Origin of the sequence: Shinella sp. WSC3-e (assembly GCF_945994535.1) — a bacterium.
GTDB lineage: Bacteria > Pseudomonadota > Alphaproteobacteria > Rhizobiales > Rhizobiaceae > Shinella > Shinella yambaruensis.
Genome location: NZ_OZ000530.1, coordinates 3,618,949 through 3,731,139, shown reverse-complemented (window position 1 = coordinate 3,731,139; position 112,191 = coordinate 3,618,949). Strand labels below are relative to the sequence as shown.

General features: G+C 65.9%; 99 protein-coding genes, 1 tRNA gene and 1 riboswitch (2 of these 101 cut by a window edge). Of the genes, 45 read left to right on the top strand and 55 right to left on the bottom strand.

Annotated features, from left to right (window positions below):
* A protein-coding gene (locus AABF56_RS18375; protein ID WP_272807064.1) for a multidrug effflux MFS transporter crosses the window boundary here: on the top strand, positions 1 to 1,021 show its 3' portion. Its footprint begins 212 nt before the window's first position; only the last 1,021 of its 1,233 coding nucleotides appear in the window; the start codon falls outside the window, past its left edge; it ends in the stop codon at positions 1,019 to 1,021.
* 71 nt (positions 1,022 to 1,092) lie between these two features.
* Here the strand turns inward: AABF56_RS18375 and AABF56_RS18370 are convergent, their stop codons facing one another.
* Positions 1,093 to 2,316 carry an argininosuccinate synthase gene (locus AABF56_RS18370; protein WP_244769166.1) on the bottom strand — a complete coding sequence of 408 codons (1,224 nt, stop codon included), beginning with the start codon at positions 2,314 to 2,316 and terminating at the stop codon, positions 1,093 to 1,095.
* 184 nt (positions 2,317 to 2,500) lie between these two features.
* Here AABF56_RS18370 and AABF56_RS18365 point away from each other — a divergent pair, with 184 nt between their 5' ends.
* A complete protein-coding gene (locus AABF56_RS18365; RefSeq protein ID WP_272807063.1) occupies positions 2,501 to 3,352 on the top strand; it encodes an SDR family NAD(P)-dependent oxidoreductase in 852 nt (283 codons plus the stop codon).
* A gap of 146 nt (positions 3,353 to 3,498) precedes the next feature.
* Positions 3,499 to 4,140, top strand: a complete 642-nt coding sequence (locus tag AABF56_RS18360; RefSeq protein WP_244769168.1) for a LysE family translocator — start codon at positions 3,499 to 3,501, stop codon at positions 4,138 to 4,140.
* 6 nt (positions 4,141 to 4,146) lie between these two features.
* On the opposite strand, the gene AABF56_RS18355 is transcribed toward AABF56_RS18360, so the two are convergent.
* The 6 genes from AABF56_RS18355 to AABF56_RS18330 form a co-directional block, all read right to left on the bottom strand.
* Positions 4,147 to 4,758, bottom strand: coding sequence for a DUF1287 domain-containing protein (locus AABF56_RS18355; protein WP_272807062.1), 612 nt, complete (start codon positions 4,756 to 4,758; stop codon positions 4,147 to 4,149).
* A gap of 59 nt (positions 4,759 to 4,817) precedes the next feature.
* Positions 4,818 to 5,612, bottom strand: coding sequence for an ABC transporter ATP-binding protein (locus AABF56_RS18350; RefSeq protein WP_244769170.1), 795 nt, complete (start codon positions 5,610 to 5,612; stop codon positions 4,818 to 4,820).
* Positions 5,612 to 6,490 carry an ABC transporter permease gene (locus AABF56_RS18345; protein WP_272807061.1) on the bottom strand — a complete coding sequence of 293 codons (879 nt, stop codon included), beginning with the start codon at positions 6,488 to 6,490 and terminating at the stop codon, positions 5,612 to 5,614. The genes AABF56_RS18350 and AABF56_RS18345 overlap by 1 nt, the downstream gene beginning before the upstream one ends.
* A 126-nt stretch (positions 6,491 to 6,616) precedes the next feature.
* Complete coding sequence (locus AABF56_RS18340) at positions 6,617 to 7,570, bottom strand: ABC transporter substrate-binding protein (RefSeq protein ID WP_272807060.1); 954 nt, start codon at positions 7,568 to 7,570, stop codon at positions 6,617 to 6,619.
* Positions 7,571 to 7,788: 218 nt separating this feature from the next.
* Positions 7,789 to 9,027, bottom strand: a complete 1,239-nt coding sequence (gene rlmN / locus AABF56_RS18335; RefSeq protein WP_272807059.1) for a 23S rRNA (adenine(2503)-C(2))-methyltransferase RlmN — start codon at positions 9,025 to 9,027, stop codon at positions 7,789 to 7,791.
* Positions 9,028 to 9,176: 149 nt separating this feature from the next.
* A complete protein-coding gene (locus AABF56_RS18330; RefSeq protein WP_272807058.1) occupies positions 9,177 to 10,070 on the bottom strand; it encodes a LysR family transcriptional regulator in 894 nt (297 codons plus the stop codon).
* A gap of 129 nt (positions 10,071 to 10,199) precedes the next feature.
* Here AABF56_RS18330 and AABF56_RS18325 point away from each other — a divergent pair, with 129 nt between their 5' ends.
* Positions 10,200 to 11,588 carry an MFS transporter gene (locus tag AABF56_RS18325; protein WP_272807057.1) on the top strand — a complete coding sequence of 463 codons (1,389 nt, stop codon included), beginning with the start codon at positions 10,200 to 10,202 and terminating at the stop codon, positions 11,586 to 11,588.
* 63 nt (positions 11,589 to 11,651) lie between these two features.
* Here AABF56_RS18325 and AABF56_RS18320 read toward each other — a convergent pair whose 3' ends face one another.
* The 5 genes from AABF56_RS18320 to AABF56_RS18300 all read right to left on the bottom strand — a co-directional run bounded on the left by AABF56_RS18320 (position 11,652) and on the right by AABF56_RS18300 (position 15,416).
* On the bottom strand, positions 11,652 to 12,155 hold the full coding sequence (locus AABF56_RS18320) for an invasion associated locus B family protein (RefSeq protein WP_064331875.1): 504 nt from the start codon (positions 12,153 to 12,155) through the stop codon (positions 11,652 to 11,654).
* A 417-nt stretch (positions 12,156 to 12,572) separates the two neighbouring features.
* Positions 12,573 to 12,962 carry a YkvA family protein gene (locus tag AABF56_RS18315; protein WP_272807056.1) on the bottom strand — a complete coding sequence of 130 codons (390 nt, stop codon included), beginning with the start codon at positions 12,960 to 12,962 and terminating at the stop codon, positions 12,573 to 12,575.
* Between the two features lie 72 nt (positions 12,963 to 13,034).
* Positions 13,035 to 13,343: a 4a-hydroxytetrahydrobiopterin dehydratase gene (locus tag AABF56_RS18310; protein WP_244769176.1), complete on the bottom strand. Its 309-nt coding sequence runs from the start codon at positions 13,341 to 13,343 to the stop codon at positions 13,035 to 13,037.
* 78 nt (positions 13,344 to 13,421) lie between these two features.
* The gene (locus tag AABF56_RS18305) at positions 13,422 to 14,147 is read right to left on the bottom strand and encodes a beta-ketoacyl-ACP reductase (RefSeq protein WP_244769177.1); all 726 of its coding nucleotides are present in this window, start codon (positions 14,145 to 14,147) and stop codon (positions 13,422 to 13,424) included.
* 87 nt (positions 14,148 to 14,234) lie between these two features.
* Entirely contained in the window at positions 14,235 to 15,416 is a 1,182-nt protein-coding gene (locus tag AABF56_RS18300; protein ID WP_244769178.1) for an acetyl-CoA C-acetyltransferase, read from the bottom strand.
* 291 nt (positions 15,417 to 15,707) lie between these two features.
* Here AABF56_RS18300 and phaR point away from each other — a divergent pair, with 291 nt between their 5' ends.
* Positions 15,708 to 16,286: a polyhydroxyalkanoate synthesis repressor PhaR gene (phaR, locus tag AABF56_RS18295; protein ID WP_244769179.1), complete on the top strand. Its 579-nt coding sequence runs from the start codon at positions 15,708 to 15,710 to the stop codon at positions 16,284 to 16,286.
* 33 nt (positions 16,287 to 16,319) lie between these two features.
* Here the strand turns inward: phaR and AABF56_RS18290 are convergent, their stop codons facing one another.
* From AABF56_RS18290 to mtgA, 4 genes are all read right to left on the bottom strand, one after another.
* Complete coding sequence (locus AABF56_RS18290) at positions 16,320 to 16,727, bottom strand: hypothetical protein (RefSeq protein WP_064331869.1); 408 nt, start codon at positions 16,725 to 16,727, stop codon at positions 16,320 to 16,322.
* 334 nt (positions 16,728 to 17,061) lie between these two features.
* A complete protein-coding gene (rpmF, locus tag AABF56_RS18285) occupies positions 17,062 to 17,247 on the bottom strand; it encodes a 50S ribosomal protein L32 (RefSeq protein WP_064331868.1) in 186 nt (61 codons plus the stop codon).
* Positions 17,248 to 17,394: 147 nt separating this feature from the next.
* The gene (locus AABF56_RS18280; protein WP_272807055.1) at positions 17,395 to 18,042 is read right to left on the bottom strand and encodes a glutathione S-transferase family protein; all 648 of its coding nucleotides are present in this window, start codon (positions 18,040 to 18,042) and stop codon (positions 17,395 to 17,397) included.
* 76 nt (positions 18,043 to 18,118) lie between these two features.
* Positions 18,119 to 18,874, bottom strand: a complete 756-nt coding sequence (gene mtgA, locus AABF56_RS18275; RefSeq protein WP_398431242.1) for a monofunctional biosynthetic peptidoglycan transglycosylase — start codon at positions 18,872 to 18,874, stop codon at positions 18,119 to 18,121.
* Between the two features lie 136 nt (positions 18,875 to 19,010).
* On the opposite strand from mtgA, the gene AABF56_RS18270 reads away from it, so the two are divergent.
* Positions 19,011 to 19,928, top strand: a complete 918-nt coding sequence (locus AABF56_RS18270) for a polyprenyl synthetase family protein (protein ID WP_272807054.1) — start codon at positions 19,011 to 19,013, stop codon at positions 19,926 to 19,928.
* 4 nt (positions 19,929 to 19,932) lie between these two features.
* Entirely contained in the window at positions 19,933 to 20,988 is a 1,056-nt protein-coding gene (hisC, locus tag AABF56_RS18265) for a histidinol-phosphate transaminase (protein WP_272807053.1), read from the top strand.
* 72 nt (positions 20,989 to 21,060) lie between these two features.
* Here the strand turns inward: hisC and ispG are convergent, their stop codons facing one another.
* From ispG to AABF56_RS18225, 8 genes are all read right to left on the bottom strand, one after another.
* Positions 21,061 to 22,314, bottom strand: coding sequence for a flavodoxin-dependent (E)-4-hydroxy-3-methylbut-2-enyl-diphosphate synthase (ispG, locus tag AABF56_RS18260; protein WP_272807052.1), 1,254 nt, complete (start codon positions 22,312 to 22,314; stop codon positions 21,061 to 21,063).
* 137 nt (positions 22,315 to 22,451) lie between these two features.
* Complete coding sequence (locus tag AABF56_RS18255) at positions 22,452 to 23,645, bottom strand: MFS transporter (RefSeq protein ID WP_272807051.1); 1,194 nt, start codon at positions 23,643 to 23,645, stop codon at positions 22,452 to 22,454.
* A 33-nt stretch (positions 23,646 to 23,678) separates the two neighbouring features.
* The gene (locus AABF56_RS18250; protein WP_272807050.1) at positions 23,679 to 24,452 is read right to left on the bottom strand and encodes a DeoR/GlpR family DNA-binding transcription regulator; all 774 of its coding nucleotides are present in this window, start codon (positions 24,450 to 24,452) and stop codon (positions 23,679 to 23,681) included.
* A gap of 156 nt (positions 24,453 to 24,608) precedes the next feature.
* On the bottom strand, positions 24,609 to 25,469 hold the full coding sequence (locus tag AABF56_RS18245) for an RNA polymerase factor sigma-32 (RefSeq protein WP_244769187.1): 861 nt from the start codon (positions 25,467 to 25,469) through the stop codon (positions 24,609 to 24,611).
* 263 nt (positions 25,470 to 25,732) lie between these two features.
* Positions 25,733 to 26,302 carry a CarD family transcriptional regulator gene (locus AABF56_RS18240; RefSeq protein WP_119257839.1) on the bottom strand — a complete coding sequence of 190 codons (570 nt, stop codon included), beginning with the start codon at positions 26,300 to 26,302 and terminating at the stop codon, positions 25,733 to 25,735.
* A 369-nt stretch (positions 26,303 to 26,671) separates the two neighbouring features.
* On the bottom strand, positions 26,672 to 27,010 hold the full coding sequence (gene fdxA / locus AABF56_RS18235) for a ferredoxin FdxA (RefSeq protein WP_425314253.1): 339 nt from the start codon (positions 27,008 to 27,010) through the stop codon (positions 26,672 to 26,674).
* Between the two features lie 192 nt (positions 27,011 to 27,202).
* Positions 27,203 to 27,622: an RNA-binding S4 domain-containing protein gene (locus tag AABF56_RS18230; protein WP_272807049.1), complete on the bottom strand. Its 420-nt coding sequence runs from the start codon at positions 27,620 to 27,622 to the stop codon at positions 27,203 to 27,205.
* A 4-nt stretch (positions 27,623 to 27,626) separates the two neighbouring features.
* The gene (locus tag AABF56_RS18225; protein ID WP_272807048.1) at positions 27,627 to 30,695 is read right to left on the bottom strand and encodes a helicase-related protein; all 3,069 of its coding nucleotides are present in this window, start codon (positions 30,693 to 30,695) and stop codon (positions 27,627 to 27,629) included.
* 381 nt (positions 30,696 to 31,076) lie between these two features.
* Between AABF56_RS18225 and AABF56_RS18220 the strand changes: the two genes are divergently transcribed.
* Positions 31,077 to 31,715 (top strand): glutathione S-transferase family protein, encoded by a 639-nt coding sequence (locus tag AABF56_RS18220; RefSeq protein ID WP_244769190.1) that lies wholly within the window; start codon positions 31,077 to 31,079, stop codon positions 31,713 to 31,715.
* Between the two features lie 32 nt (positions 31,716 to 31,747).
* On the opposite strand, the gene thpR is transcribed toward AABF56_RS18220, so the two are convergent.
* Positions 31,748 to 32,329 (bottom strand): RNA 2',3'-cyclic phosphodiesterase, encoded by a 582-nt coding sequence (gene thpR / locus AABF56_RS18215; protein WP_272807047.1) that lies wholly within the window; start codon positions 32,327 to 32,329, stop codon positions 31,748 to 31,750.
* An 82-nt stretch (positions 32,330 to 32,411) separates the two neighbouring features.
* A complete protein-coding gene (locus tag AABF56_RS18210) occupies positions 32,412 to 33,056 on the bottom strand; it encodes an arylesterase (RefSeq protein ID WP_244769192.1) in 645 nt (214 codons plus the stop codon).
* Positions 33,057 to 33,115: 59 nt separating this feature from the next.
* On the opposite strand from AABF56_RS18210, the gene AABF56_RS18205 reads away from it, so the two are divergent.
* The 3 genes from AABF56_RS18205 (at position 33,116) to AABF56_RS18195 (ending at position 37,307) form a co-directional block, all read left to right on the top strand.
* Positions 33,116 to 33,832: an ABC transporter ATP-binding protein gene (locus tag AABF56_RS18205; RefSeq protein WP_272807046.1), complete on the top strand. Its 717-nt coding sequence runs from the start codon at positions 33,116 to 33,118 to the stop codon at positions 33,830 to 33,832.
* Positions 33,829 to 36,381 carry an ABC transporter permease gene (locus AABF56_RS18200; protein ID WP_272807045.1) on the top strand — a complete coding sequence of 851 codons (2,553 nt, stop codon included), beginning with the start codon at positions 33,829 to 33,831 and terminating at the stop codon, positions 36,379 to 36,381. The genes AABF56_RS18205 and AABF56_RS18200 overlap by 4 nt, the downstream gene beginning before the upstream one ends.
* Positions 36,382 to 36,563: 182 nt before the next feature.
* Complete coding sequence (locus AABF56_RS18195) at positions 36,564 to 37,307, top strand: Bax inhibitor-1/YccA family protein (RefSeq protein WP_244769195.1); 744 nt, start codon at positions 36,564 to 36,566, stop codon at positions 37,305 to 37,307.
* Between the two features lie 248 nt (positions 37,308 to 37,555).
* On the opposite strand, the gene AABF56_RS18190 is transcribed toward AABF56_RS18195, so the two are convergent.
* The 6 genes from AABF56_RS18190 to AABF56_RS18165 all read right to left on the bottom strand — a co-directional run bounded on the left by AABF56_RS18190 (position 37,556) and on the right by AABF56_RS18165 (position 45,610).
* On the bottom strand, positions 37,556 to 39,034 hold the full coding sequence (locus AABF56_RS18190; protein ID WP_272807044.1) for a M48 family metalloprotease: 1,479 nt from the start codon (positions 39,032 to 39,034) through the stop codon (positions 37,556 to 37,558).
* A gap of 190 nt (positions 39,035 to 39,224) precedes the next feature.
* Positions 39,225 to 39,944: a thiamine ABC transporter ATP-binding protein gene (gene thiQ / locus AABF56_RS18185; RefSeq protein ID WP_272807043.1), complete on the bottom strand. Its 720-nt coding sequence runs from the start codon at positions 39,942 to 39,944 to the stop codon at positions 39,225 to 39,227.
* Positions 39,937 to 41,562 (bottom strand): thiamine/thiamine pyrophosphate ABC transporter permease, encoded by a 1,626-nt coding sequence (gene thiP, locus AABF56_RS18180; RefSeq protein WP_272807042.1) that lies wholly within the window; start codon positions 41,560 to 41,562, stop codon positions 39,937 to 39,939. The genes thiQ and thiP overlap by 8 nt, the downstream gene beginning before the upstream one ends.
* A gap of 1 nt (position 41,563) precedes the next feature.
* On the bottom strand, positions 41,564 to 42,571 hold the full coding sequence (thiB, locus tag AABF56_RS18175; protein ID WP_272807041.1) for a thiamine ABC transporter substrate binding subunit: 1,008 nt from the start codon (positions 42,569 to 42,571) through the stop codon (positions 41,564 to 41,566).
* 38 nt (positions 42,572 to 42,609) lie between these two features.
* A riboswitch (TPP riboswitch) is annotated at positions 42,610 to 42,720 on the bottom strand.
* 233 nt (positions 42,721 to 42,953) lie between these two features.
* A complete protein-coding gene (locus AABF56_RS18170) occupies positions 42,954 to 44,261 on the bottom strand; it encodes an NAD(P)/FAD-dependent oxidoreductase (RefSeq protein ID WP_272807040.1) in 1,308 nt (435 codons plus the stop codon).
* The gene (locus AABF56_RS18165) at positions 44,261 to 45,610 is read right to left on the bottom strand and encodes a glutamine synthetase family protein (protein WP_244769201.1); all 1,350 of its coding nucleotides are present in this window, start codon (positions 45,608 to 45,610) and stop codon (positions 44,261 to 44,263) included. Before AABF56_RS18165 ends, AABF56_RS18170 begins: the two co-directional genes overlap by 1 nt.
* 178 nt (positions 45,611 to 45,788) lie before the next feature.
* Here AABF56_RS18165 and AABF56_RS18160 point away from each other — a divergent pair, with 178 nt between their 5' ends.
* Positions 45,789 to 46,442 (top strand): GntR family transcriptional regulator, encoded by a 654-nt coding sequence (locus AABF56_RS18160; protein ID WP_244769419.1) that lies wholly within the window; start codon positions 45,789 to 45,791, stop codon positions 46,440 to 46,442.
* A 1-nt stretch (position 46,443) separates the two neighbouring features.
* On the opposite strand, the gene AABF56_RS18155 is transcribed toward AABF56_RS18160, so the two are convergent.
* On the bottom strand, positions 46,444 to 47,151 hold the full coding sequence (locus tag AABF56_RS18155) for an MOSC domain-containing protein (RefSeq protein ID WP_272807039.1): 708 nt from the start codon (positions 47,149 to 47,151) through the stop codon (positions 46,444 to 46,446).
* Positions 47,152 to 47,318: 167 nt separating this feature from the next.
* Here AABF56_RS18155 and AABF56_RS18150 point away from each other — a divergent pair, with 167 nt between their 5' ends.
* Positions 47,319 to 48,572 (top strand): NAD(P)/FAD-dependent oxidoreductase, encoded by a 1,254-nt coding sequence (locus AABF56_RS18150; RefSeq protein WP_272807038.1) that lies wholly within the window; start codon positions 47,319 to 47,321, stop codon positions 48,570 to 48,572.
* 190 nt (positions 48,573 to 48,762) lie between these two features.
* On the opposite strand, the gene AABF56_RS18145 is transcribed toward AABF56_RS18150, so the two are convergent.
* Positions 48,763 to 49,203, bottom strand: coding sequence for an Lrp/AsnC family transcriptional regulator (locus AABF56_RS18145; RefSeq protein ID WP_206362188.1), 441 nt, complete (start codon positions 49,201 to 49,203; stop codon positions 48,763 to 48,765).
* Positions 49,204 to 49,315: 112 nt separating this feature from the next.
* Here AABF56_RS18145 and AABF56_RS18140 point away from each other — a divergent pair, with 112 nt between their 5' ends.
* Positions 49,316 to 50,416, top strand: a complete 1,101-nt coding sequence (locus tag AABF56_RS18140) for a saccharopine dehydrogenase family protein (RefSeq protein WP_244769204.1) — start codon at positions 49,316 to 49,318, stop codon at positions 50,414 to 50,416.
* 154 nt (positions 50,417 to 50,570) lie between these two features.
* Here the strand turns inward: AABF56_RS18140 and AABF56_RS18135 are convergent, their stop codons facing one another.
* From AABF56_RS18135 to hglS, 4 genes are read right to left on the bottom strand one after another with little or no spacing between them, the layout of a single operon-like run.
* The gene (locus AABF56_RS18135) at positions 50,571 to 51,803 is read right to left on the bottom strand and encodes a pyridoxal phosphate-dependent aminotransferase (protein ID WP_272807037.1); all 1,233 of its coding nucleotides are present in this window, start codon (positions 51,801 to 51,803) and stop codon (positions 50,571 to 50,573) included.
* Positions 51,804 to 51,809: 6 nt separating this feature from the next.
* Positions 51,810 to 53,333 carry an L-piperidine-6-carboxylate dehydrogenase gene (amaB, locus tag AABF56_RS18130; protein ID WP_272807036.1) on the bottom strand — a complete coding sequence of 508 codons (1,524 nt, stop codon included), beginning with the start codon at positions 53,331 to 53,333 and terminating at the stop codon, positions 51,810 to 51,812.
* Between the two features lie 21 nt (positions 53,334 to 53,354).
* Positions 53,355 to 54,773 (bottom strand): FAD-binding oxidoreductase, encoded by a 1,419-nt coding sequence (locus tag AABF56_RS18125; protein WP_272807035.1) that lies wholly within the window; start codon positions 54,771 to 54,773, stop codon positions 53,355 to 53,357.
* A gap of 11 nt (positions 54,774 to 54,784) precedes the next feature.
* A complete protein-coding gene (gene hglS / locus AABF56_RS18120; protein WP_272807034.1) occupies positions 54,785 to 56,182 on the bottom strand; it encodes a 2-oxoadipate dioxygenase/decarboxylase HglS in 1,398 nt (465 codons plus the stop codon).
* Between the two features lie 170 nt (positions 56,183 to 56,352).
* Between hglS and AABF56_RS18115 the strand changes: the two genes are divergently transcribed.
* The 4 genes from AABF56_RS18115 (at position 56,353) to AABF56_RS18100 (ending at position 59,455) form a co-directional block, all read left to right on the top strand.
* Positions 56,353 to 57,249, top strand: a complete 897-nt coding sequence (locus tag AABF56_RS18115) for a LysR family transcriptional regulator (RefSeq protein ID WP_244769209.1) — start codon at positions 56,353 to 56,355, stop codon at positions 57,247 to 57,249.
* A gap of 120 nt (positions 57,250 to 57,369) precedes the next feature.
* Positions 57,370 to 58,653 (top strand): NAD(P)/FAD-dependent oxidoreductase, encoded by a 1,284-nt coding sequence (locus tag AABF56_RS18110; RefSeq protein ID WP_272807033.1) that lies wholly within the window; start codon positions 57,370 to 57,372, stop codon positions 58,651 to 58,653.
* A gap of 118 nt (positions 58,654 to 58,771) precedes the next feature.
* Positions 58,772 to 58,942, top strand: coding sequence for a hypothetical protein (locus AABF56_RS18105; protein WP_244769211.1), 171 nt, complete (start codon positions 58,772 to 58,774; stop codon positions 58,940 to 58,942).
* Between the two features lie 129 nt (positions 58,943 to 59,071).
* Positions 59,072 to 59,455 (top strand): hypothetical protein, encoded by a 384-nt coding sequence (locus tag AABF56_RS18100; protein WP_272807032.1) that lies wholly within the window; start codon positions 59,072 to 59,074, stop codon positions 59,453 to 59,455.
* Between the two features lie 19 nt (positions 59,456 to 59,474).
* Here AABF56_RS18100 and AABF56_RS18095 read toward each other — a convergent pair whose 3' ends face one another.
* Complete coding sequence (locus AABF56_RS18095) at positions 59,475 to 60,659, bottom strand: CobW family GTP-binding protein (RefSeq protein ID WP_272807031.1); 1,185 nt, start codon at positions 60,657 to 60,659, stop codon at positions 59,475 to 59,477.
* A gap of 39 nt (positions 60,660 to 60,698) precedes the next feature.
* The gene (locus AABF56_RS18090) at positions 60,699 to 61,778 is read right to left on the bottom strand and encodes a D-alanyl-D-alanine carboxypeptidase family protein (RefSeq protein WP_244769214.1); all 1,080 of its coding nucleotides are present in this window, start codon (positions 61,776 to 61,778) and stop codon (positions 60,699 to 60,701) included.
* Positions 61,779 to 61,945: 167 nt separating this feature from the next.
* Between AABF56_RS18090 and AABF56_RS18085 the strand changes: the two genes are divergently transcribed.
* Together AABF56_RS18085 and AABF56_RS18080 are read left to right on the top strand one after the other, a co-directional pair.
* A complete protein-coding gene (locus AABF56_RS18085) occupies positions 61,946 to 63,106 on the top strand; it encodes a M20 aminoacylase family protein (RefSeq protein ID WP_272807030.1) in 1,161 nt (386 codons plus the stop codon).
* Between the two features lie 46 nt (positions 63,107 to 63,152).
* Positions 63,153 to 63,229 (top strand) — tRNA-Arg (locus AABF56_RS18080).
* 311 nt (positions 63,230 to 63,540) lie between these two features.
* Here the strand turns inward: AABF56_RS18080 and AABF56_RS18075 are convergent.
* Positions 63,541 to 63,921, bottom strand: a complete 381-nt coding sequence (locus AABF56_RS18075) for a CAP-Gly domain protein (RefSeq protein ID WP_272807029.1) — start codon at positions 63,919 to 63,921, stop codon at positions 63,541 to 63,543.
* Between the two features lie 32 nt (positions 63,922 to 63,953).
* Positions 63,954 to 64,670, bottom strand: coding sequence for an META domain-containing protein (locus AABF56_RS18070; RefSeq protein ID WP_272807028.1), 717 nt, complete (start codon positions 64,668 to 64,670; stop codon positions 63,954 to 63,956).
* A gap of 189 nt (positions 64,671 to 64,859) precedes the next feature.
* Here AABF56_RS18070 and dxr point away from each other — a divergent pair, with 189 nt between their 5' ends.
* Positions 64,860 to 66,035 carry a 1-deoxy-D-xylulose-5-phosphate reductoisomerase gene (gene dxr, locus AABF56_RS18065; protein ID WP_272807027.1) on the top strand — a complete coding sequence of 392 codons (1,176 nt, stop codon included), beginning with the start codon at positions 64,860 to 64,862 and terminating at the stop codon, positions 66,033 to 66,035.
* Between the two features lie 20 nt (positions 66,036 to 66,055).
* On the opposite strand, the gene hemA is transcribed toward dxr, so the two are convergent.
* The 4 genes from hemA to AABF56_RS18045 form a co-directional block, all read right to left on the bottom strand.
* Entirely contained in the window at positions 66,056 to 67,270 is a 1,215-nt protein-coding gene (gene hemA / locus AABF56_RS18060; protein ID WP_244769219.1) for a 5-aminolevulinate synthase, read from the bottom strand.
* Positions 67,271 to 67,512: 242 nt separating this feature from the next.
* Positions 67,513 to 68,310, bottom strand: coding sequence for an FAD binding domain-containing protein (locus tag AABF56_RS18055; RefSeq protein ID WP_272807026.1), 798 nt, complete (start codon positions 68,308 to 68,310; stop codon positions 67,513 to 67,515).
* Between the two features lie 11 nt (positions 68,311 to 68,321).
* Complete coding sequence (locus AABF56_RS18050) at positions 68,322 to 70,673, bottom strand: xanthine dehydrogenase family protein molybdopterin-binding subunit (protein ID WP_272807025.1); 2,352 nt, start codon at positions 70,671 to 70,673, stop codon at positions 68,322 to 68,324.
* 114 nt (positions 70,674 to 70,787) lie between these two features.
* Positions 70,788 to 71,279, bottom strand: a complete 492-nt coding sequence (locus tag AABF56_RS18045) for a (2Fe-2S)-binding protein (protein WP_244769222.1) — start codon at positions 71,277 to 71,279, stop codon at positions 70,788 to 70,790.
* A 463-nt stretch (positions 71,280 to 71,742) separates the two neighbouring features.
* On the opposite strand from AABF56_RS18045, the gene AABF56_RS18040 reads away from it, so the two are divergent.
* The 5 genes from AABF56_RS18040 to AABF56_RS18020 all read left to right on the top strand — a co-directional run bounded on the left by AABF56_RS18040 (position 71,743) and on the right by AABF56_RS18020 (position 81,304).
* Entirely contained in the window at positions 71,743 to 72,006 is a 264-nt protein-coding gene (locus tag AABF56_RS18040; RefSeq protein ID WP_064331830.1) for a YMGG-like glycine zipper-containing protein, read from the top strand.
* Positions 72,007 to 72,273: 267 nt separating this feature from the next.
* Positions 72,274 to 74,202: an autotransporter assembly complex protein TamA gene (locus AABF56_RS18035; protein ID WP_272807024.1), complete on the top strand. Its 1,929-nt coding sequence runs from the start codon at positions 72,274 to 72,276 to the stop codon at positions 74,200 to 74,202.
* Between the two features lie 104 nt (positions 74,203 to 74,306).
* Entirely contained in the window at positions 74,307 to 78,476 is a 4,170-nt protein-coding gene (locus AABF56_RS18030) for a translocation/assembly module TamB domain-containing protein (RefSeq protein WP_272807023.1), read from the top strand.
* A gap of 187 nt (positions 78,477 to 78,663) precedes the next feature.
* A complete protein-coding gene (locus AABF56_RS18025) occupies positions 78,664 to 79,140 on the top strand; it encodes a chemotaxis protein CheW (RefSeq protein ID WP_244769225.1) in 477 nt (158 codons plus the stop codon).
* A 394-nt stretch (positions 79,141 to 79,534) separates the two neighbouring features.
* Entirely contained in the window at positions 79,535 to 81,304 is a 1,770-nt protein-coding gene (locus tag AABF56_RS18020) for a methyl-accepting chemotaxis protein (protein WP_272807022.1), read from the top strand.
* 61 nt (positions 81,305 to 81,365) lie between these two features.
* Here the strand turns inward: AABF56_RS18020 and AABF56_RS18015 are convergent, their stop codons facing one another.
* From AABF56_RS18015 to AABF56_RS17985, 7 genes are all read right to left on the bottom strand, one after another.
* Complete coding sequence (locus AABF56_RS18015) at positions 81,366 to 81,635, bottom strand: formate dehydrogenase subunit delta (protein WP_272807021.1); 270 nt, start codon at positions 81,633 to 81,635, stop codon at positions 81,366 to 81,368.
* A 9-nt stretch (positions 81,636 to 81,644) separates the two neighbouring features.
* Positions 81,645 to 82,478: a formate dehydrogenase accessory sulfurtransferase FdhD gene (gene fdhD / locus AABF56_RS18010; protein ID WP_272807020.1), complete on the bottom strand. Its 834-nt coding sequence runs from the start codon at positions 82,476 to 82,478 to the stop codon at positions 81,645 to 81,647.
* 9 nt (positions 82,479 to 82,487) lie between these two features.
* On the bottom strand, positions 82,488 to 85,367 hold the full coding sequence (gene fdhF, locus AABF56_RS18005) for a formate dehydrogenase subunit alpha (protein ID WP_272807019.1): 2,880 nt from the start codon (positions 85,365 to 85,367) through the stop codon (positions 82,488 to 82,490).
* A 54-nt stretch (positions 85,368 to 85,421) separates the two neighbouring features.
* Positions 85,422 to 85,637 carry a DUF4287 domain-containing protein gene (locus tag AABF56_RS18000; protein WP_244769230.1) on the bottom strand — a complete coding sequence of 72 codons (216 nt, stop codon included), beginning with the start codon at positions 85,635 to 85,637 and terminating at the stop codon, positions 85,422 to 85,424.
* Positions 85,634 to 87,190, bottom strand: a complete 1,557-nt coding sequence (locus tag AABF56_RS17995) for a formate dehydrogenase beta subunit (RefSeq protein ID WP_272807018.1) — start codon at positions 87,188 to 87,190, stop codon at positions 85,634 to 85,636. Before AABF56_RS17995 ends, AABF56_RS18000 begins: the two co-directional genes overlap by 4 nt.
* Positions 87,187 to 87,666: a formate dehydrogenase subunit gamma gene (locus AABF56_RS17990; RefSeq protein ID WP_244769232.1), complete on the bottom strand. Its 480-nt coding sequence runs from the start codon at positions 87,664 to 87,666 to the stop codon at positions 87,187 to 87,189. Before AABF56_RS17990 ends, AABF56_RS17995 begins: the two co-directional genes overlap by 4 nt.
* A gap of 180 nt (positions 87,667 to 87,846) precedes the next feature.
* Positions 87,847 to 88,740: a LysR family transcriptional regulator gene (locus AABF56_RS17985; protein ID WP_244769233.1), complete on the bottom strand. Its 894-nt coding sequence runs from the start codon at positions 88,738 to 88,740 to the stop codon at positions 87,847 to 87,849.
* A 96-nt stretch (positions 88,741 to 88,836) separates the two neighbouring features.
* Here AABF56_RS17985 and acuI point away from each other — a divergent pair, with 96 nt between their 5' ends.
* The gene (gene acuI / locus AABF56_RS17980; RefSeq protein WP_244769234.1) at positions 88,837 to 89,832 is read left to right on the top strand and encodes an acrylyl-CoA reductase (NADPH); all 996 of its coding nucleotides are present in this window, start codon (positions 88,837 to 88,839) and stop codon (positions 89,830 to 89,832) included.
* A 26-nt stretch (positions 89,833 to 89,858) separates the two neighbouring features.
* Here acuI and AABF56_RS17975 read toward each other — a convergent pair whose 3' ends face one another.
* Positions 89,859 to 90,629 carry an SDR family NAD(P)-dependent oxidoreductase gene (locus AABF56_RS17975; RefSeq protein ID WP_272807017.1) on the bottom strand — a complete coding sequence of 257 codons (771 nt, stop codon included), beginning with the start codon at positions 90,627 to 90,629 and terminating at the stop codon, positions 89,859 to 89,861.
* 146 nt (positions 90,630 to 90,775) lie between these two features.
* Here AABF56_RS17975 and AABF56_RS17970 point away from each other — a divergent pair, with 146 nt between their 5' ends.
* From AABF56_RS17970 to AABF56_RS17935, 8 genes are all read left to right on the top strand, one after another.
* Positions 90,776 to 91,546 carry a DeoR/GlpR family DNA-binding transcription regulator gene (locus tag AABF56_RS17970; protein WP_272807016.1) on the top strand — a complete coding sequence of 257 codons (771 nt, stop codon included), beginning with the start codon at positions 90,776 to 90,778 and terminating at the stop codon, positions 91,544 to 91,546.
* Between the two features lie 113 nt (positions 91,547 to 91,659).
* Positions 91,660 to 93,177 carry a glycerol-3-phosphate dehydrogenase gene (gene glpD / locus AABF56_RS17965; RefSeq protein ID WP_272807015.1) on the top strand — a complete coding sequence of 506 codons (1,518 nt, stop codon included), beginning with the start codon at positions 91,660 to 91,662 and terminating at the stop codon, positions 93,175 to 93,177.
* A 40-nt stretch (positions 93,178 to 93,217) separates the two neighbouring features.
* Positions 93,218 to 94,300 (top strand): ABC transporter ATP-binding protein, encoded by a 1,083-nt coding sequence (locus AABF56_RS17960; protein ID WP_272807014.1) that lies wholly within the window; start codon positions 93,218 to 93,220, stop codon positions 94,298 to 94,300.
* 10 nt (positions 94,301 to 94,310) lie between these two features.
* Positions 94,311 to 95,381, top strand: coding sequence for an ABC transporter ATP-binding protein (locus AABF56_RS17955; protein ID WP_272807013.1), 1,071 nt, complete (start codon positions 94,311 to 94,313; stop codon positions 95,379 to 95,381).
* Between the two features lie 2 nt (positions 95,382 to 95,383).
* Positions 95,384 to 96,250, top strand: coding sequence for a carbohydrate ABC transporter permease (locus AABF56_RS17950; RefSeq protein ID WP_244769240.1), 867 nt, complete (start codon positions 95,384 to 95,386; stop codon positions 96,248 to 96,250).
* 11 nt (positions 96,251 to 96,261) lie between these two features.
* Positions 96,262 to 97,143: a carbohydrate ABC transporter permease gene (locus tag AABF56_RS17945; protein WP_272807012.1), complete on the top strand. Its 882-nt coding sequence runs from the start codon at positions 96,262 to 96,264 to the stop codon at positions 97,141 to 97,143.
* Positions 97,143 to 97,562 (top strand): DUF2160 domain-containing protein, encoded by a 420-nt coding sequence (locus AABF56_RS17940; RefSeq protein ID WP_084438163.1) that lies wholly within the window; start codon positions 97,143 to 97,145, stop codon positions 97,560 to 97,562. The genes AABF56_RS17945 and AABF56_RS17940 overlap by 1 nt, the downstream gene beginning before the upstream one ends.
* 75 nt (positions 97,563 to 97,637) lie before the next feature.
* Complete coding sequence (locus AABF56_RS17935) at positions 97,638 to 99,359, top strand: ABC transporter substrate-binding protein (RefSeq protein ID WP_244769242.1); 1,722 nt, start codon at positions 97,638 to 97,640, stop codon at positions 99,357 to 99,359.
* Positions 99,360 to 99,500: 141 nt separating this feature from the next.
* On the opposite strand, the gene AABF56_RS17930 is transcribed toward AABF56_RS17935, so the two are convergent.
* On the bottom strand, positions 99,501 to 100,130 hold the full coding sequence (locus AABF56_RS17930; RefSeq protein WP_272807011.1) for a TetR/AcrR family transcriptional regulator: 630 nt from the start codon (positions 100,128 to 100,130) through the stop codon (positions 99,501 to 99,503).
* Between the two features lie 90 nt (positions 100,131 to 100,220).
* On the opposite strand from AABF56_RS17930, the gene AABF56_RS17925 reads away from it, so the two are divergent.
* The 10 genes from AABF56_RS17925 to AABF56_RS17880 form a co-directional block, all read left to right on the top strand.
* Positions 100,221 to 101,189 (top strand): oxidoreductase, encoded by a 969-nt coding sequence (locus tag AABF56_RS17925; protein WP_272807010.1) that lies wholly within the window; start codon positions 100,221 to 100,223, stop codon positions 101,187 to 101,189.
* Complete coding sequence (locus AABF56_RS17920) at positions 101,186 to 101,752, top strand: class I SAM-dependent methyltransferase (RefSeq protein ID WP_272807009.1); 567 nt, start codon at positions 101,186 to 101,188, stop codon at positions 101,750 to 101,752. The genes AABF56_RS17925 and AABF56_RS17920 overlap by 4 nt, the downstream gene beginning before the upstream one ends.
* Positions 101,753 to 101,870: 118 nt before the next feature.
* Positions 101,871 to 103,145 carry an aspartate kinase gene (locus tag AABF56_RS17915; RefSeq protein WP_244769246.1) on the top strand — a complete coding sequence of 425 codons (1,275 nt, stop codon included), beginning with the start codon at positions 101,871 to 101,873 and terminating at the stop codon, positions 103,143 to 103,145.
* Between the two features lie 86 nt (positions 103,146 to 103,231).
* Positions 103,232 to 105,499 carry a phosphoenolpyruvate--protein phosphotransferase gene (gene ptsP, locus AABF56_RS17910; protein WP_272807008.1) on the top strand — a complete coding sequence of 756 codons (2,268 nt, stop codon included), beginning with the start codon at positions 103,232 to 103,234 and terminating at the stop codon, positions 105,497 to 105,499.
* A 22-nt stretch (positions 105,500 to 105,521) separates the two neighbouring features.
* Positions 105,522 to 106,604, top strand: coding sequence for a peptide chain release factor 1 (gene prfA / locus AABF56_RS17905; RefSeq protein ID WP_244769248.1), 1,083 nt, complete (start codon positions 105,522 to 105,524; stop codon positions 106,602 to 106,604).
* Positions 106,601 to 107,473 carry a peptide chain release factor N(5)-glutamine methyltransferase gene (gene prmC / locus AABF56_RS17900; protein ID WP_272807007.1) on the top strand — a complete coding sequence of 291 codons (873 nt, stop codon included), beginning with the start codon at positions 106,601 to 106,603 and terminating at the stop codon, positions 107,471 to 107,473. The genes prfA and prmC overlap by 4 nt, the downstream gene beginning before the upstream one ends.
* Before the next feature lie 328 nt (positions 107,474 to 107,801).
* Entirely contained in the window at positions 107,802 to 108,464 is a 663-nt protein-coding gene (locus AABF56_RS17895; protein ID WP_272807006.1) for a DUF4167 domain-containing protein, read from the top strand.
* Positions 108,465 to 108,715: 251 nt separating this feature from the next.
* A complete protein-coding gene (clpB, locus tag AABF56_RS17890) occupies positions 108,716 to 111,322 on the top strand; it encodes an ATP-dependent chaperone ClpB (RefSeq protein WP_272807005.1) in 2,607 nt (868 codons plus the stop codon).
* Positions 111,323 to 111,467: 145 nt separating this feature from the next.
* Positions 111,468 to 112,127: a thiamine diphosphokinase gene (locus AABF56_RS17885; RefSeq protein ID WP_244769420.1), complete on the top strand. Its 660-nt coding sequence runs from the start codon at positions 111,468 to 111,470 to the stop codon at positions 112,125 to 112,127.
* 3 nt (positions 112,128 to 112,130) lie between these two features.
* Positions 112,131 to 112,191, top strand: the beginning of a protein-coding gene (locus tag AABF56_RS17880; protein ID WP_272807004.1) for an ABC-F family ATP-binding cassette domain-containing protein. 1,766 nt of this gene lie beyond the right edge of the window; only the first 61 of its 1,827 coding nucleotides appear in the window; it begins with the start codon at positions 112,131 to 112,133; the stop codon falls past the right edge of the window.

Sequence of the window (112,191 nt, the reverse complement as noted above, 5' to 3'; positions counted from 1 at the left end):
GCTCGGCCGGCGGAAGACCACGCTGATCTTCATGAGCGTCTATCTCGCCGGCAGCCTGATGGCGGCCTTCGCGCCGAGCGTCGGCATGCTCCTGGCCGGCCGTCTCGTGCAGGGCATCGGCGCGTCGGTCGGTATGACCGTCTCGCGCGCCATCGTGCGCGACCAGTTCACCGGCACCGAGGCTGCCCGCATCATGAACATGGTCGGCATGATGCTCGCCGTCGGCCCGGCCGTCTCGCCGACGCTCGGCGGTTTCGCGCTCGGCCTGTTCGGCTGGCAGTCGATCTTCTTCCTGATGGTGGGCTTTGCGCTGGCGGCCTGCGGCGCGGTCTATTTCTTTATGGCGGAGACCACGGTGCCGGATCCGGCGAAGGGACGCATCGGCCCGATCATTGCGGGTTACGCAGCGCTTGCCACGAGCCGCCGCTTCGTTTCCGCCACGCTCGTCATGGCCGGCGCGGTCGGGGCGCTCTACGGCCAGGCGACCATGCTGCCCTTCGTCCTGATCGGCACGGTCGGCCTGACGCCGACGGAGTTCGGCGTCGGCATGCTCATGCAGTCGGGTTTCTTCTTCGCCGGCACGGTCTGCGTGCGCCTTCTGTTGCGCACGGTCGCGCCCGCCCGGATCGTGCTGCCCGGCCTTTGCTTCATCGGCTTTGCCAGCATTTTGATCGCGCTCACGTCGCATCTGCTGACGCCGAGCTTCCTCAGCGTCATGGGGCCGGTCGGCATCTATGCCTTCGGCATCTATGCCTTCGGCATCGCCTTCGTCATGCCCTATATGATGACGGCTGCCATGGAGCCCTTCCCCGAGATCGCCGGTTCGGCTTCCGCGGCCATGGGCTTCATCCAGATGGGGGCCGGCTTTCTTGCGGGCCTGCTTGCCGCCGCCATCGGCATGCCGCTCTTCGCCTTCGGCACCATCATTCCCGCCATGGGCCTGGTGGGGATCCTTGCCTACGCCTGGTATCGCGCGATCTGCAGCCGCGATGCGCAGCTTGCCGCCGAGCCGGCAGAGTAACGCCTGCCGGAAACGAAAAGGCCCGCTGCCGGGAACGGCAGCGGGCCTCTTTTCTGGTCGCGATCCGGTGATCAGCCGCGGCGCTTGCGGGCGGCGAGCGTACGCAGGCGCAGCGCGTTCAGCTTGATGAAGCCGGCGGCATCCTTCTGGTCGTAGGCGCCCTGGTCGTCCTCGAAGGTGACCAGCGTGTCGGAATAGAGCGACTTGTCCGATTCGCGGCCGATGACCATGACATTGCCCTTGTAGAGCTTCAGCGTCACTTCGCCCTCGACATGCTCCTGGCTCTTGTCGATCAGCGCCTGCAGCATCTCGCGCTCCGGCGAGAACCAGAAGCCGTAGTAGATCAGTTCGGCGTAGCGCGGCATCAGCTCGTCCTTGAGATGCGCGGCGCCGCGGTCGAGCGTGATGCTCTCGATGGCGCGGTGCGCGGCGAGCAGGATCGTGCCGCCGGGCGTCTCGTAGACGCCGCGCGACTTCATGCCGACGAAGCGGTTTTCCACGAGGTCGAGGCGGCCGATGCCGTTGTCGCGGCCGTAATTGTTGAGCGTCGCCAAGAGCGTCGCCGGCGACATGCGCACGCCGTTGATGGAGACGGCATCGCCGCGCTCGAAGCCGACCTTGATGATAGTCGCCTTGTCCGGTGCGGATTCCGGGGAAATGGTGCGCATATGCACATATTCCGGGGCCTCGACGGCCGGGTCTTCCAGCACCTTGCCCTCGGAGGAGGAGTGCAGGAGGTTCGCGTCGACCGAGAACGGCGCTTCGCCCTTCTTGTCCTTGGCGACCGGGATCTGGTGCTGCTCGGCGAATTCCAGGAGATGCGTGCGGCTCTTGAACGACCAGTCGCGCCAGGGCGCGATGATCTTGATGTCGGGGTTCAGCGCATAGGCGGACAGCTCGAAGCGGACCTGGTCGTTGCCCTTGCCGGTCGCGCCGTGCGCGATGGCGTCGGCGCCGGTCTTGGCGGCGATCTCGATGAGATGCTTGGAGATCAGCGGGCGGGCGATCGAGGTGCCGAGCAGGTAGACGCCCTCGTAGACGGCATTGGCGCGGAACATCGGGAAGACGAAATCGCGCACGAATTCCTCGCGCACGTCCTCGATGAAGATCTCCTTGATGCCGAGCATTTCGGCCTTCTTGCGCGCCGGCTCCAGCTCTTCGCCCTGGCCGAGATCGGCGGTGAAGGTCACGACTTCCGCGTTGAGTTCGGTCTGGAGCCATTTCAGGATGATCGAGGTGTCGAGGCCGCCCGAATAGGCCAGCACGACTTTCTTCACGTCTTTATGTGATGCCATGGTGATGAGGTCCGTTGCATGAAGGGGCGCGGCAAACCCGCGAAGGCCCGGTATCGCGGCACTTTTAGCGAGATTGGCGCGTGACGCAAGGGCGCGCGCCGACGCGACGTGACGCAAGGGTGATTTGACCCGGCCGGCGCAGGCCCCATATTCCCCTGAGTGGACCATTGAAGGGGATGATCCCATGACGAACATGCGAGACATCATCAAGGAATCCAATGTCGCCGTCATCACGGGCGGCGCGGCCGGCATCGGCCTTGCCGCAGCACGGCGCTTCGCCGAGGCCGGCATGTGCATCGCCATCGCCGATCTCAACGCCGACCGGCTGGGCGAGGCGCGCGCCGAACTCGAGGCCATTGCCGGCGAGGCGAATGTCATGGCCGTGGAGACGGACGTCGCGCACCGGCATCAGCTGGAGGCGCTGGAGCGCGCCGTGCTGCAACGCTTCGGGCGCGTGCATGTGCTAATGAACAATGCCGGCATCCAGCCGGACACCTCCATCTTCAGCGCCGAGGCGAGCTGGGACCATATCCTCGCCGTCAACCTGATGGGCGTCATCCACGGCACGCAGGTCTTCGGGCCGAACATGCTGGCCCATGGCGAAGCAGGCCTCATCATCAACACCGGCTCCAAGCAGGGCATCACAACGCCGCCCGGCAACCCCGCCTACAATGTCTCCAAGGCCGGCGTGAAGGTCTTCACCGAGGCGCTCCAGCACGAATTGCGCAATACGGCGGGGGCACGGCTCTCGGCCCATCTCCTGATCCCCGGCTTCGTCTTCACCGAGCTGACGAAGGGCGAGCGGACGGAAAAGCCGGATGCCGCCTGGACGCCGGCCCAGACCGTCGATTTCATGATGCAGAGCCTGGAGCGCGGCGATTTCTACATCCTGTGCCCGGACAACGATGTCCCCCGCGCGCTCGACGAGCGTCGCATGGCCTGGGCGATCGGCGACGTCATCGAGAACCGTCCGCCGCTGTCGCGCTGGCACAAGGATTATGCCGAAAAGTTCCGCGCCTTCGTCGAAGGCGCCTGATGCCGGGAGCCTTGCCCAGGCACGCCGTCATGGCGGAGGGCGGGTGACAAAGGATCGCCGTTACAGCCGATCATAGACTTTGATTGGCATTTTCCGGAAAGCCGGATTAGAGGTTTCTCACCTCCTCCGGCTTTCAGGGCTTCACCATGGACTTCCTGCCCACGCTTCCGACGCTTCTCGCCTTCACGGCCGCGAGCCTGCTGCTCGCGATGACGCCCGGCCCCGACATGACGCTGTCGATCAGCCGTGCGCTCTCGCAGGGGCGCGGGCCGGCGCTCTATGTGGTGGCCGGCACCAGCCTCGGCATCGTGGTGCACACGCTGCTGGTCGCCTTCGGCATCTCCGCCCTTATCACGGCCTCGCCGACCGCCTTCCTGATGCTGAAGACCGGCGGTGCCGCCTATCTCCTGTGGCTGGCCATCCAGGCGATCCGCTACGGCTCCAGCCTCTCCGTCAAGGCGACGGCGGGGCCGCGCGGCACGGCGCTGGCCAATATTTCCAGCGGCTTCTGGGTGAACCTGCTCAATCCGAAGGTCATCATCTTCTTCATGACCTTCCTGCCGCAGTTCATCAGCGCGGGCGATCCCGATGTCACCGGCAAGCTGATCTTCCTCGGCCTGTTCTTCATCGTCGTCGGCATTCCCGTGAACATCCTGGTGATCCTCGCCGCCGACAAGCTGGCGTCCTGGCTCCAGCAGAACCCCAGGGTGCTGCGCGGCATCGACTATACGTTTGCCGGCGTCTTCTCCGTCTTCGCGGCGAAGATCCTGTTTACGCAGGCGCGCTGAGCAGGGTCACACCCGATAGCGGTAGTGGCCAGTGAGGGGATAGGCGAAGAGCACGTCCTCCAGCCGCGCCCCGGCACCGATATTGTGCACGAGGAGGGGGCGCGCGCCGTCGGCGCTGCGGTCGTCCGCCACGATGCCGATATGCGGCAGGTTGCCCGGCAGCATCTGCGAGACGATGTCGCCCGGCCGGTAGTCCGCGCCGTCCCTGCTGACCGGCAGGGCGGCACCCGCCCGCTTCAGGAAGGTCTGCAGGTTCGGCACGCGGCGATGGTCGATGTTGCGGTCGGTGCGCTTCAGGCCCCAGAGCGGCGGATAGGCGGAAAAGGCCTTGCGCATGTCCTCGTGCACGAGGACCTGGAGATCGATGGCAAGGCCGTCGCGATAGGCGCGCACGATCACGTCGGTGCACACGCCCCGCTCCCGCGGCACGTCGCCGCCGGGATAGTCCAGCCGGGAATAGGCGGGATCATAGGTCAGCGTGACGCCGATCTGCCGCCGCGCCGCCGCCACGAGTTTTTGCGCGTCGTCTTCGGCTGGCTGTGCCCGCAAGCCCGCCGGCAAAACGAGGGCGGCCCCCGAGACCAGGCCGCCTGCAAGCAGCGCGCGACGAAACAGCATGGGCGCCTCCTTCTCCGACGCGCCACGCTGCGCAGGGAATCGGGCGCTTTGGTGGCGCCTCAGCCGATCAGCAGCGCGTCGTCGTCCAGCGTCTGGCCGCGCATCTTGCGGAACATGGCGATCAGGTCCTCGACCTGCAGCGTCTTGCGGCTGTCGCCGGAGACGTCGAGAACGATCTCGCCGCCGTGCAGCATGACGGTGCGGTGGCCGTAGTCCAGCGCCTGGCGCATGGAGTGCGTCACCATCAGCGTCGTCAGCTTGCGCTCGGAGACGATCTTCTGCGTGAGGGTCATGATGAACTCGGCCATGCCGGGATCGAGCGCCGCGGTGTGCTCGTCGAGCAGCAGCACGTCGGAGCCGGCGAGCGTCGCCATGACGAGCGAGACGGCCTGGCGCTGGCCGCCGGAGAGCAGGTCCATCCGGTCGCGCATGCGGTTTTCGAGGCCGAGGTTCAGTTCGGCGATGCGCTCGCGGAAAAGTGCGCGGCGCTGGGGGCCGAGGGCGGAGGCAAGGCCGCGCCGTTCGCCGCGGCGGGCGGCGAGCGCAAGGTTCTCCTCGATGGAGAGCGCGCCGCAGCTGCCGGTCAGCGGGTCCTGGAAGACGCGGGCGACGCGGCCGGCGCGGGCGGCGGTGCCCTGGCGGGTCACGTCCGTCGTGCCGATCTTCACCTGCCCTTCGGTGGCGATGACGTCGCCGGCCAGAACGCCGAGCAGCGTCGACTTGCCGGCGCCGTTCGAGCCGATGACGGTGACGAACTGGCCTTCCTCGATGGTGAGGCTGACGCCGTTCAGCGCCTGCTTCTGCAGCGGCGTGCCCTTGCCGAAGACGACCTTGATATCGGAGACGGAGATCATCAGGCGACTCCCCCGCGGCGAAGGCGCGGCAGGACGAGCGCCACGGTGACGAGCAGGGCCGTCACGAAATTGAGGTCGGAGGCCTGGAGGCCAAGCACGTCGGAGGAGAGCGCGAGCTGGATGGCGATGCGGTAGAGGATCGAGCCGAGCACGCAGCCGATCAGCGCGATGAGGATGCCCCTGGCGCCGAACAGCGTCTCGCCGATGATGACGGCGGCAAGGCCGACGACGATGGTGCCGACGCCCGAAGTGACATCGGCAAAACCGTTCGTCTGGGCAAAGAGCGCGCCGCCGAGTGCGACGAGCGCATTGGAGAGGGCGATGCCGAGATAGATCTGGCGGTTGGTGTTAACGCCCTGCGCGCGGGCCATGCGGGCATTCGCCCCCGTCGCGCGCATCGAAAGGCCGGCATCGCTTTCCAGGAAGCGCCAGACGACCACGACCGCAACGATTACCAGAATGCCGATGAAGAGCGGGCGGACATAGAAATCGCGCAGCCCATGGCCGAAGAACGGGCTGATCATCGTGTCGGCATTGATCAGCGCGACGTTCGGCTTGCCCATGACGCGCAGGTTGACCGAGAAGAGCGCGATCATGGTCAGGATCGAGGCGAGCAGGTTGAGGATGCGGAAGCGCACGTTCAGCGTCGCCGTGACGAGGCCGGCAATGGCGCCGGCCACCATGGCGACCGCCGCGGCGATCCACGGGTTGACGCCGGCGATGATCAGCACGGCCGCGACGGCCGCGCCGAGCGGAAACGAGCCGTCCACCGTCAGGTCCGGAAAATCCAGCACGCGGAAGGCAAGGTAGACGCCGATCGCGACGAAGGCATAGACCAGCCCCAGTTCGACGGCACCCCAGAAGGCAATCAGGCTCACGGTTTCGGCTTTCTCTTTGTCACCCGTTCCGCATTTTCCGCGGGAGGGGTCTTCTTAACAGATCAACCGCTGCCGGGCGATCCGGCAGCGGTTGATTCCGATTGGGAATGTCCGGATAACCCGGGCTTATTCGATCACGCGGGTCGCACGGCCGACGACGGCTTCCGGAAGCGTGACGCCCATCTTGGCAGCCGCGCCCTTATTGACGACGAGGTCGGTGCCGGCGGCAACCTTCACGGCGATGTCGCCCGGGGTCTCGCCCTTGAGGATGCGCACGACGATCTCGCCTGTCTGCTTGCCGACGTCCTTGTAGTTGAAGCCGAGCGCCGCGATGGCGCCGCGCGAAACGGAATCCGTGTCGGCGGTGAAGAGCGGCAGCTTGGCTTCCTCGGCGACGGCAACCGCGCCTTCGAGGGCCGAGATGATCGTGTTGTCCGTCGGGATATAGATCGCGTCGGCACGGCCGACGAGCGCGCGGGCGGCGCCCTGGACTTCGGCGGACTTGGTCGCGGCGGATTCGACGACTGTCAGGCCGGCCTTTTCGGCTTCTTCCTTCAAGACGGCGAGCAGCGAGACGGAGTTCGCCTCGCCCGAATTGTAGAGGTAGCCGACCGTCTTGGCTTCGGGCAGGATTTCCTGGATCAGCGCGATGTGCTCGGCGACCGGCGACATGTCCGAAAGGCCGGTGACGTTGCCGCCGGGCTTGTCCATGTCCCTGACGAGCTGCGCGCCGAGCGGGTCGGAGACGGCCGTGAAGACGATCGGGATGTCCTTCGTCGCGGAAACCACGGCCTGGGCGGAGGGCGTGGAGATCGGCACGATGACGCTCGGGTCTTCACCGGCGAACTGGCGGGCGATCTGCGCGGCCGTCGCGGGGTTGCCCTGCGCCGATTCGTAGAGGAACTTCAGGTTCTCGCCTTCCTTGTAGCCGGCGGCCTCCAGCGCTTCCTTCACGCCGTCACGGGCGGCGTCGAGGGCCGGATGTTCGACGATGGCGGTCACGGCAACCGTGACGTCCTCGGCCTTGGCCGGCAGCGAAATCGCGAGCGTCGCCGCGAAAGCGAGCAGAAGATGGCGCATGGATGGTCTCCCTAGAATGATTTTAGGCCGGTTCTAGGCAAAACGTGCCTTCAAATCAATTCTCGGAATCGACTGCTTCAATCACAATTCATGATGAGATGGGTGCGGCAAAGTGTCGGCACCCGCGGCGTGGACGCCCGGGTCGAGCCCGAGCATGCCGGAGGAGAGGTTCTCACCTCGGGAGGACGCGGCCCCGGCGCAACCGGATGAGGGGCCTTTCAGTCGTCCTCGCCGTGCCCGACGATCATCATCGCCTCGAAGGCCATGCGGTCGACCTTGCGCATGCGCTCGGATTCCGATTTCAGCTGGCCGCAGGCGGCGAGGATGTCGCGGCCGCGCGGGGTGCGGATCGGCGAGGCGTAGCCGGCCTGGTTGATGAAATCGGCGAAACGCTCGATCTGCTCCCAGTCGGAACACTGGTAGTTGGTGCCCGGCCAGGGATTGAAGGGGATGAGGTTGATCTTCGCGGGAATGCCCTTCAGCAGCTGCACCAGCAGCTTGGCGTCCTCCAGCGTGTCGTTGACGTCCTTCAGCATCACATATTCGAAGGTGATGCGCCGGGCGTTCGACAGGCTCGGATAGGCGCGGCAGGCGTCGAGCAGCTCCTTCAGCGGATACTTCTTGTTGATCGGCACCAGCATGTCGCGCAGGTCGTCGCGCACGGCATGCAGCGAGATCGCCAGCATGACACCGATCTCCGAGCCCGTGCGATAGATCTCTGGCACGATGCCTGAGGTCGACAGCGTCACGCGGCGCTTGGAGAGTGACAGGCCGTCGCCGTCGGTGGCGATCAGCAGCGCCGTCTTGACGCTCTCGAAATTGTAGAGCGGCTCGCCCATGCCCATCATGACGATGTTGGAGACCTTGCGTCCTTCCGCCGGCACGATGGCGCCGGCCGGCGTGTCGCGGTCCGGGAAATCGCCTAGCCGGTCGCGGGCGAGCAGCAGCTGCGAGAGGATTTCCTCGGCCGTCAGGTTGCGCACCAGCTTCTGCGTTCCGGTATGACAGAAGGAACAGGTGAGCGTGCAGCCGACCTGGCTGGAAATGCAGAGCGTGCCGCGGCCCTCTTCCGGAATATAGACGGTCTCGATCTCCACCGGCCGGCCGGCGCCGCGCGGGGGGAAGCGCAAGAGCCATTTGCGCGTACCGTCGCTGGAGATCTGCTCGTCGACGATCTCGGGGCGGGCGATGGTGAAATGCGCCTTCAGCATTTCGCGCATGTCCTTGGAGACATTGGTCATGTCGTCGAAATCGGAAACGCCGCGCACATAGAGCCAGTGCCAGAGCTGGCTGACGCGCATCTTCACCTGGCGCTCGTTGACGCCCTTTTCGACGAGCGCGCGGCCCATCTCCTCGCGCGAAAGGCCGATCAGCGAGGGCTTTTCAGCGGCGGGAAGAGTGCGCACCAGCGGCGCCTTGACGGGCTCGGCCGTGTTGAGAAAGTCCATGCTTGCCATCGGGTCATCCTCAAGATCATGGCACGCCGGCGCAGGTTCCTGCGCCGCAAGCGGTCCATTCTCGATAGAAGTTCATTGGGGGCCAGGAGCGTCTGAAAACGCGGCTTGCGGCCCGGTTGCCGGCCCTTTAGCACTGTTCCGGCGGAAAGTCACCTCTCCGTGCAGACGGCGCGCAGGCACGCCCGCAGCCAGCGATGGGCCGGATCGGCATCGAGGCGTGGATGCCAGAGCATGGAGACGGTGTGCTCGGGCAGGGCAAGCGGCAGGGCGAAGTCCGCCATGCCCTCCCGCAGCCGCGCCGTATAGCGCTCCGGCACCTCCGTGACGAGGTCCGAGTCCCGGGCGAGTGCCAAAGCCTCCGAAAAGCTCGCGACGGTGACGGCGATGCGGCGCGCCAGGCCGAGCCGGGCGAGCGCCTCGTCGACTAGGCCGCCATCGCGTCCCCGTCGGGAGACGAGGATGTGCGTTCCGCCTGCATAACGCTCAGGCGTCACCGGGCCTTCGGTGAGCGGATGCTTTTTACGCACGACACCGATGAACCGGTCGCGAAACAGTGCCTGCGCCCGTACTTCCGGCCCTGTCGTGCTGCCGATCACGCCGGTTTCGAGATCCACCGCGCCGTCCCGCAAAGGCGTGCTCTCCTTGTCGGGCTTCGCCACGAAGCGGAGTTTCACGCCCGGCGCCTCCCGGGCGATGCGCGCCAGGAGGGCCGGCCCGAAGGTCTCGACGAAACCCTCGCGGTTGCGCAGCGTGAAGGTTCGCACGAGGGTTTTGGGGTCGAGCAGTTCGGCCGGTCGCAGCAGGGTTTCGGCCTCCTCGACGACGCGCCCGACCGCCTGGCGCAGGACGAGCGCCCGCGGTGTCGGCACAAGGCCGCGCCCGGCGCGCACCAGGAGCGGATCGCCGGTCACGTCGCGAAGACGGGCGAGCGCCCGGCTCATGGCGGAAGGGCTGAGCCGCAGCCGCTGCGCCGCGCGCGCGACGCTGCCTTCGGCGAGCAGCACGTCGAGGGTGACGAGGAGGTTCAGATCGGGCCGGGCCATGGCGCGATCCTAGCATTTTTACAGAAGGATGACATGGCGCCAGATGCACGAATGAAGTGCAGGCGATGCGCCTTCCGCCCTATCCGGTGAGAATCTATCTGTCGGAGGAGACAACGACAGGAGAGCGCCATGGCGGATACACCGACCATCACGACGACACGCCGCACGACCGGCGCGCTTTGCGGGCTGTCGCTCGCCATCCTGCTCTCCTCGCTCGGCACCAGCATCGCAAATGTCGCCCTGCCGACGCTCGCGGAAGCCTTTGCCGCGCCGTTCGGGCAGGTGCAGTGGGTGGTGCTGGCCTATCTTCTGGCGAGCACGGTGCTGATCGTCGGCCTCGGCCGCCTCGGCGACCTTTTCGGTCGTCGCCGGCTGTTTCTGGCGGGGCTTGCACTGTTCACCGCCGCGTCGGCGCTGGCGGGCCTGGCTCCGACGCTGCCGCTCATGATCGCCGCCCGGGCCCTGCAGGGGCTGGGGGCGGCGGCGATGATGGCGCTCGCCATGGCCTTCGTCAGCGAGACCGTGCCGCGGGAGCGGATCGGCAGCGGTATGGGCCTCATCGGCACCATGTCCGCGGTCGGCACCGCTCTCGGCCCCTCGCTCGGCGGCCTGCTGATCGCCGGCTTCGGCTGGCCGGCGATTTTCCTCGCCGCCGTCCCCTTCGGCCTTGCCGCGCTGGCACTCGCCTGGCGCTTCCTGCCCGCCGATCGCGCCAGCGCGGCGGTCGCCCGCTTCGATTTTCCGGGCGCCGGCCTGCTCGCCGCAACGCTCACGGCCTATGCGCTGGCGATGACCATGGGGACGAGCACCTTCGGGCCGGTCAATGCCGTCTTCCTTGCCGCTTCTGCGGTGGGCATGGCTCTCTTCATCCTGCGGCAGCAGCGGGCGGCGGCGCCGCTGATCCGGCCCGCCGCATTCCACCGCGCCGGGTTTCGCGCAAGCCTTGCCGCCAATGGACTGGTCGCCACGGTGATGATGGCGACGCTCGTCGTCGGGCCGTTCTATCTTGCCGGCGCGCTGGGGTTGGGCCCGGCCGGCGTCGGCTTCGTGCTGGCGGTCGGGCCCTTCGTATCCACGGCAAGCGGCGTTGTCGCAGGACGCCTCGTCGACCGGTTCGGCGCCCGGCGCATGGCATTGGGCGGGCTTGCCGCAATGGTCGCGGGGGCGCTGGGGCTGTCCGTCCTGTCCGCGCTCCTCGGCCTTGCCGGCTATGTCGCGGCCATCGCCGTGCTGACGCCGGGCTATCAGCTTTTCCAGGCTGCCAACAATGCGGCCGTCATGGGCGGCGTCGGCGCCGGGGAGCGTGGCGTCACGTCCGGCCTGCTCGTCCTGTCGCGCAATCTCGGCCTCATCACCGGCGCCTCCCTGATGGGCGCGATCTTCACGCTCGCCGTCGGCACGAAGGCGGTGACGCGCGCGGACCCCGCGGCGATCGCCACGGGCATGCACATGACCTTTGCGGTGGCGGCGGCGCTTGTCCTTGCGGCCTTCATCCTTCTTGCGCAAAGCAAGGCGTGAGCATTCCGCAAACGAAAGGGCCGGCGAGAACGCCGGCCCTTTCCGTTTCTGCCCGCAGGGAAATCAGCGGCAGCTTTCGATCTGCTTCAGCGCCGCCGAAATGCCCGACAGCGAATAAGAGTAGGAGGTGCCCGTGCCGCGGCGGGATTTCGCCTGGACCTGCATGTCCCTGCCGCCCTTCATGGCCGCGACCAAAGCCGGCTCTTCCGCGGCGTTCTCCACCCAGGCCGAATTGCCCTTGGTGAACATCACGAAAGTGCGCCCGTCGATGACGACGTTGACCTTGGAGGCCTCCTGCAGCGGATAGCCCATCATCGCCTGCGGCTCGTAGCTGATGTTCTGGCCCGGGCGCTGGGAGACGAGGAAGAAGACGTCGCCATGGTCGACGCCGGCCGGGTTCTTCTCCTTCGGCACCGACAGCACGTAGCAGACCTTGCCGCCTTTCGCCTGGTAGGAATAGGCACCCCAGGCATTGAACTGCTGAATGCGCGTCGGCGTCTGGGCCGAGGCAACGCCTGCGGTCACGACGACGAGGGCGAGTGCGGTTGCGAGCTTTCTTACGAACATGTTTTCCTGCCGGTTGTCTTGCCAGTGATTGCCCGGCCGAAGGCGGTGCCCTCGATGCCGGTGTCGGCCACGCATGATGACGATTTGATTCATTTTGACTTAATTCAGGTTACCAAACCGTCAACATGCGCTCATTTTACAAAGGTCATCCGCGCCGCACCGGGACAAATTCGCGTCAAGTTTCCGCTGCTGCCTTCCGGAGCGCTTCCGCCGGTCGTGAAAACGCTACCGCTCCTGTCGGCGCAATCCCGGGCGCAAAACCGCTATGCACGTTTGCTGGAATCGCTGAGAAAGGCGAGCGTGCCCAGTCCCCATTTGGTGAGATAGAACCCGTCGAAGCCATTTAAGGCACAAGGAATAGGGCAAGAATTTGACTTCGCCACCGCGGGTCGAGTGCAGGACGGGCGGCGGCCGGGCTCAGCCGGCCGGTTGGACATCCGGCTCGTCCGCGAGCGCCTTGTCGGCGGCCACGTAGTGGTCCTCGCGGATATGCCCGCGGATGGCGGCGAAGGCGGCGGTCAGCACGGCGATGTCGTCGGAAAAGCCGACCAGCGCGAAGAAATCCGGAATGCCGTCGAGCGGCAATACGAAATAGGCGAGAGCGGCGAGCAGGATGCCGCGAACCTTGGTGGGCGTGCGGGAATCCAGCGCGCAATAGTAGGCGGCGACGAGGTCGCGCGAGAACGGCACCTGCCGCATCGCGCGCTTGAGGACCGGCCAGAACCGTTTCTTCACGCGGTTCTCCTGACGCTCTTGCTCGTCCTCGTCTCCCGGCAGAAGAATCTCGCCGATCTTCACATCATCCATGCATGGCCTCCTTCAGGTGGCGATGCCGGAAAAAACCCGGCGGGAATGATATGGGAACGGCTTCACAGGTCTTCAACTCTTCGTGCGCGCGGCCGCCGCGTTGTCCATTGCCGTCGCCAGCTTGACGTCGAGCTCGGTGAGGCCGCCCGCATCGTGGTTCGTGAGGCGCACCTCGACGCGGTTGTAGACGTTGAACCATTCGGGATGATGGTTGAATTTTTCCGCCGCCAGCGCGCCCTCGGTCATGAAGCCGAAGGCTTCGCGGAAGGTCTTGAACTTGAATTTCTTCTCGATGGCGATGCCGTCATCCGAGCGGGTCCAGCCGTCAAGGGCCGCGATCGCCGCGGAAATCGCCTCTTCGCTCAACTTTTCCTGTTTCATGGCGCGCTCCTTTCCGGTCGATCCTACCATGGAAAACGGCGCCCGAAGGCGCCGTGTTCCGTTTGCGATGAAAGGCGGTCAGACGAAGAACTGGCCGCCGTTGGCCGAGATGGTCGAGCCGGTGATGAAGCCGGCATCGTCCGAGGCGAGGAAGACGACGATGCGGGCGATCTCGTCCGGCTCGCCGAGGCGGCCGACCGGGATCTGCGGGATGATCCGCTCGTTCAGCACCTTTTCCGGGATGGCGCGCACCATCTCGGTGCCGATGTAGCCCGGGCAGATGGCGTTAACCGTGATGCCCTTGGCGGCGCCTTCCTGGGCGAGCGCCTTGGTGAAGCCGAGGTCGCCGGCCTTGGCGGCGGAATAGTTCGCCTGGCCCATCTGGCCCTTCTGGCCGTTGATCGAGGAGATGTTGATGACGCGGCCGAAGCTGCGGTCGCGCATGCCGGACCAGACCGGATGGGTCATGTTGAAGAGGCCGGTGAGGTTGGTGTTGATCACCGCGCCCCATTGGTCCGGCGTCATCTTGTGGAACATCGCATCGCGGGTGATGCCCGCATTGTTGACGAGGATGTCCACCGGTCCGAGATCGGCCTCCACCTTGCCGATCCCCTCGACGCAGGATTCGTAGCTCGAAACGTCCCATTTGTAGACCGGGATGCCGGTCTCCGCCTTGAAGGCGTTCGCGGCGTCGTCATTGCCGGCATAGTTTGCGGCCACCTTGTATCCGGCGGCCTTCAGCGCCACCGAAATGGCCGCGCCGATGCCTCGCGATCCGCCCGTTACCAATGCTACCCTGCTCATGTGGCTCACTCCCCTGAAACTGTTTTTCGAGTCGACCCGTCGCCCCGCCGGCGGCGGGTCCTGGCAAAGTAGCTTGTAAGCTTTTGCTTACATGCTCTCAACGCACATCGCCACGCCCATGCCGCCGCCGATGCAGAGCGTGGCGAGGCCCTTCGAGGCGCCGCGACGCTTCATCTCGAAGAGGAGCGTGTTGAGGATGCGGGCGCCGGAGGCACCGATCGGGTGACCGATGGCGATGGCGCCGCCGTTGACGTTGACGATCGACGGATCCCAGCCGAGATCCTTGTTGACGGCGCAGGCCTGGGCGGCGAAGGCCTCGTTGGCTTCCACGAGGTCGAGGTCGCCGATTTTCCAACCGGCGCGCTCGAGCGCCTTGCGGGAGGCCGGGATCGGGCCGGTGCCCATGATCTTCGGATCGACGCCGGCGGTCGCCCAGGAGACGATGCGGGCGAGCGGCTGGATGCCGCGGCGGGAGGCTTCCGCCTCGCTCATCAGGAGGGCGGCGGCTGCGCCGTCATTGATGCCGGAGGCATTGGCGGCCGTCACGGTGCCTTCCTTGTCGAAGGCGGGCCGCAGCTTGGCCATCGAATCGAGCGTCGCGCCATGGCGGATATATTCGTCGGCGTCGACCGTGACGTCGCCCTTGCGGCCCTTGACGATGAAGGGAACGATCTCGTCCTTGAAGCGACCTTCCTTCTGGGCGGCTTCGGCCTTGTTCTGCGAGGAAACGGCGAAGGCATCCTGCTCGTCGCGCGAAAGCTGCCACTGCTTGGCGACGTTCTCGGCGGTGATGCCCATGTGGTAGCCGTAGAAGGCGTCGGTCAGGCCGTCCTTGATCATCGTGTCGATCATCTTGAAATCGCCCATCTTCACGCCGCCGCGCAGGTGCGCGCAATGCGGCGCCATGGACATGGATTCCATGCCCCCCGCGACGATGATGCCGGCATCGCCCGTGGCGATCTGCTGCATGCCGAGCGCCACGGCGCGCAGGCCCGAGCCGCAGAGCTGGTTCATGCCCCAGGCGGTCGCCTCCTGCGGGACGCCGGCCTTCATGGCGGCCTGGCGGGCCGGGTTCTGGCCTTCGCCGGCCGGCAGGACCTGGCCGAGGATCACCTCGTTCACCTCGCCCGCCGCAACGCCTGCGCGCTCCAGAACCGCCGAAATGACCGCCGCCCCGAGCTCGTGGGCGGGCGTGTTGGCGAAAGCTCCGTTGAAGGAACCGACCGCGGTGCGGCCGGCGCTGGCGATGACGATGGATGGGGTGCTCATGTGTGCTTCCTCAGTTCTGACGACCTTGCAGCCGGCCTTGGAACCAGGCCCGGCGCACGAACGGCGCGAGCCCGGCGGTTCTCCCGAAATCAAAACTGGCAAAGCGGAGGGGGAGAGTCAAACGGGATATCCGATGCCGCTAAAATTTCATCGGCGCGGCGTGCAGCATGAAAATCCATGTTGCGCAGCATTGCTCGCCGCATCGCACAATTCGATTGTCAGCGCGCGTCTTTTTGCCGATACTCGTCAGGACCAAAAAAGAAATGGAAATACGGGGATGAGGAGACCCTAATGGCCAGGAACGACGGTCAGATCGTCATCAAGAAATATGCGAACCGGCGGCTCTACAATACGGGCACCAGCACCTATGTGACGCTGGACGATCTCGCGGTCATGGTGAAAAAGGGCGAGGATTTCACCGTGCAGGACGCCAAATCCGGCGAGGACATCACCCATTCGGTGCTGACGCAGATCATTTTCGAGCAGGAATCGAAGACCGGCAACACGCTTTTGCCCATCTCGTTCCTCCGCCAGCTGATCTCCTACTACGGCGACCAGATGCAGATGGTGGTGCCGAGCTATCTCGAACACTCCATGCAGGCCTTCACCGAGCAGCAGTCGCAGATGCGCGAGCAGATCAACAAGACCTTCGGCGACACGCCGCTCGGCAAGAACCTGCAGGTGCCGATGGCGCTGATCGAGGAGACGACGCGGCGCAATACGGAGCTGTTCCAGCAGGCGATGAAGATGTTCTCGCCCTTCGCCAATGCTGCGCCGCCGAAGGAGACCCGCAAGGCGGACGCCAAGGACCTCGACGAATTGAAGGAGCAATTGCGCGCGCTCCAGACGAAGCTCGACAGCTTGAGCTGACGATACGGCCGGCGCGGGCCTGCCCCGCGCCCGTCACAGCCCGATCGAAAGATCCCGGCTCGCCGTGCGGATCGACACGGCAAAACCCGCGATGACATCGATGAAGGTGATCGTCATCAGGATGAAGAAGATCTGCGTCGCCGCGCCCTGCACCAGCAGGAACTCGACGAGGAACACCACGAACAGCACCATCGAGAGCATGTGATCGAGCAGCGCGCGCGAGCCCGGGCGCGTGGCCTTCAGGATCTCCACGAAGAGCAGCACGAGCGCGATGAGGATAAGGAGGTCGCCGAAGGCCATGGTCCAGGTCGTGCCGGACAGCATGTTGACCGCCATCACCTCGCTGTCGAGCACGGCGACGCCGCCGTCGCCGAAAAGGCCGGTCATGGCGAGGTTGTAGAGGGCGAACGGGATGATCAGCAGCGGTATGGCCAGAAGCATGGGCGGCGGTCTCCTAGAGCATTTCCAGCCGAAGCGAAGTCGCTTCGGCGCCGGATAATGCGGAAAACAAGAATCCAGAGCAATTCCAGCAAAAGTGCGAAGCGGTCTTGCATCCGGAATTGCGTAAAACAAACAGATAGAGCGTTTTTACGATTCGAAGAGAAGCGGAAATGCTCCAACGACCGTCTTCGCACGGGCGGCCCCGTTGCCCTCTTAGCCCAGGAATCGGCGCAAGAAAATGTCGCCGCCGCGACGACAGGCATTCGGGGGGCGGATGGCCCAAAAGAAAAGGGCCGGCAAGCCGGCCCCTGATCTCAGCTGATGCCGAAAACGCTTATGCGTTTTCCTTCGGCGTCAGAACCTGGCGACCGCGGTACATGCCGGTCTTCAGGTCGATATGGTGCGGACGGCGCAGTTCGCCCGAGTTCTTGTCTTCGATGTAGGTCGAACCCTTCAGAGCGTCTGCGGAACGGCGCATACCGCGCTTGGACGGGCTCGTTTTTCTTTTCGGTACAGCCATTTCACTAACTCCACTTATCGGGCAAACACATCCACGGGCCACCGGATGGGCGACAGGGACATGTCTTTATCTCGGAAATTGGGGCGGCTTATACACAGCAAAATCCCGCTTGACCAGTCCCCGGGCGGTTTTTTTCGATTCCGCCGGTCACGCCTCGTCCTCGGGCACGATCCACGGCTCGGCCAGCGCCGCCGCCTGCCACGTCTGCCAGGCCGGATGCGCCTTCATGCGCGCCATATAGGCCAATACGGTTTCGTCGCGGGTCAGGCAATAGGCTTCGAACCGGTTGACGACCGGCGCATACATCGCATCGGCAGCGGAAAAGGCACCGAACAGGAACGGCCCGCCGGAGCGCGCGAGCACCGACTTCCAGATCGTCTCGATACGGGCGACGTCATCCGTCACGCCGTCCGGCAGGTCGATTTCGCCCGGCTTGCGGCGGATGTTCATCGGGCAGGCATTGCGCAGCGCCCGGAAGCCGGAGAGCATCTCCATCGAGATTGCCCGCGCCTCGGCCCGTGCCGCGCCGTCCTTCGGCCAGATCCCGGCATCGGGAAAGAGCTCGGCGACATATTCGATGATCGCGAGCGATTCCCACACCCGCACCGCGCCATGGTGCAGCACCGGCACCTTCCCCGTCGGCGAGATCTTGCTGAATTCCGGGTTGCCGGCGGGAAAGTCGAAGGGGATGACCTTGTCGGTGAACGGCACGCCGGCCGCCGTCATGGCGATCCAGGGCCGGAGGGACCAGGAGGAATAATTCTTGTTGCCGACATAGAGGATGAGGTCCGACATGGTGCTCCCGCGCGCTCTTGATATGGCGGAGACCCTAGGCCTTCACCGGGGCCTGCGCCAATGAAAAGGCCTGAACTCACTCATAAAGGCACTTGATATATTCGCCCGAGCGGCTTGCGCGCCGCTCGATCAGGCGGGCGAGGCGCTGCAGGCCGCGGCCCGGCTTTCCGGCATTGCGCTCGTAGGGGTTCGGCAGGGAAACGGCGAGAAGGGCGGCCTGCCGGCGCGAGAGCTTGGCGGCCGGCACCTTGAAATGGTGCTGCGCGGCGGCCTCGATGCCGTAGATGCCGGGCCCCCATTCGGCGATGTTGAGGTAGATCTCCATCAGCCGCCGCTTGCTCCAGACGAAATCCGCCGCGACGGCGAGCGGCAGTTCCATCGCCTTGCGCACGAAGGAGCGGCCGTTCCAGAGGAACAGGTTCTTGGCCGTCTGCATCGGGATCGTGCTGGCGCCGCGCGTCTGCTCGCCGGCCAGCGCCTCGTTGACGACGGCGCGCATCTCGCCCCAGTCGACCCCGCCGTGGCGGCAGAACTGGCCGTCCTCGGACATCATGACCGCCTGCACCAGGTTGGGCGAGATCTCGTCGAACGCCACCCATTGCCGGTCGTAGCCGCGCAGGAGGGCGAGATCGCGCAGCATCAGCGTGGAAACCGGGCGCACGAATTCGATCGTGTAGAGCAGGATCAGCACATAGGGCAGCGCGACGATGGCCAGGACGACAAGCACGAGGCGTCGCCAGTTCCGGCGAAGCCGGCTCATCCAACCGTCCCTTTCACCGGCTTCTGCCTCCGTGTTGACCGAATCTGTGCGTGTTTCCGGTACGATGTCCAAGAGCCGGCGTCCGTCCTTCCGTCGTTGCGCCTTCATACCGTCACGGCTCGCCAAAAACCAGTCTGCGGCGCGATTCTTTGAAGGAGCCCGGGCATGGCCGTTGCTTCGGCCCGGAGCCCATGCCAAAGAGCGGGCCATGAGCGAACGTTACCAGGAATTCCAATCCCTGCTGAAGGGCAATGCCGAGGCGGTGGAGGCATTGCTGGCAACGCTGCTGTCCGGCAGCGTCGCGGCGGACGAGATCGCCCGCCCCGAACGGCTGCTCGCCGCCATGCGCCACGGCGTGCTCAACGGCGGCAAGCGGCTGCGACCCTTCCTCGTCATCGAATCCGCCGCGCTCTTTCCGGGCGTGGAGCGCACGGCGGCGCTGCGCGTCGGCGCCGCGCTCGAATGCATCCACTGCTACTCGCTCGTGCATGACGACCTGCCGGCCATGGACGACGACGACCTGCGCCGCGGCCAGCCCACCGTGCATATCGCCTTCGACGAGGCGGCGGCGATCCTTGCCGGCGATAGCCTGCTGACGCTGGCCTTCGATATCGTCGCGGCGCCCGAAACGCGTCTGCCCGATGCCACCAAGACGGCGCTGGTGGTGGCACTCGCCCGCGCCGCCGGCATCGGCGGCATGGCCGGCGGCCAGGCGCTCGACCTTGCGGCCGAGACCGATGCGCCGGACGAGGCGGGCATCGTGACGCTGCAGAAGATGAAGACCGGCGCGCTCCTGCGCTTCGCCTGCGAGGCCGGCGCCATCGTCGCGGGGGCCTCGGCGGGGGACCGGCAGACGCTGCGCCGCTACGGGGAGACGGTCGGCCTTGCCTTCCAGATCGCCGACGACCTGCTCGACCTCACCGCCGATGCCGCGACCATGGGCAAGGCGACCGGCAAGGATGCCGATCGCGGCAAGGCGACGCTCGTCGCCCGGCGCGGCCAGGCCTGGGCGGAAAACCGTCTTCGGGAACTCGTGGCGGAGGCCGAGGCGCTTCTTGCGCCGTTCAGCCATCGCGCCGGCATCCTGATCGAAACCGCCCATTTCATTGCCAATCGCAGGAATTGACGTCATGAGCAAATTCTGGTCGCCGATCGTCGCCACGCTCAAGCCCTATGTCGCTGGCGAACAGCCGCGCATTCAAAACCTCATCAAGCTCAACACCAACGAAAACCCCTACGGCCCGTCGCCGAAGGCGATCGCCGCCATGCGGGCCGCCGTCGCCGACAGCCTGAAGCTCTATCCGGATCCGAGCGCGCTGGCGCTGCGCCAGTCGATCGCCCGTTTCCACGGCGTGGACGCGGATGAGGTCTTTGTCGGAAACGGTTCGGACGAAGTCTTGGCGCACGCCTTCGTCGCGCTCCTCAAGCACGACAAGCCGCTCGTCTATCCTGATATTACCTACAGCTTCTATCCGACCTATTGCCGGCTCTTCGGCATTCAGGCGGAGGAGGTTGCGCTGAAGGACGACTTCACCATCGATCTTGCTGACTACGATCGGCCCTGCGGTGCCATCATCCTGCCGAACCCGAACGCCCCCACCGGCATCGGCCTGCCGCTTGCCGCCATCGAGGCGCTGGTTGCCGCACACCCGGACCAGCCGGTGGTGATCGACGAAGCCTATATCGACTTCGGCGGTGAAAGCGCGATCCCGCTGACCAGGAAATACGACAATCTGCTGGTCGTGCACACGCTGTCGAAGTCCCGCTCGCTGGCGGGCCTGCGCGTCGGCTATGCCATCGGCCGGCGCCCGCTGATCGACGCGCTGGAGCGCGTGAAGGACAGTTTCAACTCCTATCCGCTCGACCGCATCGCGCAGGCCGGCGCCGCGGCCGCCATCGATGATCGCGAATGGTTCGACGAGACGCGGGGCAAGGTCATCGCCATGCGCGAGCGCGTCACAGGCGCGCTCCGCCAGCGCGGCTTCGAGGTGCTGCCCTCGCAGGCGAACTTCGTCTTCGCCCGCCATCCGGCCGTGAGCGGCGAGGCGCTGGCGAGGGGCCTGCGCGAGCGCGCCGTGCTGGTGCGCCATTTCGCCAAGCCGCGCATCTCCGATTTCCTGCGCATCACCATCGGCACGCCCGAGGAATGCGACCGGCTGATCGCGGCTGTCGAGGAGATCGTCTGAGGTTTGGAGCACTTCCAGGAAAAGCGGATACCGGTTTTCCTGGAAATGCGACAAATCCTCCAGGACCGCCGCCTACTCGGCGGCCGCCTGGCCCTGGCCGTAGCGCTTCTCGATATAGTCGTTGACGAGCGTCTCGAATTCACCGGCGATGTTGGTGCCGCGCAGCGTCAGGGCCTTCTTGCCGTCGACATAGACGGGAGCGATCGGCAATTCGCCGGTGCCGGGCAGCGAGATGCCGATATCGGCATGCTTGCTCTCGCCCGGGCCGTTGACGATGCAGCCCATGACCGCGACCTTCAATCCCTCGACGCCCGGATATTTTTCCCGCCAGACCGACATGTTCTTGCGGATATCGTCCTGGATCTTCTGGGCGAGTTCCTGGAAGACTGTGGAGGTGGTGCGCCCGCAGCCCGGACAGGCGGCGACGACGGGTATGAACTGGCGGAAGCCCATGACCTGCAGCAGTTCCTGCGCCACCTGCACCTCTCGGGTGCGGTCGCCGCCGGGCTCGGGGGTCAGCGAGATGCGGATCGTGTCGCCGATGCCCTGCTGCATGAGGATGCCGAGCGAGGCGGAGGAGGCGACGACGCCCTTCGTGCCCATGCCGGCTTCCGTCAGGCCGAGATGCAGCGCATGGTCGGAGCGCGCCGAGAGCATCGCGTAGACGGCGATGAGGTCCTGCACGTTGGAGACCTTCGCCGAGAGGATGATGTGGTCGCGCGGCAGGCCGATCTCCTCGGCAAGCTCGGCGGACAGCAGCGCCGACTGGCAGATCGCCTCGCGCATCACCTGCTGGGCGGTCAGCGGAAAGCCCTTGTCCTGGTTCTCGTCCATCAGCCGGGTCAGGAGCTCCTGGTCGAGCGAGCCCCAGTTGACGCCGATGCGCACCGGCTTGTCGTGGCGGATCGCGGTCTCGACGATGGCGGCGAACTGCCTGTCCTTCTTGTCCTTGAAGCCGACATTGCCGGGATTGATGCGGTATTTCGCCAGCGCCTCGGCGCAGGCCGGATGGTCGGCAAGCAGCTTGTGGCCGATATAGTGGAAGTCGCCGACGAGCGGCACGTCCATGCCGAGGCGCAGGAGGCGCTCGCGGATCTTCGGCACCGCCGCCGCGCTCTCGTCGCGGTCGACCGTGATGCGCACGATCTGCGACCCGGCGCGGTGGAGGGCGGCGACCTGCGCCACCGTCCCGTCGATATCGGCCGTATCCGTATTGGTCATCGACTGCACGACGACCGGCGCACCGCCGCCGACAAGCACGCCGCCGACATCGACGCCGACGGACCGGCGCCGCGGCTTCGGTTCAAAGTCGAAGGAGAAGGACATTCTGGAGCCTCTTGCTCGAAAACCGGCCGCATGCGGCATCGCTCGTGCAGCCTTTGCCCTCAGGTGGATCAGGAAACGGGGCTTGTCAACCGCCGGGGCCGGAACGCGCGACGATTTGATCGCCGCGCGTTGCGCGCTCAAGGCCGTTCGCGCACGTCCGCATGCACGGCATGGTGCGAGAGCAGCAGCACGACGACGAAGAGCACCGGCAGCAGGGCGAAGATGATGGAGAAGCCCGTATGCTCGGCGATGAAGCCGATGACGGAGGGTGCGAAGAGCGAGCCCGAATAGCCCATGACCGTCGCGACGGAGAGCGCCACGCCCTGCGCGAAGCCCGGCAGGTTGCCGGCGGCGGAAAAGGCGATCGGCACCATGTTGGAAATGCCGATGCCGCAGATGGCGAAGCCGAGGACAGCCACATAGGCATTCGGCGCCATGCCCGATACCACCATGCCGATCATCGCCATGACGGTGCAGAACCGCAGCGTCTTCACCGCGCCGAGACGGTCGCGCACATGGTCGCCGGCAAAGCGCATGGCGGCCATGGTGAGCGAGAAGGCACCGAAGGCGAAGCCGGAGACTGCCAGCGAGGCGCCGAGCTCGTCGCGCATGTAGAGCGCGCCCCAGTCGAGGATCGCGCCTTCCGGCACCATGGAGAACAGCGCCATGAGGCCGATCAGCCAGGGCAGGAGCGTCATCGGCAGGCGCACCTTCTGGCGCTCCTCGTTCGGGTGCGGCGCGTCGTGCAGCACGAAGGGCCAGGCAAGGCCGAGCGCGACGGCGCCGAGCGCGGTGAGCAGCACCGCATGGCCCGTCACGCCGAGCGTCTCGATCAGGAAACCGCCGGTCGTGGCGCCGATGAAGGCGCCGAGGCTCCAGAAGGCGTGGCAGGACGACATGATCGCCCGCCGCATGGTTTTTTCGACCTCGACCGCATTGCCGTTCATCGCCACGTCCATCGCGCCCATCAGGCCGCCGAAGAGGAAGATGGCGAGCGCGCCGAGCAGGACGGTCGGGGCAAGGGAAAGCAGGATGAGGGTGGACAGGAAGAGGACCGCGGCGCCCTTGACCGTGCGCGTCGTGCCGTAATGGGCGATCAGGATGCCGGCGATCGGCATCAGCACGAGCGAGCCGATGCCGAAGCACATGATCATCAGGCCGAGGCCGGATTCGGAGAGCGACAGGCGGCTGGCGAACTCCGGGATTTTCGGCGCCCAGGCGCCGGCGAAGGTGCCGTTCAGCAGGAAAAGGCCGGAGACGGCCAGCCGTGTCGGCGGAAAATGGGTTCTCGCGAAGGCGGTGCCTTTGATGGCATTTTCGGGCGTCGTCATGGGAGGTCCGTTTCAGGATTCTGGGAGGGGCGCCTATCCGGCCCGCAGGATGTCGATGCCGGCGGCGGCGAGCGCTGCCGCCTCGGCCTCGCCCGCATCCGCCTCGATCACGGCGCTTGCCACGCGGGCAAGAGGGGCGACCGAATAGGGGGCTGCGGTGAAAAGCTTGTCGTTGGTAACGATGACGATCACCGTCCGGCTGCGCGAGGCGACGAAGCGCTTGAATTCCGCCTCCTCGAAACTGTCGGCGGTGACGCCGGCCTCCGGATCGATGCCGCAGACGCCGAGCACCAGGATGTCAGGCCGAAGGGCCTCCGCATCGCGCATCGCCTTGGCGCCGATCGCCGCGCCCGAGCGGGCATCGATCAGCCCGCCGAGCTGGATCGTCGCGATGTCGCGCTCGAGAAGCGCCGCGGCGATGGCCGGCCCGTTGGTGGCAACGGTGAGACCGGCGGCCGTCGGCAAGGCGCGGGCGAGCGCGACATTGGTGCTGCCGGCATCGAGGAAGACGGTGGTGCCGGCAGGGATGAGCCCGGCGGCCGCACGGGCGAGCGCCGCCTTGCGCGCGCCGGCAATCGCCATGCGCTCGTTCATCGTGGTGGAAGCGTGCGCCATGCGCAAGGCCCCGCCATAGACCCGGCGGCAGAGGCCGGAGGCCGCCATTTCACGCAGGTCCCGCCGGATCGTGTCTTCCGACACGCCGAGCTCCTGTGCCAGTTCCGCCGCGATCACCCGCCCCGAAAGGTCGAGCCGCGCGCGGATCAGGTCTTGCCGCTCTCCGAGCAGAAGAAGGTCTTGTCCCGACATTGTCGAATCCAAACATGCACGATTGCGTAGCAATGCGCATGAATCGGCAGGAACGTCAATGAACGGTGATGATCACGTTTGATTGCCGGGCGAAACGGCGCGATCTTGCAGCGTGGGTCCCGTGGCCGTCCCGGGACCCTGAGATCAGCCTTGCCGTCAGGCGTAGGCGAAATCCGTGGTCTTGCTGACCAGCACGGCGCGCAGCTTCTCCAGCGCGCGATTCTCGATCTGGCGTACACGCTCCTTGGAAATGCCGAGCACGGCGCCGAGTTCCTCGAGCGTCGCGCCGTTTTCCGCCAGCCGCCGGGCACGGATGATCTTCATCTCGCGTTCGTTGAGCTGGCCGAGCGCGGCATGCAGCCAGTGATGGCGGCGTTCGCCGTCGATGCTGCCTTCCGCCTGTTCGTCGGGAAGGGGGGCGTCGCTGGTGAGAAAGTCGAGCCGGTTCGAGCCCTCGCCCTCGGCGGAGGAGATCGGCGCCTGGAGCGAGACATCGGAGGAGGAAAGACGGGCATCCATGGTGCGCACGTCGGCGGTGCTGACGCCGAGTGCTGCGGCGATCTCCTGATGCATCGCCTCGGCGGTCAGATGGATGTCGCCGCGGGCAAGCCGGGCGCGCAGGCGCCTGAGGTTGAAGAAGAGCGCCTTCTGCGCCGAACTGGTGCCGCCGCGCACGATCGACCAGTTGCGCAGCACGTAGTCCTGGATCGAGGCGCGGATCCACCAGCTGGCATAGGTGGAAAAGCGCACCTGCCGTTCCGGCTCGAAACGGGCGGCGGCTTCCAAGAGGCCGATATAGCCCTCCTGCACGAGATCACCGAGCGGAAGGCCGAAGTTCCTGAACTTTCCGGCCATCGAGACCACCAGCCGCATATGGGCCATGGCGATGCGGTTGCGGGCTTCCTGGTCCTTGTTGTTCTTCCAGGCCTGGGCCAGCGCCTGCTCCTCGTCCCGTTCGAGATAGGGCGCGGACATTGCGAGCTTGATCATGCGGCGGTCTGCGGTCGTCGTAGCCATGGCGGGTCTCTCCACGTAAACCGAACCGGCGCAAGCAGGCCCATTCCTGCTCCTGACCTTGCGCCCTGCTTGACGATGACGTTTCGGAAAGACCAACGGATCACTCGAAAACGGTTTTCGAGAAAATAAAGTGACCAAGCCACCCCGCCGGCCGCCCGAAGCCGGATCGTCCTCGATCGCCAAACGGCCTGCCGCCGGAAAAGTTCCAATAAAAAACCCGGCTGTTGCCAGCCGGGCTTTAAAATCGGAAGCGCTGCCCTAGATCAGGCAGCTTCGTCCTGCGAGTCGTCCTCTTCGATCGCCTTGCCGCGCTTGGGGCCCTTGGCAAGGTTCGTCTCGACGAGGCGGACGGCCTCGGTTTCCGACATCTTGTTGACGGCGGCGATTTCCCGGGCCATGCGGTCGAGCGCGGCTTCGTAGAGCTGGCGCTCGGAATAGGACTGTTCCGGCTGGTTTTCCGCACGGTAGAGGTCGCGGACCACTTCGGCGATCGAGATCAGGTCGCCCGAATTGATCTTGGCATCATATTCCTGCGCGCGGCGCGACCACATGGTACGCTTCACGCGGGCCTTGCCCTGGACAACCTTCAGCGCGCGGTCGACGAAATCGGTCTCCGACAGTTTGCGCATGCCGATCGAAACGGCCTTGGCAACCGGCACCTTGAGACGCATCTTGTCCTTTTCGAAATCGATGACAAAAAGCTCAAGCTTCATGCCGGCGACTTCCTGCTCCTCGATGGCGACGATCTGGCCGACGCCGTGAGCGGGATAGACGATCGATTCACCGGTCTTGAAGCCCTGGCGCGTGGAAGATTTCTTCTGCTGGGTCGTCATTCTGTTCAAATACTCCCTGTTACGCTCCCGGCATGGCCGGGTGGGTCCGGGGACCCGGGAAAGACGGGGGGCACCGTTGCGGTGTCACCACTCTGGTCCGTCCGCCATGCGCAAAAAGGTCCACTGCGACGCGTTCACATTTGAGCAACCGGGGCTGCCTATGGGAGGTGAGCGGCGTTGAGGGATCGTTTGCTTTCGTGGTGGTGTTCGGGCACGCAAAATGCCGCGATGTGGATCAGTATCGGGACCCTACCACAAAAAAGTGCCGAAATCAATAATTTGCTTCGCATGGGTCATCAAGCCTGTCCCATCGCCTTTTGGCGGGAGCAGGTCTTTTTCCCCAGCTTCGGTTGCCGCCCTGTGCGGCGATCAATCACCCTGGCCCGGATTGGGAGAGAAGTACTTCTCGTACTTGCCTTCCTCGCCGTCCATTTCCTTCGCTTCCGGCATCGCGTCCCGCTTGACCGTGATGTTCGGCCAGACCGATGCGAATTCCGCATTGATCTGCAGCCACTTGTCGAGGCCCGGCTCGGTATCCGGCTTGATCGCCTCGGCGGGACATTCCGGTTCGCAGACACCGCAATCGATGCATTCGTCGGGGTGGATGACGAGGAAATTCTCCCCCTCGTAGAAACAGTCGACGGGGCACACTTCCACACAGTCCGTGTACTTGCAGCGAATGCAGTTGTCGGTCACGACATACGTCATGAGGAACTCCAGAAACGTCATAAGGCGGGCGCGGACGAGGCCGTCCGTCACCACAGAACCCGTTACGCGACCGGCTTGCCGGACAGGAGAGGCCGCGCGCATCGAGGGCCGTCCGGTGGCTGAGGTAAAGGCTTTGCGGGCGGTTTGCAAGCGTAATACATGCGCTGCCGGGCGCATGCGAGGTATAGAATTCTAATCCTCGTCGTCGCCGGGAAAACCATGCAGGCGGTCGGTTTCGCGGCGTTCCCGCTTGGTGGGCCGGCCGGCGCCGCGCTCGCGTGTCGCCTGCTCGAAGAGCGAGCGCTCCTCGCGCGGCGGCGGGGGCGGCGTCATGTCGCTGTAGAGAAGGCGGGCTTCCTCGTAGGGCCCGCGGCGTTCGCCGGCCTGCAGCACCTTCACCACCATGTCGTGCCGGTCGAGCGAGAGCACCACGACATCGCCGGGGCGCACCATATGCGATGGCTGGCGGATGTTCTGGCCGTTGACGCTGACATCGCCCGCTTCCACGGATTTCGCCGCCAGCGAGCGCGACTTGCGCAGCCGCGCGAAGAACAGCCATTTGTCGATGCGCTGCCGCGCCTGACCTGCCGGCTGTTCCTCGTCGCGTGCCATCGGCTTACTTCTTCAGCTGCTCCTTGAGCGCCGCGAGCTTGGCGAAGGGCGAATCCGGGTCGATCGGCTTTTCCTTGCGGGGCGGCCGGGCCTCGAATTTCGCCTGCTGCGGCTTGCCGCCGCGATCGTTGCGATCGGGGCGATGCTCATTGCGATCGGGGCGATTGCCGCCCTGCGGCTTTCCGTCGCGGCCCTTGGCCTGGTCCGGACGGCCGCGGCCGCCGTCGCGCCGCTCGCCGCGCTCCCCGGCCGGCTGGCCACGATGGCGCTCGCCGCCACGACGCGCCCCCTGGCCCTGGCGATCGCCCTGCCGTTCCCCGCCGTGGCGGTGGCCCTGGCGCTGGTTGTCATGGCGCGAGCCCGGACGCCAGAGCAGCACCGGCTTGGCTTCGGCCGGCTCGCCTTCGGCGGCGGCTTCCGCCGCTGCCGGTGCTTCCGCGGTTTCGGCGGCCTCAGTGGCCTCGGTGGCCGGGGCTTCGGCCGGGGCGGCCGATGCCTCTGCGGCGACCGCCGGGGCCTCGCTTTCGCCCTCCGCCGCATCGGCGTCGTGTTCGTCGGACACTTCCGTATTTGCTTCGGCGGGCGCTGCGGCGGCGGCATCGGCCGGAGCCGGGGTCGCGGCGGCAAGATGGGCGGCGACCTCCTCGGCCTTCACGCTGTCGGCACGGTAGCCGAGACCCTTGAGGATCTCTTCCATGTCGTCCGGCGTCGCGCCGAGGATGGAGAGCATGGCGGTCGTCGCCATGAAGCGGCGGCCGTCATAGGCGCCCTCGGGGCGCGGCGTGCCCGGCTTCCACTGCAGCAGCGGGCGGATGAGGTCGGCGAGGCGCTCCAGGATGTCGATGCGCACGGCCCGCTTGCCGAGGAAGCGGAAGCCGGCGAGCTTGTAGAAGGCGCGCTCGAAGCTCGGGTCGGTGACGACCGAGGTGCGGCCGGCGGCGAGCACCGGGATGAGGTCGCCGTAGCCCGGCTTGTCGAGGCCATCGTTCTTCAGCGCCCAGAGCAGGGTGATGAGCTCGGCCGGGGCTGGCTTCAGGAGCGCGGGCATGAAGATGTGGTAGGCGCCGAAGCGGATGCCGTGCTTGCGGATCGAGGCGCGGGCTTCCTGGTCGAGCGACTTCACGTCCTCCGCCACGTCGCGGCGGAAGAGCACGCCGAGGTTCTCGACGAGCTGGAAGGCGAGGCCCTTGGCGAGACCCTGCAGGTCTTCCGCGCGCGAAAGGTCGTCGAGCGGCTTCAGCACGGTCGCGATGTGATGGTTCACGAAGCGCTCGATACGGGCGGCGACGTGGTCGCGCGCATTGCCGGTCAGCTGCTCGTCGGAGAGCAGGATGACGCGCGGGCGCATGACGTGGTCGCTCGCCGTCAGGCGCGCGACGGGATCGCCGAGCCAGCGCACGGTGCCGTCGGAGCCGAGCGCGAGGTCGCCGTTGCCGGCGGCATGCAGGCGTGCGGCCCGGGCTTCGAACTCCAGCGCAAGCGCCTTCTGCGCAGCCGCCTGCACGGCCTTCGCATCGGGACCTTCCGTTCCGGAGGCCAGCGTAAACCGGAAACCGGCCAACTGCCCGACATGATGTCCCTCTACGAAGACATCGCCATTCACACTGATTTCAGCTTCCAGCATCGCATTCTCTCTCAGGCGCTTCATGAGCACAGATGTCCTGCGATCAACAAAGCGTTTCGTCAACCGTTCATGTAGCGCATCGGACAATCGGTCTTCGATTTCCCGCGTCTTTTCCTGCCAGTGTGTCGGATCGGCAAGCCATCCGGGCCGATTCGACACATAGGTCCATGTCCTTATCTGTGCGATTCGTGCCGAAAGCGTGTCGATCTCGCCATCGGTTCGATCGGCGCGGCGCACCTGGTCGGCCATGAAGTCTTCGTTAACCGCGCCGCGCTTTATGAGGTCCGCATAGAGCGTCGAGATGAGGTCGGCGTGCTGCGCGGGGGCGATGCGGCGGTAGTCGGGAAGCGCGCAGGCCTCCCAGAGCTTCTCGACGCGCTCCGGCGTCGTCGCGAGATCGCGGACGTCGGGGTAGCGCGACAGATGCTCCAGCGCCTGCTGGTCGACGGCCGGCAGCGCCCGTGTCAGCCCGCTTATCGGCGGCGGCGCGTCGAGCGAATGGCGCAGCGCCGAGAGGGAGGAATAGTCGAACCGGGTGGTGCGCCACTGCAGCACGCGCACGGGGTCGAACTGGTGCGTCTCGATGCGCTTGACCAGCTCGTCGTCGAACGGATCGACGCGGCCCGTCACGCCGAAGGTGCCGTCGCGCAGGTGCCGGCCGGCGCGGCCGGCGATCTGGGCGAGCTCGGCGGGGTTGAGGTTGCGGAACTGGTAGCCGTCGAACTTGCGGTCCTGGGCGAAGGCGACATGGTCGACGTCGAGGTTGAGGCCCATGCCGATCGCATCGGTCGCGACGAGATATTCGACGTCGCCCTCCTGGTAGAGCGCGACCTGTGCATTGCGGGTGCGGGGTGAAAGCGCGCCGAGCACCACCGCCGCCCCGCCGCGCTGGCGGCGGATCAGTTCGGCGATCGCATAGACCTCGTCGGCGGAGAAGGCGACGATGGCCGTGCGCTGCGGCAGGCGGGTGATCTTCTTCGAGCCGGAATAGAAGAGCTGCGACAGCCGCGGGCGCTCGACGACCGCGATGCCGGGCAGCAGCTGTTCCAGGATCGGCTTCATCGTCGCCGCGCCGAGCAGCAGCGTCTCGTCGCGGCCGCGCAGATGCAGCACCCGGTCGGTAAAAATGTGGCCGCGTTCCAGATCGCCGGCCAGCTGCATCTCGTCGATCGCGACGAAGGAGGCGCGCGTCTCGCGCGGCATCGCCTCCACCGTGCAGACCGAATAGCGCGCCATGTGCGGCGTGATCTTCTCCTCGCCGGTGACGAGTGCCACATTGTGCGGGCCGACCTTGTCGACGAGGCGCGTATAGACCTCGCGCGCCAAGAGGCGCAGAGGCAGGCCGATCACGCCCGTCTCATGTGCCACCATGCGCTCGATTGCGTAGTGGGTCTTGCCCGTATTGGTCGGGCCGAGCACCGCGGTGACCCCGCGGCCGCTCAAGATCATGGGTGCTTGCGACAAGTCACGCCCCGGCAGGTTTCAATTTCCGCCGGACGCATCCGGCAGGCAACAGATGCCCATCGGGAGGCCCGATGGCAAGGGGCAAGACGAAGGACGCGGCTTTTCTCCAGGGTCGGACGGTACCCGGAACAGTCTGCGAACGAATCGGAGACGAATCACTGACTCGGGCGGATTCAGGGTTTGTTCACCACAAGGGATTGACGGGATTCGGGCGGGTCGACACGAAATGCTGAATCGCGCCAGGGACTAAGCACGGGGGAGCTTGCAGCATTCGGGCCTTTCGAACGCCACGGTTTCTTTTCGCGCCGATGTCGGCCCGTCCCTCGCCCGGGCGTCTTTCGGGGTATGCAAATGGAGGCAAGCCGAATGAAGATCTATTTCAGCCGCAACCCCAATCCCCGCGTGGCGGTCGCAGCCGCGCGCTTTTTGAAGGCAGACGTCGAATTCGCGTTCGCAGCGCCGCTGGCGGCGGGTCAGGCGGAGCGCTACAGGCCGCTGAACCCGAACCTGTTGCTGCCAATTCTCGAGCTTCCCGGCCGGACGCTCTGGGAAAGCGACGCCATCGTCTGCTGGCTCTCCCGAAACGCCCGTTCGAATTTCTGGCGCACCGACGATGACGAGCCGGACATGATCCGCTGGATCAGCTGGGCGAAGGAAAATTTCGTCAAGGCATGCGACATCGTGCAATGGGAACGCGGGACAAAGCCGCGCTACGGCATCGGCGCCTGCGACGAGCAGATGGTCGCGGAAGGACTTCGGCAGTTTCACAAGGCCGCGCGCATCCTGGAAAGCGAACTGTCAAACCGCGCGTGGCTCGTTGGCGACACCGTCTCGTTCGCGGATTTCCGGATGGCGACCTTCCTACCCTACAACGACGTCGCCCGGCTGCCGCTTGACGAATATCCGGCAATACAGGATTGGAACGAGCGGCTTGAACGGATCGATGCGTGGCGCGAGCCCTTCGCGGGACTGACCGCACCTGACCTGCCGCCGTTGCCCAGCTGAAATGACGTACCCGCAGCTGTCTGTCCGTTCTGTCAAACCGGATGGTCGTGCAAGTCCGCGCCGTCCCAGCCGCCGCCGGCCTCGTAGAGCGGGAAAACCTCTTCCGTAAGGTACGGCCCCCCGCCGACCGATTCCTTCGAGGACATCAGCACGAAGCGGTTCACCGTGAAGGGGGCGGTGTGGAAATTGCCGCGGCCGGAAAGGTAGTGGGCGACGTCCTCGGTGCGGGCGTTGCGCAGGCGGGCGAGCGTGACGTGGGGCGTGAACTTTCGCGGATCGGCGGGAAGGCCGAGGCGCTGGCAGATGCGCTCGATTTCGCCCTGGAGGGCGTACATTTCCGGCGCCTGCGTCACGCCGGCGAAGACGGAATGCGGCTTCTTCGAGCCGAAGGAGCCCATGCCCGACAGGGCCAGCTGGAATTCCGGGCGCTCGATGCGGTCGAGCTTGTCGACCACCTCGTCGGCAGTGCGGCCGTCGATATCGCCGATGAAACGCAAGGTAATGTGGAAGTTCTCGACATCGATCCAGCGGGCTCCGGGAAGTCCGCCTCTCAGCAAGGAGAGGCTCATGGCAGCATTGCGCGGCACTTCGAGGGCGACGAAAAGTCTCGGCATGGCGACTTCTCCCTGCTGGAATGTACTGTCAGCGAATCACGCAATGGATTTTTGCGCAACCCTTATTTCGCACCCGCGAAAACTACTCCTTCGCCGGTATCGATTTGATGAACGCTTCGGCGGCCGGAAGGATCGTCGCGACCATCACGTCCACCCCCTCGGAATTCGGATGCATGCCATCCTCCAATTGCAGGTTCGCCTTGGTGACGACCCCGTCGAGGAAGAACGGATAGAGCGCGACGCCGTGCTTTTCCGCCATGCGCTGGTAGATGCCGTTGAAGCGCTCGCCGTAGTCGGGGCCCATGTTCGGCGGGGCCAGCATGCCGGCAAGCAGCACCGCGATGCCGCGCTCCTTGAGGCGTGTCAGCATGGCGTCGAGGTTCTTCTCCGTCTGTTCCGGCGGAATGCCGCGCAGCGCGTCGTTGGCGCCGAGTTCCAGAATCACGCCCTGCGTGCCCTCGGGGATCGACCAGTCGAGCCGGGCAAGACCGCCGGAGCTCGTGTCGCCGGAAACGCCGGCATTGGCGATCTCGACCTCGTAGCCCTTTTCGCGCAACGCCTTCTCCAGCTTCACCGGAAAGGCGTCCGTCGCGGGCAGCTGGTAGCCGGCCATCAGGCTGTCGCCGAAGCCGACGAGCTTCACGGGCTCCGCCCGGGCGGCATTCACGGATAACAAAGCTGTGATTGCAAGTGAGGCGAAAAATCCAAGCGCCGCTTTAAACGACATGTCGCTGATCCTAGATTGCTGGCATTCCAGTTGCTTCAAGACATATAGGGCAGAATTCCTTGGCCAAAACCATCATCGATCTCAAAAAAGCCGATCTCACCCTCGGCCGGGCGGCCGCCTCCGTTCATGTGCTGAAGGGGATCGACCTTTCGATCGAGGGGGGTGAATCGGTCGGCATCGTCGGCCCGTCCGGCTCCGGCAAGTCGACGCTCCTGATGGTGCTCGCCGGGCTCGAACGGCTGGACAGCGGCGAGATCCATATCGACAGCGCGGGCCTGCACGGCATGACCGAGGACCAGGTGGCCGATTTCCGCGGCCGCAATATCGGCATCGTCTTCCAGTCCTTCCACCTCATTCCCAACATGACGGCACTGGAAAACGTCGCGGTGCCGCTGGAGCTCGCCAATGTGCGGGACGCCTTCGAGATCGCCCGGCGGGAGTTGACGGCGGTCGGCCTCGGCGAGCGCCTGTCGCATTATCCCGGCCAGCTTTCGGGCGGCGAACAGCAGCGCGTGGCGATCGCCCGGGCGCTCGCGCCCTCGCCGAAACTGCTGATCGCCGACGAGCCGACCGGCAACCTCGACACCGAGACCGGCCGGCAGATCGCCGATCTTCTCTTCGCAAAGCAGGCCGAGCGCGGCATGACGCTGGTGCTGGTGACGCATGATCCCTCGCTCGCCGCCCGGTGCAGCCGGCAGGTCGCCATGCGCTCCGGCGAGATCGTTTCCGGCGCGGCGCCGATCAAGGCGACGCTGGCCGAGGCGGTGCCCGCATGAGGATCGGCACGGTCCTGAGACAGTTTCCTCTGGCACTTCGCCTGGCGCTGCGCGAAATGCGCGGGGGCCTCAAGGGGTTCTACATCTTCCTCGCCTGCATCGCGCTCGGAACGGCGGCGATCGCGGGCGTCAACTCGGTGTCGAGCGCCATCACCCAGGCGATCGCCTCGCAGGGGCAGACCCTGCTTGCCGGCGACGTGCGCTTCGAATTCAACAACCGCTTCGCGACCCCGGAAGAGCTGGAGCATTTTAAGGGGTTGGGCGACGTTTCCCTCTCCTCCAGCCTGCGCTCCATGGCGCGCCTGCCCGACGGGTCCGACCAGACGCTGGTCGAGGCGAAAGGCGTCGACGGCGCCTATCCGCTCTACGGCACGCTGGAGACCAGCCCGCAGCAGCCGTCCTCCGCGCTCTTCGCCAAGGAGGGCGAGAGCTACGGCGCGGTCGTCGCGCCGCTGCTGCTCGACCGTCTCGGCATTGCCGTCGGCGACGAGATCCTGCTCGGCACCGCCCGGCTGAAGGTGACGGCGACGCTGGTGCGCGAGCCGGACGCCGTTTCGGAAGGGTTCGGCTTCGCGCCGCGGCTGATGATCTCGGAGGAGGCCATGCAGGCGAGTGGGCTCGTGCAGACCGGCAGCCTCGTGGAGAACGCCTATCGCATCCGGCTCGCCGATGCCGGCATGGCGCTGTCGAAGGTGCGGGCGGACGCCACGAAAGCCTTCCCGCAGGCCGGCTGGTCGATCCGTACCTCCAACAGCGCGGCGCCTTCGCTGACCAACAACATCACGCGCTTCTCGCAGTTCCTGACGCTGGTCGGCCTGACGGCGCTGATCGTCGGCGGCGTCGGCGTTGCCAATGCGGTGCGCGCCTATCTCGATTCCAAGCGCTCCGTCATCGCCACCTTCAAGTGCCTCGGCGCGCCGGCTTCGCTGGTGGCGTTGGTCTATCTTGTGCAGATCGCGCTGATCGCCGCGGTCGGCATCCTGATCGGCCTCGTGGCGGGCGCGCTGATGCCCGTGGTGGCGATGGGCTTCCTCGACGGCGTGCTGCCGGTGCCGGCGGAGGCGACGATCTATCCCCCGGCCCTGTTGCTTGCCGCGGTCTTCGGCCTCCTGACGGCGCTGGCCTTCGCCATCATGCCGCTCGGCCATGCCCGCGAGGTGCCGGCGACGGCGCTCTTCCGCGAGCAGGGTTTCGAGGCCGGCCGCCTGCCGAGCTGGCCCTATGTCGCGGGCGCGGCGCTGCTTCTTGCGGCGCTGGCCGGGCTTGCCATTGCCACGGCCTATGACCGCTACATCGCCGTCGTCTTCCTCGGGGCGATCGCCTTCGCCTTCGTCGTTCTGCGCGTCGTCGCCATGCTGATCACCGCGGTCGCGAAACGCAGCCCGCGCGTAAATTCGCCCGCCTTGCGGCTGGCGGTCGGCAATATCCACCGGCCGGGCGCGCTTACCGCGTCCGTCGTGCTGTCGCTCGGCCTCGGCCTTGCGCTTCTCGTCACGCTGACGCTGATCGACGGCAATCTGCGCCGGGAACTGACCGGCAACCTGCCGGAGCGCGCGCCGAACTTCTTCTTCGTCGATATCCAGGGCAGCGAGCTCGACGGGTTCCGCACCGTGCTGCAGGCGAACATGCCCGACGGCAAGATCATCGAGGTGCCCATGCTGCGCGGCCGCGTCATGGAGCTGAACGGCGTCGAGGTCTCGAAGGTCAAGGTGCCGCCGGAGGGGCAATGGGTGCTGCGCGGTGACCGCGGCATCACCTATGCCAAGCGCACGCCGGAAAACTCCACGCTTGCCGAGGGCGAATGGTGGCCGGAGGATTATTCCGGCGAGCCGCTCGTCTCCTTCGCCGCCGAGGAGGGCCGCGAGCTCGGCCTCAAGATCGGCGACAGCGTGACGGTCAACGTGCTCGGCCGCAACATCACGGCGCGCATCGCGAACTTCCGCAATGTCGAATGGGAATCGCTGTCGATCAACTTCGTCATGGTCTTCTCGCCGAACACCTTTGCCGGCGCGCCGCATGCGTGGCTGGCGACGGTGATCGACCCGCAGGCGACGGCCGGGCAGGAGGCGGCGACCTTGAAGGCCGTCACCAATGCCTTCCCGACGATCACCAGCGTGCGCGTCAAGGATGCGCTCGACGTGGTCAACGAGCTGGTCGGCCAGCTCGCCACCGCCATCCGGGCGGCGGCGGCCGTCGCGCTCATCGCCTCGATCCTCGTGCTCGCCGGGGCGCTCGCCGCCGGCAACCGGGCGCGCGTGCACGATGCGGTGGTCCTCAAGACGCTGGGTGCGACGCGCGCCACGCTGATCCGCGCCTTCAGCTACGAATATCTGATGCTCGGGCTGGCGACGGCGGTCTTCGCGCTCTTCGCCGGCGGGGTGGCGGCCTGGTTCGTTGTGAGCCGCATCATGACGCTGCCGTCGAGCTTCCTGCCGGACGTGGCCGTCATGACGGTCGTCACGGCGCTCGTCATGACCGTCGGCATCGGCCTTGCCGGGACCTGGCGCATCCTGGGGCAGAAGGCCGCGCCCGTGCTGCGCGAGCTCTGACATCGGCAGGATCCGGGCTCCCGCAGGGCGCGCGGGTCTTGTACGAGACACAATTCATGCGCATATTGAGTGCAGGCAAGCTGGAGCCCCGCAGCGGCTGCCCGGATCCCTTGCGCCGGACCCTCGGCGAATAAACGGGAACCCGACACCGTCACCACGAGGGGGCTTTACGAGAGGAAAACATGGCTGATCTCCGCAACTACCAGACCCGAACGGCCAATGCCGGCGCTCAGGCCGGTGCCGTCATCGACGAGGGCCTGCGCGCCTATATGCTCCGGGTCTACAACCTGATGGCCCTGGGTCTCGCGATCACCGGTGTCGTGGCGTATTTCGCCTCGCAGGCTGCCTTTGCCGGTGGCCAGCTCACGAGCTTCGGTTACGCGATCTATGTGAGCCCGCTGAAGTGGGTCGTGATGCTCGCCCCGCTGGCGCTGGTCTTCTTCCTGAGCTTCCGTATCCATACGATGAGCGTTTCGGCCGCGCAGACGACCTTCTGGGTCTATGCCGGCCTGATGGGCCTGTCGCTGTCGTCGATCTTCCTGATCTATACCGGCGCCAGCATCGCGCAGACCTTCTTCGTCTCCGCCGCCGCCTTCGGCGCGCTGTCGCTGTTCGGCTACACGACGAAGCGGGACCTGTCCGCGATCGGCTCGTTCCTGATCATGGGCCTGTTCGGCCTGATCATCGCCTCGCTCGTCAACCTGTTCCTGCAGTCCTCGGCGCTCGACTTCGCGATCTCCGCGATCGGCGTTCTGGTCTTCGCAGGCCTGACGGCCTGGGACACGCAGAAGATCAAGGAAATGTATTTTGAAGCCGATGACGTCGCCGTGGCCGGCCGCAAGGCCATCATGGGCGCGCTGACGCTCTACCTCGACTTCATCAACCTCTTCCTGTTCCTGCTGCGCTTCCTCGGCAACCGCGAGTAACGCCAAGCCGGATGGACGGTTGAATGAAAGAACCCCGCCTGATACGGCGGGGTCTCACTTCGAAGAGAGACAGTCCGCCAAACCTCTCCTCCGTCATGGTCGGGCTTGACCCGACCATCCACGATCCGGGGTACGCCGTTGGATCCTCGGCTCAAGGCCGAAGATGACGTCGGGGGGGGGGTGAGGCGAGGTTCGTCAACAAACAGAAACCCCGCCGTTTCCGGCGGGGTTTCTGTTTGGCAAGATGCCTATTCGCTGATGATCTTGAACTTTTCGCCCGGGCGGACGGTGCTTGCCGCCGTCATCGCGTTGATCAGGCGGAAGAGGTCGAGCTTGCGGTCCGTGCCCATCATCCGCCCGGCGAGTGAGGCGACGGTGTCGCCTGCCCGCGCCGTGACGACGCGCACGCGCAGCGGCTTCAGCGAGGCGACTTCAGGCGGCGTCAGCTTGCGGAACGAGGCCCTGAGGATCGCCGCGGTCGGCTCCAGCGCCTTCGAGCCCACCGGCACCGCGGTCAGGAAGCGGTAGATCTGGTTGTCGATGCGCACGACCGTGACGTCGAATTCCCAGCGGTCGGCCGCCGCCTTGGCCGTCGCCGCCTCCAGCCCGTTGATCGTGATGGGCTGGATCGTCTCCGGCCGAAGGCCGGTCACCCAGCCGCTCGAAATATAGTTGACGAGGTTCTGCTTGCGGCTGTCGGCGACGCCGTCGAAGCGGATCGCGACATCCCCGGGACCCGTCGCCAGCACCGCATCGGCCTTGTTGTCGATCTGGAAGCCGGCCGGCACGTCGAAGCGGATGCCGAGCTTGCCGTGCAGGAAGGTCTGGCCGCGCACATAGCCCTCTTCCGGCGCATCGCCGTAGAGCAGGCCGTCGATGCCGGCGAGGTAATAGTCGCGGCCGCGGTCGCCGATCGAGCCTTCCGCGCCGAAGGCCCGGGCATGCAGGCGCGCCAGCTCCACGCGCTGCGGCGCGTTCGGGTGGCTCGACAGGAAGTCGAGGCTCTGGTCGGAATCGGGATCGACCGCGGTGAAGCGGGCATAGGCCGCCATGGAATCGAGGAAGCGCGCGGCGGCATAGGGGTCGTAGCCCGCTTCGCCAAGCATGCGCACGCCGATGACGTCCGCCTGGAGTTCCTGGTTGCGCGAGAAGGCGGCAAGGCGCAGCTTTCCGCGCGCCAAGGCCTGCTTGCCGGCGATGTTGCTGGAAAGCACCTCGGCCACGACGCGGCTGGCGATGACCTCGGCCTCTTCCTTCTTCTGGCGCTCGATGCCGTGATTGGCGGTGACATGCGCCATTTCGTGCGAGAGCACGGCGGCGACCTCCGAGGCGTCGTTGGCGAGCGCCAGCAGGCCGCGGGTAACGTAGAGATAGCCGCCCGGCAGCGCGAAGGCGTTGATCGCGGGAGAATTCAGGATGGTGATGCGGTAGGACTGGTTCGGGTTTTCCGAAACGAGCGTCAGCGCGCCGGCAATGCGGGCGACGAGCCGCTCGGTCTTGGCGTCCTTGTATTCGCCGCCGTAGCTTGCGACGATGCGCGGGTGCTCGCGGGCGCCCATCTGGGCGCGCGGGTCGTTCTTCTGCACCTCTTCGACGATCTGCGGATTGGATGAGGGCGAGATCGTCGGCTCATAGGTCTGCTCGATGATCGACTGGCAGCCTGACAGCAGCGTGCCGGCAAGCATCAACGCCGCAAGGGGCCTCAAAACCCCGCGTCCGCATACCATTGCAGCTTCCTGCGTTGCTCTCGCCATATCTCTTGCCCACAGCCCGAACCGGGTCCTCGAATGGATGAGATAGACGCACCATACCTGGCCGGCAACTCCCGATTCGACAAACGCTTCCCTTGTGGCTCCGGTGACACAGGGGGGCGTCCAAATTGTGGCGTGCCGCCGGGATGCCCTGCCGGCCGTGCTGCTAAAGCGCGGAATGACCGAGGAATTTTGCAACGGCCGGCGGTTCGCGCCGCGAGAGGAAATCGCCGGCGGGCTCGTCGAGAAGGATCGCGCCCGCCTCCAGGAACATCACCCGGTCGGCCAGCCGGCGGATGTCCTCCGGCTGATGCGTGATGAAGAGCATCGTGCTCTTCGTTTCGTCGCGCAGTTCCGCCAGAAGTTTCGCCATCTCCGCCCGCATGGCCGGATCGAGCGCGGCGAAGGGCTCATCGAGCAGCAGGATTGGCCGGCGCCGCACGAGGGCGCGGGCGAGCGCCACGCGCTGCCGCTCGCCGCCGGAGAGCGAGCCCGGCAGGCGCCGCTCGTAGCCGCCGAGGCCGACGCGCGCGAGCGCCGTGAACACGCGCTGGCGCGCCGGCGCGTCCAGCCGCAGCGCGGGATCGATGCCGAGGCCGACATTGTCGGCGATCGTCAGATGCGCAAAGAGGTTGTTGTCCTGGAAGATGATCGAGACCGGCCGTTCCGCGGGGTCCCGCCCTGCCATGTCTTCGCCGAGCAGCCGGACATCGCCCGAAGCCGGCGCCTGGAAGCCGGCGATCACGTTGAACAGTGTCGATTTTCCCGCGCCCGAGGGGCCTGCCACGGCGACTGCTGCGCCGGCGGGAATGGCGCAGTCGAAGGAAAGCCGCTTCTCCTCGAAGCGCACGGTGACGTCGGCGAGGCGGATGGCAAGGTCAGGCATCGGCGCTTTGTCTTTCGGTCGGGCGCTCCGCCGTGGTCGAGGGCAGCGTCAGGAGAAGGCATATCACGCCGAGCAGCAGCGCGATGCCGGCGGCGTCCGCCGTGCGATAGCTCGCCATGCGGGAGAAAAGCAGCCAGGGCAGGGTGACGAAGCCTTCCGCGCCGAAAATGGCGACGGCGCCGAGATCGCCGAGCGACAGCGCCATGGCGAAGGCGAAGGCCGTGAGCAGCGGCTTCTTCAGGGCCGGCAGGTCGATCCATCGCAGGCGATGCAATCCGGTGACGCCGAGGCTGAGCGCGAGCCGCGCGGTGCGCGCAAGATGGGTGCGATAGGCCGGCTCCAGCACGCGCACGACGAAGGGCAGCGCCATCAGCGCGTTGAGGACGGTGATGACGGCGGGGGCGAAGCGCCCGGTCTCGCCGAAAGTCCTCAGCACGAGGAACCAGCCCGTGGCGACGACGACCGGCGGCACGAGCAGAATGAGCGAACCGACTGCCGGCAGCGCGCGGCCCATCAGCCGCGTCGCGATGCCCGCCTCGCCCGTTTCGGCAAGTCGCGGCACGAGCACGATGGGCAGCGCGATCGCGAGGCTGAGGCAGGCCGAGGCGAAGGAAATGGCGAGGCTGGTGAGGAGCGCCCGGTGCAGCAGCGGATCGAGCGCCAGCCGGACGAGATCGGCGGAAAGGCCCGAGACGAGGGTGGCGGCGAGCGGGGCGGCGGTGAAGAGGGTGAAGAGAAGGATGACGAGGCCGTCGGGGAGGCGGCGCCCGCGGCCGTCGAAGCGGCGGATGGCGCGGCCCGCCGTCATGCCTTCCTCAGGCGGGCGGCCGAACAGCGAGATCAGCCAGAGCAGGCTTGCCGTGACGAGGATCTGCAGGAAGGCGAGCAGCACGGCGCGCTCGGGGTCGAAATCGAAGCGCAGCGCCTGGTAGATCGCCACTTCGATCGTGGTCGCCGCCGGTCCGCCGCCGAGCGTCAGAACGATGGTGAAGCTCGTCGCGCAGAGCATGAAGACGAGGCCGGCGATGCCCGGCAGGATCCGCCGGATCACCGGCCATTCGATGAGCCGGAACACCGCACCGCCGCCCATGCCGAGATTGGCGGAGGTCAGCCAGTATTCCGCCGGAATGCGGTCGAGGGCCGCCAGCAGGAAGCGCGCGGCGAGCGGCAAGTTGAAGAAGACGTGGGCGATCAGGATGCCGGCAAGCCCGTAGACGCTGACCGGGCTCTGCAGCCCGGCAAGCCCGAGCAGGTCGTTGACGACGCCCTGCCGGCCCCAGATCTCGATGACGCCGAGCGCGGCGACCAGCGCCGGCAGGCCGAGCGGCACGACGGACAGCCGGATGATCCAGACGCGGCCCGGAAAATCCCGCTGCCGGGCGAGCGCCCGGGCGATAGGAATGGCGAGGAGGACGGACAGCAGCGTGGAGAGCGTCGCCTGCAGCAGCGTGAACCGCGCGACGCGCCCGGTATAGGCATCGAGGAGCGGCGCACCGGCGCCGGGGCCGGCATGGGCGAGAAGCACGGCCGTCGCCGCACCGACGAAGGCGAGCACGGTGCCGAGGGCGAGGCCCCCGGCGACACGCAGCGTTCGTCGCTCAGTGCGGGCGAAGATCACGTTACTTGGCGCTCATCGCCGTCAGCCATTCGTCAATCCAGGCCTTGCGGTTGGCCGCGACTTCGTCCGACGGCATCAGGAAGGTCTTTTCCGGCTTCACCAGCGCGTCGAAGGCGGCCGGCAGCGGGTCCTTCGTCTTTGCGGCCGGCATCATCCAGTTGGTCTCCGGGATGATCGACTGGAAGTCCGGGCCGATCATGAAGGTCAGGAACTGGCGGGCAAGGTCCTTGTCGTCGGCGGTGCGCGTCAGGCCGGCGACCTCGATCTGCACGTAGTGGCCCTCGGAGAAGGCAGCGGCCTTGTAGCGCTCGGTCTGTTCCGCGATGACATGGTAGGCCGGCGAGGTCGTGTAGGACAGCACCATCGGCGCCTCGCCCTTGGTGAAGAGGCCGTAGGCTTCCGACCAGCCGGGCGTGACGGTCAGCACGCGGTCCTTCAGTTTGCCCCACGCCTCGCCCGCCTTGTCGCCATAGACCGACTTCACCCAGAGCAGGAGGCCGAGACCCGGCGTCGAGGTGCGCGGATCCTCGATGACGATCTTCTGCGAGGGATCGCCCTCGACGAGATCCTTCAGGCTCGTCGGCGGGTTCTTGAGCGTCTCGCTGTCATAGACGACGGCGAAATGGCCGTAGTCATAGGGCAGGAACGTGTCGTCCGAAAAACCGCCGGGCACGGTGAGGTCCGCCGGCGAAAGGCCGTGCGCCTCGAAGAGGCCGGTCGCCTTGGCCTCGGTGATCAGGTTGGTGTCGAGGCCGAGCACCAGGTCGGCCTTCGTGCCCTCGCCTTCGAGTTTCAGGCGCGTCAAAAGTTCGACGCCGTCGGCGACGCCGACCCACTCGACGGTGCAGCCGCAGGTCTTCTCGAAGGCTTCCTTGACCTTGGGGCCGGGGCCCCATTCGGCGACGAAGCTCTCATAGGTGTAGACGGTCAGCGTCTTTTCCTGCGCGAGCGCGGGAAAGGCGAGGGAAACGGCGAGTGCCGCGATGGTGGAAAGAGAAGTCTTGCGCATCCGCGCCTCCTTGCTGTTCACAAAACGGGAGTAGGGCGCTGGATGTGCCGTCTAATCCCTCCGCCGGTACGAGCCGGATCAGGTTCTTCGGGTTGGCGAAACCGCCTCTCAGCCGGAGGAAAGAACCCCGGGCACCCCGTTAGAGCAAGGCAAGGCATAATCCTGCGCGAGGCGGCGCGCAAGGGGCAAGCGGAAGGCCGGTGCTGGCGCCGGCTACCAAACCTCCCCTTCGTCATGGTCGGGCTTGACCCGACCATCCATCCGCTGGCTCGCCGCGACTGTGGATCCTCGGCTCAAAGCCGAGGATGACGGCAGTGGGTGGGGAGAGGTTTGACCCTCAACAGTCTGAGGCCGGCCAAAGCGCCGGCCTTCCATATCGGCCTCAAAGACCGAAGGCGTCCTTGAACTGGTACCACCAGGAGCCGATGGTGGAATATTGCGCGCGGAACATGCGCCCGCCCGGGAAGGGGATCCAGGGCAGTTTCTCGAACTGGCTGAAACGCGAGAGGTCGCCGTCGATCGCCTCGCTGAGGATGCGGCCGAAGAGATGCGAGCCGGTGACGCCGTGGCCGCTGTAGCCGTGGGCGAAATAGGTGTTCTTGCCGATCTTGCCCATCTGCGGCACGCGCGAGAAGGAAAGGGCGAAATTGCCGCTCCAGGCATAATCGATCTTCACGCCCTTCAGCGAGGGGAAGACCTTTTCGAGGTTCGGGCGGATCTTCGCCCTGACGTCGGCCGGGTCCGTGCCGCCGTAGACGGTGCCGCCGCCGAAGATCATGCGCTTGTCGGCCGACAGGCGGAAATAATCGAGGATGTAGCGCACGTCCTCCACGCACATGTCGCTCGGGATCAGCGCATCGGCGCGCTCGGCGCCGAGCGGCTCGGTGGCGATCATCTGGGTGGAGACCGGCATGACGCGCGAGACGAGCTTCGGCACGACATGGCCGAGATAGGCATTGCCGCAGATGACGGCGACATTTGCCGTGACGCTGCCCTTTGCCGTGTGGATGACGGGCTTTTCCGCCTCGTGCTCGACACGGGTGACGGGCGACTGCTCGTAGATCACGCCGCCGAGCGATTCCAGCGCCCTGGCCTCGCCAAGCGTGAGGTTGAGCGGGTGCATGTGGCCGCCGGTCGTATCCAGCATGCCGCCGATATAGGCGTCGGTGTTGACGAGCTTTCGCATCGCCGCCTTGTCGAGCATCTGGTGGTCGTCCATGCCGTAGCTCTTCCACAGGGCCTTCTTGTGCTCGAGGTCCTTCATGTGGGCGGGCGTGTAGGCGGCGTAGATGTTGCCGTCCTTTAGGTCACAATCGATATTATACTGCGAGACCAGGCGGCGGATGATCCTGCCGCCCTCCTGCACGAGACCGCCGACGAAGGCGCCGGCCTGATCGCCGTAGCGGCGCTTGATGGTATCGAGGCTGGCATTGAGGCCGTTGACGATCTGGCCGCCATTGCGCCCCGAAGCGCCCCAGCCGATGCCCGCCCCCTCGACCATCACCACCTTGTAGCCCTTTTCGGCAAGGTGGATGGCGGTGGAAAGGCCGGAATAGCCGGCGCCGAGCACGGCGACATCGGCCGTGACCGCGCCCTCGAGCACTTTCGGCGTGCGGACGATGTTGCGGGAAGCGGCGTAGTAGCTGTCGGGATAGGTGCCGTCGCCGGCATAGGATTGCGTGTTGGCCATCAGACGATTTCCAGATAGGCGCTGAATTCGAAGTCGGTCACCTGTTCGGCAAAACCGGCGATCTCCTGCCGCTTGCAGGCGATCAGCATGGAGCGAAGGTCGGTGTCGAAGATCTCCGAGACGATCGCGCCGTTCTCGAAAGCGGTGACGGCCGAACCCCATTCCGAGGGAATGCGCGGCAGCTGCGATTGATAGGCGCGGCCCGAAACCGGCGCCGGCGGCTCCCAGGTGTTGCGGATGCCGACGAGGGCGGCACCGAGAATGCCGGCCATGACGAGGTAGGGGTTTGCGTCCGCGCCGGCGACGCGGTGCTCGATGCGCCGCGCCTTGTTGCTGCCGCCGGGAATGCGGATGGCGGCGGTGCGGTTCTCGTAGCCCCAGGAGACGGAGGTCGGCGCGTGCGTGTCGGGGCGCAGGCGGCGGTAGGAGTTGAAGTGCGGCGCGAAGAGCAGCGTCGATTCCGCCATGCCGCGCGTCAGGCCCGCGACGGCGTGTTTCATGATGTCGGAGCCTTCGGGCGTGCCGTTGTCGAAGACGTTGTTGCCGTCTTCGTCGATCAGGCTGAAATGCATGTGCATGCCGCTGCCCGAGCGCATGCCGTAGGGTTTTGCCATGAAGGTGGCGGCAAAGCCGTGCTTGCGCGCGACGCCCTTGATGATGCGCTTGAAGAACAGCGCGTCGTCGGCGGCCTTCAACGGGTCGTCGGAATGCATCAGGTTGATTTCGAACTGGCCGATGCCGTTTTCCGCGACGGCAGAATCCGCCGGCACGTTCTGCCGCTCGCATTCCGCATAGACGTCGGAGAAGAACTGGCCGAAATCGTCGAGCTCGTCGATCGAGAGGATGGCGTCGGAATCGAGCCGCTTGCCGGTATAGGGCGAGATCGGCGGCTCGGCATGGTCGGGCTCGGCGTCGATCAGGTAGAATTCCATTTCCGAGGCGACGACGGGGCGCAGGCCCAGTTCGTGGTACTGCCGGACGATGTTGGCGAGCGCCTGGCGCGGATCGGCGAGGAAGGGGGTGCCGTCCTCCTTGAACAGCCAGAGCGGCACGACGGCCGACGGCTTCAGCGTCCAGTTGACGGGCAGCGCGCCGCGGCCGGTCGGGCTGCAGATGCCGTCCATGTCGCCCGAGGCGAAGACATGGCTGGAGCCGACGATGTCCTCGCCCCACACGTCCACGCCCACGATGGACAGCGGCATGCGGATGCCGCCCTTCAGCACTTTTTCCGCCTGCCCGACGGGCACGCGCTTGCCGCGCAGGATGCCGTTCAGGTCGCAGACCACGGCCTGGATGCTCTCCACGCCGTCGGCATTGATCAGCCAATTGGCATCGTCGTTCGGAGTCATGGTTCCCTTCCGTATCACATAATTATTTTTGTGATCACATTTTCAAAATATGCACACTTTCTTGTCGGGGGTCAAGCTGCTAGAACCTGTCACAAAGCATAGGATAGCATCTGGCAGCCTTTCGTGGAGGGATGGATTGGGCAACTTGGCGCTTGAGCCGCTGGACCGGCCGGAAGGCATGACGACGCATGAATATGCGCATCGGCGCCTGCGCCAGGCCATCATGGTCGGCTCGATCCGGCCGGGGGAATCGCTGACGATCCGCGGCATCGCCGAGGCGATGGAGAGTAGCCCGACGCCGGTGCGCGAGGCGCTGCGCCGCCTTTCCTCCGAAGGCGCGCTGCGCGTGCTCGACAACAGGCGCATCATGGTGCCGCGTATGACGGCGGACCGGTTCAGCGAGCTCGTCTCGCTGCGCTCGGTGCTGGAGCAGCACGCCGCCCGCCGGGCGGTGCCGCACATCACGGAGCGCCGGATCGACCGGCTGGAAGAGATCGACAGGGCGCAGGACGAGGCGATCGCCCGCAAGGACAATGCCAACGCGCTGCTGCTGAACCAGGAATTCCATCGTGCGCTCTACACCGCCAATCCCGAGCAGGTTATCCTGCCGATGGTGGAGAGCATCTGGCTCCAGCTCGGCCCCTTCCTCGGTATCGCCATGGAGCATGTCGCCCAGCTCTATTTCGTCGATCGCCACCAGGAGGCTATCGCCGCGCTGCGCAAGCGCGACGAGGATGCCGTCGCGGCGGCGATCAAGGCCGATATTTCCGAAGGCATCGGCGGTTTCGAGCGGGCGGCGATCGAGAACCTGCTGCGGCTCGCCGGGCAGTAGCCTAATTCACGCTCACCGTGTCGCCGCAAGACACCTTGCCCGGCGCGACGACCTTTGCCAGCACCCCGAAGCCGCCGCCGCCGTGTTTGGCAATCGCATGCAGCACATCCTTGTCGAAGGGGATGCCCGGCTGTCCAAGGGCGGTGAAGGCGCAGCGCGCGCAGGGCTCGGTGATCTCGACGACCGTCTCGCCGATGCCGAGCCTGCGGCCGACGAGACGCTGCTCGACGAAATCGGCATCGCCGTCATCGGTGCCGATCAGGATGTTCGGCCGAAAGCGCCTGGTATCGATGACGGCGTCCGGCAGCAGCGCTTGCAGGCGTGCCAGCGAAGACGTGGTCAGGATGTGCAGGTGCCCGCGATCGTAGCGCGGCGCGGCATCCGCCGCGCCGAAACACAGGAACCGGACGGGAAATCCGAGATGATCCGAGGCAACCCTGTCGGCCGACGGCGAGGGAACGCCATGCCAGGTCATGGCGTCGAGGCTGATCTCCGGCCTGTCGGTTTCCAGCCGGGAGCGAAGCGCCGGGACAGGTCTCCAGCGCTTTTCCTTTTCCGGCGCCGCGACGGCTGCGCCGTCCGCTTCGAAAAGACCCCATTGCCGGTCTCCGACAACGCCGGTGTCGTCGATATCGACGGTTTCGAGCCGCTCGCCGGTCAGAGAGCTGACCGGATAACGCCAGAGTTCGCTTGCCACGCCAAGCCGCATCCCGCTTCCTTTCAAAGGTCTCGTCCTGTCCTGACGCTATCGCTCCATGCTGCCCGTGTCGACCTCTCCCTGCCCATGCTTCCGCGATGCAGCCAAGCGGCTTGCATCTCGCATTCGGCCCATGCAATGGATCAGGGCATGTGACTATGGATGTGTGGGGCAGGCAGATGAAGACGGATGTCATTGTTCTCGGCGCGGGGGTGGTCGGCATCTCGACCGCGATCCATCTCGTCCGGCGCGGCAAATCGGTCGTGCTCGTCGACCGGCGCGGGGCGGCGGAAGAGACCTCTTACGGCAATGCCGGCCTCATCCAGCGCGAGGGCGTCTTCCCCTATGGCTTCCCGCACGATTTCGGCGCGCTCTTCCGCTATGCGCTGAACAACACGATCGACGCCCATTATCACCCTTCGGCGATCCCCGGGATCATTCCGTTCCTTGCCCGCTACTGGTGGCATTCCGGCTTCCGCCAGCACCAGAGCATCGCCCATCTCTATGCGCCGCTCATCGAGAACTCGATTTCCGAACATGCGGACCTCATCGCCGCCTCCGGCGCGGAGGAGCTCATCCGCAAGGACGGCTGGATGAAGGTTTTCCGCACGGAGAAGGAGAGGGACAAGGCCTATGCGGATGCGGAGAAATTGTCCGCCAATTTCGGCGTCAACCATCAGAAGCTGACGACGCGGGAGGTGGCGGAGGCCGAGCCCTCCATCCGCGCCGAGCTCACCGGGGGCCTGCGCTGGACCGACCCGTGGTCGATCCTCGATCCGCAGAGCCTGTTGAGACGTTACCTCGCCTATTTCGAGTCGCTCGGCGGCCAGCTGAAATCGGGCGATGCGGCGACCATCGAACATGTTCTCGAAGGCGAGGGATGGCGCATCGCCACCCCTGAAGGCCCGCTCGAGGCCAAGGAAGTCGTGGTCGCGCTCGGCCCCTGGGCCGATACGGTGACGCGCAAGCTCGGCTACCGGTTCCCGCTTGCCGTCAAGCGCGGCTATCACATGCATTACGGCACGGAAGAAGGCGCGAGGCTCAACAACTGGGTGCTCGATGCCGAGCGCGGCTATTTCCTCGCGCCAATGCTGCGCGGCATCCGCCTGACGACGGGCGCCGAATTCGCCAAGCGCGACACGCGCAAGACCCCCGTCCAGCTGCGCCGGGCGGAGAAGGTGGCGCGCGAGTTCTTCCCGCTCGCCGAACGGCGCGACGAGGAGCCCTGGATGGGCGCCCGCCCCTGCACGCCGGACATGATGCCGATCATCGGCAAGGCCCCGCGCCATGCCGGCCTCTGGTTCGCCTTCGGCCACGCCCATCACGGCATGACGCTGGGCCCGATCACCGGCCGCGTGCTGGCGGAAAAGATGCTGGGCGAGCGGACGGTGATCAATATCGGGCCGTATCGGCCGGAGCGATTCATCGCCTGAAAGCGATTGCGTGGTATCAAAGCGTCGTTGGAGCGAGGAGTGTCGCCCAGCCTGATCCCATCGGTCGCCATCACCCACCGCGCTCACCCCACCCTCCGTCATCCTCGGGTCGAGCCCGAGGATGACAGAGGAGAGGGGTCGGGCCTTGTTGGCCGGCTTTGATTGGCGATCCTTAGTTCCGAGCGACTTCTTAACGCCTAATTCGCGTCGACAGAATGATCGACGACAGCGTGCGCTCCACGCCGTCGATCGCGCCGATGCGGTCGATCAGGTGGTCGAGTTCGGCGATCGATGCCGCCTCGACCACGGCGATCAGGTCGAAACTGCCGCTGACCGAATGCAGCGTGCGCACGGCCGAGATGGCGTGCAGTTCCGTCGTGATGCGCGCCAAGGTCTTCGGCGCGATGGTGATCAGCACATGCGCCTTCACCATGCCGCTCTCATAGGCGTCCGAAAGCTTGACGCCATAGCCGGCGATCACGCCGTCCCGCTCCAGCCGGTCGATCTTCGCCTGCACGGTCGTGCGCGACAGGCCCAGTTTGCGGGCGATCGTCGCGGTCTGCTCGCGGGCGTTCTCGCTGAGGATGGCAAGCAGCTCACGATCCTTGGCGCCTAGCGTCGAAATGCTCATTTCTACCGTCATTCTGCCGATATCGATAATATATTATGCCAGATGTGGCGCTTTAAATCGACAGCCTTCGCCCTCAAAATATCAACATCAATTCATGCCGGAGGGAAATCACATGAAGGACATCGTCGTCATCGGCGCAGGCAAGATCGGCTCGACCATCGCCCGCATGCTGGCTCACAGCGGGGATTACCGCGTCACCGTCGCCGACCGTTCGGACGAGCAGCTTGCCGCCATCGAGCGCCATGCTGCCGTTTCGACCGCCGTCGTCGACATTGCCGACGGTGCCGCGCTCCGCGCCCTTCTCGCCGGCAAGTTCGCCGTTCTCTCTGCCGCGCCCTACCACCTGACCGTCGCCATCGCGGAAGCCGCCGCCGATGCGGGCTTGCACTATCTCGATCTCACGGAAGACGTCGAATCCACCCGCCAGGTCAAGCGCATCGCGGAAAATGCCAGGACGGCCTTCATCCCGCAGTGCGGCCTTGCACCGGGCTTCATCTCCATCGTCGCCAACGACCTTGCCAGCCGCTTCGATTCGCTCGAAAGCGTGCGCATGCGCGTCGGCGCCCTGCCGCAGTACCCGTCCAATGCGCTCAACTACAACCTCACCTGGAGCACGGACGGCGTCATCAACGAATATATCGAGCCCTGCGAAGCCATCGTCGAAAGCGCGCTGATCGAGGTTCCGGCCCTCGAAGAGCGCGAGGAATTCTCGCTCGACGGCGTGACCTACGAGGCCTTCAACACCTCGGGCGGCCTCGGCACGCTCTGCGATACGCTGAAGGGCAAGGTGCGCACGCTGAACTACAAGACGATCCGCTATCCCGGCCATGCCGCCATCATGAAGGCGCTCTTGAACGACCTCGGCCTGCGCCACCGCCGCGAAGTCCTGAAGGACATCTTCGAAAACGCCCTGCCGACCACCACGCAGGACGTCGTCATCATCTTCGTGACCGTCTCGGGCCGCAAGGGCGGCCGCCTGATCCAGGAAACCTACGCCAACAAGGTCTACAGCGCCCCGGTCGCCGGCAGCCTGCATTCCGCCATCCAGATCACGACGGCCGGCTCTATCTGCGCCGTGCTCGACATGCTCGCCGACGGTTCGCTGCGCGCCGAGGGTTTCGTTCGCCAGGAGGAAATCGCCCTCGACACCTTCCTTGCAAACCGTTTCGGCCACTACTACGCCCAGGAGAATCACGGCGCCCGCGCCGCCTGATCTTCCAGACCCTTCAAACGCCTCGGTGCAATGCCGGGGCGTTTTCGCATCTGTGGCCCAGCCGCGGGGAAGAAGAGAACGCCGGAAAGGCGCGGACCATAAAAATGGGGCCTCTTGCGAGGCCCCTTTTCTTTTGCCGGTTACCGGGCGTGGCTCAGGAAAGCTGCGCGCAGGCGTCCGCGATGCGCTTCAGCGCTTCCGATAGTTCCGTCTCAGACGTGGCGTAGGAGATGCGGAAATAGGGGGAGAGGCCGAAGGCCGAGCCGGGTACGACGGCGACGTGGGCGTCTTCCAGGAGATAGTCCGTGAAGTCGCTGTCGGCCTCGATGCGCTTGCCCTTCGGCGTGACCTTGCCGATCACGCCCGCGCAGCCGGCGAAGGTGTAGAAGGCGCCTTCCGGGGTGCGGCAGGTGAGGCCGGGGATGGCGTTCAGCGCCGAGACGACGAGGTCGCGGCGGTGCTTGAAGCTCGCCTGGCGCTCCTTCAGGAAATCCTGCGGGCCGTTCAGCGCCTCGACCGAGGCGGCCTGGCTGACCGAGGACGGGCAGGAGGTCGCCTGGCTCTGGATCACGGCCATCGCCTTGATCAGCGCCTTCGGGCCGCCGGCATAGCCGATGCGCCAGCCGGTCATGGCATAGGCCTTGGAGACGCCGTTGATCGTCAGGGCGCGGCTCTTCAGGCGCGGTTCGATGGCGACGGGGGTGACGAACCTGAATCCATCGTAGACGATGTGTTCGTACATGTCGTCGACCATCAGCCAGACATGCGGATGCCTCAGCAGCACGTCGAGGAGCGGGCGGTAGTCGGCCTCGCCATAGGCGGCGCCGGACGGGTTGGACGGCGAGTTGAACAGCACCCAGCGGGTCTTCGGCGTGATCGCCGTTTCCAGCTGCTCGGCCTTCAGGCGGAAACCGGCCTCGCCGTCGCAGGGGATCAGCACCGGCACGCCGCCGCAGATCTCCACGATGTCGGAATAGGAGGTCCAGTAGGGCGTCGGGATGATCACCTCGTCGCCCGGATCGATCGTCGCCATGAAGGCGTTGAAGAGGATCTGCTTGGCGCCCGTCGCGACGGTGATCTCGTCGATTGCATAGTCGACATCGTTCTCGCGGCGGAATTTTTCGGAGATCGCCTTCTTCAGTTCCGGCGTGCCGTCGAGCGCGGTGTATTTCGTCTCGCCGCGGTTGATGGCGGCCTTGGCGGCGGCCTTGACATTGTCCGGCGTGTCGAAGTCCGGCTCGCCGGCGCCGAGGATGATGACCGGCAGGCCGTCCTTCTTCATGGCAGCGGCGCGGGCGCCGATCTGCAGGATTTTCGAGACGCCGATGGCGGCGATGCGCGAGGCGGGCGTAAAGCCCGCCTCCTCTGTCTTGGTCCGGTTGTCCATCACGGCCTACTCGATGTCGAAGGAGACGCCCTGGGCGAGCGGCAGGGCCTTCGAATAGTTCACCGTGTTGGTGGCGCGGCGCATATAGGCCTTCCAGGCGTCGGAGCCGCTCTCGCGGCCGCCGCCGGTTTCCTTCTCGCCGCCGAAGGCACCGCCGATTTCCGCGCCCGAGGTGCCGATGTTGACATTGGCGATGCCGCAATCCGAGCCGTCGGCGGCGAGGAAGCGCTCGGCTTCCTGCATGTTCAGCGTGAAGATCGAGGAGGAGAGGCCGGCGGCGACGGCATTGTGGTCTTCCAGCGCCTTGTCGAAGTCGGAATACTTCATGACATAGAGGATCGGCGCAAAGGTTTCTTCGAGAACCGGGCCGGCCTGCTTCGGCATTTCGACGATGGCGGGCTTGACGTAATAGGCCGTTTCCTTGCCGGCCTCGGTGACGCGTTCGCCGCCGGTGACGGTGCCGCCTTCGGCCTTGGCGGCTGCCAACGCCTTCTGCATGCCGTCGAAGGCCTGCTTGTCGACGAGCGGGCCGACGAGTGCCGAGGTTTCCAGCGGGTTGCCGACGGAAACGCTGGTATAGGCCTTCTTCAGGCGCGGCACGAGCTGGTCGTAGACGCTGTCATGCACGAAGAGGCGGCGCAGCGTCGTGCAGCGCTGGCCGGCGGTGCCCATGGCGCCGAAGGCAATCGCGCGCAGCGCCATATCGAGGTCGGCCGAGGGGCAGACGATGCCGGCATTGTTGCCGCCGAGTTCGAGGATCGAGCGGGCGAAGCGCTTGGCAAGACGCGGGCCGACTTCCTTGCCCATGCGGGTGGAGCCGGTGGCCGAGACGAGCGCGACCTTGCGGTTGTCGACAAGGGCTTCGCCGATGGCGCGGTCGCCGATGAGAACCTGCGACAGGTTCGCCGGGGCGTCGCCGAAGCGAGAAAGGGCGCGCTCGAAGATCGCCTGCGATGCAAGGGCGGTCAGCGGGGTCTTTTCGGAGGGTTTCCAGACGATGGAATTGCCGGCGACGATGGCGAGCGCGGCGTTCCACGACCAGACCGCGACCGGGAAGTTGAAGGCCGAGATGATGCCGACGACGCCGAGCGGGTGCCAGGTCTCCATCATGCGGTGGCCGGGGCGCTCGGTGGCGATCGTCAGGCCGTAGAGCTGGCGGGAGAGGCCGACGGCGAAATCGCAGATGTCGATCATTTCCTGCACTTCGCCAAGACCCTCGGAGGTGATCTTGCCGGCCTCGATGGAGACGAGGCGGCCGAGATCGGCCTTGGCGGCGCGCAGTTCCTCACCGAGCAGGCGGACGAGTTCGCCGCGCTTCGGTGCGGGTACCAGGCGCCAGGCCTTGAAGGCTTCGTGGGCGGCGTCGATCGCCTTGTCGGTATCAGTGGCCGAAACGGTCTTCAGCTTGCCGATCTCCTCGCCGGTGACCGGGCTGTAGGAGGCCATGTCGCCGCCCTGCCAGGCGCTGCGTGCGACGCCGAGCTTGTCGAGAAGGGTTTCGGTTTCCTGTTTCACGTCGACTTTCGTCATGGGGTGTCTCCCTGTCTGTTTTTAGAATGTGATGGTGCCGAGCGGGCCCGGCGAGGTGATGGTTTTCAGCCCGGCCGCAAGCTCGCGGAGCTTTTCCGGGGTATATCTGTCGTAGAAGGCCTGGTTCTTGCGGCCGATGGCGTGTTCCGCGCTGAAGCTGCCGCCGAACTGCTCGACCGCGACGGTGAAGACCCATTCGCGCAGATCCGCCTCGAAATCGGGATCGGCAAGCCGCGGGTCGTCCTTCGCGACGACCAGGTTGAAGTGCACGCCGCCATCGCCGATATGGCCGAAGTCGCAGATCGTGACGTCCTCGAAATGGTCCGGCATCTCCGCCTTCATATGGGCGAGGAAGGGCATGATGTCACCCCGGCGGAAGGACAGATCGAAGGCGATCAATCGCCCGCGATGTTTCACGCCCTCCGAGAGCGCATGGCGCAGCGCCCAGATCTCGTGCGGCGGGCCGACGAAGGCGTCGGCGAGCGGTGCGTCCTCGCGCTCCCAGATCGCGGCCAGCACCTCTTCCAGCACCGCGTCGAGCGGCTGCTCGCCCGCGCGCGGCGGGGTGGCGCGGGAGATTTCCGCGAGGATGACGAAGCCGGGCACCACGCCGCCCTGGAAGGGATTGCGCAGCGACGGCACATGGTCGAGCGCGGCGGCGACGGCGTTGCCGGACATGCCCTCGAAGGCCGAGAGATAGCTGCCGAGCGCGTCTTCCATGGCGACGAGCAGCGTCGCGACCTGGTCTGCCGAGGCGGGCACGAGCAGGGCGGTGGCGGATTGTTTCGGGGCGGGTTCGAGGTTCAGCACGCATTCGGTGACGACGCCGAAGGCGCCCGATGTGCCGATGAAGAGCTGCTTCCAGTCGACGCCGGTATTGTTCTTGCGCAGGTCCGAGGAAAGGTCGAGCACGGTGCCGGCCTCGTCGGCGAGCACCACGGTGAGGCCGAGAACATTGCGGCGCACGTCGCCGTAGCGCAGGAACCGCGATCCGCCGGTGTTCGTTGCGATCATGCCGCCGAGGCGCGGGTCGGCGCCGAGGTCGATGGGGAAGAACAGGCCGCTATCTTCCAGCCGGCCGTTGAGGTCGGAAAGGCGCAGGCCCGCCCCAGCCCTGACCGAGCGGTTCACCCGATCGAGGTCGAAGGGGGCGGTCAGGCGGTCGAGGCTGAGCACGCCCTGACGGCCGCTCCCGTCGGGCGTCGAGCCGGAAACGAGGCCGGTATTGCCGGACTGCGGCACGAGCGCGATGGCGTTCCGCACGCAATAGGAGACGATGGCGGAGGCCTCCGCCGTCGTGGCCGGGCGGGCGACGAAGGCGGCGCGGCCCCTGTCGTAGCGTGCGCCGGTCTCGTAGGCGGCCATGTCGGCTTCTTCGGTGAGAAGACCCTTCTCGCCGGCAAGGCCCTTCAGCGCTTCGATATGGCGTGCCTCGATCATGCGCTCTTCCGTCACTCCGCAGCGGCAGCCATGTTGACGATGCCGAGGCACATTTCAAGCGATGCGCGCTGGATGGCGGCATAGTGGGCGAATTCGTCGAGGACGACACTGCCGAGATCGCGCTCGAACATCACCTGGTTCGGGCTGGCGACGAAGTCCTGGGTCGCGTCGTCGCCGAGATTCGACTGGAAGATGCCCGCGGCGCTGACCGGCAGGAAATCCTCGTAGACGATCGGGTCGAAGCGGATGAGGCCGGCTTCGATCGCCGTTTCGAGATCGGCGTTGCGGCCGGTGACGGACTTGCCCTTCTCCGTCAGGCAATAGGTGAAATAGCCGAGGCCCGCCTTGCGGATGCCGTCCCAGTCATCCGGGAAGGCCTTGAAGATGTCGACGAGCGCGGCCTCGTATTCGGCGGCGTTGGAGCCATCGGCGGCCGGGCGCACGCGGGCGCGCGTCTCGGTGAGCAGCCGGTCGTAGAGCGCGCGGCCCTTCGGCGTCAGCGCCACGCCGCGCTGCTCGATCTCGCCGAAGCGGGCCGTGTGGGAGCCTTGCTGCCAGGCGCCGTCGGCGCCGATGAAGGAAACGGCCTCCTCCAGCGCCTTGAACGAGGTCTGGCGCAGGAGGATCGGGCAGGTGCGGGTCGGCGGGCCCTCGACGACGGCCTTCGGGGCGATGCCCTCTTCCGGCATGCGGGCCTGTACCTTGTCGATGTCGAGCGTGCGCGGCGTCAGGTGGTTGATGTGCGGACCCTTGAAGGAAACGACGTCGGCGATCAGGCGATGCGCGTCGTGCAGGCGCCTGTACATGTCGGCGCTGACGATGGCCTGGTCGTGCCAGCGGAAGGTTTCCAGCACTTCGGTGACGAAGCGGGCGGCATGGGCTTCACCGAGACCGCCGTCACGCTCGGCCTTCTCGACGAGCCTGACGGCCTCGTCGGTGAAGATCTTTCGTGCGGCGAGCACGTCGGCCGCTTCTTCACGCAGCTTTTCGTCGGCGATGAGATCGAGGCGCAGCAGCGAGGTGAAGACACGGAACGGGTTGCGGCTGAGGCTTTCGGCGCCGACCGGGCGGAAGGCGGTGGAGTGCACGGGAACGCCGGCGGTGGAGAGGTCATAGTAGCCGACCGGGAACATGCCCATGACGGCGAAGACGCGGCGCATCATGGAAAGCTCGCCCGGCGTGCCGAGGCGGATGGCGCCGTGGCGTTCCTCGGAAATGCGCTCCAGCGTGTCGGTCGCCTCCAGGCGCCCCTTGAGGACGGGATCGGCGGCGAGCGTTTCCGCGTTCACCTCGGCCACCAGCGACATCAGCGTGCCATAGGCCGGAACCTCGTTGCGGTACATGGCGGACATCGCGGCGGAGAAATCCGCGCGGATCTTATCAGCGGAAACGTGCGAATTTGCGTTCATGGGAGCGGTCTCATCCTGGTGTTGCGCAATTCCGGATGGAAAACCGCTTCACACTTTTCCGGGAATTGCTTTAGAAGGGGTGGAGGCCCTGATCATTCTCAAAACGGATCATACCGGATCGTTTCTTCCCGCGATTGCGACCGTTCTGACTATGTTGATGCGAGGAAAGAATGAAGCTCAGTCGTAGGCTGATCCCCGACGTCACCACGCTGCAGGCGTTCGAATGCGCCGCGCGCCACGGCAGCTTCACGCAGGCGGCCCATGAGCTGAACCTCACCCAGAGCGCCGTCAGCCGCCAGATCAAGGACCTCGAGGAACAGCTCGGCGTGCTCTTGTTCGAGCGCGTGCGCCAGCGCGTGGTGCTCTCCGACGATGGCCGCCGTTTCCTGCCGGAAGTGCGCAAGCTGCTGCACCAGACGGAGGAGACCATGCTGCGCGCCATGGCATCGGCCTCCTCCGAGCACAGTCTTTCCATCGCGACGCTGCCGACCTTCGGCAGCCGCTGGCTGACGCCGCGCATTCCCGGCTTTCTCGCGGAAAATCCCGGCACGATCATCAACATCGCCTCGCGCTCGGCGCCGTTCGATTTCGACGAGGAGAATTTCGACCTCGCGATCCACTACGGCCAGCCGGTCTGGGCGCGGGCTGCCTGCACCTATCTGTGCAGCGAGGTCATCCTGCCCGCGGCAAGCCCGGAGCTGGTGAAATCCTGGAACCTTGCCGAACCGAAGGACCTGGAACGGGCGCCGCTCCTGCATCTTGCGACGCGCCCGAAGCTCTGGGCGCAATGGTTCGAGCTGAACGGCGGCTCGGCGGATACCGCCTATCGCGGCCATCGCTTCGACCAGTTCTCCATGGTCATCGAGACGGCCGTCGCGGGGCTCGGCTTCGCGCTGCTGCCGCACTACCTGATCGAGCAGGAGCTGGCGAGCGGCCGGCTTGCCGTCGTCTTCGACCGGCCGATGGAGACGGAGAACAGTTATTATCTCGTCGTGCCGGAAGGAAAGCTCGAAAACCCGCTGAGCCAGGCATTTCGCAGCTGGATTTCCAAGCAGGTCCCGGCATAGCATTTCGGCGGCCGATCATGCGGTGGGGGCATGACCCCGTTCTCATTTTTTGCTTTAGTCGTCGTGCCGCATGGCCGATTGTGCGGCGAGACACCCTTCTCCTCGGAAAAGATTGACGCCATGCTCAACGACCCGCGCTCCCATGGCCTTTGGGAGATGACCGCTCCACCCGCCCCCGAAACCGTCGCCTTTTCCGGCAGGGCGGAGGCGGATGTCGTCATCGTCGGCGGCGGGTATACCGGTTTTTCGACGGCGCTGCATCTGGCCGAGCGCGGCACGCGGGTCATCCTGCTCGAAGGGGCGGAGATCGGCTATGGCGGCTCGGGCCGCAATGTCGGCCTCGTCAATGCCGGCATGTGGGTGATGCCCGACGAACTGCCCGGCGTGCTCGGCGACCTGTATGGCAGCCGGCTGCTGGAGCTTCTCGGCAATGCGCCACGTGCCGTGTTCGACCTCGTCGAGAAGCACGCGATCGATTGCGAGATCAACCCGGCCGGCACGCTGCATTGCGCCGTCGGCCAATCCGGTCTCGACGAACTGAAGCAGCGCGCCGAGCAATGGGCCCGCCGCGGCGCGCCGGTGCGCCTGCTGGACGCGGCCGAGACGGCGGCGAAGGTGGGCACGGAGGCCTATGCGGGCTCGCTTCTCGACCTGCGTGCCGGCACGATCCAGCCGCTCGCCTATGCGCGCGGCCTTGCCCGCGCGGCGATTGCGGCCGGTGCTGCCGTCTTCACGGCAAGCCCGGTGACGGGCGCGGAGCGGACGGGAAAACGCTGGACGGTGCAGACCGCGCGCGGCTCCGTCACGGCGGACTGGGTGGTCGTCGCCACCAATGCCTATACGGTGGCGCCCTGGAACGAGGTGCGCACCGAGCTTGTGCACCTGCCCTATTTCAACTTCGCCACCGTGCCGCTTTCGCCCGAGATGCAGGCGAAGATCCTGCCGGAGCGACAGGGAGCCTGGGACACGAAGGACGTGCTCTCCTCCTTCCGCTTCGACAAGCGCGGCCGGCTGGTGTTCGGCAGCGTCGGCGCGCTGCGCGGCACGGGCACCGGCATCCACAAGGCCTGGGCGCGCCGCGCGCTGAAAAAGCTCTTCCCCGCGATCGGCGACGTCGCCTTCGAGGCGGAATGGTACGGCAAGATCGGCATGACGACGGACAACCTGCCGCGCTTTCACCGCCTTGCCGAGAACGTCATCGGCTTTTCCGGCTACAATGGCCGTGGCATCGCGCCGGGCACGGTCTTCGGCCGCACGCTGGCCGCGCTCATTTCCGGCGAGATCGCCGAGATGGACCTGCCGTTGCCGGTGAGCGCGCCCGAGGCGCAATCCTTCCGCTCGATGCGCGAGGGCTACTATGAGCTCGGCGCGCAGATCGCCCATTTCGCCGGCGCGCGTTTCTGAGCGCCGGAGAGGCGCAAACCTGCCTGTTTCCTGCGGAACAGCGCGGGGCGGGGGGATGTGAGACCTTCTGATCACCGGATGAGAGAGGCTCATCCTTCAAAGAGATCAGGAGAGACCCATGCGCAAGATCATCGTTTCCGCCACCATCGCCCTCGTTGCCGCCGTTTCCTTCGCCGCCCCCTCGCAGGCCGGCTACTACGGCTACAAGCCGCACTGCTTCATCAAGAAGGTCAAGGCCTACGACTACTACGGCAATGTCGTCATCAAGAAGATCAAGGTCTGCAAGTAAGCGCCTTTCCCGCTGACCTCCCCGAAGGCCCGGATGTCCCCTGCATCCGGGTCTTTGCCGTTTCTGGCGTTGAATAAACGCCTGTCGTTCAGCGTCATGCGCAAGAGGCCATCTTCAGGGATCTTCTCCATGAAATCCGCCTTCATCGCGCTCCTTCTTGCCCTGTCGCTCACCGGCTGTTCGTCATCCGCGACACCGGAGGACCGCGCGGCGCTGATCGGCCTGTGGGCGCCGGAGGATGGCTCGGGCCTGACGATCGAGTTCCGGGAGAACGGCGAGTTCGATTTCGTCTATGCGGCCGCGCCGACGCGTACCATCCTTCGGGTCGGCTGGCAGCTGGAGAGGAAGGGCAGCGTCGACATGCTCGAGCACGACGGCTCCGTCTACAAATCCTGCCCCTATCGCATCGAAGGCAGGATGCTGACGATCGACGACGGCCGCGGTGCGGAATGCCTGCGCAGCGCCACTGCGCCGACGGTGCGCATGGCAAGGCGCTTCCAGCGGGTGCCGTAAGCGCCCGCCCTGCCCGGTATCAGAGGCGCAGGCCCGGAATGGCGAGGGGATTGTCGGACAGCGCGGCACGGTCCGGCCGGTCGATCTTCGGCGTGCCGGTGAAGGCATCGAAGAGATCGCGCACGAAGGCTTCCGGCAGGTCCCTGGTGATCAGCACCAGCCGCGTGCGCCGGTCGGCCGGGTCGGGCCAGGCGGAAAGGCGCTCCGGCGGATGGAAGACGCTCTGCACGCCCTGCAGCACCAGCGGCCGCTCCGGATTGTTGGACATCAGCACGATGCCCTTCATGCGCAGGAGCTTTTCCCCGTGCGCGGAGCGCAGGAGGTCGATGAACATCTCCAGCGCCATCGGATCGACCGGCCGGTCGTGCACGATGCTGAAGGAGCGGATCGTCGCGTCGTGACGGGTCACGTCATGGGCGTGCTGGTGGGCATGAGGGTGATGATGTTCGTGGTCATGGCCGTGATGGTGATGGTCATGATCGTGATCGTGGTGATGCGCGTGACCGTGTCCATGATCATGGTGGTCGTGCGCCTCTTCGTGCAGCCAGCGGCGGACGTCGGGGATCTTGCTGCCGGGATCGTAGAGGCCGTTGGCGAGGAGGGCCGGGCCGACGAGGCCGGGCGTGTCGACGTCCGAGACGCTCGCCCGCGGATTGAGCGCGGCGATCTCCCGCTTCACCGCTTCCACCGCCGCGGCATCGGCAAGCGGGACCTTGCTGATCAGCACGCGATCGGCGACGGCGACCTGCTTGACCGCTTCGGGATGGTTGGCGAGCGTCGACAGGCCGTGGACGGCATCGACCACGGTGATCACGCCGTCGAGGCTGAAGGACTGGCTGAGCACCGGATTGCCCATGACGGATTGCAGCACCGGCGCGGGATCGGCAAGGCCGGTCGTCTCGATCACCACGCGCTTCAGCGGCTGGATCCTGCCCGTCTGCATGCGGTCCATCAGGTCGGCGAGCGTGTCGACCAGCTCGCCGCGGATCGTGCAGCACAGGCACCCGTCGGAAAGCTCGATGACCCCGTCGCTCGACTGTTCGACGAGCAGGTGATCGATGCCGACCTCGCCGAATTCGTTGATGATGACGGCCGTGTCGGTGAGCGCCGGGTCCTTCAGCAGGCGATTGAGCAGGGTCGTCTTGCCCGCACCCAGAAATCCGGTCAGCACGGAAACCGGCACGCGCCGCTCAGCAAGGGTCATGGTCTTTCCAATCAAACAGGGCCAATCAAACGGGGCCAATCAGAAGGTCGTGGGACGCGGGATCGGGATCGGCACGTTGGCAAGGCCGCCGGTATCGCCGACGGCGACCTGCTCGTTGCCGGCGGGCTTGGCCGTGTCGCCGCCCATGAGGCCGGCGAAGACCAGCCTCAACGGCCGGTTCAGCTCATGGATATAGGGCGAGACGAGCTTCTGGCGCCCGGCTTCGTCGCGGCTTTCGCTGCGCACCTTGGCGGCGTGCTTCGAGCAGATCTCCTGTGAAACGTCGGCGACGACGTCGCGCGTCTCGCCATAGGGGCGCAGCTGGCCGAGCGTCGGCACATTGCCCGCCTGCTTCGTCAGGCCCTTTTCCAGCATGCCGGCGGAAATGTCCGCGCGCGCGCCAAGGCTGTCGGAGCCGAGCACGACGGAGACGACGCTGCGGCCGTTGCGGGTGGCCGAGGACACCTGGTTGAAGCCGGAGGCGCAGATGAAGCCGGTCTTCATGCCGTCCGCGCCGTCGAAGCGGCCGATCAGCATGTTGAAGTTCGGATACTGCTTCTTGCCCGTGGTGAAGCCTTCCAGCGCGAAATAGGAGGCATATTGCGGGAATTCGCGCTTCAGCGTCACGGCGAGCACGGCCAGGTCGCGCGCTGTCGTGTACTGCCCCTTGCCGGGCAGGCCGTTGGGGTTGATGAAGCGCGAGGAGCTCATGCCGATGCGGGCGGCCTCCGCGTTCATACGGTCGACGAAGGCCTGCTCGGAGCCGGAGACCGCTTCGGCGATGGCGACGGAGACGTCGTTGGCCGACTTGACGAGTATGATCTTCAGCGCGCTGTCGAGCGTCATCTTCTGGCCGGGCTTGAAATACATCTTGCTCGGCGGTTCGGCGGCGGCGTGCTTGCTCATGACGACCGGGCTTTCCAGCGTCAGCTCGCCGGCCTTGATGGCGCGGAACACGGTATAGGCGGTCATCAGCTTGGTCAGCGAGGCCGGATACCAGCGCTGGAAGGCATCCTCGTGCTCGATGACCTTCAGCGTGTTGACGTCCACCAGGATACGCGGGGCGGCGGTTGCCGCGGTTGCCAGAAGGGAGGCTGCGAGCAGCAGGCTGGAGCCCAAAAACCGTGTGCTCCGGCGCGTCGTTCGTCCGTTCGTCTGCAAGGGTCTCACCTCGAAATCGGGAGTTGTCTCGAACCGTCGCCCTATTTAACCTATATGGCACCGTGATGGCAAAGCCATCGAAATCAGATGGCCGGTTTTGCGGCCGAAATGACAGGAAGTGTTGCATGCCCATCCTCAACCGCGCCGCAGAGATGCAGGACGAAATCGCTGAATGGCGCAGGCAGATCCACCGGGAGCCGGAAATCCTCTTCGCCGTGGAGAAGACCGCCGCCTTCGTGGCCGGGAAGCTGCGTGAATTCGGCGTCGACGAAATCGTGACCGGCATCGGCCGCACGGGCGTCGTCGGCCTCATCCGCGGCAGGGGCGAGGGGCGCACGATCGGCCTTCGCGCCGACATGGATGCGCTGCCGATCGAGGAGACGAGCGGCAAGCCCTGGGCCTCGACCGCCAGGGGCAAGATGCATGCCTGCGGTCATGACGGCCACACGGCCATGCTGCTCGGCGCGGCGAAATACCTTGCCGAGACGCGCAATTTCTCCGGCAATGTCGCGGTCATCTTCCAGCCGGCCGAAGAGGGCGGCGGCGGCGGCAACGAGATGGTCAAGGACGGCATGATGGAACGCTTCGGCATTGCCGAGGTCTACGGCATGCACAACCTGCCCGGCATGCCGGTCGGCTCCTTCGGCACACGCCCCGGCCCGATCATGGCGGCGACCGACGAGTTCAGCATCACGGTTAGGGGCCGCGGCGGTCATGCGGCCCTGCCGCACAAGACGGTCGATCCGATCGTCATCGGCGCGCAGGTGGTTTCCGCGCTCCAGACCATCGTCTCGCGTGTCGCCGACCCGATCGCGTCCCTCGTCGTCTCCGTCACCAAGTTCAACGCCGGCTTCGCCCACAACGTCATCCCGGAGACGGCGCAGCTTGCCGGCACCGTGCGCACCCTCAGCGCCGAAATGCGCCTGGAGGCGGAAACCCGCATCCGCCAGGTCTGCGACGGCCTTGCGGCCGCCCACGGCGCCGAGATCACGGTCGGCTACCACCGCAACTACCCCGTCACGGCCAACCATCCCGAGGAGACCGGCCACGCCGTCGCCGTCGCGCGCGAGATCGCCGGCGAGGCCGCCGTCGACCCGGCGCTCGACCCGATGATGGGCGGCGAGGATTTCTCCTACATGCTGCTCGCCCGGCCGGGCGCCTTCGTCTTCCTCGGCAACGGCGACAGCGCCGGCCTGCACCACCCGGCCTACGATTTCAACGACGACGCCATCCCCCATGGGGTGAGCTACTGGGTCAAGCTCGCCGAAAGCCGCCTTCCCGCCTGAAAACCACTTGGCTAAAAGCCCCGGCTTTTGTATGGGTGCAATCAGTGGTCCCGTAGCTCAGCAGGATAGAGCACCAGATTCCTAATCTGGGGGTCCCGCGTTCGAATCGCGGCGGGATCACCACTCATTTTCGAGGCTTTCGTGGTGCCGCGCCGTTCAGGACGGTGCGGATCACCGACGGTTTGTTTCGTCATTCAGGAATGACGCCCGCTTCGCTTCCACAGGGCCTTCACCTCTCATGGCACTCGACGAGGTCCATAGGCGTGACGACGCAGTTTGCGGGCCGGCCGGCCGTGCAGGCGCCGAGCAGGGCGATGGCGGCGATGAGAATGATGTGACGCATCCGGCCCTTCACCTTCGTGTTCCTGTACGCCTCGCACGCCGAAGCCGTTGGCGCGAATCGCTTCAGGTCGCTGTTCCCGCGAGGAGCCGCGTCAGACGTCTTCCGTCTCGCGCTCCGGCGTGACGACGCGGGGTTTCGGGCGGATGGACGGGATGGCGGAGGGTTTCGTGACGACCTTCGGCTGCGGGGCCTTGATGCCGAGCATGCTGCGGATGCGGTCGGACACGAGCGGGCGGAAGCGGGTGGCGCGGAAGGGCATGTCGTCGGCGCCGTAGCCTTCCGGGCCGTCGTCCTTGCCGCGGTAGAGCTCCATCAGCTTGATGCCGTAGAAATCGCCGTCGACATAGTGGCGGTAGTGGCCGGTCCAGCGGACCGTGTAGACCTGCCCCTTGCGGATGCCCTGGTCGATCGAGACGTTCTTGAAGCGGTCGTTGATGCAGACGACCTTCTGTCCGACGCGGAATGTGGGCATGCGATGTCCCCCCCCTCCAATGACCGGCCGGCTCAGCCGGTCTTGCGGCAGTTGACGCCCGGCGCGTTCTCTCCCCTGGTCAGGTCGTAGAGCGTCGCCTCGTCGCCCTTCGTCCACCATTCATACTGGCCGCCGGCATATTTGGCGCCGGAGGCCGAGAGCACGTTGGCGGCGATGACCGTCTCCTCGGCGATCCTCAGGACGGCGAGCGAATTGGTGCCGGCATTGATGTATTCGACGACGACGCGCTGCTCGGCGTCGCACTGGTAGTTGATCGTCTCGCGCGCCACGCTCTGTTCGGGGCCCGGCAGGCGGATGACGATGTCGGTGTTGTTCTTGAGGCCGGCGAGGCGGATCGCGGGGGCGCCCTCCTTGCCCGTCAGGTGCAGGATGCCGTTTTCGAGCTTCCACGAGGTCACGGTGCCGAGCGCGTCGAAGAACTTCTGCTCCTGGTCCATGATGGCCGGCGCGCACATCTTGCGCGTGGCGGCGGCGGGGGCGAAGGCGATGTTGCCGTTCTGCACCTTCAATTTGCCGCGATAGGTGTTGCAGCCGCCATTGCCACCATAGGACCCGTCCGGCTTGACCTCCAGCGTCGTCTGCAGGTCGTCGATCACACCGTTGCCGCCGATATCCTCGGCCAGCCAGGTGCCGCCGAGACCGCCCGGGACCGGCTCGTCGGCATAGGCCGGAGCTGCCGCCGCGAAGGCGAGGCAGGCGAGGGTCCATACTCTCAGGCGTCGGTACACAGATTTCTCCAATCGCGTCGGGGCGGAAGACCGCTTTGCCGGGACGTTATGGCCGTCCGGGCGAAAAGGTCAAGCACGGGTTTGCGAAGACGGGCGCAGCCTTCGCTTTACAGCATTTCCATGACTTGTTGCAGGCGTCTTTCGCCTGTAGAGCCTTTTGTCGATAACAAGAAAATCGCGGACTTCACCATGGCTTCCGACGCGCGGCAAAAGCGCCGTATCACCATTCTCGGCTCGACAGGCTCCATCGGCACCAGCACGCTCGACGTGGTGCGCCAGCTCGGCGGGCAGGAGCGCTACGAGGTCCTGGCGCTCACCGGCAACGGCAACGTGGATCTCCTCGCCGCGCAGGCGAAGGAGTGCGGGGCGACGATGGCGGTGACGGCGGACGAGAGCCGCTACGGCGCGCTCAAGGAGGCGCTTGCCGGCAGTGGCATTGCTGCGGCGGCGGGACGCGCGGCGCTGCTGGAAGCGGCCTCCGGCGAGGCGGACTGGGTGATGGCGGCCATCGTCGGCACGGCGGGCCTCGCGCCGACGCTGGCGGCGGCGAGGAAGGGCGCGGACATCGCGCTCGCCAACAAGGAATGCCTCGTCTCGGCCGGCGACCTCTTCGTCCGGGCCGTCGCCGCGGGCGGCGGGCGGCTCATCCCGGTCGACAGCGAACACAGCGCGATCTTCCAGGCGCTGGAGGACGACCAGCGCTATGCGGTCGAGCGCATCGTGCTGACGGCTTCCGGCGGGCCGTTCCGCACCTGGAGCCGCGCGCAGATGGCCGATGTCACCGCCGATATCGCCCGGGCTCATCCCAACTGGTCGATGGGCCTCAAGATCTCGATCGGCAGCGCCTCCATGTTCAACAAGGCGCTGGAGATGATCGAGGCGAAGCACCTCTTCGACGTTCGGCCGGACCAGATCGAGGTGGTGGTGCATCCGCAGTCGATCATCCATTCGATGGTCGGTTATGTCGACGGCTCGGTGCTGGCGCAGCTCGGCGCGCCGGACATGCGCACGGCGATCGGCTATGCGCTGACCTATCCCGGGCGTTCGCCGCTCAATGTCGACCGGCTGGATTTCGCGAAACTGTCGCGGCTCGATTTCGAGGCGCCGGATGAAGAGCGCTTCCCGGCGCTGCGCCTGGCCCGTACGGCGCTCACGCGCGGCGGCCTGCAGGGCGCGGTGATGAATGCGGCCGAGGAGGTGGCGTTCCACGCCTTTGTCGGCGGGCGCATCGGCTTCCTCGCAATGGCCGATATTGCCGAGGCGGTGATGGACAGGCTCGCCCACCTGCCGCCGGCCGCCGCGATGGACGACGTATTTGCCGCGGACGAAGAAGCCCGGCGGGTGGCCGCCGGGCTCATCGGATAGTACCGGCTTACGCCGCGCCGTCAGGCGACGGCGCGGGCGAGCGCACAGCGCGACCAGAGCGAATGCAGGGCGCCGACGAGATGCTCGATATCCGCATCCGAATGCAGCGGCGTCGGCGTGATGCGCAGGCGCTCGGTCTTCTTCGGCACGGTCGGATAGTTGATCGGCTGGACGTAGATGCCGAAATTGTCGAGCAACAGGTCCGAGATCCACTTGCACTTGGCCGCATCGCCCACCATGACCGGCACGATATGGCTCGGATTGGGCATGTGCGGAATGCCGCTGCGGTCGAGCAGGCCGCGCAGCTTGCGCACGCGCTCCTGGTGGGCGAAGCGCTCGACCTGGCTTTCCTTGAGATGGCGGATGGCCGCGGCCGCGCCGGCAGCGATCGCCGGCGGCAGCGACGTCGTGAAGATGAAGCCGGAGGCGAAGGAGCGCACGAAGTCGCAGAGCGCCGCCGAGCCGGCAATGTAGCCGCCCATCACGCCGAAGGCCTTGCCGAGCGTGCCCTCGATGAGGGTGAGGCGGTGCATCAGGCCTTCGCGTTCGGCAATGCCGCCGCCGCGCGGGCCATACATGCCGACGGCATGCACTTCGTCGAGATAGGTCATCGCGCCGTATTTGTCGGCGAGGTCGCAAATCTCCTTGATGGGGGCGATGTCGCCGTCCATGGAATAGACAGATTCGAAGGCGATCAGCTTCGGCGCCTTCGGATCGGCGGCGGAAAGCTTGGCTTCAAGATCCTTCAGGTCGTTGTGCTTCCAGATCACCCGCTCGCATTTCGAATGGCGGATGCCCTCGATCATCGAGGCATGGTTGCCGGCATCGGAGAAACAGATGATGCCGGGGATCCTGGAACAGAGCGTGCCGAGCGCGGCCCAGTTGGACACGTAGCCCGAGGTGAAGAGCAGGGCCGATTCCTTGCCGTGCAGGTCGGCGAGCTCGCGCTCCAGAAGGACATGGTAATGGTTGGTGCCGGAGATGTTGCGGGTGCCGCCGGCACCGGCGCCACACTGGTCGATGGCGAGCTTCATCGCCTCGGTCACCTTGGGATGCTGGCCCATGCCGAGATAGTCGTTCGAGCACCAGACCGTGACGTCCTGCGGGCCGTTCGCCGTGTGGCGGGTCGCCCTCGGGAAATTGCCCTTCTGGCGCTCCAGGTCGGCGAAAACGCGATAGCGGCCTTCCTGATGCAGGCCGTCCAGCTCGTTCTTGAAGTAGGTCTCGAAGTCCATCCAGAGTCTCCTGTCCGGCGGAAACCCGGACATCATCGTCGTTGGCGGTCGTTCAATCGGCTATATCAGTCGCCCTTTTCCCGCAACGGTATCCGCTGCGGCAAATCGGCGCCACCTTTGAACCATTCCAATGTATCCTAAGCCCCCAAAGGCCATTTCCTGTTGATGCATGTCAAGTCTGCATGAAAAAAGGACGGCCTCAACCGTCCTTTTAATCGAACAGTTTCAAGTTTTTCGAAGGGTCAGGCGGCGGCGACGGCGCGCTTGGCCATGACCTTCACGAGATTGGCGCGATATTCCGCGCTGCCGTGGATGTCCGAGAGCAGGTCGCCGGCATCGACGGTCACCCTTGCCGCAGCATCGGCCGACCAGTCGGCGGAAAGCGCGGCTTCCAGCCCGGCATGGCGGAAGACGCCGTTGGCGCCGGCGCCCGTCACCGCCACCCGCACGCTGCCGTCCTGCGCCTTCGCCACGAAGACGCCGGTCATGGCATAACGCGAGGCCGGGTTCGGGAACTTGGAATAGCCGGCTTTCGCCGGCGTGTCGAAGGTCACCGCGACGACGATCTCGCCGTCTTCCAGCGCCGTCTCGAAGAGGCCGGTGAAGAAGTCGTCGGCGGGGATCTCCCTGGCATTGGTGACGATCGTCGCGCCCAGCGCCAGCATGGCGGAAGGGTAGTCGGCGGCCGGGTCGTTGTTGGCGATGGAGCCGCCGATCGTGCCCATATGCCGCACATGCGGATCGCCGATATGGGCGGCGAGGTGGCAGATCGCCGGGCAGGCGGCCGCGAGCTCGGGCGAGGCCGAGACCTCGGCATGCGTCGTGCCGGCCCCGATGCGCACCCGGCTGCCGTTGACGGAGATGCCCTTCAACTCCGCGATGTGGCGGAGGTCGACGAGATCGGACGGGGCGGCGAGGCGCTGTTTCATGGTGGGGATCAGCGTCATGCCGCCGGAGACGTATTTCGCCTCATCGGAAGAGGACTGCAGGGCGACGGCCTCGGCGATCGAGGAGGGGCGATGGTAATTCGTGGCGTACATGGCGTCCTCCGTCAGTTGCCGGCGGCCAGCGCCGCCGCCCAGACCTTCTGGGGCGTTGCCGGCATGGTGAGGTCATTGTTGCCGATGGCGTCGGTGATGGCGTTGATCAGCGCCGGCGGCGAGCCGATGGCGCCCGCCTCGCCGCAGCCCTTGATGCCGAGCGGATTGCCCGGGCAGGGCGTCACCTGGTGCGAGACCTTGAAGGAGGGCAGGTCGTCGGCACGCGGCATGGTGTAGTCCATGTAGCTCGCCGTCAGAAGCTGGCCCGTCTCCGGATCGTAGTGCACGCCTTCGAGCAGCGCCTGGCCGATGCCCTGGGCGATGCCGCCATGCACCTGGCCCTCGACGATCATCGGGTTGATGATGTTGCCGAAATCGTCGGCGGCGACGAACTGGACGATCGTCGTCTTGCCGGTTTCCGGATCGACCTCGACTTCCGCGATGTAGCAGCCGGCCGGGAAGGTGAAGTTGGACGGGTCGTAGAAGGCGCCTTCCTTCAGGCCCGGCTCCATGCCGGAGGGCAGGTTGTGCGCGGTATAGGCGGCTAGCGCCATCTGGAACCACGGCACCGACTTGTCCGTGCCGGCGACCTTCAGCGCGCCGTTCTCGATGACGATGTCGCTCTCGTCGGCCTCCATCAGGTGGGCGGCGATCTTCTTGGCCTTGGCTTCCACCTTGTCGAGCGCCTTGACGATGGCGGACATGCCGACGGCGCCGGAGCGCGAGCCGTAGGTGCCCATGCCCATCTGCACCTTGTCGGTGTCGCCATGCACGATGGAGACGCTGTCGATCGGCACGCCGAAGCGTTCGGCGACGAGCTGGGCGAAGGTCGTCTCATGGCCCTGGCCGTGGCTGTGCGAGCCGGTCAGAACCTCGATCGTGCCGACGGCGTTGACGCGCACCTCGGCCGATTCCCAGAGGCCGACGCCGGCGCCGAGCGAGCCGACCGCCGCCGACGGCGCGATGCCGCAGGCCTCGATATAGCAGCTCATGCCGATGCCCCGCTTCATGCCGCGGCTTGCGGCTTCCGCCTTGCGGGCGGGAAAGCCGTTCCAGTCGGCGGCCGCCATGGCGGCTTCCAGCGAGGCCTCGTAGTCGCCGGCGTCATAGTTCATGATGACGGGCGTCTGGTGGGGGAAGGCGCGGATGAAGTTGATGCGGCGCAGCTCCGCCGGCGAAACGCCGAGCTCGCGCGCCGCCGTCTCCATGGTGCGTTCGAGCAGGTAGGTCGCCTCAGGCCGTCCGGCGCCGCGATAGGCATCGACGGCGGCGGTGTTGGTGTAGACCGCGCGCACATTGGCATGGATGGCCGGGATGGCGTACTGGCCGGAGAGCAGGGTGGCATAGAGGTAAGTCGGCACCGAGGAGGAGAAGAGCGACATGTAGGCGCCGAAATTGGCGATCGTGTCGACCTTCAGGGCCGTGATGCGGTTGTCGGCATCGAAGGCTATCTTGACGGTCGAGACATGGTCGCGGCCGTGCGCATCGGTGAGGAAGGCCTCGGTGCGGTCGCTCGTCCATTTCACCGGCACGCCCGCGCGCTTGGAGGCCCACAGACAGACGATCTCCTCCGGATAGATGAAGATCTTCGAGCCGAAGCCGCCGCCGACATCAGGGGCGATGACCCGCAGCTTGTTTTCCGGCGCGACATTGTAGAAGGCGCTCATGACGAGGCGGGCGACATGCGGGTTCTGGCTGGTCGTGTAGCAGGTGTAGTGGTCCTCGGCGGAATCATAGATGCCGAGCGCGGCGCGCGGTTCCATCGGGTTCGGCGCGAGCCGGTTGTTGACGATCCGCATCTCCGTGACATGGGCGGCGGCGGCGATGGCCGCATCGGTGGCGTCGGAATCGCCGAGCTGCCAGTCGAAGATGAGGTTGCCGGGCGCCTCGGGGTGGAGCTGCGGCTGGCCGGCTTCGAGTGCCCTGACGGCGTCGGTGACGGCCGGCAGCACCTCGTAGTCGACGAGGACGGCCTCGGCCGCATCGCGCGCCTCGCCCATGCTGTCGGCGACAACCACGGCGACGGCGTCGCCGACATAGCGCACCGTCTCGTGCGCGATCGGCCGCCAGGCGCCCATTTTCATCGGCGAACCGTCCTTGGAGTGGATCATCCAGCCGCAGATCAGGTTGCCGATGCCGTCGTCGAGCATCTCTCTGCCGGTGAGCACGGCGATGACGCCGGGCATGTCCTCTGCCGCCGACGTATCGATGCTCCTGATCCTCGCATGCGCATGCGGCGAGCGCACGAAGGCCGCATAGCGCATGCCCGGCACGGACATGTCGTCCGTGTAGCGGCCCTGGCCCATGAGAAACCGCTTGTCTTCCTTTCGCGCGACGCGCGCGCCGATGCCTTCGACACCCATCTTCATCTCCTCCAGAGAATGAGCGAATAGCGAGTAGGAAGTAGCGAATAGGGGGGCGGGTGCGGGGCGTCTTTCGCCCTATTCGCTACTCGCTATTCCCTATTCGCCTCCCCGTTATTCCGCGGCCTGCCGGCCTGCCGCACCCATTTCCTCGGCGGCGGCCAGAATGGCTTTCACGATGTTGTGGTAGCCGGTGCATCGACAGATATTGCCTTCGAGGTTTTCCCGCACCGTCTTCTCGTCGAGCCTTGCGCCGTAGCGGTTGATCATGTCGACCGCGCTCATCACCATGCCGGGCGTGCAGAAGCCGCATTGCAGGCCGTGATTGGCCTTAAAGGCGGCCTGGACGGGGTGCAGCTCGCCATTGGCCGCTAGGCCCTCGATGGTGAGGATCTCGGCGCCGGCGGCCTGGGCCGCCAGGATCGAACAGCTCTTCACCGCCTTGCCGTCCATATGCACGACGCAGGCCCCGCACTGGGACGTATCGCAGCCGACATGGGTTCCGGTGAGACTGAGCTGGTCGCGGATGAAATGGACAAGCAGCGTGCGGTCCTCGCACTCGCGGCTTACCTTCCGGCCATTGACGGTCATTGCCACTTTCGCCATGCGTTCCTCCCTGGCGGTTCACTGTCCGCTGGGGCGATCGATCCGACGTCACATGCAGCGGGCGTCCTCACGACGCGGGCCTGGGATCAAACGACACCAGCATTGTCTGTTCGCGTGCATTGCATTCGTAGCGGGATGCCGCCGGCCGTTCCTCCGACCGCCGGCGCGGCATCAACAGTCATATCATTTGACTTTTTGCGGCGGCGATCAACCGGTACTTTCAGGCAATCGCGAAATTTCTCGTGACCGGTCGACAGGCCGGGAGCAATCAAACGAAATGGAAACGATATTTATTCGCATGTCAAAAAAATAGTTGAATGCCATGGACTTCCCGATTTCCGGGTATATTTTCGGTCTTGGACAAACCTCACCGTTGAAGACGGCCGCGGTATGTTTCCTGAGTAGAAGGGGATAGGGCGGACCCGGCAAACGCGGCCGCCGCTCAACTTTGGAGAATATCTTCATGAAGAAAGTCATTGCGCTCGTTCTGGTCGGCCTGGCCGTGGCCAGCTGCACGCAGACGGAAAAGGGTGCGGGTATCGGCGCCGTCTCCGGCGCGATCATCGGTGGCGCTGTCACGGGTAACGTGCGCGGTGCCGCCGTCGGCGCGGCCATCGGCGGCGTCTCGGGTGCTGTCATCGGCAGCGTCTCCGAACAGCCGGGCCAGTGCTACTACCGTGACCGCTACGGCCGCCGTTACATCGACCGGTGCCCGTCAGGTTACTGACCGTCGGTTCATGCAACCTATGCGAAGCCCCGGAGTGTCTCCGGGGCTTTTGCTTTTCCGGGGGTGACGGAAAATCACCGCTCCGGTGCTTCAAATCTTGTCTCCATCCGTGTAAAACCGCCGTTAACATTACGGAAAACCTAACGCGTTAGGGTCTTTTCCTGCCTGAAAGCCCCGTATGAGGCGGGGCGCCTGAAGTTCGTGACGGAAGCTGTCGGTTTGCCGCGTGCACCGCACCTGAGGGAGAAAGGCGACGGATAGCTGCGGATGCGGGATAAAGTGAACCGGCCGGAAAAGAGTTTTGCGTTTTTGAGAGCTGGAACCGCGCTCGCGGTCGCGGCCGCCCTCGTATGCGGCCCCTTGTCCGCCGCGCCCGCCTCGGCCTTCGAGATCTTCGGCATGAAGTTCTTCGAGAACGACGACGAGGAAGCGGCCGCCGCCGTCATCGATCCCGTCAACTACACGCTGACGCTCGATCCCGGCACGGACGACGCCGATCTCAAGGAGGCGATCGAGAACACCGCCCGTCTCAAGCAGGACGAGGGCAAGCCGGTGTCCGGCGATCTCGGCCTCGTCATCAAGGCGCGCGACGACCGGGACCGCATCCTGGCGGCGCTTTATGAAAAGGCCCGCTACGGCGGCGTAGTGACCGTGACGGTCGGCGGGCAGGATCTCGATTCGCTGCCGCCCAACCCCGAATTCAACCAGCGTGGCGCCGTTCCGGTGACGATCAGCGTCGAGCCCGGCCCGGCCTTCACCTTCGGCGAGATCGCCTTTTCCGGCGATGCGGAGGGGCGCAATCCCGCCGATTACGGGCTGGTGCCCGGCGCCCGGGCCGATTCCACCCTCATCCTGAAAGCCGGCGAAAAGGTCGTCGTCGACCTGAAGGCCGAGGGCCGGCCGCTGGCGAGGCTCACCGAGCGCAATGCGACGGCCGACCACAAGACGCAGACCGTCGACGTGGTGATCGAGGCCGAGGGCGGACCGGTCGCGCCCGTCGGCGAGGTCGGCGTTTCCGGCACCAAGACGGTCGATCCAGCCTTCGTGCAGCGCTATTCGCGCATCAATGCCGGCCAACCCTATTCGCCGGAAGCGCTCACCAAGGCGGCCGAGCGGCTGCGCACGCTCGGCGTCTTCTCCAGCGTGACGATCCGCGAGGCCGACAAGCTGGCGCCGGACGGCTCGCTGCCGATGACCATCGAGGTCTCCGAAGGCAAGCACCGCTATTTCGGCGTCGGCGCGCAATATTCGAACACGGATGGCCTGGGCCTGCAGGGCTACTGGGGGCATCGCAACCTTTTCGGCCAGGCGGAGTCCTTGCGCCTGGAAGGCTCGGTCAGCCGGATCGGCGAGTCGGATATCGGCAATCTCGACTATTCGGCGGGCATCCTCTTCTCCAAGCCCGGTGCGTTCGGACCGGCCTCGACCTTCAATGCCAGCCTCAAGGCCTCGATCGTCGATCCCGATGCCTACAAGGCCTTCACCACAACGGCTGCCGCCGGCGTCAGCATCGAGCTTTCCGATAGGGACACGGTCAGCGCGGGCGGCGAGGTCATGTGGAGCGATGTCGAGGACGCTTTCGGCAAGAACAAGTATCTCACGCTCGCCATCCCGATCGAATATGTGCGCGACACGCGCGACGACAAGCTGAACCCGACCGAGGGCTATCGCGCGATGATCAACGCGAAGCCGAGCTACGAGATCGAGCGCGGCACCTTCTTCTCCAGCTTCGAAGGCGCGATCACGGGCTACCAGGCGTTCGGCGAGGAAAAGCGTTTCGTGCTGGCCGGAAAGCTTGCCGCCGGCACGATCATCGGCGGCGACGACCTCTCGGACATTCCGGCGACGCGGCGCTTCTTCCTCGGCGGCGGCGGTACGGTGCGCGGCTACGGTTACCAGGAGATCTCGCCGCGCGACGGCCGCAACAAGCTGCTCGGCGGCCGTTCCTATGTCGCGGCCACGGCCGAGGCGCGCATCGGCGTCACCGAGACGATCGGCGTCGTGCCCTTCATCGACGTCGGCACGGTCTCGACCGACGAAGTACCCGATTTCAAGGACATCCGGGCCGGCGCGGGCATCGGCCTGCGCTATGCGACGCCGTTCGGGCCGCTGCGCCTCGATGTCGCGGTGCCGCTGAAGAAATATCCCGGCGGCACCTCCTTCGGCGTCTATGCCGGCATCGGCCAATCCTTCTGACTGTCGCCTCAATTTTCGTCTAGGCTCTTGATCGGCCGCGCGATTCAGATTCAAGACGGACCGGAGCGATTCCTTGCGCTCTTCGCACGCGAAATGGATAAGGCATGAACAGGCTGTCCCGAATTCTCCGCGCCACGCTCCGTTTTATCGGCTATGGCCTTGCCGTTCTCGTGGTCCTTCTTGCCGGGCTGATCGGTTTTGTCGGCTTTACGGATGCGGGCGCGCGTTTTGCCGTTTCGCAGGTGGAAAAGATCGCCGCGGCGAGCGGGCAGGTGATCTCGATCAGCGAGCCCTCGGGCCTGCTCACGGGCAAGCTCCGGGCCGGCACGATCACGGTCGGGGATGCGAAGGGCACCTATGCGGAAATCCGCGACCTCGCCGTCGACTGGTCGCCCTGGGAGCTTCTGTTCTTCAGCTTCGAGGCCGAGCGCGTCTCCGCCTCTTCCGTTTCCCTGCTGCGCCTGCCGGAGCCGAAGGCCGAGTCGGAACCATCGGACGAACCGTTCACCCTGCCGGTGGAGGTGCATGTCGGCGCGCTGGCGATCCCGGAGCTTTTCGTCTCCGGCACGGTCGCCGGCCGCGACCAGCGCATCGTCGTCTCCGGCAGCGGCGATGCGACCGCCGAGAGTGTCGCGATCAAGCTCTCCGCCTCGGAAAAGGCGCGGCCGGATGCGCGCGTCGCCGCCGATATCGTCTTCAATCCCGCCGACAACGAGCTTCGCCTCGAGGCCGATGTCGCCGAGCCGAAGGGCGGGCTGCTCGCGGCGCTGCTCAAGCTGCCGAACGACCCCGCCGTCGCGATCCGCCTGACGGGCGACGGCCCGCTCTCCGAATGGACGGGTCGGCTTTCCGCCGCGCTGGACGGCACGGAAATGCTGCGGGTCGACGGGCGCCACGACCTTTCGGCGAACGGCCTGCACACGATCGCCCTCAATGGCGGCGGCACGTTCGATGCGCTGATGCCGCCGCAGCTTCGCCCGCTCTTTGCCGGCGAGACGGGCATCGATGTCGTCGCTGCCTTCGACGGCTCGGACATGCTGCGCATCGAGAAGGGCTCGATCTCGACGGGGGCCATGACGCTGGCCGCCTCGGGCACCGTCAGCGCCAAGGGCGCCAACGACCTCGACGTCAAGCTTTCCGGCAAGGATGGACCGATCGATTTCCGCTGGCCGCTCGCCGAGGGCGATGCGCGCGTGCTGATCGAGGGCGCCGACCTGTCGCTCACCGGCGAGGCGACCGCGGCGGCGCTCGAGGCCAATGCCACCGTCGTTTCGGCCGAGCTGCCGGCCGGTCGGGTGGAAAACATCCGCCTCACGGCAAAAAGCGAGGCCTTCAACGTCGCCAGCCAGTCCGGCCGCATCGACGCGGTGCTCGAAACCGGCGTGACGGCCTTTGCCAGCGCCGATGTCGACCGCATGGTGAAGGGACCGGCAAAGCTGGTGGCGACACTTGCCGTCTCGCCCGACGAGATCACCTTCGATCCCGCGACGCTCGAAAGCGCCAGCATCGGCGGTACGCTGTCGGGCCGCTACGGGCTCACGAGCCGCGAGGCCGACGTCAATTTCCGCCTCTTCGCGCTGCCGGCCGTGCTGCCGCCGGCGCTGGCCGGCAAGTTCGACACGACGATCGCGATGGAGGGGCGGGTCCAGCTGGCGGGTGACGGCGCCGTTCAGGTCTCCGGGCTGCAGGTCAAGTCCGGCACGCTGGAGACGGCGGGCACGGTGTCGCTCGGCAACGGCACGCTCGACGCCGCGCTGACCGGCAAGGTGCTGGACCTCGGCAAGCTGCTCGCCGATGCGGCGGGCGAGGCGGCCTTCGAGCTTTCCGCCACCGGCCCCGTCGCGGGGCTCGACGTGTCCGCCAAGGTCACGTCGAGCGGGGCGACCCTCTCCGGCCGCACGCTCAGCGACCTCGTGGTGACGCTGACCGGCAAGGCCGTCGCCGACAGCCCGTCCGGTGAGCTGACGGCGACCGGTGCGCTCGACGGCCAGCCGATCAATGTGCGCTCCAGCATCACCTCTCAGGGCGGGCGCATCTCCGTGCCGGTGCTGGAGGCGGAAATCGGCCCGAACACGCTGAAGGGCTCGCTTGCGCTGGCGCAGAACTTCATGCCGGACGGCACGATCCGCTTCGATTTCCCCGATCTCGGCCTGCTCGCCGCAATGGCGGGCCAGCAGGCGGCCGGCGATCTCTCCGGCCAGGTGGAAATCGCGACCGGCAATGGCAGGACATCCGCGACCGTCCAGGCTTCGGGTTCCGCCATCCGGCGTGATACGCTCAGCATCACCAGGCCGGCGGTCGACCTCACCATTGCCGATCTTTCCACCGCGGCGATCACCGGCACGGTGCGCGCCGAGCGGGTCGCCTCGGGCGAGAACCGGCTCGAAGCGCTCAAGCTCGACTTTTCGCGCGAAGGGCAGGCGACCAATTTCGACCTGACCGGCCGCCTCGACGACGCGCCGCTTCTGACGAAGGGCAAGGTCATCCAGCGTGACGGCGGGCTGGACGTCGCCCTCGAGGCCTTCGAGACTGCCCCGCGGCGCATTGCCTTGAAACTGGCCAGGCCGGCGACGATCGGCGTCACCAATGGCGTCGCCGTGCTCGACGGGCTGACGATCCAGGCCGGCCGCGGCTCCGTCACGGTCTCCGGCCGCGCGGGCGAGACGCTGGATCTGTCCGTCCGCCTTTCGGCGCTGCCGGCGGCGCTCGTCAACAATTTCGCCGCCGGCCTCGGTGCGGAGGGCACGATCGGCGGCACGGTCACCGTGAAGGGCCGCGCGGCGGCGCCGGTCGTCACTTATGCGCTGGACTGGGACGGGGCCGTGACGAGCCAGACCCGCGGCGCGGGCATCGGCGCGCTCACCATCAATGCCAAGGGGGAATTCGCCAACAACCAGGTGCGGCTCGATACGGTGCTTTCGGGCGGTGGCGGCCTCTCCTTCCGCGGCGGCGGCACGGTCGGCATCGGCGGGGCGACGCCGCTCGGGCTCAAGTTCAACGGCACGGTGCCGTTCGGCCTCTTGCAGGGCCAGCTTTCCGCCCAGGGCTTCGTCCTGACCGGCAATGCCGATGTCGATGTCTCCATCGGCGGCACGGCGGCCGCACCCTCGATCACCGGCAGCATCACCGCCGGTGGCGCGCGGCTCGTCGATGTGCGCCGCAACCTCGCGGTGGAGAACCTCACGATCCGCGTCACCATGGACGGGCGGCAGGCGGTGATCGAGACGGTCTCCGGCAGGCTCGCCAGCGGCGGCCAGCTTTCGGCCAGCGGGCGCGTCGGCATCGATCCGGCCAGCGGTTTTCCGGTGGACGTCGCCATCAAGCTCGGCGACATCACCTATGTCGACGGCACGCTGGTGACGGCGAATGTCGCGGGCGACCTGACGCTGAAGGGGCCGGTGGCGGGGCTTTCGCTCGGCGGCAAGTTGCGCATCAACAAGGCGAACATCACCATTCCGCAGAAACTGCCGGCCTCGCTCTCCGAGATCGACATCAAGCACCGCAACGCGCCGGCCGACGTCAAGCGCATGACGGCGGACGTGCAGCGTGACCAGGGCAGCAGCGGCGCCTCGCGCGGCATCGCGCTCGACCTCACCATCGAGGCGCCGGGCCAGCTCTTCGTGCGCGGCCGCGGCATCAATGCGGAACTCGGCGGCAGCCTGAAGATCACCGGCACGTCCGCCTCGCCGGTCGTGTCCGGCGGCTTCGAGCTGGAGCGCGGGCGCATGGAGATCCTGACGCGTCGTCTCGATTTCACCAGCGCCCATATCGGCTTTGCCGGCGGCCTCGTGCCGACGGTCAATCTGGTGGCCGCCAGCACGGCCGGCTCGACGGAAATCACGGTGACGGTGGCCGGCCTTGCCAACAACCCGACGGTCACCTTCGCCTCCTCGCCCTCGCTGCCGCAGGATGAGATCCTGGCGCAGCTGATCTTCAACCGCTCGATGTCGAACCTTTCCGCGGTGCAGATCGCCCAGCTCGCCTCCGCCGCGAGCCAGCTTGCCGGCGGCAGTTCGACCGGCCTGCTCGACAGCCTGCGCAGCAAACTTGGCGTCGACGATCTCGACATCACGACGGATGCGGAAGGCCGGGCGGCGGTCTCCGCCGGCAAATATCTCAACGAGCGGACCTATATCGAACTGAAGCAGGACCCGGAGACGAACGGCGCCAAGGCGGTCATCAACCTCGATGTCGGCCGCGGCCTGAAGCTGCGCGGCGAGGCCGGCAGCGCCGGCAGCGCCGGCGCGGGCATCTTTTACGAGAAGGAATATTGACGGGTACCGGTGAGGCGGCCGGTTGTTCTGCTGTCAATTTCTGCCGGTAAGGCTGAAAATATGCGGCCCCGCTATGGTGCGGGGCCTTTTGCATTTCCGGCACGACAAACCGCGGTGCGTTTGAAAGATTTTAACCAGGGCGTGCATAGGATCGGGTCACGAAGCAGATGAAACTGGAAAGACCCCGATGACCTCCATCAAGACGGCCGGCTTTGCCGGCGACACGCTCGAAATCATCGCATTCCGCCTGCACGATCAGGAATTCTGCGTGAAGACGACGACGATCCGCGAAATCCGCGGCTGGGCACCGTCCACGCCGATCCCGCATTCCCCGCCGGATGTCATCGGCGTGATGAACCTGCGCGGCACGGTGATCCCGATCATCGACCTCGCCCACAAGCTCGGCATGAAGAGCACCGAAGCGAACGAGCGCAGCGCCATCGTGGTTGCCGAAGTGCACAGCATGGTCGTCGGCCTCGTCGTCGATCGCGTTTCCGACATCCTCACCATCCGCAGCGAGCAGATCCAGCCGGTGCCGGAAGTGACGACCTCGTTCGACAAGGTCTATGCGGAAGGCATCATCGCCCATGAGAACGGCATGATCTGCTTCCTCAACCTGGCGCGCATGTTCAAGGAGCGCGACGTGGAAGAGATGGCAGCCTGACCTTTCCGACATATCACCGCTATCCGGACCGCCGTACGATTGTACGGCGGTTTTTTGTTGCCGGCCTGTTGATGCAACTTTACCGATAGTTTGCCTGCGCTCAGGATGACGCTCACCTAGCGTAACCTGAGTCCGTCGCTCCAGGATCAGGCGTAAGGCATTGTTATATAGGATTTCCAGAATCCTGTCGTTCGATTTTCATGGATTCTTAAGCCTGCAATGCCATCTTTGATTGTAGATGCGCATTTCGTCGCTCCGGCATGAAGCCTCCCGCGAAGATTGTTTTCACCGCTGCCAGTGCGCGGCCGCCGAGGCGTCCGTGCCTGAGAGTCAACACCAGGACGATCGCCACGCGCGCAATCCCGACCGTGGTCATCGCACAGGGGGACAGGGCATGCTTTCATTCGCAAAATCCATGGATGCGGGCCATATCTTCGACGCGCTGTCGCGCTCGCAGGCCGTGATCCAGTTCGATCTCACCGGTACGATCCTGACCGCCAACGAGAACTTCTGCCGGACGCTCGGCTACGAGCTGAAGGAGATCGTCGGCAAACACCATCGCATGTTCTGCGAGGCGGCCTATACGACGAGCGACGAGTACCGCCAGTTCTGGGCGCGGCTGGCGCGGGGCGAATACGATTCGAACAGCTACAAGCGCCTGCGCAAGGACGGCGGCGAGATCTGGATCCAGGCGACCTACAATCCGGTCTTCCGCGGCGGAAAACCCTACAAGGTCGTCAAGTTCGCTTCCGACATCACCGAGGCGAGGAAGCGGGCGGCGGAGGATGCCAGCAAGCTCGACGCGATCGCCCGTTCGCAGGCGGTGATCGAGTTCACGCCGACCGGCGAGATCCTGACCGCCAACGAGAATTTCTGCGCGGCCCTCGGCTATGAGCTTTCCGAAATCCGCGGCAAGCATCATCGCATGTTCTGCGACCCCGCCTATGTGCAGACCGCGGCCTATGCGGATTTCTGGAGAAGCTTGGCCGAGGGCCGCTTCATCTCCAACGAATTCGTGCGCTACGGCAAGGGCGGGCGCGAGATCTGGATCCAGGCGGCCTATAACCCGATCCGCGACCTTTCCGGCCGGGTCTACAAGGTGGTCAAGTTCGCGACGGATGTGACCGAGCGCATGTCGGCGATCAATGCGCTCGGCGCCGGGCTGAAGGCGCTGGCCGAGGGGGATTTGACGCAAACCCTCGCCACGGCCTTCGTGCCGTCGATGGAGACGGTGCGCAGCGACTTCAACGATGCGGTGGCCGGCCTGCACGAGGCAATGCGCACGGTCGAGAGCAACGCCAATGCGATCGCCTCCGGTGCGCAGCAGATCCGCTCGGCCGCCGACGACCTGGCGCGGCGCACCGAGCAGCAGGCGGCTTCCGTCGAGGAAACCGCCGCCGCCCTCGACGAGATCACCACCACGGTCGGCGATTCGAGCCGGCGGGCGGACGAGGCCGGCATGCTGGTCGGCAAGACCCGGGCAGGCGCGGAACAATCCGGCGCGGTCGTCAAGAAGGCGATCGACGCGATGGGCCAGATCGAGCAGTCCTCGCGGGAGATCTCCAACATCATCGGCGTCATCGACGACATCGCCTTCCAGACCAACCTCCTGGCGCTCAATGCCGGTGTCGAGGCGGCACGGGCGGGCGAAGCGGGCAAGGGTTTTGCCGTCGTGGCGCAGGAGGTGCGCGAGCTCGCCCAGCGGTCCGCCAGCGCCGCCAAGGACATCAAGGCGCTGATCACCACCTCCGGCGAGCAGGTCAGGGGCGGCGTGGCGCTGGTCGACGAGACGGGGCGGGCGCTTCAGGAGATCCTGGCGCAGGTGCAGGACGTGCACGCCAATGTGGTGGCGATCGTCGAGGCTTCGCGGGAGCAATCGACCGGGCTTCGCGAGATCAACCAGTCGGTCAATGCGATGGACCAGGCGACGCAGCAGAATGCGGCGATGGTCGAGGAGAGCACCGCGGCGAGCCACGCCATGGCGCGCGAGGCGGAGACGCTGCACGCGCTCATCCGCCGGTTCCGGCTTGCGGGCAACCCCGCCCAGCCGGTGCAGTGCACGCCGTCGCCCACCCCCGTATCGCAGCTTCATGCCATGGCGCGCGCCCTGCGTGCGCCGCGCGGCTCCACGGCGCCGGCAGCGGAGAACTGGGAAGAGTTCTGAGCGCGCCGCGGCATGAAAACGGCCGGCAGCAATGCCGGCCGTTCGCGTTCTCGGGATGGGATCAGGGGGCGGGGGCGTTGCCGGCGCGTGCCGCCGGCGGCACTTCGGCCGGCGGCGGGCGGTGGATCAGCGGCGCGGCCTGAAGGACGAGGCTGTCGAGCCCTTCGCCGCCATGGTTGTCGACGATGTCGAAGAACTGCCGGCGCATGCGCGGCTCCCAGAACTTGTTGATATGGGTCGCCACGCCGTTCGCCGCCTCGCTCGCCGGCTGCGAGTGGAAGAAGGTGGCGATCTGGTTTGCCATCCTGACGAGCTTGTTGCCTTCCGACATTCCTGTCTCCTAACCGTTGCCGATCCGGCGTTGCGTGCCGGAGACGATGCGCTCCGCGCCGGTGAAAATCTCGAACTCCTCGCCGCGCACCAGCGCGATCAGCGTCATGCCGGCCTCTTCGGCGGTGCGGATGGCAAGCGCCGTCGGCGCGGAAATGGCGATGATGAAGGGGCTGCCGATGATCGCGGTCTTCTGCACCATCTCGACGGAAACGCGGCTCGTCACCACAACGGCGCCGGTGCTGCCCGCATGGCCCGCCCGCCGCGCGGCACCGACGAGCTTGTCGAGCGCATTGTGCCGGCCGACATCCTCCCGCACGGCGATGAGGCCGTCGCCCGGGACATAGAACCCGGCGCCATGCACGGCGCGCGTCACCATGTGCAGCGTCTGCCGGCCGTTCAGGAGGCGTACCGCCTCGACGACCGCATCTTCGCTGAGCGTAAGGGAGGAGGCACGCACCGAGGGTGTCACGCGCACCGCCTGCTCGATCGATTCGATGCCGCACAGACCGCAGCCGACGGGGCCGGCCATGTGGCGGCGGCGGGCGGTCAGCGCGTCGTTCTGCGCGTCCGCCAGCCGGATCTGCACGTCGATGCCCTTGTCCTCGGCCAGCACCTCGATGGTCTCGATCTCGCCGGGGTCGGTGATGATGCCCTCCGTCAGGCTGAAGCCAACGGCGAAATCCTCGAGGTCGGCGGGCGTCGCCATCATCACGGCATGGGTCGAGCCGGCATAGGAGAAGGCGACCGGGGTCTCCTCCGGCACGAAGCGTTCGCCCTCCGCAAGACGCCCGTTGCGGCGGGCGATCTCGGCGACCTTGGTCGTGGTGGAAAAATCCGGCACGCCGCTATCCTACTCCGCTGCCTCCAGCTTGCCCCTGATCCGGCGCGAGCGGCGGGCCAGGTCGTCATATTCGATCTGCCAGTCGGACGGGCCGTTCGACGGCGAGATCTGCACGGCGGTCACCTTATACTCCGGACAGTTCGTCGCCCAGTCGGAGAAATCGGTGGTGATGACGTTCGCCTGCGTCGTCGGGTGGTGGAAGGTCGTGTAGACGACGCCCGGCGCGACGCGATCGGTGACGAGGGCGCGCAGCGTCGTCTCGCCGGCGCGGCTGGCGAGGCGCACCCAGTCGCCGTCGCGGATGCCGCGGTTTTCCGCGTCGTGCGGGTGGATCTCCAGCCGGTCCTCCTCGTGCCAGACGACGTTTTCCGTGCGCCGCGTCTGGGCGCCGACATTGTACTGGCTGAGGATACGGCCGGTGGTGAGCAGCAGCGGGAAGCGCGGGCCGGTCTTCTCGTCCGTCGCGACATATTCCGTGCGGATGAACTTGCCCTTGCCGCGCACGAAGCCGTTGACGTGCATGATCGGCGAGCCCCGCGGGTTCTTCTCGTTGCAGGGCCACTGCACCGAGCCGTTCTTTTCCAGATAGTCGTAGGAAACGAGGGCGAAGCTCGGCGTCGTCGCGGCGATCTCGTCCATGATCTCGGAAGGATGGCTGTAGTTCCAGGCAAGGCCCATGGCCCTGGCGAGGTTCTGGGTGACCTCCCAGTCCGCATAGCCGTTCTTCGGCGTCATCACGCGGCGCACGCGGTTGATGCGGCGCTCGGCATTGGTGAAGGTGCCGTCCTTTTCGAGGAAGGTCGAGCCCGGCAGGAAGACATGGGCATAGTTCGCCGTCTCGTTGAGGAAGAGGTCCTGCACCACGACGCATTCCATGGCGGCCAGGCCTGCGGAGACGTGCCTGGTGTCCGGGTCGGACTGGAGAATGTCCTCGCCCTGGATGTAGAGGCCCTTGAACGAGCCTTCGACGGCGGCGTCCAGCATGTTGGGGATGCGCAGGCCCGGCTCGTTGTTGAGCGTCACGCCCCACAGCTTCTCGAAGATCTCGCGCGTCGCGTCGTCGGAGATGTGGCGGTAGCCCGGCAGTTCGTGCGGGAAGGAGCCCATGTCGCACGAGCCCTGCACATTGTTCTGGCCGCGCAGCGGGTTCACGCCGACGCCCTCGCGGCCGATATTGCCGGTCGCCATGGCAAGGTTGGCGATCGCCATGACGGTCGTCGAGCCCTGGCTGTGCTCGGTGACGCCGAGGCCGTAATAGATCGAGCCGTTGCCGCCGGTGGCGAACAGGCGGGCGGCACCGCGCAGCGTCTCTGCCGGCACGCCGGTGAAGGCTTCGGTTTCCTCGGGGCTGTGGCGCGGCTCGGCGACGAAGGCGGCCCAATCCTCGAACTCCGACCAGTCGCAGCGCTCGCGGATGAATTTTTCGTCGAAGAGGCCTTCCGTCACGATGACATGGGCGAGCGCCGTGACGACGGCGACATTCGTGCCGGGCTTCAGCGGCAGGTGGTAGGACGCCTTGATGTGCGGCGAGGAGACGAGCTCGATGCGGCGCGGATCGATGACGATCAGCTTGGCGCCCTGGCGCAGGCGCTTCTTCAGGCGCGAGGCGAAGACCGGATGGCCGTCCGTCGGGTTGGCGCCGATGACGATGACGACGTCCGTGTGCTCGACGCTGTCGAAATTCTGCGTACCGGCGGAAGTGCCGAAGGCCTGGCCGAGGCCGTAGCCCGTCGGCGAATGGCAGACGCGGGCGCAGGTATCGACATTGTTGTTGCCGAAGCCGGCGCGGATCAGCTTCTGGACGAGGAAGGTCTCCTCGTTGGTGCAGCGCGAGGAGGTGATGCCGCCGATCGAATCCCGGCCGTACTGGTACTGGATGCGGCGGAACTCGGCGGCGACGTGGGCATTGGCTTCCTCCCAGGTCACCTCGCGCCACGGGTCCGAGATCTTCTCGCGGATCATCGGGTTGAGGATGCGCTCCTTATGGGTCGAGTAGCCATAGGCGAAGCGGCCCTTGACGCAGGAATGGCCGCGGTTCGCCTGGCCGTCCTTCCAGGGCACCATGCGCACCAGCTCCTCGCCGCGCATTTCCGCCTTGAAGGAGCAGCCGACGCCGCAATAGGCGCAGGTCGTGACGACGGAGTGCTCCGGCTGACCAATCTCGATGACGGATTTCTCGGTCAGCGTCGCCGTCGGACAGGCCTGCACGCAGGCGCCGCAGGAAACGCATTCGGATTCGAGGAAGTGTTCGTGCATGCCGGGCGAGACGCGGCTGTCGAAGCCGCGGCCCTCGATGGTCAGCGCGAAGGTACCCTGCACCTCCTCGCAGGCCCGCACGCAGCGCGAGCAGACGATGCATTTCGACGGATCGTAGGTGAAATAAGGGTTCGATTCGTCCTTCGGCATCCAGCGGGCGTTGATCTCGCCGTTGCTGCGGGCCTTGACGTGGTTGTCGCCCTCGTAGCCATAACGCACGTCGCGCAGGCCGACCGCCCCGGCCATGTCCTGCAGTTCGCAGTCGCCGTTCGCCGCGCAGGTGAGACAGTCGAGCGGGTGGTCGGAGATGTAGAGCTCCATCACGCCCTTGCGGATGTTTTTGAGTCGGCTCGTCTGGGTGTGGACGACGAGGCCGGGCGCCACCGGGGTCGTGCAGGAGGCGGGCGTGCCGTTGCGGCCCTCGATCTCGACAAGGCAGAGCCGGCAGGAGCCGAAGGCATCCACCATGTCGGTGGCGCAGAGTTTCGGCACCTTTATGCCGGCCTCCATCGAGGCGCGCATGATGGAGGTGCCCTCGGGAACGGTGATCTCGTTCCCGTCGATGGTGAGCGTCACCATCCTTTCCGAGCGGGAGGCGGGAGTGCCGAAGTCGATTTCTGGAACGAGGGACATGGGAACCTCCGGGTCAATCCGTTGCGCCGCGGGTGGCGGCGACTTCACTTGTTTCTACGACTTCGTCTCGGCGAGCGTCGCCGCGACGAGCGCATTGGCATGGCCATGGCCGAGACCGTGCGTTTCCTTGAGGAACGCGACGATCTGCATATGCGCCTTGCCGTCCTGCGCGCGGATGATCTCTTTCCAGTGCTCGATCGGCTGACCGTAGGTCTTCTCGATCGAGGGGAAGTAGGATGCGGGGCCTTTGACCTTTTCCGTCGCGCTCATTCCGCCGCCTCCACCATCGGGGCCGGGGAAAAATCCTCCGGGAAATGCGTTATGGCGCTCATGACAGGATAGGGCGTGAAGCCGCCGAGGGCGCAGAGCGAACCGAACTTCATGGTGTTGCAGAGGTCGGCGAGCAGTTCGCGGTTCTTCTCCGGCTCGATGCCCTGGGCGATCTTGTCCGCGGTCTCGACGCCGCGCGTCGAACCGATGCGACAGGGCGTGCACTTGCCGCAGCTTTCGACGGCGCAGAATTCCATGGCGAAGCGCGCCTGCTTCAGCATGTCGACCGTGTCGTCGAAGACGGTGATGCCGGCATGGCCGATGAGGCCGTCCTTCGCGGCGAAGGCCTCGTAGTCGAAGGGCGTGTCGAACAGGGCGCGCGGGAAATAGGCGCCGAGCGGGCCGCCGACCTGCACGGCGCGGACCGGCCGGCCGGAGGCGGTGCCGCCGCCGATCGTATCGACGATCTCGCCGAGCGTCAGGCCGAAGGCGGTTTCGTAGAGCCCGCCATGCCTGACGTTGCCGGCGATCTGGATCGGGATGGTGCCGCGCGAGCGGCCCATGCCGAAATCGCGGTAATAGGCGGCGCCCTTATCCATCACGACCGGCACGGAGGCGAGCGAGATGACGTTGTTGACCACCGTGGGGCGGCCCATGAAGCCCTGCAGGGCCGGCAGCGGCGGCTTGGCGCGCACGATGCCGCGCTTGCCTTCCAGGCTGTTGAGCAGCGCCGTCTCCTCGCCGCAGACATAGGCGCCTGCGCCGACGCGGATCTCCATGTCGAACGCCCTGCCGGAGCCGAGCACGGACGGGCCGAGCATGCCGGCGGCGCGCGCGATGGCGACGGCGTCGTTCATCACGGCGATGGCGTGCGGATATTCGGAGCGGGTGTAGACGTAGCCCTTGGTGGCGCCGGTGGAAAGGCCCGCGATCGCCATGCCCTCGATCAGCACGAAGGGATCGCCTTCCATGATCATGCGGTCGGCGAAGGTGCCGCTGTCGCCCTCGTCGGCGTTGCAGACGATGTATTTTTGGTCACCCGGCGCATCGAGAACCGTCTTCCATTTGATGCCCGTCGGAAAGCCCGCGCCGCCGCGGCCGCGCAGGCCGCTGTCGGTGACTTCCTTGACGATGTCGGCGGGGGTCATCGCGATGGCCTTTTCGAGGCCCCGGAGGCCGCCATGGGCCTTGTAGTCCTCGAGCGAAAGGGGATCGATGACGCCGCAGCGGGCGAAGGTGAGGCGGGTCTGGTTCTTCAGGAACGGGATCTCTTCCGTTCCGCCAAGACAGAGCGGATGAGCCTTGCCGTCCAGCAGGCCGGCATCGAGCAGGGCGGGCACGTCGACGGGCCTGACGGGTCCGTAGGCGATGCGGCCTTCGGCCGTCTCGACCTCGACCAGCGGCTCCAGCCAGTGCATGCCGCGCGAGCCGTTGCGCACGATCGTGATGTCGAGCCCGCGGGTCTCCGCCTCGCGGGAGAAGGCCTTGGCGACGCGGTCTGCGCCGAGCGCAAGGGCTGCGGCATCGCGGGGAACGTAGAGACGAACGGTCATCGGCGTGCCTCCGCGACGAGTTCCTTCGCCAGATCCGCATCGACCCGTCCATGCACCTCGCCGTCGAGCATCGCGGCGGGTGCGCAGGAACAGAGCCCGAGACAGTAGATCGGTTCGAGCGTGACGGCGCCGTCCAGCGTCGTCTGGTGGAAATCGATGCCGAGCAGCGCCTTCACGCGCTCCGCCAGCTCATCCCCGCCCATCGACTGACAGGCCTCGGCGCGACAGAGCTTGAGCACATGCCGTCCGGTCGGGTGGTCGCGATAGTCGTGATAGAAGGTGACGACGCCATGCACCTCGGCGCGCGACAGGTTGAGCGCGCGGGCGATCACCGGCAGGCTTTCCTGCGGCACGAAGCCGAACTCCGCCTGGATCTCGTGCAGGATGGGAAGAAGCGGCCCTTCGAGCCCCTTCAGTTCGCTGACGATCGCCAGCGTTCTTGCGCCGACATCGCTGCCGGGTACGTGCACATTCATCGTCAGGCCTCCCAACCGACACGAATGAACCGCAAGGCCTCTGGGTTCTGCCGCGCCGATACCATTGAAACTGCTCGGCGAAGACCGGAACCCTGTCGATCCACGCGCTATTCTAACAGCTTCTCAGCCGGGAGACGACCGGTCAATAAAGCAAAGCCGTTGATCGATAGAAAAAACCTATCAATCTATTCCCTTTTCCGCCAGCACGCGCGCTTCGTGCAGCAGGGCGGACACGAGCGGGGTGAAGGGCTCGCGATGGGTGGCGACGAGGCCGACGGTGTGGTGCGGCTCGGGATCGACGAGGGAAACTATACTTATTTCATCAGGAAATCCAAACGATTTTGCGACGTTTCGCGGCATGATGCTCGCCCAGCGCCCCGTGCGCACATGGGAGAACAGCACGATCATCGAATTGGCTTCCAGCGAGGGCTCCACCGAAACGCCGGCTTCGGCAAAGTGCCGGTTGATGATGCGGCGGTTCTGCATGTCGGCGGTCAATAGGCAAAGTCGAACGCCGCCGGCCTCCTGCCAGGTCACGGTCTGGCGATCGGCAAAGGGCGTGCCGCGGGCGGTAACGAGGCAATAGTGCTCGTGCAGTAGCGGCACGCTAGTGACACGACCGAGCGGCTCGTTTTCGAGGTAGGTGAGGCCGGCGTCGATCTCCAGGTTCTCCAGGAGGCCGAGGATCTTGATCGACGTGGTGGAAACGATGGAGAAGGTGACGTCCGGGTGCTTTTCCTGGAAGGGCGCGGTGATGCGCGGCACCATGGCGAGCGTCGTCGGGATGGCGGCAAGGCGGATATGGCCGGACAGGCCCTTGCGCGCCGCGCGCATCTCCTCGCGCATGGTGCGCGTGTCGCCGACGATGCGGCGGGCCCATTCGAGCACGCGCTGGCCTTCCGGCGTCAGGCCCTGGTAGCGCGAGCCGCGCACGACGAGCATAACGCCCAGATGGTCCTCCAGCTGGCGGATCGCCGCCGAGAGCGTCGGCTGCGAGATGCCGAGCTCTTCCGCCGCCCGGGCGAAATGTCTCTCGCGGGCGAGCGCAATGAAGTATTCGAGCTTGTCTATCATCCCGTGCCTCCGCGTCCTTGATACAAAAGAACAGTGGCGGCACCAATGCCCCGCGCCCTATATCTGGGACGAATGGATGAGCACGAGGAGAAAGCCATGACGTTCCAGGCATTGCTGGTGGAGAAGGGGGCGGATGGCGCGGTTTCCGCGTCGGTCCAGGAACTGGACGATTCGCGGCTTCCGGACGGCGATGTCACCGTCGCCGTCGAGTATTCGACGCTCAACTACAAGGACGGGCTCTGCATCAACGGCAAGGGCGGGCTGGTGCGTGCCTTCCCGCATGTGCCGGGCGTCGATTTCGCCGGCACGGTCGAAGCGTCGGACGATCCGCGCTACCGGCCGGGCGACCGGGTGGTGCTGACCGGCTGGCGGGTCGGCGAAGTCTGGTGGGGCGGGTACGCGACGCGGGCGAAGGTCAAGGCCGACTGGCTGGTGCCGCTGCCGGAAGAGCTGTCGACCCGGCAGGCCATGGCGATCGGCACGGCGGGGCTCACCTCCATGATGTCCGTCATCGCGCTGGAAGAGGCCGGCCTTTCGCCGCTGAAAGGCGAGGTGCTGGTAACGGGCGCGGCGGGCGGCGTCGGCTCGGTGGCGGTCGCGCTGCTGGCACGGCTCGGCTATTCGGTCGCCGCCGTCACGGGGCGGCCGGAAGCGGCGGGCTACCTGAAGGAACTGGGTGCCGAAACGATTGTCGACCGCGGCGAACTGTCGGAGGCGAGCAGCAAGCCGCTGGAATCGGAGCGCTGGGCCGGTGCCGTCGATGCGGTCGGCGGCGACATGCTGGCGCGGGTGCTCAAGCAGATGAAATATGACGGTGCCGTCGCCGCGGTCGGCCTTGCCGCCGGTGCCGCGGTTCCCTCCTTCACCGTCATCCCGTTCCTCCTGCGTGGTGTCAGCCTGCTCGGCATCGATTCGGTTATGCGGCCCTACGACCAGCGCGTCGATGCCTGGAATCGCATTGCCGCCGACCTGCCGATGGACAAGCTGGAGGCCATGGTGGTGGAGCACCGGCTGTCCGACCTGCCGGAGCTGGCCGGCAGGATCCTAGAGGGTAAAGTGAAAGGCCGCGTCGTCATAGACGTCAACGCTTGACCGGGGCCTGAATGGGGCCGCCGGTCTCAGCAGATCAGCTGGCCGCCGTTCACCTCCAGCACCTGGCCGGTGATATAACCGGAAAGGGCCTTGGAGGCGAGGAAGAGATAGGCGGGGGCGCAGTCCTCCGCCGTGCCGAGCCGCTGTAGCGGAATGGTCTTGCGCGTCGCCTCCAGCTTTTCGGCCGACGAATAGCGCGAATGGAAGTCGGTGGTGATCGTGCCCGGCGAGACGCAGTTGACGCGGATGCCGTCCGGCGCGAGCTCGCGCGCCAGCCCCTTGGAATAGGTCGAAACGAAGGCCTTGGTCGCCGAATAGATCGCCGAACCCGGGCTGCCGCCGGTGAGCGCCGAGATCGAGACCGTGTTGACGATGGCGGCGCTTGGCGCCCGGAGCAATGAAGGCAGCAGCGCGCGCGTCACCTCGACGACGGAGGTCTGGTTGAGGCGCACGACGGTCTCGTACTGCTCGTCCGTCAGCTCGGCGGCCGGGAAGCGGCCGACCATCGTGCCGGCATTGTTGATGAGCACGTCGACATGCGGGAAGAGGCTGTCCACCCGCTGCAGGATCGCGCCGATGCCGCCTTCGACGAGGAAGTCGGAATAGACGATATGGGCGCGGGCCTCCGCGACGGCGTTTTCCAGGAAATCGGGCAATGGGCCGGAAGGCGCCCGCCCGCCATGCAGCAGCACATGGGCGCCGCAATCGAGGAACTGCCGGGCGATCTCCAGGCCGATGCCGCGCCCCGCGCCCGTCACCACGACGTTGGCGCCCTTGAACAAGGCCGGATGAAACATGTGCTTTCCTCCCGATGCTCGCCGCAACCCGCTGCCCGCCCAGTATCACAAAAAGTGGGGCGCACTCCAAGAAGGCGGGGCGGATCAATTGATGTGCTTTCGTTTTTGCATATTATGAAAACAAACGAAAGCAATGGGAGGAGCCAATGTTTCTGACAGGTCGCCAGGCGGAGATCCTCGATCTCGCCAAGGCCGAGGGCCGCGTGCTCGTGGAAGACCTTGCGGCGCGCTTCTCCGTGACGCCGCAGACCATCCGCAAGGATCTCAACGATCTCTGCGATAACAAGGTCTTGACGCGCATCCATGGCGGGGCGCTGTTCCCGAGCGGCAACGAGAATGTCAAATACGAGGCGCGCCGCTCCATCGCCGCGCCGGAAAAGCAGGCGATCGGACGCGCTGCCGCCGCCATGATCCCGGACAATTCCTCGCTCTTCATCAATATCGGCACGACGACGGAGGCGGTGGGCGAGGCGCTGCTCGATCACAAGGAATTGATGGTCATCACCAATAATATCAACGTCGCCAACCGTTTGCGCGTCTACCCCTCGATCGAGGTGGTGATTGCCGGCGGCGTCGTGCGCGGCGCGGACGGCGGCATCGTCGGCGAGGCGGCGGTCGATTTCATCCGCCAGTTCAAGGTGGATTATGCCGTCATCGGCGTTTCCGCGATCGATGAGGACGGCGCGCTGCTCGATTTCGACTATCGCGAGGTGAAGGTGGCGCAGGCGATCATCGCGAATGCGCGCCACGTCATCCTGGTTTCGGATTCGACGAAATTCGAAAGGACCGCGCCGGTTCGCATCGGCCACCTCTCGCAGGTCCACACTTTCATCACCGACAGCTGTCCTTTCGAGGGCATTCGCAGCATTTGCCAGGAGCATGACGTGCGTCTCGTGGAGACGTCCTCTCCACTCTGAGGGCGGAAATGACGTTTTCACTCACATTCGTTTGACATTCGAAATGTTTTCGTTTTAACTCCACTGGCTTTCGCAACTGCGCAGATTTGTGCGATGCGAAATGGGAGGGGAATTTGAACGGCGACGTGATCCGCGATATTTTCGTTATCGGTGGCGGCATCAATGGCTGCGGCATCGCGCGCGATGCGGCGGGCCGTGGTTATTCGGTCGTGCTTGCCGAGATGAAGGACTTTGCATCGGGCACGTCCTCGGCCTCCACCAAGCTCATCCACGGCGGCCTGCGTTACCTCGAACACTACGAATTCCGCCTGGTGCGCGAGGCGCTGATGGAGCGCGAAGTGCTCTGGGCCATGGCGCCGCACGTCATCTGGCCGATGCGCTTCGTGCTGCCCTTCCAGAAGGGCGGCCTGCGCCCGGCCTGGCTCATCCGTCTCGGCCTCTTCCTTTACGACTATATCGGCGGGCGCAAGCTGCTGCCGGCCACCCGCACGCTCGACCTTGCAAAGGACCCGGCGGGCGGGCCGCTGAAGAAGCTCTTCCGCAAGGCTTTCGAATATTCCGACGGCTGGGTGGACGATGCGCGCCTCGTCGTCCTGAATGCCCGCGACGCCGCCGATCGCGGCGCGGATATCCGCACGGCTACCCGGGTCGTCACCGCGCGCCGCGAAAATGGCCACTGGGCCGTCGAGACCGAGAATGTCGAGACGGGCGCGCGTGAAAATTTCCGGGCGCGCATGCTGGTCAATGCGGCCGGCCCCTGGGTCGACAAGGTCCTCTCCACCGCCTTCGGCCGCAACGACGTGCACAATGTCCGCCTCGTGCAGGGCAGTCACATCGTCGTGAAGACGAAGTTTTCCGATCCGCGCGCCTACTTCTTCCAGAACCCGGACGGGCGTATCATGTTCGCCATTCCCTACCAGGAAGAGTTCACGCTGATCGGCACGACCGACCAGGACTACCAGGGCGATCCCCGGGATGTTCGCATCAGCGACGCGGAAATCGACTATCTTTGCGCCTCGGCGAGCGAATATTTCGCCGAGCCGGTGAAGCGGGACGACATCGTCTGGACCTATTCCGGCGTGCGCCCGCTCTTCGACGACGGTGCCAGCAAGGCGCAGGAAGCGACGCGCGACTACGTGCTGAAGGTCGAGGGCGGCGATGGCCAGGCGCCGTTGCTCAACATTTTCGGCGGCAAGCTCACCACCTACCGGCGCCTCGCCGAATCGGCGCTGGAGAAGATCGGGGATGCGATCGGCGCGAAGGGGGACCGCTGGACGGCCGGTTCGCGCCTGCCCGGCGGCGATTTCAAGGTCGACGGGTTCGATGCCGAGGTGAAGGGGCTTTGCGCGCGGTTCGCCTTCCTCGCCCCGGCCCATGCCCGCCGGCTCGTGCGGCTCTACGGCACGCGGGCGGCGGCGATGCTGGACGGCGCGAAGGGCATCGACGATCTCGGCCGGCATTTCGGCAGCGACCTTTATGAGCGCGAAGTGCGCTGGCTGATGAAGGAAGAATGGGCCCGGCATGCCGAGGACGTGCTGTGGCGGCGGACCAAACGCGGATTGCATCTGACAGCCGCGGAGGCGGCTGTTCTGGAAGACTACATGGCGGCTGCACAGGCGGCCCCCCACTAGCGACCTTTTCCGGTGGCTGGGAGGAACGACGGAGACAGGAATGCTGGAACTCAAGAACATCACGAAGGTGGCGGGGGCGGAGACGCACATCCATCCGACCAACCTCGTGCTCGAGCGCGGCTCGCTCAACGTGCTGCTCGGCCCGACGCTGTCGGGCAAGACCTCGCTGATGCGGCTGATGGCCGGCCTCGACACGCCGACATCCGGTTCCGTCTGGTTCGACGGCAAGGACGTGACGGGCGTGCGCGTGCAGGATCGCGGCGTCGCCATGGTCTATCAGCAGTTCATCAACTATCCGGCGCTGACCGTCTACGAGAACATCGCCTCGCCGATGCGCATCAAGGGCGCCGACAACGCGACCATCGACCGGGAAGTGCGCAAGGCGGCCGATCTCCTGAAGCTGACGCCCTATCTCGACCGCACGCCGCTCAATCTTTCGGGCGGCCAGCAGCAGCGCACGGCGCTCGCCCGCGCCATCGTCAAGAATGCCAGCCTCGTGCTGCTCGACGAGCCGCTCGCCAACCTCGACTACAAGCTGCGCGAGGAGCTGCGCCTCGAACTGCCGAAGATCTTCGCCGCCTCCGGCGCGATCTTCGTCTACGCGACGACGGAACCCTCCGAGGCGCTGCTGCTCGGCGGCAACACGGCGACGCTCTCCGAGGGCCGCATCACCCAGTTCGGCCGCACGATCGACGTCTATCGCCGCCCGAACGATCTTCTGACCGCGCGTACCTTCGCCGACCCGCCGCTCAACACCATGCAGGTGCTGAAGACCGGCGGCCATTTCGAGATCGGCGGCAAGCCGGTCCTGCCGGTGCCGGCGCATCTTGTCGCGCTGCCGGACGGCCCCTGCACCATCGCCTTCCATCCGCATCACCTTTCGCTCGCCAGCCAGCATCCGGCTTCCGCGAGCCTTCAGGCGCGCACGGCGATTTCCGAGATCGCCGGCTCGGAAAGCTTCATTCACATCGAGTTCGAGGGCAGCCGCTGGGTCATGCTCTCGCCGGGCATCCACGACATCGAGCCGGACGCGGTCATCACCGTCCATGTCGACACGCGCCACCTGATGGCCTTCGGCACGGACGGCAGGGCGATCGCGGAACCCGCGGCCGCGGCGGCCTGAGGAGGAGACCATGGCACGCATCAATCTCGACCACATCCGCCATGCCTACGGCGAAAAGCCGAAATCGGAAGCGGACTATGCGCTGAAGGAAGTGCACCACGAGTGGAACGACGGCGGCGCCTATGCGCTGCTCGGTCCCTCCGGCTGCGGCAAGACCACGCTGCTCAACATCATCTCCGGCCTGCTGCAGCCGTCCGAGGGGCGCATCCTGTTCGACGGCAAGGATGTCACCTACCTTTCGACGCAGCAGCGCAACATCGCGCAGGTCTTCCAGTTCCCGGTCATCTACGACACGATGACGGTCTACGACAATCTCGCCTTTCCACTGCGCAACCGCGGCGTCGCCGAACCGGAAGTCGATCGCCGCGTGCGCGAGATCCTGGAAATGATCGATCTCGCGGGCTGGGCGAAGAAGACGGCGCGCGGGCTCACCGCCGACCAGAAGCAGAAGATCTCGCTCGGCCGCGGCCTCGTGCGCAACGACGTCAACGCCATCCTGTTCGACGAGCCGCTGACCGTCATCGACCCGCATATGAAATGGGTGCTGCGCTCGCAGCTGAAGAAGCTGCACCGACAGTTCGGCTTCACCATGGTCTATGTCACGCATGACCAGACCGAGGCGCTGACCTTCGCCGACAAGGTCGTGGTCATGTATGACGGCCAGATCGTGCAGATCGGTACGCCGGCCGAGCTTTTCGAAAAGCCGAGCCACACCTTCGTCGGCTACTTCATCGGATCGCCGGGCATGAACGTGCTGCCGGCATTCATCGACGGCAACAGCATCAGGGTCGGTGAAGAGACGCTTACGCTCGACTACCGGCCGCAGGTCGCCGCCGGCGCGAAGACGGAACTCGGCATCCGCCCGGAATTCATCGCGCTGTCGCGCGAGGGCATGCCGGTCTCCATCAGCAAGGTCGAGGATATCGGCCGGCAGAAGATCGTGCGCGCCGAATTCGCCGGCAAGCCGATCGCCATCGTCGTTCCCGAGGACAGCGAAATCCCCGCCGAGCCGCGCGTCACCTTCGATTCCGCGGCCATCAACATCTACGCCGATTCCTGGCGTGTCGGCAGGGAGGGCTGACAATGAACAAGACCTGGAACAACAAGGCCTGGTTCATGGTCCTGCCCGTCCTGCTGCTCGTCGCCTTCTCGGCGGTGATCCCGCTGATGACGGTGGTGAACTATTCGGTGCAGGACACGTTCGGCAACAACCAGTTCTTCTGGAACGGCGTCGGCTGGTTCTCCGACGTTCTGGAATCCGACCGCTTCTGGCAGGCGCTCGGCCGCAACCTGCTCTTTTCCGGCATCATCCTGACCATCGAGATCCCGCTCGGCATCCTGATCGCGCTCAACATGCCCAAGAAGGGACTCGGCGTGCCGGTCTGCCTCGTCCTGATGGCGCTGCCGCTGCTCATCCCGTGGAACGTCGTCGGCACGATCTGGCAGGTGTTCGGCCGCGTCGACATCGGCCTGCTCGGCCGCACGCTCCATTCGCTCGGCATCAACTACAATTATGTCAACAACGTCTTCGATGCCTGGCTGACGCTGATCATCATGGACGTCTGGCACTGGACGAGCCTCGTCGTGCTGCTCTGCTATGCCGGCCTCGTCTCGATCCCGGAGGCCTATTACCAGGCCGCCAAGATCGACGGCGCCTCGCGCTGGGCCGTGTTCCGCTATATCCAGTTGCCGAAGATGAAGCGCGTGCTGCTCATCGCCTTCCTGCTGCGCTTCATGGACAGTTTCATGATCTATACCGAGCCCTTCGTCGTCACCGGCGGCGGCCCCGGCAACTCGACCACCTTCCTGTCGATCGACCTCGTCAAGATGGCGATCGGCCAGTTCGACCTCGGCCCGGCCGCGGCCATGTCCATCATCTACTTCCTGATCATCCTGCTGCTCTCGTGGATCTTCTACACGGTCATGACCAGCAGCGACGAACAGGCGTGAGGGAGGAAACCATGACCTCACAGGCAACCACCGCAAACACCATCCAGACGAGCGTTGCGAGCAATGCCGGCGCGAAGGCCGGGGCCGGCTCGAAGCGCAGCCTCTCCTGGCTCATTCCGACGCTCTACATCGTCTTCCTGATGCTGCCGATCTACTGGCTCGTCAACATGAGCTTCAAGACGAACCAGGAGATCACCGGCGTCTTCTCGCTCTGGCCGCAGTCGCCGACGCTCCGCAACTACGCCGTGATCTTCACCGATCCGGCCTGGTATTCGGGCTATATCAACTCGATCCTCTATGTGGTCCTGAACACGGTCATCTCGGTCGCCGTGGCGCTGCCGGCGGCCTACGCCTTCTCGCGCTACCGCTTCCTCGGCGACAAGCACCTGTTCTTCTGGCTCTTGACCAACCGCATGGCGCCGCCGGCCGTCTTCGCGCTGCCGTTCTTCCAGCTCTATTCGGCCTTCGGCCTGATCGACACGCATATCGCCGTCGCCATCGCGCACTGCCTGTTCAACGTGCCGCTCGCCGTCTGGATCCTCGAGGGCTTCATGTCCGGCGTGCCGAAGGAGATCGACGAGACCGCCTATATCGACGGCTATTCGTTCCCGAAGTTCTTCGCCAAGATCTTCGTGCCGCTGATCGCCTCGGGCATCGGTGTCGCCGCCTTCTTCTGCTTCATGTTCTCCTGGGTCGAGCTCCTGATCGCCCGCACGCTGACGACGACGGACGCCAAGCCGATCGCCGCCACGATGACGCGCACGGTCTCGGCCTCGGGCATGGACTGGGGCGTGCTGGCCGCCGCCGGTGTGCTCACCATCATTCCCGGCGCGCTCGTCATCTATTTCGTCCGCAACTACATCGCCAAGGGCTTTGCCCTGGGGAGGGTCTGATGGCCGCCGTCGCAAACCGCAACAACCGCTGGCCCGTGGCGCTTGCCGCCGTGCTCGCTGCCTATGCCGTCATCACCGGCCTCCTCGTCATGGCGATCCCCGTCAAGGACGGCGCGCGCGACTGGTTCGCCTCGCTCATTCCGGGCGGCTGGATGGCCTGGTCGTTCCCGACGGCCATGTTCTTCCTGACGATCTTCACGCTGATCGCGCTGATGGCGGTGTGGGAATATGCCCGTCCGGGCGGGTCCCCGCGCGTCGGCATCCTGCGCTTCGAGACGACCCGCGGCGACCGGCTCTTCGTGTCGCTGCTCGGCTCGGCGTTCATTCATCTCGCATGGCTGGGGCTCGTCGGCCCCAACCTGTGGTGGGCTCTTGCCTTGTCCGTGGTCTACGCCATCGGCGTGTTCCGCTTCGTCTAGGCAAAGGAAAGGGAGGCCCCGGGGAGAATAGGGGCCTTCGCGCATGCAATCGCAAAACCCCAAGGGAGGATCAATATGCGAAAGCAACTTCTGACGACGACGGCAGCCATGCTGCTGGCGTTCACCGGCTCCGCATTCGCGGACATGGATGCCGCCAAGAAATTCCTCGATGCGGAAATCGGCGACCTGTCCGCGCTCGACCGCGCCGGCCAGGAAGCGGAGATGCAGTGGTTCATCGATGCCGCCAAGCCCTTTGCCGGCATGGAGATCAAGGTCGTCTCGGAAACGATCACCACGCATGAATACGAATCGAAGGTCCTTGCGCCGGCCTTCACCGCCATCACCGGCATCAAGATCACCCACGACCTGATCGGCGAAGGCGACGTCATCGAGAAGCTCCAGACGCAGATGCAGTCGGGCGAGAACATCTACGACGCCTATGTCAACGACTCGGACCTGATCGGCACCCATTGGCGCTACCAGCAGGCCCGCTCGCTGACCGATTTCATGGCGAACGAAGGCAAGGACGTCACCAATCCCGGCCTCGACCTCGACGACTTCATCGGCAAGTCCTTCACGACCGCGCCGGACGGCAAGCTCTACCAGCTGCCCGACCAGCAGTTCGCGAACCTCTACTGGTTCCGCTACGACTGGTTCAACGACGAGAAGAACAAGGCGGACTTCAAGGAGAAGTACGGCTACGACCTCGGCGTTCCGGTCAACTGGTCGGCCTATGAGGACATCGCCGAGTTCTTCACCGGCCGCGAGATCGACGGCAAGAAGGTCTATGGCCACATGGACTACGGCAAGAAGGACCCGTCGCTCGGCTGGCGCTTCACCGACGCTTGGCTGTCGATGGCCGGCAACGGCGACAAGGGCATCCCGAACGGCCTGCCGGTCGACGAATGGGGCATCAAGGTCGACGAGAATTCCCGTCCGGTCGGCTCGTGCGTCGCCCGCGGCGGCGACACCAACGGCCCGGCTTCGGTCTATGCCATCCAGAAGTACCTCGACTGGCTGAAGGCCTATGCACCGGCGGCTGCCGGCGGCATGACCTTCTCCGAATCCGGCCCGGTTCCCTCGCAGGGCGAGGTCGCCCAGCAGATGTTCACCTATACGGCGTTCACCGCCGACTTCGTGAAGGAAGGCCTGCCGGTCGTCAACGAGGACGGCACGCCGAAGTGGCGCTTCGCCCCGTCGCCGCACGGCGTCTACTGGAAGGACGGCATGAAGCTCGGCTACCAGGACGTGGGTTCCTGGACGCTGTTGAAGTCGACGCCTGAAGACCGCGCCAAGGCCGCCTGGCTCTATGCGCAGTTCGTCGTCTCCAAGACGGTCGACGTCAAGAAGAGCCATGTCGGCCTGACGCTCATCCGCGAATCCTCGATCGCCCATCCGTCGTTCACGGAGCGGGCGCCGAAGCTTGGCGGTCTGATCGAGTTCTACCGTTCGCCGGCCCGCGTGCAGTGGTCGCCGACGGGTACGAACATCCCGGACTACCCGAAGCTGGCACAGCTGTGGTGGCAGGCGATCGGCGATGCCTCCTCGGGCGCCAAGTCCGCGCAGGAAGCCATGGATTCTCTGTGCGCCGAGCAGGAGAAGGTGCTGGAGCGCCTCGAGCGCGCCGGCGTCATGGGCGACATGGGTCCGAAGCTCGCCGAAGAGCACGATCTCGAATACTGGAACAAGGATGCCGTTGCGAAGGGCAACCTCGCGCCGCAGCTGAAGATCGAGAACGAAAAGGAAAAGCCGCTCACCGTCAACTATGACGAACTCGTCAAGAGCTGGCAGAAGTAAGGCGAACCGGCCGCGGGCGGCGTTTCGCCCGCGGCCATCTCTCCGGCATTTCCGGTAAAGCCGCGAAGCGGTCTTGCGGGAACTGCCGTACCATCCGATCCCCTTTGCCCGCGTGCCCAAAGGTGCGCGGGCCTTTTCGTCTCAGCCGAGCCGCTTCACCCAGAGCGTATCGATGATGGAGGGGAAGAGCGTGTCGAGCATGTCCGTGTCGCTGCCGCATTCGGCCATGCGGGAAAGCTTCTTGTCGAGCGTCAGGTGGGCGAAACCGTGCGCCGTCGACCAGATGCCGATCAGCATGGCCTCGCCCTCGGCGTCGAGCTCCTCGCCTTCCTTCTGGCCGCGCAGGGCACGCACGGTTCGTTCGAGCGCATTCCAGGCCTCGCCCGTCGCCCGGTCGAGTGACGGCTGGTCCCGCAGCAGCATGTCGTGGCGGAACATCAGGTGGAAGCGGCCGGGAAATTCCACGGCGAAGCGCACATAGGCGACGCCCTGCGCCTTGAGGCGTTCGGCCGTGCTGCCGGTATCGCCGGCAATCGCCAGCCGGCGGGCAAGCTCCGCCCAGCCGAGGGCGGCGACCTCCGTGAGAAGGCCCGCCGTGCCGCCGAAATGGTGCGAGGGGGCGGCGGGCGAGACCCCGGCGCGCCGGGCGGTCTCGCGCAGCGTGAACCCTTCGAGGCCCCGCTCGGTGAGCAGCTCGTCGGCAGCGCGGATCAGCGCGTCGCGCAGGTCGCCGTGGTGATAGCCGCGTTCGGCAGTTTTTTTCTCGTTCATCGCAGGCCTCGCAGACATGTCATCTTTACAGTGTAAAGATTATGCGCTAGCACAATGTAAACACTGTTCAGATTTCTGCGAGGTATCATAATGCGTGCAGCCCGTGTGGCAACCGCCGAGACGAGGCGGGAACCATGGACCCTTTCGCAGATGCCGGACCAGGCCGGCCGCCTTGCTGTCGTCACCGGCGCCAATAGCGGCCTCGGCTTCCTGACGGCGCGCGAGCTTGCGAGGAAGGGCGCCGCGGTCCTGATGACCGCGCGCGATGAGGGCCGGGGGGAGCGGGCGCTGGCCCGCATTCGCGCCGAGCTTCCCGGGGCCGCGGTCATGCTCCGCCGGCTCGATCTTGCCGATCTCGACGATGTCGCGGCCTTTGCCGCCAGGCTTGTCGCCGAAGGCCGGCCGGTCGATCTCCTCATCAACAATGCCGGTGTCATGATGCCGCCGCACGGGCTGACGCGGCAGGGCCACGAAACCCAGTTCGGTGTCAACCACCTCGCCCATTTCGCGCTGACGCTACGCCTGCTGCCGCTGCTGTCCGCCGCGCCCGGTGCCCGTGTCGTCACGGTCAGCTCCGAGCTGCACCGGCGCGGCCGCATCCATTTCGAGGACATCAAGGGCGAGAAGGCCTATGGCCGCCTTGCCTTCTACGCCCAGTCGAAGCTCGCCAACGTGCTCTTCGCGCTGGAACTCGACCGCCGTCTCAAGGCGGCCCGCCTGCCGGTGCTCAGCGTGCTTGCCCATCCCGGCTATTCCGCCACCAACCTCCAGACCAGTGCGACATCGGGCGCGCTGCGCCTCTTCATGCGCATCGGCAACCGCTTCCTCGCGCAGGATGCCGAGCAGGGCGTGCTGAACCAGCTCCATGCGGCAACCGCCGAAGGCCTTGTCGGGGGCGAGTTCATCGGCCCCGACGGGTTTCGCGAGATGCGCGGCGCCCCCGCGATCGTGCAGCCGCTGGCCGCCGCGACCGATCCCGTCCTTGCCGCGCGGCTGTGGCGGCTGTCGGAAGACCTTGCCGGCCTCACCTTTCCTTCCGTTGCGGAACACCTGCGATGACCGCCCTGACGATGGACGCCTATCATTTCTTCCGCGCCTGGATGCGCGATCCGCTGCGCGTCGCTTCGGTCACGCCCTCTGGCAAGGCGCTGGCGGACCTCATCGTGCGGGAGATCGGGCCGGAGACCGGCCGGGTCATCGAGCTCGGCCCCGGAACGGGCGTCTTCACGCGGGCCCTGCTGCGGCGCGGCGTCGCGGAGGAGAACATCGTCCTCGTGGAAATGGGAGCGGAATTCGCAGCGCTGCTGCAGCAGCGCTTTCCCAAGGCGCAGATCGCCTGCACCGATGCGGCGCGCATCGCCCGGTTCCGCGCCGTGCCTGCGGGCGCGGCGATCAGCGGCCTGCCGCTGCTTTCCATGCGGCCGGCGAAGGTTTTCGCCATTCTTGCCGGCACCTTCGCGCGGCTTGGCGAGGGGGCAGCGCTCTACCAGTTCACCTATGGCCTGCGTTGCCCGGTGCCGCGCGCCGTGCTCGACCGGCTCGGTCTCTCCGCCGTCAGGGTCGGTGGCACGCTGCGCAACGTGCCGCCGGCCTTCGTCTACCGGATCATCCGCAAGGGCTGAACCGTCCAAAGACCGTTTGCCGGATTCCATGCATTGCGCAGCGCGGGGTCTTCCGCTAAGAGACCCCGCGGTTTCTCCCGCGCGCTCGCGCGAACATCTGGAATAGCGGTACACACAAATGGCACGCATCGTGATGAAATTCGGCGGAACGTCCGTCGCTGACCTCGACCGTATCCACAATGTGGCCCGCCATGTGAAACGCGAGGTCGATGCCGGCCATGAAGTCGCCGTCGTCGTTTCCGCCATGTCCGGCAAGACCAACGAACTGGTCGCCTGGGTGCAGGGCATGCCGAAGGTGACGGGCGCCAACTCGCCCTTCTACGACGCGCGCGAATATGACGCGATCGTCGCCTCCGGCGAACTGGTGACCGCCGGCCTTCTCGCCATTGCGCTCCAGTCGATGGGCATCAATGCCCGCTCCTGGCAGGGCTGGCAGATCCCGATCCGCACCGACAACGCCCACGGCGCCGCCCGCATCCTCGAGATCGACGGCGGTGAAATCGTCCGCCGCATGGGTGAGGGCCAGGTGGCGGTCGTCGCCGGCTTCCAGGGCCTCGGCCCCGACAACCGCGTCGCCACGCTCGGCCGCGGCGGCTCCGACACGTCGGCCGTCGCCATCGCCGCCGCCGTCAAGGCGGACCGCTGCGACATCTATACCGACGTCGACGGCGTCTACACGACCGACCCGCGCATCGAGCCGAAGGCCCGGCGCCTGAAGAAGATCGCCTTCGAGGAAATGCTCGAAATGGCCTCGCTCGGCGCCAAGGTGCTGCAGGTGCGCTCGGTCGAGCTTGCCATGGTGCACAAGGTGCGCACCTTCGTCCGCTCGTCTTTCGTGGATCCCGATGCGCCGGGCATGGGCGATCTTCTGAACCCGCCCGGTACGCTGATTTGTGATGAGGATGAGATCGTGGAACAGGAAGTCGTAACCGGCATCGCCTATGCCAAGGATGAAGCGCAGATTTCGCTCCGCCGCGTCGCCGACCGGCCGGGCGTTTCGGCCGCGATCTTCGGCCCGCTCGCCGAAGCCCACATCAATGTCGACATGATCGTCCAGAACATTTCCGAGGACGGCTCGAAGACCGACATGACCTTCACCGTGCCGTCCGGCGACATGGAGAAGGCGCTCAAGGTGCTCGAAGGCGCCAAGGAGAAGGTCGGCTTCGACGTGATCCAGCACGAGACGGGCCTCGTCAAGGTCTCCGTCATCGGCATCGGCATGCGCAGCCATGCGGGCGTTGCCGCCTCGGCCTTCCGCGCGCTTGCCGAGAAGGGCATCAACATCCGGGCGATCACCACCTCCGAGATCAAGATTTCCATCCTGATCGACGGCGCCTATGCCGAACTCGCCGTTCGGACTTTGCATTCCGTCTACGGTCTCGATAAGAAGTAAGGACCGGCCGACTCGGTGCCGATCTCAAGGATCGCCGGCGTGGCCCACGCCGGTGGAGTAACGTCATATTCGGGAGACGCCACGCGATGAGAGACCTCTCCGCGGGTCCGCGCGTTCTTCTCAAGCGGCTGCGCGAACTGATGGCGGAGCCGCTCGAGCCGCAGGAGCGCCTTGACCAGATCGTGCGCCAGATCGCGCAGAACATGGTCGCGGAAGTGTGTTCCGTCTACGTGCTGCGTTCCGATGGCATCCTCGAACTCTATGCGACCGAAGGCCTCAATCCCGGGGCCGTCCACCTCGCCCAGCTCAAGATGGGCCAGGGCCTTGTCGGCACGATCGCCGCCTCCGCGCGGCCGCTGAACCTTTCCGACGCCCAGTCGCACCCCGCCTTCACCTACCTGCCGGAAACGGGCGAGGAGATCTACCACTCCTTCCTCGGCGTTCCTATCTTGCGCACCGGCAGGGCGCTCGGCGTGCTTGTCGTGCAGAACAAGGCGAGCCGTACCTACCGCGAGGACGAGGTGGAGGCGCTCGAAACGACGGCGATGGTGATTGCGGAAATGGTGGCGACCGGCGAGCTGAAGAAGCTCACCAAGCCCGGTCTCGAGCTGGACCTGTCCCGCCCCGTCGCGATCGAGGGGGCGAGCTTCGGCGAAGGCATCGGTCTCGGCTATGTCGTGCTGCACGAGCCGCGCATCGTCGTGACGAACCTTTTGAACGAGGATTCCGAACACGAGCTCGGCCGCCTCGCCGAGGCGCTCGGGTCGCTGCGCATTTCGATCGACGACATGCTCTCTCGCCGCGAAGTGTCGATGGAGGGCGAGCACCGCGAGGTGCTGGAAACCTATCGCATGTTCGCGCATGACCGCGGCTGGGTGCGCAAGCTCGAAGAGGCGATCCGCAACGGCCTGACCGCGGAAGCGGCCGTCGAGCGGGTGCAGAGCGAGACCAAGGCGCGCATGATCCGCCTGACGGATCCCTATCTGCGCGAGCGCATGCACGATTTCGACGATCTCGCCAACCGGCTCCTTCGCCAGCTGACCGGCTATGGCGCCAAGCTTTCGGCCAGCAGCTTTCCCAACGATGCGATCGTCGTCGCGCGTGCCATGGGCGCGGCGGAACTGCTCGATTATCCGCGCCAGAACGTGCGCGGCCTGGTGCTCGAAGAGGGCGCCGTCACCAGCCATGTGGTGATCGTCGCGCGCGCGATGGGCATTCCGGTGGTCGGCCAGGCGGCGGGTGCGGTGGCGCTTGCCGAAAACGGCGATTCCATCATCATCGATGGCGACGACGGCCGGGTGCATCTGCGGCCGTTGCCCGACCTTCAGCGCTCCTACGAGGAGAAGGTGCGTTTCCGCGCCCGCCGGCAGGAGCAGTACCGCGCGCTGCGCGCCGTCGAGCCCGTCACGAAGGACGGCCGGGCGATCAGCCTCCAGATGAATGCAGGCCTGCTCGTCGACCTGCCGCATCTCAACGAATCCGGCGCATCCGGCATCGGCCTCTTCCGCACCGAGCTCCAGTTCATGATCGCCTCGACCATGCCGAAGGCGGAGGAACAGGAGGCGTTCTATCGCAACGTGCTGAAGCATGCCGGCGGCCGCCCCGTGACGTTCCGCACGCTCGATATCGGCGGCGACAAGGTCGTGCCCTATTTCCGCGCGGCGGAGGAGGAGAACCCGGCGCTCGGCTGGCGGGCCATCCGCCTGTCGCTCGACCGGCCGGGCCTCCTGCGCACCCAGCTTCGCGCCATGCTGCGCGCTGCGGCGGGCGCCGATCTCCGGCTGATGCTGCCGATGGTGACCGAGGTTTCCGAGCTGAAGGAGGTCCGCGATCTTCTCCAGAAGGAAATCCAGCGGCAGTCCAAGATCGGCGAGCAGCTGCCCAAGAAGCTGCAGTTCGGCGCCATGCTGGAGGTGCCGGCGCTGCTCTGGCAGCTCGACGAGCTGATGGCCGAGGTCGATTTCGTCTCGGTCGGCTCGAACGACCTCTTCCAGTTCGCCATGGCGGTCGACCGCGGCAATGCCCGCGTCTCCGACCGGTTCGACACGCTCGGCCGGCCGTTCCTGCGCATCCTGCGCGATATCGTGCGCGCCGGGATGCGCAACGACACGCCGGTGACGCTTTGCGGCGAGATGGCGAGCAAGCCGATCTCGGCCATGGCGCTGCTCGGCATCGGCTTCCGCTCGGTCTCGATGTCGCCGGCTGCGATCGGCCCGGTCAAGTCGATGCTGCTGTCGCTCGATGCGGGCAAGCTCGAAGCGGTGCTGACGCCGGCGCTCGACGATACAAGGCCGACGGCCTCGATCCGCCAGATCCTCACCGACTTTGCGGCCGAGAACGGCGTTCCGCTTTAAAGACCTGACTGGAGTTTGAACGGTGGCGAAGCTTCCCGTTGAAAAGATGCGCGAACTCGAACGCCGTTTCGGCGAGATCGAGGCACGCATGTCGGCGGGGCCGGATTCGGAGACCTATGTGCGTCTCGCCTCGGAATATTCCGAGCTTCAGCCGGTTGTGACGAAGATCCGCGAATACGAGAAGGTCAGCGGCGAGATCGCCGACCTCGACGCGCTGCTTGCCGACAAGGCGACCGATCGCGAGATGCGCGACCTTGCGGAGATGGAGTTGCCGGAGCTGAAGGAACGGCTGGAGGGTCTGGAAAAGGAGATGCAGATCCTGCTTCTCCCCAAGGATGCCGCCGACGAGAAGAGCGCGATCCTGGAAATCCGCGCCGGCACGGGCGGTTCGGAAGCCGCGCTCTTTGCCGGCGACCTCTTCCGCATGTACGAGCGCTACGCCTCCGCCCATAACTGGAAGGTCGAGGTGCTGTCCGCGAGCGAGGGGGAAGCGGGCGGCTTCAAGGAAATCATCGCGACGATCACCGGGCGCGGCGTTTTTGCCAAGTTGAAGTTCGAATCGGGCGTGCACCGCGTCCAGCGCGTTCCGGAGACGGAGGCGAGCGGGCGTATCCACACCTCGGCGGCGACCGTCGCCGTGCTGCCGGAAGCGGAAGAGATCGACATCGAGATCCGGCCGGAGGATATCCGCGTCGATACGATGCGCTCCTCGGGCGCCGGCGGCCAGCACGTCAACACGACGGACTCGGCCGTGCGCATCACCCACCTGCCGACCGGCCTCGTCGTGACGAGCTCGGAAAAGTCGCAGCACCAGAACCGCGCCAAGGCCATGCAGGTGCTGCGCTCGCGGCTCTACGACATCGAGCGCCAGCGCGCGGAAAGCGAGCGCTCCGCGGACCGCAAGAGCCAGGTCGGCTCGGGCGACCGTTCCGAGCGCATCCGCACCTACAATTTCCCGCAGGGCCGCGTCACGGACCACCGCATCAACCTGACGCTCTATAAGCTCGACCGCATGATGGTCGGCGAGATCGACGAGGTGGTCGATGCGCTGGTCGCCGACTACCAGGCCGGCCTTCTCGCGCAGCTCGGCGAACAGGGGCGATGAACGGCCCGACGCTCACCGAGGTGCTGGCCGCGGCGCGGCGCCGGCTTGCCGGAGCGGGCATCCCCGATGCCGCAGGCGACGCGCGGACCTTGCTCATGGGCCTATTGGACCTGACGCCGACATCCTTCGTGACCGAGAGCGGCCGCAGCCTGGACGAGGCCGAGCAGCGCGCCGTCGATGCGGCGCTCGACCGCCGCATCGCGCGCGAGCCGGTTCACCGCATCCTCGGACGCAGGGCCTTTTCGCGGCTCGACCTGGTGCTGTCGCCGGAAACGCTGGAGCCGCGCCCGGATACCGAAATTCTCGTTGACGCCCTGGCGCCCTATGCGAAGAAGATCGTGCGCGCGACGGGCGGCTGCCGCATCCTCGATCTTGGCACCGGAACGGGCGCGATCTGTCTTGCCCTCCTGGACCTCGTGCCCGGTGCGACAGGCGTGGGGGCCGATCTTTCGGCCGGGGCCCTTGAAACGGCGCGGCGCAATGCCGATATCAACGGCGTCGCGGATCGCTTCGAAGCGGTCGAGAGCGACTGGTTTGCAGCCGTGACCGGGGCCTTCGACATCATTGTGTCAAACCCGCCCTATATCGTCCGCTCCGTGGTCGGAACGCTGGACGACGAGGTCCGGCTCCACGATCCGATGCTGGCGCTGGATGGCGGGGAAGATGGGCTCGACGCCTATCGCGCCATTGCTGCCGGCGCGGGCGCTCATCTTCGGGAAAACGGCCTGGTGGCCTATGAGATCGGTTACGACCAGAAGGATGAGGTCACGGCCATCATGCGCGAGAAGGGTTTTTCGCGGATCGAGGCGATCAAGGATCTCGGCGGCAATGACCGCGCCCTTGTCTTTATAGCAGCGGTTGCCCGGTGATTTGTTGCGCAAGCACAGTAAATTCTGCGACCGCAAAGAAAAGACTTGGAATCGGGAAAGAAGCGGGATAGGTTGCGGCCACGCACTGGGCAAGCGGTCATGGCACAGAGATTCGTTCCTGCATGACCCGATCGCGAGGATTGCTCTCTCGAAGAGTTGCTAGGGTTGAAGACTGCCTAGTGCGGGTACCTGTTAATTTGACGTCTTACGGCGACAGGACCACCGACCGGCGTGGTTTGCCCGCGGGTAAGGATGCTTGATCTGGCGTGTCCTGATCAGGCGTGCAGACACATGATCATCAAGACACGATACGTTAGGTGAGTGACATATGAGGCCAGGACAGCAAAACAAGCGCGGCCGCGGGCGTAACAACAACAATAATAACAACAATAACAACAACCAACACCGCAAGGGCGGCAATCCCCTGACGCGGACCTATGACAGCTCGGGTCCGGACGTGAAGATCAGGGGCACGGCCCAGCATATCGCCGAAAAGTACGCAGCGCTTGCCCGTGACGCCCAGAGCGCCGGCGACCGCGTCATGGCGGAAAACTATCTCCAGCATGCCGAGCACTACAACCGCATCATTGCCGCCGCCCAGGCGCAGATGCAGGACCGTTTCCCGCGGGACGAGCGCTCGGACAATGCCGACCGGACGGATTTCAACGATCGCGACGGTTTCGAGCGGGACTCCGACGAGATCGATTCGACGGCCGTCGACGAGCCTGCAGCCGTTGCGGCCCCGGTTGCCCCGGCCCCCGTCGCCGAGCAGCCCGTCATCGATGGCACCGGCCCGCAGCCGATCATCGAAGGCACGCCGGCTGAAGTTTCGCTCGAAGACGAGGCTGCGGCCCCGACCGCCGGCCGCGCGCCGTCGCGCCGCCGCAGCACGCCTCGCCCGCGCCGTCCGCGTCGGGGCGAAGCCCAGGCCGCCGGTGACGAGGCGCAGCCCGCCGGCGATGAGGCTCCGGCCCTCGAAGCGTCGGAATAATCGCCTCCACCATCCCTGAAGAACCCGGCCTCGTGCCGGGTTCTTGCGTTTTGCAAGGCGCCCGCGAAAAATCTCTGGCGGCGGCCAGGCGCTCCCTTTAATTCCAGAAAACCCTCCACCATATTCGTTTCAAGCGGTTGACCGGTCGCAAGGCCTGGGGATCGCATGCATGACAGGCTCGCCTGATGGGAGCCTTATCCTGAAACGTCGACCGGTGCCTCGAAGGGCCGGCCGAGTCCTGGAGGTGAATGATGAACATTGAAAAATACTCCGAACGCGTTCGCGGCTTCCTGCAGTCCGCCCAGACGAAGGCGCTGGCCGACGGCAATCCGCAGTTCACGCCCGAACACGTTCTGAAGGTGCTGCTCGATGACGAGCAGGGCATGGCGACGTCGCTGATCGATCGGGCCGGCGGCAATGCGCGCGACGTGCGGATCGCCAACGATGCCGCGCTTGCCAAGCAGCCGAAAGTTTCCGGCGGCAACGGGCAGGTCTATCTCTCCCAGCCGCTTGCAAAGGTTTTCTCCACCGCCGAAGAGGCCGCAAAGAAGGCCGGCGACAGCTTTGTCACCGTCGAACGCCTGCTTCTGGCGCTCGCGATCGAAAAATCCGCGGCGACGTCCGAGATCCTGGCGAAGGCCGGCGTGACGCCGGGCAAGCTCAACCAGGTCATCAACGACATCCGCAAGGGCCGCACCGCCGACACGGCGAGCGCGGAGCAGGGTTTCGATTCGCTGAAGAAGTTCGCTCGCGACCTGACGGCCGATGCGCGCGAAGGCCGGCTCGACCCGGTGATCGGCCGCGACGACGAAATCCGCCGCACGATCCAGGTCCTGTCGCGCCGCACCAAGAACAATCCGGTCCTCATCGGCGAGCCCGGCGTCGGCAAGACGGCGATCGCCGAGGGCCTTGCGCTGCGCATCGTCAACGGCGACGTGCCGGAGAGCCTGAAGGACAAGAAGCTGATGGCGCTCGACATGGGCGCGCTGATCGCCGGTGCGAAATATCGCGGTGAATTCGAGGAGCGCCTGAAGGCCGTCCTTGCCGAAGTGCAGGCGGAAGACGGCGAGATCATCCTGTTCATCGACGAGATGCACACGCTGGTCGGCGCCGGCAAGGCGGACGGGGCGATGGACGCCTCCAATCTGCTGAAGCCCGCGCTTGCCCGTGGCGAATTGCACTGCGTCGGCGCGACCACGCTCGACGAGTACCGCAAGCATGTCGAGAAGGACGCGGCGCTTGCCCGCCGGTTCCAGCCTGTCATGGTGGACGAGCCGACCGTCGAGGACACGATCTCGATCCTGCGCGGCCTGAAGGAGAAGTACGAGCAGCACCACAAGGTCCGGATTTCAGACTCGGCCCTCGTTGCCGCCGCGACGCTCTCCAACCGCTACATCACGGATCGCTTCCTGCCGGACAAGGCGATCGACCTGATGGACGAAGCCGCCTCGCGGCTGCGCATGCAGGTGGATTCCAAGCCGGAGGAACTGGACGAACTCGACCGCCGCATCATCCAGCTGAAGATCGAGCGCGAGGCCTTGAAGAAGGAGACCGACCGTTCGTCGCAGGATCGGCTTGAAAAGCTCGAGCTCGACCTTGCCGCGCTGGAAGAGGAAGCCGCCGCGCTCACCGCGCGCTGGCAGGCGGAGAAGTCGAAGCTCGGCCGTGCCGCGGACCTGAAGCGTCAGCTCGACGAACTGCGCAACGAACTGGCGATCGCCCAGCGCAAGGGTGAATTCCAGCGCGCCGGCGAGCTTGCCTACGGCATCATCCCGAAGCTCGAAAAGGAACTGGAGGAGGCCGAAGGCCGCGATGCCGGCGACGTCGATCCGATGGTGCAGGAGGTCGTGACCCCCGACAACATCGCCCATGTGGTCTCCCGCTGGACGGGCATTCCCGTGGACAAGATGCTGGAAGGCGAGCGCGACAAGCTCCTGCGCATGGAAGACGAGCTCGGCAAGTGGGTCGTCGGCCAGGGGGATGCCGTCCAGGCGGTCTCCCGCGCCGTCCGCCGCGCGCGTGCCGGCCTGCAGGATCCGAACCGGCCGATCGGCTCGTTCATCTTCCTCGGCCCCACCGGCGTCGGCAAGACGGAGCTGACCAAGGCGCTCGCCCGTTTCCTCTTCGACGACGAGACGGCGATCCAGCGCATGGACATGTCGGAATACATGGAGAAGCACTCCGTGGCCCGGCTGATCGGCGCGCCTCCCGGCTATGTCGGCTATGAGGAAGGCGGTGCGCTCACCGAATCCGTCCGCCGCCGGCCCTATCAGGTCGTGCTGTTCGACGAGATCGAGAAGGCGCATCCGGATGTCTTCAACGTGCTCCTGCAGGTCCTCGACGACGGCCGCCTGACCGACGGTCAGGGCCGTACCGTGGACTTCCGCAACACGATGATCATCATGACCTCGAACCTCGGCGCCGAATATCTGACGGCGCTGGGCGAGAACGAGGACAGCGACAGCGTCCGCGACCAGGTCATGGACGTCGTCAAGATGGCGTTCCGGCCGGAGTTCCTGAACCGGGTGGACGAGATCATCCTGTTCCATCGCCTCCGGCGGTCGGAAATGGGCGCGATCGTCGACATCCAGCTCACGCGTCTGCGCAAGCTGCTGGAAGATCGCAAGATCGTGCTCGACCTCGACGAGGACGCCGTGCACTGGCTGGCCGAGAAGGGCTACGACCCGGTCTATGGCGCGCGTCCCCTCAAGCGGGCGATCCAGAAGCACCTTCAGGATCCGATGGCGGAGAAGATCCTTGCCGGCGAGATCCCGGACGGCTCGACCGTCAAGGTGACCGCCGGTTCCGACCGGCTGCTCTTCTCGCCGCGGGGTGCCGCGGCAAGCAAGGCCGCCTGAGGCCGGTTCCGGTCCTGACCAGAACGAAGCGTGGGCTTTGCCCGCGCTTCTTGCGTTTCATGCCCTTCCGCCGGCCACGCCTTGCCATCGGCCGCAAAATCTTTCCCTTTCCGCAGAACATGCGCTAAGGGCATCAGCCATGACCATGCCGGTATCGACAGACCCGAAATTCGTCGTCCTTCTCGGGGGCGCGCTCATCGTGACGCCGCGTCTTCGCGCGGACATGGCCGGCGCGCGCGTCGTTGCGGCGGATGGCGGCATGCGGCATGCGGCAAGCCTCGGTACCCTGCCGGAACTCTGGGTGGGCGATTTCGATTCGACCCCGCCGGAGCTTGTCGCCGCCTGGCCGCAGGTCGAGCGCCAGCCCTATCCCGCCGCCAAGAACGAGACCGACGGGGCGCTTGCCGTTTCGGTCGCGGCCGAGCGCGGCGCGCGCGCCATCCTGCTTGCCGGCGCGCTCGGCGGGGAACGCAGCGACCATGCGCTGATGCATCTCCTCCATGCCGTCTCGCTGGAAGAGCAGGGGTTTACCGTGAAGCTCACCTCCGGGGAGGAGGAGGCCTGGCCGTTGCTGCCGGGCCGTCGCGACATCGACCTGCCGAAGGGGAGCCTTTTCTCCGTTCTCGGCCTTGCGCCCCTTTCCGGCCTCACCATCGACAATGCGCGCTATCCGCTGAAGGACTTTTCGCTGCCCTTCGGCTCCTCGCGCACCATTTCCAACGTGGCGGAAGGCCCGATCCGCCTTTCGCTCGCCGCCGGCCGCGCCATTCTCATCGCCCGGCCCTACGACCTTTCAGGAGCCTGACCCTTGGCACCGCCCATTCTCAAACTCGATGACATCTTCCTCAGCTTCGGCGGAACGCCCCTGC

What these genes read in the sequence shown, in the direction of transcription:
- dxr (WP_272807027.1), top strand. Translation starts at nt 64,860, where the DNA reads ATGGCTTCCGACGCGCGGCAAAAGCGCCGTATCACCATTCTCGGCTCG.
- AABF56_RS18145 (WP_206362188.1), bottom strand. Translation starts at nt 49,203, where the DNA reads ATGAGCATTTCGACGCTAGGCGCCAAGGATCGTGAGCTGCTTGCCATC.
- AABF56_RS18370 (WP_244769166.1), bottom strand. Translation starts at nt 2,316, where the DNA reads ATGGCATCACATAAAGACGTGAAGAAAGTCGTGCTGGCCTATTCGGGC.
- AABF56_RS17955 (WP_272807013.1), top strand. Translation starts at nt 94,311, where the DNA reads ATGGCACGCATCAATCTCGACCACATCCGCCATGCCTACGGCGAAAAG.
- phaR (WP_244769179.1), top strand. Translation starts at nt 15,708, where the DNA reads ATGGCCAGGAACGACGGTCAGATCGTCATCAAGAAATATGCGAACCGG.
- AABF56_RS18340 (WP_272807060.1), bottom strand. Translation starts at nt 7,570, where the DNA reads ATGCGCCATCTTCTGCTCGCTTTCGCGGCGACGCTCGCGATTTCGCTG.
- AABF56_RS18360 (WP_244769168.1), top strand. Translation starts at nt 3,499, where the DNA reads ATGGACTTCCTGCCCACGCTTCCGACGCTTCTCGCCTTCACGGCCGCG.
- AABF56_RS17970 (WP_272807016.1), top strand. Translation starts at nt 90,776, where the DNA reads ATGTTTCTGACAGGTCGCCAGGCGGAGATCCTCGATCTCGCCAAGGCC.
- AABF56_RS18365 (WP_272807063.1), top strand. Translation starts at nt 2,501, where the DNA reads ATGACGAACATGCGAGACATCATCAAGGAATCCAATGTCGCCGTCATC.
- AABF56_RS17920 (WP_272807009.1), top strand. Translation starts at nt 101,186, where the DNA reads ATGACCGCCCTGACGATGGACGCCTATCATTTCTTCCGCGCCTGGATG.
- clpB (WP_272807005.1), top strand. Translation starts at nt 108,716, where the DNA reads ATGAACATTGAAAAATACTCCGAACGCGTTCGCGGCTTCCTGCAGTCC.
- AABF56_RS18230 (WP_272807049.1), bottom strand. Translation starts at nt 27,622, where the DNA reads ATGGCACGCGACGAGGAACAGCCGGCAGGTCAGGCGCGGCAGCGCATC.
- AABF56_RS18190 (WP_272807044.1), bottom strand. Translation starts at nt 39,034, where the DNA reads ATGGTATGCGGACGCGGGGTTTTGAGGCCCCTTGCGGCGTTGATGCTT.
- AABF56_RS18100 (WP_272807032.1), top strand. Translation starts at nt 59,072, where the DNA reads ATGAAATCCGCCTTCATCGCGCTCCTTCTTGCCCTGTCGCTCACCGGC.
- hemA (WP_244769219.1), bottom strand. Translation starts at nt 67,270, where the DNA reads ATGGACTTCGAGACCTACTTCAAGAACGAGCTGGACGGCCTGCATCAG.
- AABF56_RS18105 (WP_244769211.1), top strand. Translation starts at nt 58,772, where the DNA reads ATGCGCAAGATCATCGTTTCCGCCACCATCGCCCTCGTTGCCGCCGTT.
- AABF56_RS18015 (WP_272807021.1), bottom strand. Translation starts at nt 81,635, where the DNA reads ATGTCGGAAGGCAACAAGCTCGTCAGGATGGCAAACCAGATCGCCACC.
- AABF56_RS18140 (WP_244769204.1), top strand. Translation starts at nt 49,316, where the DNA reads ATGAAGGACATCGTCGTCATCGGCGCAGGCAAGATCGGCTCGACCATC.
- AABF56_RS17940 (WP_084438163.1), top strand. Translation starts at nt 97,143, where the DNA reads ATGGCCGCCGTCGCAAACCGCAACAACCGCTGGCCCGTGGCGCTTGCC.
- AABF56_RS18160 (WP_244769419.1), top strand. Translation starts at nt 45,789, where the DNA reads ATGACGACGCATGAATATGCGCATCGGCGCCTGCGCCAGGCCATCATG.
- AABF56_RS18040 (WP_064331830.1), top strand. Translation starts at nt 71,743, where the DNA reads ATGAAGAAAGTCATTGCGCTCGTTCTGGTCGGCCTGGCCGTGGCCAGC.
- AABF56_RS17935 (WP_244769242.1), top strand. Translation starts at nt 97,638, where the DNA reads ATGCGAAAGCAACTTCTGACGACGACGGCAGCCATGCTGCTGGCGTTC.
- AABF56_RS17895 (WP_272807006.1), top strand. Translation starts at nt 107,802, where the DNA reads ATGAGGCCAGGACAGCAAAACAAGCGCGGCCGCGGGCGTAACAACAAC.
- acuI (WP_244769234.1), top strand. Translation starts at nt 88,837, where the DNA reads ATGACGTTCCAGGCATTGCTGGTGGAGAAGGGGGCGGATGGCGCGGTT.
- AABF56_RS18050 (WP_272807025.1), bottom strand. Translation starts at nt 70,673, where the DNA reads ATGGGTGTCGAAGGCATCGGCGCGCGCGTCGCGCGAAAGGAAGACAAG.
- ispG (WP_272807052.1), bottom strand. Translation starts at nt 22,314, where the DNA reads ATGTCCTTCTCCTTCGACTTTGAACCGAAGCCGCGGCGCCGGTCCGTC.
- AABF56_RS18300 (WP_244769178.1), bottom strand. Translation starts at nt 15,416, where the DNA reads ATGAGCACCCCATCCATCGTCATCGCCAGCGCCGGCCGCACCGCGGTC.
- AABF56_RS18355 (WP_272807062.1), bottom strand. Translation starts at nt 4,758, where the DNA reads ATGCTGTTTCGTCGCGCGCTGCTTGCAGGCGGCCTGGTCTCGGGGGCC.
- AABF56_RS18350 (WP_244769170.1), bottom strand. Translation starts at nt 5,612, where the DNA reads ATGATCTCCGTCTCCGATATCAAGGTCGTCTTCGGCAAGGGCACGCCG.
- AABF56_RS18250 (WP_272807050.1), bottom strand. Translation starts at nt 24,452, where the DNA reads ATGTCGGGACAAGACCTTCTTCTGCTCGGAGAGCGGCAAGACCTGATC.
- AABF56_RS18020 (WP_272807022.1), top strand. Translation starts at nt 79,535, where the DNA reads ATGCTTTCATTCGCAAAATCCATGGATGCGGGCCATATCTTCGACGCG.
- AABF56_RS18030 (WP_272807023.1), top strand. Translation starts at nt 74,307, where the DNA reads ATGAACAGGCTGTCCCGAATTCTCCGCGCCACGCTCCGTTTTATCGGC.
- AABF56_RS17975 (WP_272807017.1), bottom strand. Translation starts at nt 90,629, where the DNA reads ATGTTTCATCCGGCCTTGTTCAAGGGCGCCAACGTCGTGGTGACGGGC.
- AABF56_RS17995 (WP_272807018.1), bottom strand. Translation starts at nt 87,190, where the DNA reads ATGACCGTTCGTCTCTACGTTCCCCGCGATGCCGCAGCCCTTGCGCTC.
- AABF56_RS18330 (WP_272807058.1), bottom strand. Translation starts at nt 10,070, where the DNA reads ATGGCCCGGCCCGATCTGAACCTCCTCGTCACCCTCGACGTGCTGCTC.
- AABF56_RS17950 (WP_244769240.1), top strand. Translation starts at nt 95,384, where the DNA reads ATGAACAAGACCTGGAACAACAAGGCCTGGTTCATGGTCCTGCCCGTC.
- AABF56_RS18220 (WP_244769190.1), top strand. Translation starts at nt 31,077, where the DNA reads ATGAAGATCTATTTCAGCCGCAACCCCAATCCCCGCGTGGCGGTCGCA.
- thpR (WP_272807047.1), bottom strand. Translation starts at nt 32,329, where the DNA reads ATGCCGAGACTTTTCGTCGCCCTCGAAGTGCCGCGCAATGCTGCCATG.
- AABF56_RS18280 (WP_272807055.1), bottom strand. Translation starts at nt 18,042, where the DNA reads ATGTCGGACCTCATCCTCTATGTCGGCAACAAGAATTATTCCTCCTGG.
- rpmF (WP_064331868.1), bottom strand. Translation starts at nt 17,247, where the DNA reads ATGGCTGTACCGAAAAGAAAAACGAGCCCGTCCAAGCGCGGTATGCGC.
- AABF56_RS18255 (WP_272807051.1), bottom strand. Translation starts at nt 23,645, where the DNA reads ATGACGACGCCCGAAAATGCCATCAAAGGCACCGCCTTCGCGAGAACC.
- AABF56_RS17915 (WP_244769246.1), top strand. Translation starts at nt 101,871, where the DNA reads ATGGCACGCATCGTGATGAAATTCGGCGGAACGTCCGTCGCTGACCTC.
- fdhF (WP_272807019.1), bottom strand. Translation starts at nt 85,367, where the DNA reads ATGTCCCTCGTTCCAGAAATCGACTTCGGCACTCCCGCCTCCCGCTCG.
- AABF56_RS18000 (WP_244769230.1), bottom strand. Translation starts at nt 85,637, where the DNA reads ATGAGCGCGACGGAAAAGGTCAAAGGCCCCGCATCCTACTTCCCCTCG.
- AABF56_RS17960 (WP_272807014.1), top strand. Translation starts at nt 93,218, where the DNA reads ATGCTGGAACTCAAGAACATCACGAAGGTGGCGGGGGCGGAGACGCAC.
- rlmN (WP_272807059.1), bottom strand. Translation starts at nt 9,027, where the DNA reads ATGGCAAGCATGGACTTTCTCAACACGGCCGAGCCCGTCAAGGCGCCG.
- AABF56_RS17925 (WP_272807010.1), top strand. Translation starts at nt 100,221, where the DNA reads ATGCGTGCAGCCCGTGTGGCAACCGCCGAGACGAGGCGGGAACCATGG.
- AABF56_RS17930 (WP_272807011.1), bottom strand. Translation starts at nt 100,130, where the DNA reads ATGAACGAGAAAAAAACTGCCGAACGCGGCTATCACCACGGCGACCTG.
- AABF56_RS18245 (WP_244769187.1), bottom strand. Translation starts at nt 25,469, where the DNA reads ATGGCTACGACGACCGCAGACCGCCGCATGATCAAGCTCGCAATGTCC.
- AABF56_RS18045 (WP_244769222.1), bottom strand. Translation starts at nt 71,279, where the DNA reads ATGGCGAAAGTGGCAATGACCGTCAATGGCCGGAAGGTAAGCCGCGAG.
- AABF56_RS18315 (WP_272807056.1), bottom strand. Translation starts at nt 12,962, where the DNA reads ATGGATGATGTGAAGATCGGCGAGATTCTTCTGCCGGGAGACGAGGAC.
- AABF56_RS18110 (WP_272807033.1), top strand. Translation starts at nt 57,370, where the DNA reads ATGCTCAACGACCCGCGCTCCCATGGCCTTTGGGAGATGACCGCTCCA.
- thiB (WP_272807041.1), bottom strand. Translation starts at nt 42,571, where the DNA reads ATGCGCAAGACTTCTCTTTCCACCATCGCGGCACTCGCCGTTTCCCTC.
- AABF56_RS17945 (WP_272807012.1), top strand. Translation starts at nt 96,262, where the DNA reads ATGACCTCACAGGCAACCACCGCAAACACCATCCAGACGAGCGTTGCG.
- AABF56_RS18075 (WP_272807029.1), bottom strand. Translation starts at nt 63,921, where the DNA reads ATGCCCACATTCCGCGTCGGACAGAAGGTCGTCTGCATCAACGACCGC.
- AABF56_RS17985 (WP_244769233.1), bottom strand. Translation starts at nt 88,740, where the DNA reads ATGATAGACAAGCTCGAATACTTCATTGCGCTCGCCCGCGAGAGACAT.
- AABF56_RS18195 (WP_244769195.1), top strand. Translation starts at nt 36,564, where the DNA reads ATGGCTGATCTCCGCAACTACCAGACCCGAACGGCCAATGCCGGCGCT.
- AABF56_RS18325 (WP_272807057.1), top strand. Translation starts at nt 10,200, where the DNA reads ATGGCGGATACACCGACCATCACGACGACACGCCGCACGACCGGCGCG.
- AABF56_RS18115 (WP_244769209.1), top strand. Translation starts at nt 56,353, where the DNA reads ATGAAGCTCAGTCGTAGGCTGATCCCCGACGTCACCACGCTGCAGGCG.
- AABF56_RS18125 (WP_272807035.1), bottom strand. Translation starts at nt 54,773, where the DNA reads ATGATCGAGGCACGCCATATCGAAGCGCTGAAGGGCCTTGCCGGCGAG.
- thiQ (WP_272807043.1), bottom strand. Translation starts at nt 39,944, where the DNA reads ATGCCTGACCTTGCCATCCGCCTCGCCGACGTCACCGTGCGCTTCGAG.
- AABF56_RS18170 (WP_272807040.1), bottom strand. Translation starts at nt 44,261, where the DNA reads ATGGCCAACACGCAATCCTATGCCGGCGACGGCACCTATCCCGACAGC.
- ptsP (WP_272807008.1), top strand. Translation starts at nt 103,232, where the DNA reads ATGAGAGACCTCTCCGCGGGTCCGCGCGTTCTTCTCAAGCGGCTGCGC.
- AABF56_RS17885 (WP_244769420.1), top strand. Translation starts at nt 111,468, where the DNA reads ATGCCGGTATCGACAGACCCGAAATTCGTCGTCCTTCTCGGGGGCGCG.
- AABF56_RS18225 (WP_272807048.1), bottom strand. Translation starts at nt 30,695, where the DNA reads ATGATCTTGAGCGGCCGCGGGGTCACCGCGGTGCTCGGCCCGACCAAT.
- AABF56_RS18035 (WP_272807024.1), top strand. Translation starts at nt 72,274, where the DNA reads ATGCGGGATAAAGTGAACCGGCCGGAAAAGAGTTTTGCGTTTTTGAGA.
- fdxA (WP_425314253.1), bottom strand. Translation starts at nt 27,010, where the DNA reads ATGACGTATGTCGTGACCGACAACTGCATTCGCTGCAAGTACACGGAC.
- AABF56_RS18310 (WP_244769176.1), bottom strand. Translation starts at nt 13,343, where the DNA reads ATGAAACAGGAAAAGTTGAGCGAAGAGGCGATTTCCGCGGCGATCGCG.
- AABF56_RS18085 (WP_272807030.1), top strand. Translation starts at nt 61,946, where the DNA reads ATGCCCATCCTCAACCGCGCCGCAGAGATGCAGGACGAAATCGCTGAA.
- AABF56_RS18095 (WP_272807031.1), bottom strand. Translation starts at nt 60,659, where the DNA reads ATGACCCTTGCTGAGCGGCGCGTGCCGGTTTCCGTGCTGACCGGATTT.
- AABF56_RS18270 (WP_272807054.1), top strand. Translation starts at nt 19,011, where the DNA reads ATGAGCGAACGTTACCAGGAATTCCAATCCCTGCTGAAGGGCAATGCC.
- AABF56_RS18210 (WP_244769192.1), bottom strand. Translation starts at nt 33,056, where the DNA reads ATGTCGTTTAAAGCGGCGCTTGGATTTTTCGCCTCACTTGCAATCACA.
- AABF56_RS18200 (WP_272807045.1), top strand. Translation starts at nt 33,829, where the DNA reads ATGAGGATCGGCACGGTCCTGAGACAGTTTCCTCTGGCACTTCGCCTG.
- amaB (WP_272807036.1), bottom strand. Translation starts at nt 53,333, where the DNA reads ATGACGAAAGTCGACGTGAAACAGGAAACCGAAACCCTTCTCGACAAG.
- AABF56_RS18150 (WP_272807038.1), top strand. Translation starts at nt 47,319, where the DNA reads ATGAAGACGGATGTCATTGTTCTCGGCGCGGGGGTGGTCGGCATCTCG.
- AABF56_RS18055 (WP_272807026.1), bottom strand. Translation starts at nt 68,310, where the DNA reads ATGTACGCCACGAATTACCATCGCCCCTCCTCGATCGCCGAGGCCGTC.
- AABF56_RS17990 (WP_244769232.1), bottom strand. Translation starts at nt 87,666, where the DNA reads ATGAATGTGCACGTACCCGGCAGCGATGTCGGCGCAAGAACGCTGGCG.
- AABF56_RS18305 (WP_244769177.1), bottom strand. Translation starts at nt 14,147, where the DNA reads ATGAGCAGGGTAGCATTGGTAACGGGCGGATCGCGAGGCATCGGCGCG.
- AABF56_RS18155 (WP_272807039.1), bottom strand. Translation starts at nt 47,151, where the DNA reads ATGCGGCTTGGCGTGGCAAGCGAACTCTGGCGTTATCCGGTCAGCTCT.
- hisC (WP_272807053.1), top strand. Translation starts at nt 19,933, where the DNA reads ATGAGCAAATTCTGGTCGCCGATCGTCGCCACGCTCAAGCCCTATGTC.
- prmC (WP_272807007.1), top strand. Translation starts at nt 106,601, where the DNA reads ATGAACGGCCCGACGCTCACCGAGGTGCTGGCCGCGGCGCGGCGCCGG.
- AABF56_RS18320 (WP_064331875.1), bottom strand. Translation starts at nt 12,155, where the DNA reads ATGTTCGTAAGAAAGCTCGCAACCGCACTCGCCCTCGTCGTCGTGACC.
- AABF56_RS18290 (WP_064331869.1), bottom strand. Translation starts at nt 16,727, where the DNA reads ATGCTTCTGGCCATACCGCTGCTGATCATCCCGTTCGCCCTCTACAAC.
- AABF56_RS18025 (WP_244769225.1), top strand. Translation starts at nt 78,664, where the DNA reads ATGACCTCCATCAAGACGGCCGGCTTTGCCGGCGACACGCTCGAAATC.
- hglS (WP_272807034.1), bottom strand. Translation starts at nt 56,182, where the DNA reads ATGAACGCAAATTCGCACGTTTCCGCTGATAAGATCCGCGCGGATTTC.
- AABF56_RS18165 (WP_244769201.1), bottom strand. Translation starts at nt 45,610, where the DNA reads ATGACTCCGAACGACGATGCCAATTGGCTGATCAATGCCGACGGCGTG.
- AABF56_RS18135 (WP_272807037.1), bottom strand. Translation starts at nt 51,803, where the DNA reads ATGGACAACCGGACCAAGACAGAGGAGGCGGGCTTTACGCCCGCCTCG.
- AABF56_RS18240 (WP_119257839.1), bottom strand. Translation starts at nt 26,302, where the DNA reads ATGACGACCCAGCAGAAGAAATCTTCCACGCGCCAGGGCTTCAAGACC.